This is a genomic window from Alicycliphilus sp. T452, assembly GCF_054512775.1.
Map to the genome: position 1 here is coordinate 55,508 of NZ_JBTNEH010000007.1, position 112,414 is coordinate 167,921.

A 112,414-nucleotide genomic window follows, 5' to 3' on the forward strand; every position below is an offset into this window, starting at 1 on the left:
GCAGCCAGGCCAAGGCCGTGCAGGATGGCCCGGCTGTGCTCGCCTATGCGCGGCGCCGGCTGCGCGGCGCCCGCATGGCAGGCCCACGGCGCCGCGGCCCACAGCAGCGGCCCGAAGCCCGGCTGCTCGATGGTCTGGAACGTGTGCAAATGCCTGGCCTGCGGATGCTCCACCACGCCCCTGCCTTCCCGGACACGGGCGTGCAGCACCTGGTGCTGCCCGAGCAGCACCTCCAGCTGCGCCAGCGATTGGGGCGCGACCTTTCGGGACAGCTCGGCATGCAGCAGCGCCTTGTGCTCCAGGCGCAGCGCGTTGCTGGCAAAACGCGGGTCGGTTTCCCAGTGCCGCAGGTCGAAGGCCTTGCAGATCCTCAGGAACTGCTCGTTGTTCAAGGCCAGTATGGTCAGCTTGCCGTCCGCGGCGTCGAATATCCCGTTGGGCGCGCTGACGGGCTGCCGGGCGGCCTGCGCGCCGGCCAGCTCCTCGGAAAAGACCGTGGACTGCAGCGCGCAGCAGACGTTGAACAGGCTGATCTGCACGTGGCTGCCCTCCGCGGTACGGGTCCTGTGCAGCAGCGCCGCGGTGCATGCCTGCGCCGCGTACACGCCGGCGGCTATGTCGGCCAGCAGCAGGCCTATGCGCTGCGGCGTCCCGCCGGCATCCCGGTTGGTGTGCATCAGGCCCGAGTCCGCCTGCATGACGGAATCGGTGGCCGGATGGTCCGCGAACGGCCCGTCCGGCCCGTAGCCGCTGATGGACACGTACACGGGCCCGAGGCCGCGCGCCCGCAGGCTTTCGTAGTCCAGGCCCAGGCGCTCCACGACCTGGGGGCGGAAGTTCTGCACGATGACGTCGGCCCGTTCCGCCAACCGCAGGATCACCGCCCTGCCTTCCGGGCGCCTGGCATCGATGGCCAAGCTTTGCTTGCCGCTGTTGTAGGTGCTGGAAATGGTGCTGTGCCCTTCGCTGGCGACGCCGACGTGGCGCCCCCAGTCGCCCTGGGGCGGCTCGACCTTGATCACCCTCGCGCCCTGGCCAGCCAGCAACTGCGCGCAGTAAGGGCCTGCCACACCCTGGCTCAGATCCAGCACGGTGAATCCCTGCAGCGGCATGAGCCCCTGGACCGGCGTCGTATCCACTCATCGTCTCCTTCGCCGGGAAGGCCGCGGCGCTGGCCGCCGCCTGCCCTTCCCGGTCGTCATGTTCGCAGGCATGGTAGGCGGCGCAGCCAATGCTGGGAATCCGCAAAAAATAGCCAGTGATGTTGATTCGTGCTCAACAATCAGCGCATCGAACGAACGGCCCGGGGAGGCTGCATGGATCTGAATCTGGTGCGCATGTTCATCGCGATCGCGGAGTCCAGGAATCTCACCGACGCCGCAGGGCGATCGGGCATGACGCGCTCCAACGTCTCGCGCCGCCTCAAGGCGCTGGAGAGGGAATACGGTGCGCAGCTGCTGCGCCGCACGACGAAGCACGTGGAGCTGACCCAGGCCGGGCGCATCCTTTACGGGCACTGCCAGCAGGCCATGAACGAGCTGCAGGATGCGCAGCGCAAGATCGAGCAGATGCACCGCACCGTGAGTGGCGAGATACGGGTGCGCATCCCCACCGGGCTAGGGCACTTCTACCTCAAGCCCTTGATCCTGGAATTCTGCAAAAGCCACCCGGAACTCCAGCTGCGCCTGGTCATCAACGACCAGATCCACGACCTGGTGGCGTCCAAGGTCGATCTGGCGATCCACATCACTTCCGCACCCCTGAACGACCATGTCGCGACCAAGGTGTGCGACATCCGCTGGTGTCTGGTCTGTACGCCGCAGTACCTGCAACAGCACGCACTGCACATGGACCAGCCCGCGGACCTGAAGCAAGCCAGGCTGATTGCGCCCTTGACGCTGGGCCAGCGGATGGAATTCACTGGCCCGGGCGGCTCGGGCAAGGTACTGGTGCAGCACGGCGCATCTATCCAATCGGGCGACTACCAGTTCCTGTTCAACGCGGCATCGCAAGGCCTGGGCATCGCCTTGCTGCCCAGCTACGCCGTATGCGAAGCGCTCAAGCGCGGCGATCTGGTGCGGGTGCTGCAGAACCATGAAGTCGCCGGCGTCGGCAATGCGCTGTACGTCGTGCGAGCGTCCAATCGCCAGCCCTCCGCCGCCACCCTGGCTTTCATAGACCTGCTCACCACGTCCATCCGCGCCATGGCGCGGCACTGGGATCTGCACGATGCGCCATGACCGGGCGCATCAGGTCACACGCGCTCGAACACCGCAGCGATGCCCTGCCCGCCGCCGATGCACATGGTCTCCAGGCCGTAGCGGCCCTGGCGGCGCTGCAGCTCGTGCAGCAGCGTGGCCAGGACGCGCACGCCGGTGGCGCCGATGGGGTGGCCCAGCGAGATGCCCGAGCCGTTGACGTTGAGCTTTTCCTCGATGGCGCCCTGGTCCTGCCAGTCCCAGCCCTTGAGCACGGCCAGCACCTGGCAGGCGAAGGCTTCGTTGAGCTCCACCAGGTCCATGTCGTCGATCCTGAGGTTCAAGCGCGCCAGCAGCTTCTTGACGGCCGGCACCGGGCCTATGCCCATGTGCGAGGGCTCGCAGCCCGCGGCGGCCCAGCCCACCAGCGTGGCCATGGGGGTCAGGTTCAGCTCGGCCAGCTTGTCCTCGGCCACGATCAGGCAGGCGGCCGACGCATCGTTCTGCTGGCTGGCGTTGCCGGCCGTGACGGTGCCGCTGGGCATCAGCACGCGCAGCTTGGCCAGGGTGTCCAGCGTGAGGTCGGGGCGAAAGCCTTCGTCGCGGGCGAATGCCACCGGCTCGCCCTTGCGCTGGGGCACCGGCACGGGGACCACCTCGTCGGCAAAGCGCCCCGCGGCCCAGGCGGCGGCAGCCTTCTGGTGGCTGCGCAGGGCGTAGGCGTCGGCCTGCTCGCGGGTGATGTGGTAGTCGCGCGCCAGGTTCTCGGCGGTTTCGATCATTCCGGAGATCTTGCCGAAGCGCTCCACGGGCTGCGAGCGCTCGCGGCCGCGGTCCAGCCGGTCGTAGAAGCGCACGTTGCCCGAGCGCGCGCCCCAGCGCATGTCGGTGCTGTAGTACTCGATGTTGCTCATGCTCTCCACGCCGCCGGCGATGACCACGTCGGCCGCGCCGCTTTGCACCATCATGGCCGCCGTGACGATGGCCTGCAGGCCGCCGCCGCAGCGCCGGTCCAGCTGCATGCCGGGCACGCTGACCGGCAGCCCGGCCTGCAGCGCGGCCCAGCGGCCGACGCAGGGCACCTCGCTGCTGGCGTAGGACTGGGCCATGACCACGTCGTCGATGCGCTCCGGGTCGATCCCGCTTCTCGTGACGACGGCGCGCACGGTGGTGGCGGCCAGTTCCTCGACGGACACGGGGCGCAGGCTGCCGCCGAAGGTGCCGACGGGGGTGCGAAGGGGGGTGACGATGGCGGCTCTGCGCATGGTGGATCTCCTTGAAATTTGAATGAAATGGGCCTGTAGCGCTTATCTTTAAAGCACCTATAGCTATTACTTTTGATTGAACACAGCGCCACAGCGGCGGAGCAGTTCGTGGGCCTGGCGCTCCAGGTCCTCGCGGTGTTCGGGCGCGGCGATGTCGATGAGCCGGCGCACGCGGCGCGACAGCGGCTGGCCGCGCAGGTCGGCCACGCCGTGCTCGGTGACGACCAGCCCCGCGTCGCTGCGCGGCGTGCTCACGGGGCCGGAGAGTTGCGCCACGATGCGCGTGGCGCCCCGGGCCGTGGCGGGCAGTGCCATGATGGGCAGGCCGCCCCGGCTCCTCGCCGCGCCGCGCAGGAAGTCCACCGCGCCGCCCACGCCGCCCACGTAGGCGCCGCCCGCCACCTCGGCATTCACCTGCCCGGTCAGGTCCACCTCGATGGCGGCGTTGATGGCCACGAGCTGGTTCAGGCTCGCCAGCACCTCGGGGTCGTGCGTGTAGTCGGTGCCGCGCAGGGCAAGCTGCGGGTTGCGGTGCGCCCAGCGGCGCAGGCGCTCGGTGCCCATGAGGATGCCCGCGATGCCCACGCCCGCGTCGCGCCCCTTGCGCGCGTTGGTCAGCACGCCCGCCTCGGCCAGGGCCACGATGCCGTCGCCCGCCGCGCCCGTGTGCAGGCCCAGGTCGCGCCGGCCGTGCAGGGCGGAGAGCACGGCCTCGGGCAGTTTGCCGATGCCCACCTGCAGCGTGGCGCCGTCCTGGATCTGGCTGGCGATGTGGCGCGCGATGGTCTGTTCCACCGGGCCGGGCTCGGCGCGCTCGGCGTCCAGCGGCGGGTGTTCGGCATCGACGAGCAGCGCGAAGTCGCCGGCCCGCAGGTGCACGCTGCCGTGCGTCCAGGGGATGGCGGGGTTGACCTCGCCGATCACCACGCGTGCCTTCTCCAGCGCGGCGGTGAGGTATTCATGCACCAGGCCCAGGCTGTGGCGGCCCTGCGCGTCGGGTGGCGAGACCTGCAGCAGCACCACGTCGGCCGGCAGCACACCCGCGCGGATCAGGCCCGGCAGGTGCGAGTAGTGGCTGGGCAGCGCGTCCAGCACGCCGGCCTGGGCCAGCGCCCGGTGCGTGCCGCCCGCGATGTAGCCGAAGAAGTCGATGGCGTCGGCCTGCTCGGGGCGCAGCGTGTCGGAGTTGCCGATGCCCACGAACACGCGCATGCGCCCGCCCTGCGCGAGCGCATGGCGGTGCTGCACGACAGCGCGCGTGAGCGTGAGCGGCTCGGCCGTGGCCTGGCCCCACCACAGCGTGTCGCCGGGGCGGATCAGCGCCTGCAGTTGCTGCGCCAGTGCAGCGCTCATGCCGGCCGGTCCCAGTCGAAGCGCAGCGGCTCTTTGGCCTTGAAGCGCCGCACCGCATCCTGGTGGTAGGGCGAGCCGCGGCACATGGACTGGGCGTAAGACTCCATTTCGGCGATGGTGCGCGCGTCGCTCTCGAACGACTGGTTCATGATGGTCTTGGCCATGCCGATGGCGGCCGTGGAGGCCAGGCCGAAGCGCTGCGCCAGCGCCTGGGCCGCCTGCTGCAGCGCGGCGCCGTCGGCCACGATGTCGTAGACGATGCCGAGCTGCCTGGCCTCGTCGGCATCGACGGTGCGGGCGCTGAAGACCAGCTCCTTGGCCTTTTGCAGGCCGACGATGCGCGGCAGCAGGTGCAGGGCGCCCAGGTCGGGCACCAGGCCGATGCGGCCGAACACGGCGCAGAACTTGGCGCGGCGCGTGGCCAGGATGAAGTCGGCCGCCAGCGCCAGGCTCAGGCCGGCGCCGAAGGCCGGGCCATCGACGGCGGCGATCACGGGCTTTTCCAGGTTCACGAGTTCGGGAAACCACTGGTGCAGCTCGCGCATGCCGGCGCGAAAGCTCAGGCCGGTGCGGCTGGCGTCGAGCATGGCCGAGATGTCGCCGCCCGAGCAGAACGCGCCGCCCGCGCCGGTGAGGATCACGGCATGGACCTGCGGGTCGTCGCGCATCTGCGCGATGGCAGCGGCCAGGGCCGGGCGCATGTCCATGCTGAGCGCGTTGCGCGCCTCGGGGCGGTTCAGGGTGATGGTGCCGACGCCATCCTGCACGGCGGTCAACACGGGGGATGCGGTCATGGTGACTCCTTGTGTTTTCTCCCTCGCCCCCTTGGGGGAGAGGGTGCGCTTCAGGCCAGCTCGGCGTAGCCGTGGCTCAGCACCACCTTGTCGCGCTCCACGGCACGGGCGCGCAGCTGCAGCTGGCCCGGCTGGCCGGGCACGCGCCAGATCTCGGTGGCCAGGGTCTCGCCGGGGTAGACCGGCGCGGCGAAGCGGATGTCCAGCGCCTTCAGGCGCGCGGGGTTGCGGTCGCCGCACTGGCGCAGCACCGCATGCGCCAGCAGGCCGTAGCTGGCCAGGCCGTGCAGGATGGGGCGCTCGAAGCCGGCCTTGCGCGCCACCTCGGGGTCTGCGTGCAGCGGGTTGTAGTCGCCCATCAGGCGGTACAGCAGCGCCGCCTCGGGGCGTATGGCCTGGGTGTCGGTGAAGTCGGGCGCGCGGTCCTGGGGCGTGGGCTGCAGCGCGGGCAGCGGCGCATCGCTGGGCTGGCCGCCATTCTGGCTGTAGCCGCCGTCGCCGCGCAGGAAGGTCACCTGCTGCAGCGTGGCCAGCAGTTCGCCGGCCTGGGTCTCCAGCAGCCGCTCGGTCACCAGGATGGCGCCCTTGTCCTCGCCCTTGTCGATCAGGTGGGTGATGCGGCTCTTGCCCACCACGGCGCAGTCGGCGGGCAGCGGCCGGTGCCAGCGCACGCGCTGCTCGCCGTGCAGCAGCTTCACCCAGTCGATGCCCGTGTCCGGCTCGCGCGCCCAGAAGCCTGGGTAGCCCAGCACCACGGCCTGCGTGGGCAGGGCGCGCAGGCCGCCGGGCAGGCCCTCGTAGACGAAGGGCAGTGCGGCGGCGTCCAGCGGGTCGTTGCCCAGCCCCAGGCTGAGCGCGTAGAGCATGGTGTCGCGCTCGGTGTAGTGCTGCTGCACGGGCGCGAACGCCCGGTTCTTCAGGTGGTGGTAATCAATGGCCATCTCGTTCCTTCATGTCGCCGTGCGTCGCACGCACTGCATAAAACTGGCGCGCCCCAAGCCAGCGGCCGCCCCGCCGCGCTGGCGGCGTCCCCCTTCCCGCAGCGCGCAGCGATGCGAGAGAAGGAGGGAAGCGGCGCAAGCCGCTCAGGGGGTTGCCCCTTGGTTACACCGGATCCCAGCTGAAAACGTCGCCCGAGCGCTCCATGGGCACGAAGCTGGCCTTGAGCGCCGGCATGCCGTGCTCGGCGATGAACTCGGGCGTCCAGCCCTCGCTGCGGTGCACCGAGCGCAGGGGGCGCGGCTGGCTCATCAGGAAGATCTCGTTGTTGCGCACGGCGAACACCTGGGCGTTCACGTCGCGGGCCTGGTCGGACAGCAGGTACACGGCCAGCGGCGCGATCTTGTTGGGCGTCATCTGCTGGATCTTGGCCACGCGCGCCTGCTGCTCGGGCGTGTCGGTGGGGATGGAGCCGATCATGCGGCTCCAGGCGAAGGGGGCGATGCAGTTGGAGCGCACGTTGAATTTCTGCATGTCCAGCGCGATGGACTTGGACAGCGCCACCAGCCCCAGCTTGGCGGCGCTGTAGTTGGCCTGGCCGAAGTTGCCGATCAGGCCCGAGGTGGAGGTCATGTGCACGAAGGCGCCGCTCTCCTGCTCCTTGAAGTGGTTGGCGGCCGCGCGCGCCATGTAGTAACTGCCGTACAGGTGCACCTTGAGCACCGCGTCCCACTCGTCCAGGCTCATCTTGTGGAAGAAGCGGTCGCGCAGGATGCCGGCGTTGTTGACCACGCCGTCGATGCGGCCGAAATGATCGAGCGCGCACTGCACGATACGGCCGGCCGCCGCGGCGTCGGCCACGCTGTCCATGTTGGCCACGGCCTGGCCGCCGGCGGCGCGGATTTCCTCGACCACCTTCTGCGCGGGGCCGGCGTCCGTGCCCTCGCCGGTGGTGGAGGTGCCGATGTCGTTCACCACCACCTTGGCACCCGCCGCCGCCAGGGCCAGCGCCATGTCGCGCCCGATGCCGCCGCCGGCCCCGGTTACCACCACCACCTTGTCCTGCACCATCTTTTGCGCCATTTCCGTCATCCTTGGTTTGCGTTATCGAGAAGCGCCCGAGCATGAACGCAAAGGCGCGGCGGCGCCATTCGGCAATCCCGAGGCCGGGCTTTGGCTGCATGAAAGCAGCCCCGGGGGACTTCATGGGCACCAAAGACACGCTTTCACAAACGTGGATTGCGCGCCCGCACGCCAGCCCCGACGATGGCGGCCATGACAGACATCACCCTGGACCCCGCCGCCCTGGCCCACCTGCAGACCTGGCAGGGCAGGAGCGAGACCCTGAGCGACAGCTTCACGGCCGTGCCCGTGGCCGCGCTGTCGGCCACGCTGGACCGCGACGACCCGGCGCCCGCCATGGGCACCGTGGTGCCGCCGCTGTGGCACTGGCTGTACTTCCTGCCGCATGCGCGCGCCAGCGAGATCGGGCCCGATGGGCATCCGAAGCGCGGCGGCTTCCTGCCGCCCGTGCCGCTGCCGCGGCGCATGTGGGCCGGCGGGCGCCTGCGCTGGGAGCCGGCCAACCCGCTGTGCGTGGGCCAGCAGGTGCAGCGCCGCTCGACGATCCAGTCGGTCAAGCACAAGGCCGGCCGCTCGGGCGAGCTGCTGTTCGTGCTGGTGGAGCACCAGTACCACAACGCCCGCGGCCTGGCGCTGACCGAGGAGCACGACATCGTCTACCGCTCCGCAGCGCAACCCGGCGATGCCGCGCCGCCGCCGCAAAAGCCGCCGCTGGCCGGCCAGCAGGCCTGGTCGCGCAGCGTCACGGCCGATGCGGTGATGCTGTTCCGCTACTCGGCGCTGACCTTCAACGGCCACCGCATCCACTACGACCGCCCGTACGTGACCGAGGTCGAGGGCTACCCCGGCCTGATCGTGCACGGCCCGCTGATCGCCACGCTGCTGCTGGACCTGCTGCGCCGCCAGCTACCCGATGCGCAGGTGGCGTCCTTCGACTTCCGCGCCGTGCGCCCCACCTTCGACCTGCACCCCTTCAGCGTGCACGGCAAGCCCTCCGCCGACGGCAAGACCATCGAGCTGTGGGCCCAGGACCACGAAGGCTGGCTGACCATGCAGGGCACGGCCACCCTGGCCTGAAACGCTATTAAAAAAATAGCTTCCAGCGCTTGATGGACGGGCGCTGGAGGCCGAAAACCTTTGAAAGACCACCATGATCGAACACACCGGCTCCAACAACCACCACGAGATCCGCGACGCGATCCGCGCGCTGTGCGCCGAATTCCCCGACGAGTACTTCCGCAAGGTGGACGAGAGCAGGGCCTACCCGGAACAGTTCGTCGACGCCCTCACCAAGGCCGGCTGGATGGCCGCGCTGATCCCGCACGAGTACGGCGGCTCGGGCCTGGGCCTGACCGAGGCCAGCGTGATCATGGAGGAGATCAACCGCTGCGGCGGCAACTCCGGCGCCTGCCACGGCCAGATGTACAACATGGGCACGCTGCTGCGCCACGGCTCGACGGCGCAGAAGGAGAAGTACCTGCCAAAGATAGCCTCCGGCGAATGGCGCCTGCAATCCATGGGCGTGACCGAGCCCACCACCGGCACCGACACCACCAAGATCAAGACCAGCGCCGTCAAGAAAGACGGCCGCTACGTGGTCAACGGCCAGAAGGTCTGGATCAGCCGCGTGCAGCACAGCGACTGGATGATCCTGCTGGCGCGCACCACGCCGCTGGCCGAGGTGAAGAAGAAGAGCGAGGGCATGTCCATCTTCATGGTGGACCTGGCCGAGGCGCAGAAGAAGGGATTGACCGTGCGCCCCATCCCCAACATGGTCAACCACGAGACCAACGAGCTGTTCTTCGAGGACCTGGAGATCCCCGAGGAGAACCTGATCGGCGAGGAGGGCAAGGGCTTCAAGTACATCCTGGACGGCCTGAACGCCGAGCGCACGCTGATCGCCGCCGAGTGCATCGGCGACGGCTACTGGTTCCTGGACCGCGTGACCAAGTACGTGAAGGACCGCAACGTGTTCGGCCGCCCCATCGGCCAGAACCAGGGCGTTCAGTTCCCGATCGCCGACGCCTTCATCGAGGTCGAGGCCGCCAACCTCATGCGCTGGAAGGCCTGCGAGCTGTTCGACAAGCACGAGCCCATGGGCGCCCAGGCCAACATGGCCAAGTACCTGGCGGCCAAGGCGAGCTGGGAGGCGGCCAATGCCTGCCTGCAGTTCCACGGCGGCTTCGGCTTCGCCTGCGAATACGACGTGGAGCGCAAGTTCCGCGAGACGCGCCTGTACCAGGTGGCGCCCATTTCCACCAACCTGATCTACTCCTTCGTGGCCGAGCACATCCTGGGCCTGCCGCGCTCGTTCTGACGTGGAACAACCCCCTGAGCGGCTGCGCCGCCTCCCCCTTCTCTCGCGCTTCGCGCGGGAAGGGGGACGACGCCAGCGCGGTGGGGCGGCCCTTGCGCGGCGTCTGCTGGCTTGGGTTGCGCCAGTTGCAAGCGCCGTTCACCGAGCCAATCCAGGGAATGACTGATTCATGACCAAAACCATCCGCCCCCTCGACGGCATCACCGTCATATCGCTGGAACACGCCGTCGCCGCCCCCTTCTGCACGCGCCAGCTCGCCGACCTGGGCGCACGCGTCATCAAGGTGGAGCGCCCCGGCAGCGGCGACTTCGCGCGCGGCTACGACCAGCGCGTCAAGGGCCAGTCCTCCCACTTCACCTGGATCAACCGCAGCAAGGAAAGCCTGGCGCTGGACGTCAAGCAGCCCCAGGCCAAGGCCGCGCTGATGCAGCTGCTCAAGACCGCCGACGTGCTGGTGCAGAACCTGGCGCCCGGCGCCGCCGCGCGCATGGGGCTGTCCTACGAGGCATTGAAAGAGCACAACCCGCGCCTGATCGTCTGCGACATCAGCGGCTACGGCGCCGACGGCCCGTACCGCGACAAGAAGGCCTACGACCTGCTGATCCAGAGCGAGGCGGGCTTCCTGTCCGTCACCGGCACGCCCGAGACGCCCTCCAAGTCCGGCATCTCGGTGGCCGACATCGCCGCCGGCATGTATGCCTACAGCAACATCCTGTCGGCCCTGCTGCTGCGCGGCAGGACCGGCGAGGGCAGCCACATCGACGTATCCATGCTCGAAGCCATGGGCGAGTGGATGGGCTACCCGATGTACTACGCCTTCGACGGCGCGCCGCCGCCGCCGCGCACCGGCGCCAGCCACGCCAGCATCTACCCCTACGGACCATTCACGGCCGGCGACGGGGGCACGGTGATGCTGGGCCTGCAGAACGAACGCGAGTGGAAGACCTTCTGCGACGCCGTGCTGCAGCGCCCCGAGGTGGCCACCGACGCGCGCTTCTGTTCCAACGCCCAGCGCAACCAGCACCGCGCCGAACTGCAGGCGCTGATCCTCGAAGTCTTCTCCCGCCTCAGCGCCGCCCAGGTGGTCGAGCGCCTGGACGCGGCGGCAATAGCCAACGCGCGCGTCAACGGCATGGCTCAGCTATGGGCGCACCCGCAGCTGCAGGCACGCCAGCGCTGGCGCAGCGTGGGCACGCCCGCGGGCGAAGTGCCGGCGCTGCTGCCGCCGGGCGTGAACAGCGCGTTCGACTACCGCATGGATGCCGTGCCCGCCGTGGGCCAGCACAACGCCGCCATCCTGGCCGCGCTGGGCTGGACGGCCGGGCAAATCGACGCGCTGCAGGCGCCGCAGGCCATTTGAGCGACGAGCGGCATACCTGCGATTCACAAAATTAATAGCTGCAAGCGCTTGACCCGCCTGCGATGGAGCCCTCAATGAAGCAAGAAACCCACGTCAGCATCCACCCCCTGGCCCAATTCGCCGCCCAGCTCCAATGGAGCGACGTGCCCGCCGCCGTGCAAGACCGCACCGTGGACCTGTGGGTGGACTGGTTCGGCTCGGTGCTGGCCGGCTGCAAGGCGCGGCCCGTGGCCAGCATCACGCGCTTCGCGCTGTCGCAGGGCCCGGCGCAGGGCCCCAGCGAGGTGATCGGCCATGGCGCCAGCAGCTCGCCCATGATGGCGGCGCTGGCCAACGCCGCGGCCTCGCACTTTGCCGAGCAGGACGACGTGCACAACGGCTCGGTGTTCCACCCGGCGGCCGTGGTGTTTCCGCCGGCCCTGGCCGTCGCGCAGCAGATCGGCGCCAGCGGCGCCGACCTCATGGCCGCCTGCGTGGCGGGCTACGAGGTGGGCATCCGCGTGGGCGAGTTCCTGGGCCGCAGCCACTACAAGGTCTTCCACACCACGGCCACGGCAGGCACGCTGGCCGCCGCCGCCGCCGTGGGGCGCCTGCTGGAATTGACGCCCGCGCAGATGCAGCACGCCTTCGGCTCGGCCGGCACGCAGTCGGCAGGGCTGTGGGAGTTCCTGCGCACCGCCGCCGACAGCAAGCAGCTGCACACGGCGCACGCCGCCGCCGCCGGCCTGATGGCCGCCCACCTGGCCAGGGACGGCTTCACCGGCGCGCAGGACATCTTCACCGGGCCGCAGGGCATGGCCGCCGGCATGTCCACCGATGCCAACCCCGCCAGGCTCACCGACGGCCTGGGCACCCGCTGGGCCACGGCCGAGACCAGCTTCAAGTGGCATGCCTCGTGCCGCCACACGCACCCGGCAGCCGACGCGCTGCAGCAGGTCATGCGCGAGCACGGCCTCACGCCCGCCGACATCGCCCAGGTGACCTGCCACGTGCACCAGGGCGCCATCGACGTGCTGGGGCCGGTGGTCTCGCCCACCACGGTGCACCAGAGCAAGTTCTCCATGGGCACGGTGCTGGCATTGGCCGCGCATTTTGGCCATGCGGGTTTGACCGAATTCGACGCGCAGTTCCTGGCCCCGGACACTGTCGCCCTGCGCGAGAAGGTGCGCATGGAGCTGGACGCCGAGGTGGACGCCGCCTACCCGCAGCGCTGGATCGGCAAGGTCACCGTGCAGACCACGGACGGCCGCACCCTGCAGGGCCGCGTGGACGAGCCCAAGGGCGACCCCGGCAACACCCTCTCGCGCGAGGAGATCACCGCCAAGGCCCTGCGCCTGGCCGCCTATGGCGGCGCCGCAAGCGCTGCCCAGGCCACGGGCGCCGTCGCGTCCCTGTGGCAGGTGGCGCAGTGGCCGCGGGTGGGCGGCCTGCTGGCCGCCGGCGCGTGACTTCGGCACCGCCGGTTTTCATTTCCAACCAAGAAGTCGCATCCGCGTCCATGACCCTGGAGACAACAAGCATGAAGCCTTCCACCTTCACCACCCGCCGCGCCATTGCCGGCGCCTGCGCCCTGCTGGCCCTGGGCCTGGCCGGCGCCGCCCGGGCTGCCTGGCCCGACAAGCCCGTCACCCTGGTCGTGCCCTACAGCGCCGGCGGCCCCACCGACGTGGTGGCGCGCCTGCTGGCCGTGCCCATGGGCCATTCGCTCGGGCAGACGGTGGTGGTGGAGAACACCGTGGGCGCGGGCGGCACCATCGCGCCCGCCCGCGTGGCCAAGGCGAAGAACGACGGCTACACCATCCTGATCCACCACATGGGCATGGCCACGGCGCCGGCGCTGTACAAGAAGCTGCCCTACGACCCGCTCAAGGACTTCGAGTACATCGGCCAGGTGCTGGACGTGCCCATGACCCTGCTCTCGCGCAAGGACTTCCCCGCCAACACCTTCCCCGAGCTGCTGGACTACGTGAAGAAGAACCAGGACAAGGTGACGCTCGCCAACGCCGGCACCGGCGCCGTCTCGCAGCTGTGCGGCATGCTGTTCATGCACCAGGCCGGCGTGAAGCTCACCACCGTGCCCTACAAGGGCGCGGGCCCGGCCATGAACGACCTGATGGGCGGCCAGGTGGACCTGCTGTGCGACCAGACCACGCAGACCGCCCCCGTGATCCAGGACGGCAAGCGCGCCAAGGTGTTCGGCGTGACCACGCCCAAGCGCCTGTCGTCCATGCCGGGCATCCCCACGCTCGACGAGCAGGGCTTCAAGGGCTTCGACGTGAAGGTGTGGCACGGCATGTACGCTCCCAAGGGCACGCCCAAGGAGGTGATCGAGCAGCTCACCAAGGCGCTCAACGTGGCGATCAAGGACGATAACGTGAAGAAGCGCATCGCCGAGCTGAGCTCCGACCTCGTCTCGCCCGACAAGGCCACGCCCGAGGGACTGCGCAAGCACCTGGAAGCCGAGGTCGCGCGCTGGGACAAGGTCATCAAGGCCGCCGGCGTGAGCGCCGACTGACCCGCTTCCCGCCCCGGACCCGCCCCGGACCCGCCCCGCGCGGGCCCGGGACCGGACGCACCCATGATCGCCGCCTCGACCACCACCTCGCCCCCATACGCCTGACCGCCTCCCCGCCATGACCGATCCCGTGCGCAACGCCTGCTCCTTCCTGTTCGTACCCGCCACCCAGCCCGAGCGGCTGCCCAAGGCCCTGGCCAGCGGCGCCGACATGGTGATCGCCGACTGGGAGGACGCCGTGGCGCCTGCCGACAAGGAACGCGCGCGCCGCGCCCTGGCCGAGGCCGTGGCCGCGCTCGACGGCGCGCAGCGCGCGCGCCTGCTGGTGCGCATCAACGCCGAGGGCACGCCCTGGTTCGCCGCCGACCTGCAGGCCCTGGCGCAGCTCATGGCGCAGGGCCTGGCCGGCGCCGTGGTGCCCAAGGCCGAGAGCGCGCAGACCCTGCAGGCCGTGGCCCGGGCCGCGGGGCCGCAAGCCGCGCTGCTGGCGCTGGTGGAGTCCGTGGCCGGGCTGCATGCCGTGGACGCGCTGGCGGCGGCGCCTCAGGTGGCGCGGCTGGCCTTCGGCCATCTGGACTTCCAGGTGGACGCCGGCATGGCCTGCGGCGCGGACGAAGCCGAGCTGCTGCCCATGCGCATGGCCGTGGTCCTGGCCGCGCGCCGCGCCGGCATGGCCGCGCCGCTGGACGGCGTGACCGTGGACACGCGCAACCCCGAGCGCATGGCCGGCGACGCCGAGCGCGCGCGGCGCATGGGCTTCGGCGGCAAGCTGTGCATCCACCCGGCGCAAGTGCCGGTGCTGCACGCCGCCTTCGCCCCCGGCGAGGCCGCCGTGGCCCATGCGCGCCGCGTGCAGCAGGCCCTGCAGGAGGCCGGCGGCGGCGTCTGCGTGCTCGACGGCCGCATGGTGGACGCGCCCGTGCTGGCGCAGGCGCGGCAGACCCTGGAGCGCCACGCGCACGCGCAGCGGCGCAGCACCTGAATCCGCACGTCCGCACGCGCCCGCCGGCCCCGGCCGGCGCGTGCCACAATTTCCCGTGACCGTTCCCGCTTCGACCTCCACCCACTCCCGTGCGCAACCGCTGTGGGTCATGCTGCTGGCCCTGCTGTCGGGCTTCGCGCTGAGCCAGTCCTACCGCACCATCACCGCCATCGTGGCCCAGGGTCTGCAGGCGGACTTCGGCCTGTCGGCGCAATCGCTGGGCGCATTCGCCGGCCTGTTCGGCCTGTCGTTCGGCGTGGCGCAGCTGCTCATGGGCATCGCCCTCGATCGCTACGGCCTGCGCGCCGTGGTGCTGGCCTCGGCGCCGCTGTCGATCGCCGGCGCCACGCTGTCGGCCCTGGCGCCCAGCCATGGCTGGCTCATGGCGGGGCAGTTGCTGATAGGAGTGGGCTGCTCGCCCGCCTTTCTGGCCTGCACGCTGTTCATCGCGCGGCATTTCCCGGCGGAACGCTTCGCATTTTTCTCGGGCCTGAGCCTGGGCGTGGGCGGCCTGGGCCTGCTGTTCACGGGCACGCCCATGGCCTGGGTGGTGCAGCACTGGGGCTGGCGCGCGGGCTTTGGCCTGCTGGCCGTGTTGAGCGCGCTGTCGTGGCTGCTGATCCTGGCACTGGTGCACGAGCCGACGCAGCCCGGCGCGCAGCCGCGCGCGCAGGAAAGCTGGGGCCAGGCCCTGCGCGGCTTCGCGGCCCTGTTCGCCGTGCCGCACACCTGGGGCATCCTGGCGCTGGGCATGTCGTCCTACGCCGCCTTTCTGTCGCTGCGCGGCCTGTGGCTGGGGCCGCTGCTCATCGAGCGCCATGGCTTCTCGCTGGTGGACACGGGCAACGTGGCCCTGGTGCTGTCCTTCATCGCGCTGTTCACGCCCGGCGCATTCGGCCGCGTGGACCCCGGCCCCGTACGGCGCCGCGCCTGGGTGGCGAATGGCTCGCTGCTCATGGCGCTGCTGTTCGTGTCCATGGCCTTCATGCACCACGCCAGCGGGACCGTGGCCTTGATGATCGCCATGAGCCTGCTGTCGGGCTACAGCGTGCTGCAGTACACGGACGTGCGCACCTCCTACCCGCCGCAGCTCACCGGGCGCGCGCTGTCGCTGTTCACCATGGCCATGTTCCTGGGCGTGGCGCTCATGCAGGCGGCCACCGGCGCCGTGGCCGCCTGGGCGGCGGGCCGTGGCATCGAACCCTACCTCGCCGTGCTGCTGGCCATCGCCGGCTGGCTGGCGCTGGCCTCGCTGGCGTTCCGGGTGCTGCCGGCGTCGCCGCTGCTGCGGCGCTGATCGCCGGCGCGCGCGCAGGTCACAGCACCGGCGCCAGGAAGCTCGGCGCCAGGCCGGACAGCTGTTCGGCCGCGGCCCGCAGGGACGGCAATATCTCGCGCTGCGCGCGCGCGCGGTCGAAATCGGACGTCAGCAGACTCGCGCCCAAGGCCGCCACCACCTTGCGGCGCTCATCGTAGATGGGCAGCGACAGTCCGCTGACATGCGCGTCATATTCCCCCTCGACCCAGGCATGGCCCTGCTGGGCAATGCGCGCCAGCTCGTGGCGCAATTCGGCAGGGTCCGTCTGCGTCTGCCCGGTGAGCGGGCGCAACGGGGTCTGGCCGAAATACTGGTCCTGGTAGCCGGCATCCTGGTAGGCGAGCAGGACGCGGCCGGGCGCCGTGGCGTAGGCCGGCAGGCGGCTGCCCATTCCCAGATGCGGCGACATCACCTTGGCCGATGGAATGCGCAGCACGAACACTACCTCGTTGCCCTGCATGACCGCGACCGCGCAGGACTCGCGCAATTGCAGGCACACGGTCTCCAGCACGCGCTGCGCGTGCCCCCAGAAAGGCTGCGACGTCAGATAGGTCAGCCCCAGGCTGAGCACCTTGGGCGTGAGCCGGAAGCCCTTGTCCGGCGTCGGGCAGGCGTAGCCCAGTTCGCACAGCGTGAGCAGGATGCGCCGCGCCACGGTGCGCGGCAGCTCCGTGTCCTGCGCGACCGAGCTGACCGTGTGCGCGCCGGTGCGCCCCATTGCTTCGATCACGCGCAGGCCGCGCGCGAATGAGCGGACAAAGCCCTCACTGTCTGGAGTGGCCATGGTGGTGCTTCTTTCTATGACTCAAGGAGAGAGGGAGTTCACGGGATACGAACCCCTCAGGCTCTGAAAAACGGGGATTTTATGGTTGACATGGCAATTCTTTCGGCCTGTAATGACCGTTAGGCGATTTTATAAGTCCGCCTAGCGGACAAATCAAGCCGTAGTTCAACAAACAAGGAGACAAATCATGTGGAGCAGGATTTTTCGGATCGGCGCGCCGGTGGTTGCGGCCGTGTCGCTGGCCTTGCCGCTGTCCGCGCACAGCCAGGGTGAGGTTTTCAAGGCCGCCAAGCCCATGCACATCGTGGCGCCCAGTTCGCCCGGGGGCATCCTGGACCAGACCAGCCGGCTGGTGGCCAAGGCGCTCACCGACATCGTCGGCCAGCCGGTCATCGTCGACAACCACCCGGGCGCCGGCGGCACCATCGGCATCCAGACCATGCTGCGCGCCGAGCCCGACGGGCACACCCTGGTGATGGGCAGCCTGGGGCCCAATGCCGCCAACTACACGCTGCAGGACAAGCTGCCCTACACGGCCGCCGACATGACCGGGGTGATCCGCGTGCTGACCATGCCCGACGTGGTCGTGGTCAACCCCAAGCTGCCGGTGAAGAGCATCGCGGAGCTCAAGGCCTACGCGCAGAACAGCCCCAACGGCGTGTCGATGGCGGTGTCCACCAGCGGCTCGTCCGGGCACCTCGCGGGCGCGATGCTGAACCAGCGCGCGGGCATCAAGGCGGTCGAGGTGGTGTACCGCGGCGCATCGCCGGCACTCACCGACCTGGTCGGAGGGCAGGTGGACTACATGGTGGACAACCTGATCACCGCCCTGCCCCTCGTGCGCGCGGGCAAGCTGCGCGCCATCGCGGTGACGACGCGCGAGCGCAGCGCGGAGCTGCCCGACGTTCCCACGCTGATGGAGCTGGGCTACAAGGATTTCGACGTGTCGGTATGGCTGGGCCTGTTCGTGTCGTCCAAGACGCCGGCGGCCACGGTGCAGGCCCTGAACGCCGCGCTCAACAAGGCGCTGTCCGACCCCCAGGTGCAGAAAACCATAGCGCAGCAAGGCGGCTCGGCCACGGGCGGCAGCACCGAGGAATTCGCCCAATTCGTGCGCAATGAAACCACGCGCTGGGCCGAGGTGATCCGCGCCGGCAACATCAAGCCCTGAACCGCGGCGCACAGGAGGACCGAAGATGAATGCACAAGCACGCCCCATGGACGGGAAGGTGGTCGTGGTCACGGGGGCCGGCAATGGCATCGGCCGGGCCACCGCCCTGCTGCTGGCGGGCCAGGGCGCCAGCGTGGTGGTCAACGACCTGGGGGCCAGCGGCAGCGGCGAGGGCAGCGATGCCGGGCCGGCGCAAAAAGTGGTCGACGAGATCACGGCCGCGGGCGGCGTGGCCGTGGCCAACACCGACAGCGTGGCCACGCCCGAGGGCGCCAACGCCATCGTCCAGACGGCGATCACGCGTTTTGGCCGCATCGACGGCGTGGTGAACAACGCCGGCATCCTGCGCGACCGCATCTTCCACAAGATGAACCGCGAGGAATGGCAGGCCGTGATCGACGTGCACCTCAACGGCAGTTATTACGTCAGCCGCGCCGCGGCGCCGTATTTCAAGGACCAGGAAAGCGGCGCCTACGTGCACATGACGTCCACCTCGGGCCTGGTCGGCAACTTCGGCCAGGCCAACTACGCCGCAGCCAAGCTGGGGATCGCCGCGCTGTCCAAGTCGATCGCGCTGGACATGGCGCGCTTTCACGTGCGCTCCAACTGCATCGCGCCCTTCGCGTGGAGCCGCCTGATCGGCACCCTGCCCAGCGAGACCGAGGCCGAGAAGAAGCGCCTGGAGCGCATGCAGTCGATGAAGCCCGAGCAGGTGGCGCAGGTCGCGGCGTTCCTGCTCGGCGACGCGGCCCGGGACATCAGCGGGCAGATCTTCGCGGTGCGCGGCAACGAGGTCATGGTCATGAGCCAGCCGCGCCCGGTGGCGTCGGTGCACAGCGGCGAGGGCTGGGACGCGCAGTCGCTGGCCGGCCGCGCCATGCCCGCGCTGCGGCGCGCATTCACGCCGCTGGAGCGCTCGCCCGAGGTGTTCAACTGGGACCCCGTCTGACCGGGGGGAGCACATCCATGGCCATCGACTACGACACCCTGCGCCAGTGGCAGATCGCCGACCAGCGCGACCGCTACGGCGTGGATGACTGCATCCGCTACGCATTGAGCCTGGGCATGGGCGCCGACCCGCTCGACGAAGCCGACCTGCGCTACGTGCTGGAAGGCGAGAACATGTCCGTCATGCCCACGTGGCTGGCCTGCGTGGGCGCGCCCGGCGCCTGGGCGAGCGACCCCGGCACGGGCATCGACTGGATGCAGATCCTGCACGGCGAACACCGCATGCGCTTTCATGCGCCGCCGCCGCCCGAGGGCGAGGTGCTGAGCCAGACGCGCATCAGCCGCGTGGTGGACAAGGGGGCCGGCAAGGGCGCCCTCGTCGTGACCGAGCGCCGCGCCAGCAACGCCGCCACGGGCCAGCTATTGGCCACGGTGGAGCACGTGTCCTTCTGCCGCGCCGACGGCGGATTTTCCTCGCCCGCGCAGCCCGGCGACTGCGCGCCGCAGGCCCTGCCCGCGGTGCCCGAGCGCGAGCCCGATGCCACGATGGACATGGCAACGCTGCCCGGCGCCGCGTTGCTGTACCGCCTCAACGGCGACCGCAACCCCATCCACGCGCAGCCCGGCGCGGCCAGGGCGGCGGGGTTCGACCGGCCCATCCTGCACGGCCTGTGCACCTTCGGCATGGCCGCACGCGCCCTGGTGCGCATGGCCTGCGGCAGCGACCCCGCACGCCTGGCCAGCATTGCGGCGCGCTTTTCGGCGCCCGTGTTCCCGGGCGACACCCTGCAGGCACGCCTGTGGTTCGAGCGCAATGGCGATGCGGGCCAGGCGCGTTTCTCGGTCTGGGCCAAGGAGCGCGGCCGCATGGTGCTGAGCCACGGCGTGGCCGACATCCGCAAGCCCCTGGCCAGCGCCGGCACCGCACGAGGACAAGCCCATGTCACCGCTTGAGCAATGGGCGCGCGAGCGCCCCGAGGGCATCGCCTACCGCATGGTGCCCTCGGGCCATGCGGTGAGCTGGCGCGAACTGGAGCTGCGCTCGCGCAAGCTGTCCGCCGCCATGGTGCAGGCCGGCCTGCGCGCGGGCGACGGCATCGCGCTGATGCTGGAGAACCACCTGCGCTATTTCGAGATCCTCTGGGCCGCGCACCGCATCGGGCTGTACTACACGCCCATCAGCCGCCACCTGAAGACCGAGGAGATGAGCCACATCGTGCGCGACTGCGAAGCCAAGTGGCTGTTCTGCTCGGCCCGGACCGCGGGCGAGCTGGATGCGCAGGTGTTGCGCGGCCTGCCCGTCAGGCGCGTGATGCTGGATGGGCAGGCCGATGGCTTCGATGAATATGAGGCGCTGATCGCCGCATACGCCGACGACGTGGCCTTGCCCGAAACGCCTGAAGGCATGGACTTCTGCTACTCCTCGGGCACCACGGGCCTGCCCAAGGGCATCAAGCGCGCGCTGGCCGATGCGGGCAAGCACTTCGCCAGCAAGAGCGACCCCCGCACGCACTGGAAGGACTTCGACGCCCGCTCCGTCTACCTCTCGACCGCGCCCTTCTATCACACGGCCCCCGTGCGCTGGAACATGGCCGTGATGCGCGCGGGCGGCCACTGCGTGATGATGGAAAAGTTCGATGCCGAGCTGGCATTGCAGGTGATCGACCGGTTCAAGGTCACGCATGCGCAGTTCGTGCCGACGATGTTCATCCGCATGCTGCGCCTTCCCGACGACGTGAAGGCGCAATACGACCCGGGCAGCCTGCGCTATGCGGTCCACGCCGCTGCCCCGTGCCCGGCCACGGTCAAGCGCGCCATGATCGACTGGTGGGGCCCCATCCTGTACGAGTTCTACAGCGGCACCGAGCTGGTGGGCCGCACCTCGCTGGATTCGCACGAATGGCTGGCGCACCCCGGCTCCGTGGGCCGCGCCGAAGTCGGCCAGATACACATCGTGGACGAGGCCGGGCGCGAGCTGCCGCCGGGCGAGAACGGCGTCATCTACTTCTCGGGCGGCCCGCGCTTCGAATACCACAAGGATCCCGCGAAGACCCGTTCGGCCTACAACGATAAGGGCTGGGCCACCTATGGCGACATCGGCCACGTGGACGAGGAGGGGTATCTCTACCTGACCGACCGCCTGGCCAACACCATCGTCTCGGGCGGCGTGAACATCTACCCGCAGGAGGCTGAGAACGTGTTGCACGAGCACCCGGCCGTGCTCGACGTGGCCGTGGTCGGCGTGCCCGATGCCGAGTTCGGCGAAGCCGTGAAGGCCGTGGTGCAGCTGCAGCCGCCGCACCAGGCATCCCCCGCGCTGGCGGCCGAGCTCATCGCGTACTGCCGCGAGCGCATTTCGACCCTCAAATGCCCGCGCAGCGTGGATTTCGTGGACGCCCTGCCGCGCGCCGAATCGGGCAAGCTGCTCAAGCGCCTGGTGAAGGCACGGTACTGGGGCGGCGGCCGGGGCATCGCGCATTGAGGGCCCCCATGACGAATCCAACGAGAGAGCAGCCATGCCCATGACTTCCGTTTCCGAAACGCCGCGCCCCATGTTCGGCGCCGAGCACGCGCTGTACCGCGCCAGCGTGGCGCGCTTCATCGCCAACGAGATCACGCCGCACCACGCCGGGTGGGAGCGCGAAGGCCGGGTGCCGCGCCAGCTCTGGCGCGACGCGGGCGCGGCCGGGCTGCTGTGCCCCAGCATCGCCGACGAATACGGCGGCGGCGGAGGCGACTACCTCTACAGCGCCATCGTGGTGGAAGAAATCGCGCGCGCGCTGGCCACGGGCGTGACGGGTTTCACCACGCACTCCGAGAACGTGGCTCCGTACCTGCTCGAATTCGGCTCCGAGGTGCAGAAGCGCGAGTTCCTGCCCAAGATGGCCAGCGGCGAGGTCGTCGGCTCGCTGGCCATGACCGAGCCCGGCGCGGGCAGCGACCTGAAAGCCATCCGCACCACGGCCAAGGCCGTCGATGGCGGTTTCGAGATCACGGGCCAGAAGACCTTCATCACCAACGGCGCGCATGCCGACCGGGTGATCGTCTTCGCCAAGACCAGCCCGGAAGCGGGCGCGCGCGGCATCAGCCTGTTCTGGGTGGACACGAAGACCCCCGGCTTCGCCGTGGGCCGCGTGCTGGACAAGATCGGCCAGCTCGCGCAGGACACGGCCGAGCTGTTCTTCGACAAGGTGTTCGTGCCGCGCGACGCCTTGATCGGCGAGCCGAACGCGGGCTTCGGCTACGCCATGAGCGGGCTGGTCCGCGAGCGCCTGCTGATCGCGCTGCGCTGCGCGGTGGCGCTCGAAGTGGCGCTCGATTGGACGATCGACTACGTGAAGCAGCGCCAGGCCTTCGGCCATGCGCTGATCGACAACCAGTACATCCGCTTCCGCCTGGCCGACATCAAGACGCATGCCGCCGCCACGCGCGCGTTCGTGGACAGCTGCCTGGCGCAATACCTGCAAGGCCAGCTCACGGCCGACGGCGCGGCCATGGCCAAGCTGTGGGCCAGCGAGGCCACGCGCGCCATCGATGACCTGATGCAGTTCTTCGGCGGCAATGGCTACATGCGCGAGTACCCCATCGCCCGCGCGTATGCGGACGTGCGCCCCAACCGCATCTATGGCGGCTCGTCGGAAATCATGCGCGAAGTGATCGCGCGCGGCCTGTGAACTTTTCAAAGAGAGATTGCGCATGAATCCATCGCTGTCCAGATCCGTGGCCATCGTCGGCGTGGCCGAATCCGACCTGGGCAAGGTGCCCGGCAAATCGGCGCTCGAACTGCAGGCGCAGGCGGCCATGCGGGCGCTGGCCGACGCGGGCCTGAAGCTGGCCGACGTGGACGGCGTGTTCGCCCACACGGACGACCGCTTCTCCAGCCTGCAGGTGTCCGAGTTCCTGGGCCTGCGGCCGCGCTTCGTCGACTCGACCAACGTGGGGGGCATGTCCAACCTGCTGCACGTGCAGCGCGCCATGGCGGCCATCGCGGCCGGCATGTGCGAGGTGGCGCTCATCACCTACGGCAGCACGCAGCTGTCCGATGGCTCGCGCAAGGGCGGGGCCGTGGCGGCCGACGTGCCGCACACGCCGCGCGGCCAGTTCATCCTGCCCTATGGACACCTGAGCCCCATCGGCTACTACGCCATGGTGGCGCAGCTGCACATGCACCGCTATGGCACCACGCCCAGGGACCTGGCCGAGGTGGCCGTGGCCGCGCGGCGCTGGGCGCAGCTCAACCCCAAGGCCTACCGGCGCGAGCCCACCAGCATCGAGGAGGTGATGGCCTCGCCCCTGGTGGCCGAGCCGCTGCGCCAGCGCGACTGCTGCCTGGTGACGGACGGCGGCGGCGCCATGGTCGTGGTGTCCGCCGGGCGCGCCAGGGACCTGCGGCAAAAGCCCGTCTACGTGCTGGGCGCGGCCGAAACCCACGCGCACCACTACACGCCCTTCAACACCGGCGACTGGCTGGACACGGGGGTGGCCTCCACGGCCGAAGCCGCCTTGCGCATGACCGGCGTCACGCGCGCAGACATCGACGTGGTGCAGATCTACGACCATTTCACGATCGGCGTCATCCAGTCGCTCGAAGAGCTGGGCTTTTGCAAGCGCGGCGAGGGCGGCGCCTTCGTGGCCGATGGCGCGCTGGCGCCGGGCGGGCGCCTGCCCGTCAACACATCGGGCGGCGGGCTGTCGTATGGCCACCCGGGCATGTTCGGCATGTTCGTGGCCATCGAGGCTGTGCGCCAGCTGCGCGGCGAATGCGGCGAGCGCCAGCTGCCCAAGGCCGAGCTGGCGCTGTGCCACGCACCTGGCCTGGTCTTTTCCTGCAACACCACGATGATCCTGGGAGTCTGACATGAGCGAAGCACCCGCACGCCCCCTGCCGCAGCCCACGGACCTGACCCGTCCCTACTGGCAGGCCGCCGCACGTGGCGAGTTGCACATGCAGCACTGCGGCGCCTGCGGCCGCTGGCAGTTCTACCCGCGGCCGTTCTGCATCCATTGCGAAGCCGAGGCCTTGCAGTGGCGGCCCGTGGCGGGAACGGGCAAGGTCTACACCTATACCGTGAACCACCGCGCGCCCAATCCGTTCATGAAGGCGCGCCTGCCCTATGTGGTGGCGATGATCGAACTGGACGAAGGCCCGCGCCTGATGGCCAACGTGCTGGATGCGCGGCCCGGCGACATGGCCATAGGCCGGCGCGTCGAAGTGGCGTTCGAACGCGTGTCCGACGACATGGCGCTGCCGCAGTTCCGGCTGCTGGCCGAATAGCCTCCAGTCTCTCGCCGTTTGTGTTCTTCAGGAGATGAATGCCATGTCCCATCCGTTTCGCCATACCGCGCCCCTGCGCCGGCGCTCCGTGCTGCTCAAGGGCGCTGCCATGCTGGGCATGCTCTCCGGGCCGGCCTGGAGCCAGGAGGTCGCGCGCATCTATGTGGGCTTTGCCGCTGGCGGCGTGACCGATCTGGCGGCCCGGCTGCTGGCGCCGGCGCTGTCGGCGGAGCTGGGCCAGACCTTCATCGTGGAAAACCGGCCGGGCGCATCGAGCGCGCTCGCCATCAAGGCCGTGGAGGGCAGCGCGCCAGCCAGCCACACCTTCGTGCTCTACCCCACGCTGGCGCTGCTGGGCTTTCTGCTGAACGGGCAGCAGCCCGCGCTCGACAGGATCACGCCGATCTCGCTGCTGTACGAGCAGTTCGCCGTGCTGGCCATCAACCCGCAGGTGGCCGGCCTGGAGCACGTGCGCACGCTGCAGGACCTGCTGCAGGTGGCCAAGGCGAAGGCGGGCACGCTGACCTATACCAGTTCGGGCGTTGGCAGCACCGGGCATCTGGCCATGGAATGGGTCTGCAGCCTGGCCGGCGTCAAGATGCAGCATGTGCCCTACAAGGGCGGAGCGCCTGCGGTGACGGATGTGCTGGGCGGGCATGTCGGCACGATCTTTGCCGATTCCACGATCATTGCGCCCCATGTCAAGTCGGGCAAGGTGCGTGCCCTGGCCATCAACTACCCGGTGCGCGTGCCGGGCTTCGCCGAGGTGCCCACGGTGGCGGAGCAGGGCTTCAAGGAGGTCTCGGCCGTGCCCTGGGTCGTTCTGGCCGGCCCGCCCGGCATGTCCGATGCTGCGGCCGACCGGATGGCCGCCGCCGTGAGCCGCGTGCTGGCCAAGCCCGACATCGCCCAGTCCATGCAGGAACAGAACATGGTGCCCAGGCATTCGACGCCGCAGGAAACCCGGCAGCTCATGCAGCGCGACATGCTGGCCTGGCGCAAGATCATCGAGGACAACGGCATCAAGCTGTGAAGCCGGTGCCGCTCGGCAATACCGCCTGCCCTACCGTCGCCACACGGCCTTGGCGCCCTGCCCGGCCAGTTGTGCCAGCACTTGCCCGGTATGCGCGCCGGGCGCGCAACCATCGCCCGGAAGGTAAGGCGCGCCGTCAAAGCGCGGCGCCGGCATGGCTTGCAATACGCCGGCGCGCTCGGTGTACACGCCGCGCGCGCGCATGTGCGGGTGCTCGGCTGCCTCCACGGGGCTGAGCACGGCGCCGAAGCACACGTCGGTGGGTTCGAGCAGCGCCTGCCAGTGCGCACGCGGCTGGGCCAGGAACAGGGCGGCCAGGCGCGCGCGGCGCCCGGGCCAGGCGGCCTTGTCCCACTGGTCGCCGACAAAGTCCGGGTCGCCCGCAAGCCCCAGGATCTCAAGCAGCAGCGCGTAGAACTGGGGCTCGATGGCGCCGATGGTGATGCAGTGGCCGTCGGCGCAGACGTAGGTCTCGTAGAACGGGGAACTGTCGTGGATGCCGCGGCCGCGCTCGTCGGCCACCACGCCGCGCTGGCGCGCGCTCAGGTTCAGGTTGAGCATGTGGGCCGCGCCATCCACGATGGCGGCGTCCACCACCGTGCCGCGGCCCGTGGCACGCGCCTGGATGATGCCCGACAGCAGGCCCGTCATCAGGTACAGGGCGCCGCCGCCGATGTCGCCCAGCACGGCGAAGGGCGACACGGGCCGCGCATCGGCCGGGCTGCAGCCCCACAGCACGCCGGAGACGGCAGCATAGTTGGCGTCGTGCCCGGCGCGCGGCGCCAGCGGCCCGCTCTGGCCCCAGCCGGTCATGCGGCCATAGACCAGGCGCGGGTTGATGCGTTGGCACTCCCCGGGGCCCAGGCCCAGGCGTTCCATCACGCCGGGGCGCATGCCCTCGATGAGCGCGTCGGCGTCCTGCGCCAGCGCCAGCACCAGCTGGCGGCCCTCATCGGTCTTGAGGTCGGCGAACACCGAGCGCTTGCCGCGGTTGAGCAGGCTGCCGGTCGGGCCGTCGTCGCCCTGGCCCTTGCGCACCACGGAAATCACGTCGGCGCCCAGGTCGGCCAGGTGCATGGCACAAAACGGCCCCGGCCCCAGGCCGCCGATCTCCAGCACGCGCACGCCATCCAGTACTTTCATTGCAATTCTCCTTGTCGTCTCAGTCATCCGTTGCGCTGCGCGCCACCCTCATCCCATGAAACCGGCGGGCCCCAAGCGAGGGCCGCCGTGCAAGGGCCGCCCCGCCGCACTGAGCAAAGTCCCCCTGCCCGCAGCGCGCAGCGATGCGAGAGCGGGGGGAAGGCCCGAAGGGCCTCAGGGGGGTGTCGTTTCATCTCAGGGCACGCCCGCGCCCACCACGGCCTCGACCGAGCGTACCAAGGTGCGCAGACGCGGTCCCAGGTCGGACTCTAACTTGCTGTACAGCGGGCTGAACACCGGCACCGAGACCGCGAAGATCCACAGCTCGCCGTCCTGGGACTGGCTCATGGGCACGGCGATGGATTCGATCTCGCTGTGCAGGTCGCCGTGGCTGCGGCAAAACCCGTGGCGCTCCATGTCCTCGCGGGCATTGACCAGGCGCTGCGCCAGCCAGGCGGCGCGCTGCGGGTCGCTGGCCTGCAGGCCCTGCAGGTAGGCCTCGCGCGCATCGTCCGCCATGCCCAGCAGGTAGGCGCGGCCCGTGGCGGTGCGCGACAGCGACATGCGCACGCCGATCTCCTGGCGAAACACGGTGTTGCCCATGCCATTGGCCAGTTCCACCAGGCACAGCTGGTGCTTATGGCCCACGGCCAGCTGCACCTGCCCCTCGATCAAGTCCGCCAGCGCCTGCATCTGCGGGCGCGCAAACTGGCGCAGCGCCAGGCGCAACAGTACCGGCCAGGACAGCTGCAGCAGGCCCAGGCCCGGCACGTATTTGGACAGGCGCTCCGAATAGCGCAGCAGCCCGAGTTCGCACAAGGTGTCGGTGAGGCGAAACAATGTCGGCTTGGGCAGGCCCGTGAGCTCCATCAGCTCGCGCGCGCTCAGCTCCGTGCGCTTGTGGCCGAAGCAGCGCAGGATGGAAATGCCGCGCACCAGGGCGCTGACCAGTTTGCCGTCCGCATCCGTATTCACATGAACCTCTAGAAATCCGGGGATTTTCTCCTGATTCAGCGCCCGGGCCACTGGAAGGGCACCGGTCTTTTGTCCAGGAAGCAGTGCACCGCCTCGCGGTGCTCGGGCGTGCCCATGGCCAGCGCCTGGGCATTGGCCTCCTGCTCCAGCAGCGAGGGCAGGTCGTCGGCGGCCAGGGCGAGCGAGCGCTTGATCAGGCTCAGCGCCACCGGCGAGGCATGCACGAAGCTGCGCGCGATGGCCTGGGCGCGCGCCTGCAGCGCCTCGGGCGCGGCCAGTTCGGTGGCGATGCCCAGGTCCAGCGCCTCCTGGGCCGGGACCTCGCGCCCCGACAGCATCAGCTCGCGCGCACGCTGCACGCCGACGATGCGCGGCAGGGTGTAGAAGGCCGCGCAGTCCGGCACCAGGCCGACGCGGATGAAGGACATGGCGAAGCGCGCGCGGGTGCTGGCGATGATGAAGTCCGCCGCCAGCGCCAGGCTGAAGCCGGCGCCATAGGCCGCGCCGTCGACGGCGGCGACCACCGGCTTGTCCAGCAGCACCAGGTCCTTGAGCCAGTGGTGCAGGCTGGACAGGCGCCGGCGCCAGCCGCCGTTGTCCAGGCCGCTGGCGGCGATGTTGCCCAGGTCGCCGCCGGAGCAGAAATGCGCGCCCGCGCCCGTGAGCACCAGGGCGCGTATGGCGGGGTCGCCCTGCACCTGGCGCACCACATCGGCCATTTCCGCGCGCATGGTGGGGTCGAAGGCGTTGCGTTTGTCCGGGTTGTCCAGCACCAGGGTGGCAACGCCCTCCTCCACGCCGAAGCGTATGCGCCGGTAGCCACCGCCGCTCATGCCGCGCCCCGCGGGGTGTAGGAGGCGCGCATGTCCCGCCCGCCGCGCAGCGAGGAGCCGCCGTCCACGGGGATGACGGCGCCCGTCACGTAGCCGGCCTGCGGCGAGGACAGGAACAGCGCCATGTGGGCGATGTCGTCGAGCGTGCCCATGCGCTGCAGCGGCACGCTGGCGACCGCGTTGGCCAGCGCCTCGGGCGAGGGCGCGAGGCGGCGCATGCCTTCGGTGTCGGCGATCGGGCCGGGCGCGATGGCGTTCACGCGCACGCCCGCCTCGCCCCATTCCATGGCCAGCACGCGCGTCATCATGTCGATGCCTGCCTTGGCGGCGCAGGCATGGACCTGGTACATGGTGGGGTTGACGCCCTGGGGCGCCGAGATGTTGATGACGCTGGCGCCGGGCTTCCTCAGCAGCGGGTAGGCCAGGCGCAGCACGTGGAAGCTGCCGTTGAGGTCGATGTCGATCACCGTCCTGAAGCCGTTGGGCGACAGGTCCTTGGCCGGCGCGATGAAGTTGCCCGCCGCGCCGGAGACCAGCACGTCGATGTCGCCGAAGCGTTCATGGGACTGGCGCAGCGCCGCGTCCACGGCCACCGGGTCGCGCACGTCGGCGCTGATGCCCAGCGCCTGCGCGCCCAGCGCGCGCAGCCCGTCGGCCGCCTGCTGCACCTTCTCGGGCGATCGGCTCATGACCGTGACATGGGCGCCCGCACGCGCGAACGCCTGCGCGATGCCGAGATTGATGCCGCTGCTGCCGCCAGCCACGAACACATGGCGGCCCGCGAAGGAGAGGGTGTCAGTCATGGCGCGTCCTCAATCGAGCTGCAGCTTCTGGCTGCGGATCAGCTCGCCCCAGTCCTTGCTGTCGCGCTCCACCATCTGCGAGAACTGCGCGCTCGCCATGCCGCCGGGGCGGCCGCCGAGTTCGCGGTAGCGCTGGACCACGGCCGGGTCCTTGAGCACGGCGATCAGGTTGTCGGTGAGCTTCTTGACGATCTCCGGAGGCGTTTTGGCGGGCAGGAAGAAGCCCATCCAGCCCACCTTGTCGAAGTCCTTCATGCCCAGCTCGGTCATGGTGGGCACGTCGGGCAGCTCAGGCTCGCGCGTGGCGCCGGTCACGGCCAGCGCGCGCAGCTTGCCGTCCTTGACGTGGACCAGCGAGCCCGTGAGGTTGTCGAACATGAACTGGGTCTCGCCGGACACGATGGCCATGGTGGCCGGCGCGGAGCCCTTGTAGGGCACGTGGACCACGTCGACCCCCGTGCGCTGGCGGAAAAGCTCGCCCATCAGGTGCGTGGTCTGGCCCACGCCCGCCGACGAAAACGCCAGCTTGCCCGGGTCCTTCTTCGCGGCCGCGACCAGCTCGCCCAGGCTCTTGATGGGCGACTTCACCGGCACCACCAGCACGTTGGCGAACGAGATCATGTCGGTCAGCGCGATGAAGTCGCCCGGCTTGTAGCCGAGCTTCTGGTAGGCCGTGTAGTTGATGGCGTTGGAGCCGGTGTTGCCCACCAGCACGGTGTAGCCGTCGGGCTGGGCGCGCGCCACCTGGCCGGCTCCCAGCATGCCGCCCGCGCCGGGCTTGTTGTCCACCACGATGGGCTGGCCCAGGCGCTCGCCCAGCTTTTGCGCCATGAAGCGCGCCGGCGTGTCGGTGGTGCCGCCGGCGGCGCCGGGGATGACGAAGGTGATGGGGCGCGTGGGCCAGGCGGCGTCGGCCCGGGCGGCCGTGGCCGAGGCCAGGGCGCCCAGCCCCAGCAGGGCGCACGCCCCGGTCAGGTGGAGCGCGCGGCGGCGGTTGTACGGGGGCATGGTTGTCTCCAATGTATTATCGAAAATAAGAGCATCTCGCGCCCTATCCACGGGCGCTGAGGGCCGATTTCACCGTGGCTGCATGCGGATGGCGCCATCGAGGCGGATGGTCTCGCCGTTGAGCATGGGGTTCTCCAGGATGTGCAGCGCGGTCAGCGCGTATTCCGAGGGGTGGCCCAGGCGCGCCGGGTTGGGCACGCTGGCGGCCAGCGACTGGCGCACGTTCTCGGGCAGCTTGGCCAGGATGGGCGTGTCGAACAGGCCCGGGGCGATGGTGCACACGCGGATGAACTTGGACGCCAGGTCGCGCGCCGCGACGATGGTCATGCCGATCACGCCGGCCTTGGAAGAGGCGTAGGGGATCTGGCCGATCTGCCCTTCGTAGCCCGCCACCGAGGCGGTGAGCACGCAGGCGCCGCGCTCGCCGTCGATGGGCTCGTTCCTGGCCATGCTCGCGGCGGCCAGGCGCAACGTGTTGAAGGTGCCGATCTGGTTCACGCGGATGATGTTGATGTACTTCTCCAGCGAACCGGGGCTGCCGTCCTTCTCGACCAGGCGCACCGGGCCGCCGATGCCCGCGCAGTGCACCAGGGCGCGGAAGTTGCCGAAGGCTTCCGCCGCCGCGATGGCCTGCTGCATCTGGGCCTCGTCGGACACATCGGCCTTCACGTAGCGCAGGCGGCCGGCGTATTGCTTTTCCATGGCCTGGCCGCGCTCGTCGTTCAGGTCCACGGCGACCACTTGAAGGCCGCGCTCCAGCAGCGCGACGGCCGAGGCCTGCCCCAGGCCCGAGACGCCGCCGGTGACCAGGGCGGTCATTCCTTGTTGCAGTTTCATTTTTGCTCCTTTTTGCCTGTAGCGCTTACCCATCAAGCGCTGGCAGCTATCAAAATCAAAGTCGCTCGATGATGGTGGCGTTGGCCATGCCGCCGGCCTCGCACATGGACTGCAGGCCGTAGCGCTGGCCGCTGTCCTCCAGCGCGTGCAGCATGGTGGTCATCAGGCGTATGCCCGAGGCGCCCAGCGGGTGGCCCAGGGCGATGGCGCCGCCGCGCGGGTTCAGGCGCTCGCCGTCGGCCTGCAGTTCCTTCTGCCAGGCCATGGGCACGCTGGCGAAGGCCTCGTTGATCTCGTAGTGGTGGATGTCGTCCAGCTTCATCTTCGCCTTGGCCAGCGCGCGCTGCGTGGCGGGGATGGGGGCGGTGAGCATGTACAGCGGGTCGTCGCCCACCACGTCGAAGGCCACGAAGCGCGCGCGCGGGCGCAGGCCCAGCTGCAGGGCGCGCGCCTCGCTCATGATGAGCATGGCGCTGGCGCCGTCGGTCATCTGGGAGGCATTGCCGGCCGTGGTGCTCCACTGGATCTGCGGAAAGCGCGCCAACAGCTCCTCGCTCTCGAACACGGCCTTGAGGCCGGCGAGCTTTTCCACCGTGGTGCCGGCGCGGATGGTTTCGTCCGCCGCCACGCGGCCCGCGGGCGTATCGATGCCCACGATCTCGCGCACGAAGCCGCCGCCGGACTGCGCGGCGTGGGCGCGCTGGTGCGAGCGCGCGGCATAGGCGTCGAGCTCCAGGCGGCTCAGCCCCCACTTGGCGGCCACCAGGTCGGCCGACACGCCCTGGCCCACCAGGCCGGGCGCGTAGCGCGCATCGAAGCGCGCACCGGTGGTGTTCTTGCCCATGCGCGAGCTGCCCATGGGTACGCGGCTCATGGACTCCACGCCGCAGGCGATGACGATGTCCTGCACGCCGGCCATGATGGCCTGGGCCGCGAAGTGCACGGCCTGCTGGCTGGAGCCGCACTTGCGGTCGATGGTGGTGGAGGGCACGTGCGTGGGCAGGCCCGCGGCCAGCCAGGCCAGGCGCCCGGGGGTGTTGGCCTGCTCGCCGGACTGGCTCACGCAGCCGCAGATCACGTCGTCCACCTGGCCGGGATCGATCTTGTTGCGCTCCACCAGCTGCTGCAGCACCTGCGAGAGCAGGTCCACGGGGTGCAGCTCGGCCAGCGCGCCGTCGGGCTTGGCCCGGGCCATGGGGCTGCGGATGGCATCGACGATAACGGGATTTTCCATGTTCACTCCATATGTTTTATGAAACCTATGATCCATTAAAAGCATTTTTCTCACCGTTAGTTTGTGCTGAACACCGTATTTACCCGATGTTTAATCCATCTTCTGCCTGAAAGAATCATTGGAAGCTATTGTTTTGTGAGACTTATGTTTCGCATCTGACGGCGCGCCGCCGTCCTGGCGGCGCTCCTGGAGACCACGGGTGACAGGCATGCAGGATTTCTTTGGCCGCGCACAGGCGGCCCCCGGGCGGGTGGTGGTGGTCATGGCCGACCAGGGCCGCAGCTACACCGCCGGCGCGCTGGCGCAGATGGCGCAGCAGATGGCGCAATGGCTCGCGGCGCAGGGGCTGCAGGCGGGCGAGCGCTTCGCCGTGCTGCTGGAGAACCGCGTCGAGATCCTGGCCCTGGTGCTGGCCGCGCGCCAGGCGGGCCTGTATGCGGCCGTGCTCAGCACCCACCTGACGGCGGACGAGGTGGCCTACATCGTGGGCGACAGCGGTGCGCGCCTGGTGGTGGCGTCCGGCAAGACGCTGCCCCAGCTCCAGGGCATCGGCCTGCCCTGGTGGACCGTGGACGAAGCCCGGCCGCAGGCCCCGTCGCTGCACGCGGCGCTGGCGGCGCTGCAGGGCCCGCCGGTGGACTTCGCCGACCGGCCGCTGGGGCGCGACCTGCTGTATTCCTCCGGCACCACGGGCCGGCCCAAGGGCGTGCTCAAGCCGCTGTGGCCCGCCGGCCTGCGCGGCCAGGCCGACCCCGAGGCCCAGGGCACGGCGCGCCTCATGGGCATGGGCGAGGACACGGTGTACCTCTCGCCCGCGCCGCTGTACCACGCCGCGCCGCTGCGCTACACGCTGCGCGCGCTGGAGCTCGGGGGGCAGGCCGTGATCATGGAGCGCTTCGACGCGGAAAACGCCCTGGCGCTCATCGAGCGCCACCGCGTCACGCACAGCCAGTGGGTGCCCACCATGTTCGGCCGCCTGCTCAAGCTGCCCGAGCAGGTGCGCCAGCGCCACGACCTGTCGAGCCACCGCATGGCCATCCACGCCGCCGCGCCCTGCCCGGTTCATGTCAAGCACGCCATGCTCGACTGGTGGGGCGACATCCTGATGGAGTACTACGCCGGCTCCGAGGGCTGCGGCACGACCATGATCGATTCAAACGAGTGGCGCCAGCGCCCCGGTTCGGTGGGCCGTGCCACCACGGGCCTGCTGCACATCGTGGACGATGAGGGCCGGGAGCTGCCTGCGGGCGGGATCGGCCAGGTGTATTTCTCGGGCGGCGGGCAGTTCACCTACCTGAACGACCCCGAGAAGACGCGCCAGGCCATCGACGACCGGGGCTGGGTCACATACGGCGACATCGGCCACGTGGACGCCGAGGGCTACCTGTACCTGAGCGACCGGCGCGCCGACCTGATCCTCTCGGGCGGCGTCAACCTCTACCCGCAGGAGATAGAGAACGCCCTGGCCCGCCACCCCGGCGTGCAGGAGGTGGCCGTGGTCGGCGTGCCCCACCCCGACTTCGGCGAGGTGCCGCTGGCGGCCGTGGTGCTGCGCCCGGGCCAGGAGGCCACGCAGGAGACGGCGCGCGCCATCGCCACGCAGGCCGCGCAGGTGCTGGCCCGGCTCAAGCTGCCGCAGCGCATGGTGTTCGTCGATGCCCTGCCGCGCCTGGAGACCGGCAAGCTCCTGCGGCGCCAGCTCAAGGAGCGGTTCCGCGACCAGCCGCAGGCCGGCTTTGCCCTGCGCGACTCATAAAACAATAGCTGCCATCGCCCGTCCCATGGGCGTCAAGGCCATATTTCATTCGCAAACCTTGGGAATTACAACAGCCATGCAAGACCTGACCCAGCGCACCATCTACCGCGAAGACCACGAACAGTTCCGCGCGCAGGCGCGGCGCTTCTTCGACAAGGAAATCGTGCCCTTCCACGCCCAGTGGGAGCGCGACGGCATCGTGCCCAAGGAGGTCTGGCGCAAGGCCGGGCGCGAGGGCCTGCTCAACACCCTGCTGCCCGAGCCCTACGGCGGCGGCGGCGACTTCGGCCACGCGGCCATCCTGATCGAGGAGGTGGCGCGCACCGGCGCCAGCGGCCTGGGCTTTCCGCTGCACTCGGACATCGTCGCGCCCTACATCCACGCCTACGGCAGCACCGAGCAGAAGGACCGCTGGCTGCCGCGCATGGCCGCTGGCGAACTGATCGGCGCCATCGCCATGACCGAGCCCGGCGCGGGCAGCGACCTGAAGTCGGTGCGCACCACGGCCAGATTGGTCAAGGACAGCGAGGGCGACCACTACATCCTGAACGGCAGCAAGACCTTCATCACCAACGGCATCAACTCCGAGCTCGTCATCGTCGTCGCCAAGACCGCGCCCGACCTGGGCGCCAAGGGCGTGTCGCTGATCGTGGTGGAGGAGGGCACGCCGGGCTTCAGCAAGGGCCGCAAGCTGGAGAAGATCGGCCTGATGGCGCAGGACACCTCCGAGCTGTTCTTCGACAACGTCAAGGTACCTGCGGGCAACCTGCTGGGCGAGGAGAACATGGGCTTCAAGTACCTGATGCGCGAGCTGGCGCAGGAGCGCCTGGTGGTCGCCGTGCGCGCCGCCGCGTCCATCGAGACCTTCCTGCAGAAGACCGTGGACTACACGCGCGAGCGCAAGGCCTTCGGCCAGACGGTGTTCGAGTTCCAGAACACGCGCTTCAAGCTCGCCGAGGCCAAGGCCCAGGCCACCATGCTGCGCGTGTTCGTGGACGACTGCATGCGGCTGCACATGCAGCGCCAGCTCACGCCCGAGCGCGCCGCCATGGTCAAGCTCAACGCCACGGCGCTGCAGAACCGGCTGCTGGACGAATTCCTGCAGCTGCACGGCGGCTACGGCTACATGACCGAATACCAGGTGGGCCGCGCCTGGACCGATGCGCGCATCGGCCGCATCTACGGCGGCAGCGACGAGATCATGAAGGAAATCATCGCCCGCACCCTGTAACCATTCCACGACACCCAAGGAGACCCCGCCATGGCCATCACCCGCCGCAAGACCCTCGCTCAATGGCTGCCCCTGATCGCCCTGGCCGCAACCTGCGCCATGGGCGGCGCGCAGGCGCAGGACGGCTACCCCAACAAGCCCATCCGCCTCGTCGTGCCCTACCCCGCCGGCGGCGGCACCGACATCATCGCGCGCCTGATCGGCACGCAGCTGTCGCAGCGCTGGGGCCAGCCCGTGGTGGTGGAGAACAAGCCCGGCGCCAGCGGCATCCTGGGCAACGACATCGTGGCCAAGGCGCCGGGCGACGGCCACACCGTGCTCCTGGGCATCACCGCCCTGGTGCAGATCCCGGCGCTGTACAAGAAGGTGCCCTACAAGCTGGCCGACCTGGCGCCGGTGTCGCAGATCGCCAAGTCCGCCGACCTGCTCATGGTGCCGCGCAGCTCGGGCGTGACCACGCTGCAGCAGTTCGTGGACAAGGCCAAGGCCGCGCCCGGCACGCTCAACTACGGCACCTACGGCAACGCCACCTCGTCGCACATGAACGGCGAGCGCTTCAAGCAGCGGGCCGGCATCGACATCACCCACATCCCCTACCAGGGCTCGGGGCCGGAGATGGCGGCCCTGCTGGGCGGGCAGCTGACGCTGGCCTTCGTGGACGCCACGGGCGCCTACCCGCACATCAGGTCGGACAAGCTCAACATCCTGGCCGTCACCGGCGCCCAGCGCCACCCGGCCCTGCCCCAGGTGCCCACCATGACCGAGTCCGGCTACCCCGGCCTGGAGGCCAACGGCTGGTTCGGCGTGTTCCTGCCCGCCGCCACGCCCAAGCCCATCGTGGACAAGCTGGGCGCCGAGGTGGCGGCCATCGTCAAGTCGCCCGAGCTCAACAAGCGCCTGACCGACATGGGCCTGATTCCCGTGGGCTCGCTGCCCGACGACTTCAAGGCCCAGGTCGACAAGGACGCCGCCCACTGGAAGGCCGTGGCCGAGGCGGCCAAGATTTCCATGGACTGATACGGCTTCGCATCACCACCACGACACGAGGAGACACCCCATGACCCACGGCCCCCACCTTCCGCGCTGCAGCCGCCGCCAGCTGCTGGCCCTGGCCGCCGGCGCCGCGCTCCCCTTGGGCGCGCAGGCGCAGGAGGCCGGCTTCGCCACCCGCCCGGTGCGCGTGGTGGTGCCGTTCGCCGCCGGCGGCGCCACCGACGTCATCACCCGCGTGCTGGGCGAGCACATGGGCAAGCGCTTCGGCCAGCCCGTGGTGGTGGACAACAAGCCCGGCGCGGCCGGCCTGATCGCCGGCGAGATGGTGGCCAAGTCGCCGCCCGACGGCATGACGGCGCTGCTGGGCACCACCTCGTCCATGCTGACCAACAAGTACCTGTACAAGAAGACCGCCTACGACCCGCTGACCGACCTCACCCCTTTGGTGCGCGTATGCCTGGCGCCGATTGCCCTGGTGGTCACGGCCGACGTGCCGGCCCGGGACATGCAGGAGTTCATGGCCTGGACCCGCGCCAACAAGGGCAAGCTGTCCTATGGCTCCTACGGCATAGGCTCGCACGGCCAGCTGGCCTGCACCACGCTCAGCGACATTGCCGGCGCCGAGATGGCGCACGTGGCCTACAAGGGCGAGGCCCCCATGGTGCAGGACCTGCTGGGCGGCCAGATCAGGATCGGCATGGGCAGCCTGCTGTCGCTCAAGGCGCACATCGATGCCGGCAAGCTGCGCGCCCTGGCGGTGACCGGCCCGCGCCGCGTGCCGCTGCTGCCCGACGTGCCCACCTTTGCCGAGGCCGGCTACCCGCAGGACGCGCTGGCCCTCGTCGGCTGGCTGGCGATCGCCGGCCCCAAGGGCATGAGCGCCGACGTGGCCCGCCAATGGGCCGCCGCCGCCAACCAGGCTGTCGCCAGCCGCGACGGCATGGCGCGCATCATCGCCGCCGGCTTCGTGCCCGTGGACGACGACACGCCCGAGAGGTTCGGCAAGCTATGGGCGCAGGAAGGGCCCGTCTGGGGCCGCCTGTTGCAGGCCGCGGGCGTGCAGCCGACCTGAAGCGCCTACCCCTGCGCCTGCTGCCGCGCCACCAGCTTGAAGCTGCCGGTGGCCAGGGCCACCAGGGTGCCGTCCTCGGCGCGCACCTCGCCGCGCGCGAAGCTGATGGAGCGGCCGCGCCGCTCGCAGTGGGCGGTGGCGACCAGGTCGCCGCCGGCGGCAGCCACGAAGTGCAGCGTCAGGTCGATGGTGGCCACGCCGTAGGCGGCAGGAGCGTGCGAGCGCACAGCCGCCGCCAGGGTGCAGTCGAGCAGCGTGGCGATGGAGCCTCCATGCACGTCGCCGCGGCTGTTGGACTGCTCTGCCTGGAAGCCCATGCGCACCTGGGCCCGGTCGTTACCGATGCGCTCGCCGCGCAGGGCCATGGCGCGCGCCATGGCCATGGGCAGGCCGAAGAACATCTCGGGCGCCTCGCCGGCGAAGGGACTCGGGGGTATGTCGTTGCTGGTGCTGGAGTGGTGTTGCATGGGGTGATTGTCAGTCCACCTTGGCGCCGGTGGACTTGACCACGGCGGCCCAGCGGGCGATCTCGCTGTCGATGTGCGCCTGCAGCGCCTCGGGCGTGGAGCCCACGGGCTCGTAGCCGCCGGCGGCCAGCTGCGACTGCAGCTGGGGCTGGCGCAGGGCCGCGGCGATTTCCCGGGCGAGGCGCTGCCTGACCTCGGGCGGCGTGCCGGCCGGCGCGATGAGCGCGTACCAGCCCGTCACGTCGAAGCCGGCCACGCCCTGCTCCTGCACCGTCGCCACCTCGGGCGCCAGCGCCGAGCGCTGCGCGCTGGTGACGGCCAGCGCGTGCATGCGGCCGCCGCGGATATGCGGCATGGAGGTGGAGATGCTGTCGAAGGTCAGGTCGATGTCGCCGGCCAGCATGGCATTGACCACGCCGGCGCTGCCCTTGTAGGGCACGTGCGTCATCTTGATGCCGGCGATGCTGCTGAAGTATTCCGCCGCCAGGTGCCCGGCGTTGCCGTTGCCGGCCGAGCCGAAGGTGAGCTTGCCCGGCGCCGCCTTGGCGGCCTGCACCAGCTCCTGCATGTTCCTGGCGGGCAGCTTGCTGCTGCCGGCCACCACCATGGGCAGGTTGGCCACCAGCGACACGGGCGCGAAGTCGCGGCGCGTGTCGTAGGGCAGCTTGGGGTACAGGCTGTCGTTGATGGCGTGGGCCGCCAGCACCATGAGCACCGTGTAGCCGTCGGGCTTGGCGCGCGCCAGGTACTGCGAGGCCAGCGTGCCGCCCGCGCCGGGCTTGTATTCCAGCACCACGGGCTGGCCCAGCTGCTGCTGCAGCTGCACGGCCAGCGGCCGGCCCAGCAGGTCGGCGCTGCCGCCTGGCGGGTAGGGAATCACGAGCTGTATCGGCTTGGCGGGCCAGGCGTCCGCGGCCTGGGCGGCGGGGGCCAGCAGGGCGCCGGCACCCAGCGCCAGGCCGGCGAGCATGGCGCGGCGCAGCCGCGAGGGACGGATGGACATGTCGCTCTCCTGGTACGAGGGAATCAATGGGCCGCCTGCAGGTACTGCTCGCGCAGCTGGCGCTTGAGCACCTTGCCGATCTCGCTGCGCGGCAGGCGCTCCACGGTGCGCAGGTCGGCCACGCGCTGGGTCTTGCCGACGCGGGTGTTGAGCCATTCGCGCAGCTCGGCTGCCGCGGGCTGCACGCCGGCGCGCGGCACCACGTAGGCCACGGGTGTCTCGCCCCACTGCTCGGAAGGCACGCCGACCACCGCGCATTCGGCCACCTGCGGGTGCTGCTGCAGCACGCCCTCGATGTCGCTGGGGTAGACGTTGAAGCCGCCCGTGATGATCATGTCCTTCATGCGGTCGCCCAGCACGATGAAGCCGTCCTCGTCCAGCCGCCCCACGTCGCCGCTGCGGATGAAGCGCTGGCCCTGGGCGTCGAACCACTCGGCCTCGGCCGTCTTGCCGGGCAGGCGGTGGTAGCCGTTCATCATGCCGGCCGAGCGGCCCACGATCTCGCCCTGCGCGCCCGCGGGCAGCTCGCGCCCCTGCTCGTCGATGAAGCGGATGTCGGCGCCCTCGCCGGGGCGGCCCACGGTGTGCAGCTTGTCCGGGAAGTCGTGGCAATGCAGCTCGCAGCGCACGCCGCCCTCGGTCAGGCCGTAGTACTCGATGAGCCGGCCGGGCCAGCGCCGCAGCACCTCGGCCTTGAGGGCGGCACCGAAGGGCGCGCTGGTGCAGAACTTGTGCCGCAGCCGACTCAGGTCGGTGCCGTCGAACGCGGGGCAGGCCATCAGGCGCTGGTACTGCACGGGCACCAGCATGGTGTGGGTGGCGCCGTGCCGCTCGGCCAGCTCCAGGTAATGCGCGGCGTCGAACTTGCGCATCAGCACCAGCGTGCCGCCCAGCGCCAGCGTGGGCAGGGCCGCCACCAGCGTGGTGTTGGAATACAGCGGCGTGGCGCACAGCGAGACGGCGTCGGGCCCATAGCCATTGGTGATGGCGCGGCGCACATGGGCCCAGCGCATGGCCCAGGACTGCACGATGCCCTTGGGCACGCCCGTGGTGCCCGACGAGTAGATCACGTTGAAGGCCCAGTCGGGCGCGGGCGCGATCGGCACGGGCGCGCCGTCGCCCTGCGCCAGCCATTGCGACCAGGGCGCGCCGGCCTCGGGCGCATCGTCCAGCGCCACGCAGCGCAGGGCGGCGCCCGCGTGCAGGGGCCATTGCGCGGCGACCTCGCGGTCGCGCAGCACCAGGCGCGCGCCGCAGTTGTCCAGCATGGCGCTCAGGTGCTCGGCCGTGGCCGAGGGCGCCAGCGGCGCCACCGCCACGCCCGCGCGCAGCGCGCCGAGGTAGGCCAGCAGGTATTCGACCGAGGTGCCGGCGCAGACGGCCACCACGTCGCCGGGCCCCAGGCCATCGCGCTGCAGGCTGGCGGCCACGCGGTCCATGCCGGCGCGCAGCGCAGCGTAGTCCAGGCGCTGCTCCTCCAGGATCAGGGCCGTGTGGCCGGGGCGGTGCGCGGCCTGGCGCGCGATCAGTTCGGGCAGGGAGCCGAAGGGCTGGGTCAACAGGTGTTCGATGTCTGCTTGCATGGCCATGAAGGTTATTCCAGCGACAGGCCCGCGGCCTTGACGATCTGGGCCCAGCTCTTGCGTTCCTGGGCGATGAAGGCGTCGTACTCGGCCGGCGTCTCGCCGCCGGGCACGCCGCCCAATTCGGCGAAGCGCTGGCGCACTTCGGGCATTTGCATCGCCTTGCGCGCCGACTGCTGCAGGCGCAGGGCCACCGCGTCGGGCGTGCCGGAAGGCGCCAGCAGGCCGAACCAGGCCGTGACCTGCATGGGCACGCCGGCCTCGGCCATGGTGGGCACGTCGGGCAGCTGGGCCGAGCGCGCGCCGCTGGTGATGGCCAGCGCGCGGAACTTGCCCGACTTGATGTGCGGCATGGAGCTGGGCAGGTTGTCGATCATGAAGTCCACCTGCTGCCCGAGCAGCGCCGTCACGGCCGGGGCCGCGCCCGGAAAGGGCACCAGGGTGACCTCGATGCCGGCCTTCTGGCGGAACATCTCGGAGGACATGTGCGGCGACTGCCCCACGCCCGAGGTGGCCACGTTCAGGCGCTGCTTCTTCGCCAGCTGCACCAGGTCCTGCACGCTGCGCGCGGGCGAGTCGGCATGCACCACCAGGATGTTGGGCACGGAGATCACGTTGGTGATGCCGCGCAGGTCGGTTTCCTTGTAGCTCAGCTGCTTGTAGAGGCTGAAGTTGATGGCGATGGGACCGATGTTGCCCATCAGCAGCGTGTAGCCGTCGGGCTTGGCGCGCGCCACCTGCGCCGTGCCTATGCTGCCGCCGCCACCGCCCTTGTTCTCCACCACGATGGAGGTGCCCAGGTCCTTGCCCATCTTCTCGGCCAGCACGCGCGCCGCGATGTCGGTGGTGCCGCCCGCGGCGGCGGGCACGACCATGGTGATGGGCCGCTCGGGCCAGGCGGCCCAGCCGGCCAGGGGCAGTGCCATCAACAGTGCGGCCAGCAGGCGGCGGCGCGTGGACATGGGGCTTTCCTTATCGTGTGTACAGCGAAGGCGTCACGATAAGGGGACGGGCCGGGCACGGACTCAGGGTTTCATGGGAGACGTGCTTCGTGATTGGGCAACCCCTGCTTTGACGCGCTGAAAGGGCCGCGCGTCAGCACTCCACGATGTTCACCGCCAGCCCGCCGCGCGAAGTCTCCTTGTACTTGCTCATCATGTCGGCTCCCGTCTCGCGCATGGTCTTGATGACCTGGTCCAGGCTCACGTGGTGCGTGCCGTCGCCATGCAGCGCCATGCGCGCGGCGTTGATGGCCTTCACCGACGCGAGCGCGTTGCGCTCGATGCAGGGAATCTGCACCAGCCCGCCCACCGGGTCGCAGGTCAGGCCCAGGTGGTGCTCCATGCCGATCTCGGCGGCGTTCTCCACCTGCGCGGGCGTGCCGCCCAGCACCGCGCACAGGCCGGCGGCGGCCATGGAGCAGGCCACGCCCACCTCGCCCTGGCAGCCGACCTCGGCGCCCGAGATGGAGGCGTTCTCCTTGTACAGAATGCCGATGGCGCCGGCCGTGAGCAGGAAGTCGATCACCCCGGCCTCGCCCGCGCCCTCGACGTAGCGCCAGTAGTAGTGCAACACCGCCGGCACGATGCCCGCCGCGCCATTGGTGGGCGCCGTGACCACGCGCCCGCCGGCGGCGTTTTCCTCGTTCACCGCCAGGGCAAACAGGTTCACCCAGTCGATCACCTGCAGCGGATCCTGCTGCAGGCCTTGCGCCGCCTGCAGCGCCCTGTACAGGCCGGGTGCACGCCGGCGCACGCGAAAGCCGCCGGGCAACTCGCCCTCGGCCCCGCAGCCGCGCGCCACGCAGTCCTGCATGGCGCGCCAGATGGCCAGCAGGCCGGCGTCGATGTCGGCATCGGCGCGCCAGTGGCGTTCGTTGACGCGCATCACCCGGGCGATCGAGCCGCCCTGGGCCCGCGCCTGCGCCAGCAGCTCGGCACCGCTGTGAAACGGCAACGGCAGCACCTCGGTGCCGGGCGCGATTTGCGCCTGGCGCGCCGCGTCCCGCGCCGCATCTTCACTCACGATGAAGCCGCCCCCGACCGAGTAATAGGCCTGAGCGTCGAGCAGCCCGCCCTGCGCGTCGAAGGCCTCGAAGCGCATGCCATTGGCGTGCAGCGGCAGCGCCACGTCGGCCACCAGCAGCAGGTCGGCCAGCCAGTCAAAGGCGATCTCGGGGCCATCGGCCAGCGGCAGCCGGCCCTGGCCGCGGATGCGCGCGACCAGCGGCTCGACGAGGGCCACGTCCACCGTGTCGGGCGCATGCCCGCACAGCCCCAGCAGCACGGCCCGGTCGCTGCCGTGGCCGCGGCCCGTGGCGCCCAGCGATCCGAACAACTGGCAGCGCACCCGCGCCACCCGCGGCAAACGCCCGTCCCGCGCCAGCCGCTGCACGAACAGCCGTGCCGCGCGCATGGGCCCCACGGTGTGCGAACTGGACGGGCCTATGCCTATCTTGAAAAGGTCGAAAACACTGACGGCCATGGTTGAAAACTCCTGCCCGGCAAGGCCCGCGGCAACGCATCGGACACACCGGCGACGAAAACGCACATCGCCAGGCCCGGCTTTATCCGCCGGCGGATATTTGAAGACCAGCGCATGCGGTGAAGAATATACGCGCCCCAACCCGGGGCCAGATCATTTTCGCGCAGGAGATGGTTTTCTTGCAATTGATCTTTTAAAGGGCAAGCATATTTTCTGGAGATGCCGCAATCCAGCCCTTATTGACTTTGACCGCGCGGGTTCACGCTTTCAACGGCACGAGCACTACCGGCAAGCGGCGTAGATGCGCAGGCGCCGCTGCTACCCGGGCTCTTGGCGCGGAAAGCCAAGTCAGGAGAAGCTCGGCATCCTTTTCCATCCGATAAATTCCAGGTTTGACCAAACGGCCATATAATGGGGCGCCTCCTGGAAGGATACGATATGCTTTTTGTTTACCGGATACTCCCTGCAAGATCGCTGCCGCCTGATTTTATTTAGGCATCTTTCCATGCGCATCTCATTATTAGCCGGCCTATTTTCACTCGCCATCTCTGGTTGCATGATTGTCCCGCGCCCGACAGATCAAGAGCTGCTGGCATTGGACAATCCTCCGCCAGCCGTCCTGGCAAAGTTAGAATATTTTTTCCCACGGGTGCTCTCGTGGTACGAGCAGGTGGAAATCGAGCTATCGCCGAAAGGCCGTCCGCTTTCCCGGCCCGAAACCGAATTTGCGATTCGCGTCGGCGTCAAAGATCCGGGCCGGGTCAGGATCGTGGTTCTCGAAGATTTTCCATTGCCATCCGACCCGGAGTTGCGCAAGGAGGCGGAGCGTATCGGCATGGGCAGCAAAACCGAAGGCGGCAGAACCAACGGCTACGTGATCATGCTCAAGGCATGGACTGCTGAAAATAACTCAGTGATCTCTCATGAACTCGTTCATATCGGGCAGCAGGATCGGCTAGGCAGGGAATCATTCTTGCGGCGCTATCTGATTGAAATGGAAATGATGGGCTATTCCCGCTCCCCGCTGGAACTCGACGCCTATGCAAAGCAAAGTCGTTCCTTGTAATACGCCCAATCACCCGATCCGGCGGACAATCGGCCAGTTACGCCGCCTGCCTGCCGCCGACCTCATTCGTCAGGCATGGCCATCGTGACACCACCGACCGCATCCACCGTTGCGACCATCGCCCTCGTTCCCTTGCTGGGCTGGCGCATCTATGTCCGCTTTCGGCGCGCGTCGGGGCGCCAGCGGCTGAGCCGGTACCGCGGGCCGATCACCCTCACGCTGTACTCGCTGCTCGTGGGCGCCGTGGCGTTCGCCAATCTCCGCTACCCGCTCCATCTGCTGGCTTTCGCCGCCGCCGTCGGCGCCGGCGCCGGCCTGGCGGCGTTTGCACTCAAGCGCACACGGTTCGAGCCCACGCCCACCGGGCTTTACTACACGCCGCACGGGCCCTTGGGCGTTTCCCTGGCCCTGCTCTTCCTGGCCCGCATCGTGTACCGGTTCATCGAGGTGTACGCCATCGCCCCAGGGACTGCGCGAAGCTTTGCCGAGTTTGCCCACAGCCCGCTGACCCTCGGCGCCTTTGGCCTGATGGCGGGCTACCATTTCTGGTACATGCTCGGCTTGGTGCGTTGGCGCCGGCGCGTGCTGCGAGCCAAACACAGGCGCGATGCGCAGCGCGGCGCGACTTAAAGGAGAAACCCCATGGCAGTTCGAATCGTGCGGCTCGGCAGTCCGCGAGCCGAAGGCGAAGGCACACGGATTGGCACGGTGCGCCGTCCGCCACGCGGCGTTCCGAAGCCGGAGTTTGCGTCGCAGGACTGGTACGACGTCTGGTACCCGAATCTGGCGCCCACGCCCGAGACCGTGAAGCTGGGCCAGGAAGCCGAAACGCCCGCGCAGTGGCGCGCCTTCACCAAGAAGTACAGGAGCGAGATGGCCGCGCCGGAAGCGGCGCGCACCATCCAGCTGCTGGCGGCGCTGTCGAAGCAGGCCCACTTTTCCGTCGGCTGCTACTGCGAGGAAGAGGCGCATTGCCACCGCTCGGTGCTGCGGGAACTGCTGCGGGAGGCGGGTGGCGAGGTGGTGTAGAGCAGGGCCTGCGCACGCCGTGTGATTTTCAGTCTTTTCAGCTTTTACCCCTTTTACACCAAGCGGTGCAAGCTATCTTTTTTGAATTCATTCATAGAGAAAACCCATGCCATTCCCTCTGGAAGAACGCAAGGCATTGCTGGGCGTGAAGGGTGTCGGCCCCACGGTGGTGGCCCGGCTGGAGCAGATGGGGTTTGAGTCGCTGGCCCATTTGAGCGGGGCGAATGCGCTGGACATCGTCTCCCGGGCCTCGGCCATCGTCGGCTCCACCTGCTGGAAGAACAGCCCGCAGGCCCGCGCGGCCATCCAGGCGGCGATCGCATTGGCGCGTTCGCGCCGGGCTTGAACCTGGAAACGGCAGCCTCATTCCATTTCCCAATCCATCGAGTACGCGAAGGCGAAGTGCAGGCAGTACAACCCGTACGGCCAGCGAAGCCGACGAAGTAATCGGTTGGTTGAGGAATGGAATCAGCCCTTGAGCCCGAGCCGGCGCGCCAGCTTGTGCAGGTTGCTCGCATCCACGTCCAGCGCGCGCGCGGCCTGGGCCCAGTTGCCCTGGTGGCGGTCCAGGGCCGCGGTGACGGCCTGGCGCTGGCAGGCATCGATGGCTTCGCGCAGGGTGCCGGCGGCGACCTCGGCGGCGGCGCTGGCGGCCGCGGCGGGGCTGGCGGCGGCGCGGGTGCCGCCGCCGTCGGCGGCGGGCATGTCGAGCGCGTCGAGGTCGAGCAGGCCTTCCTCCAGCGTGACGATGGTGTTGCGGTCCGCGCCGCGGCTCAGGGCCTTCAGGGCGGCGCGGCTGATGACGTGCTCGAGCTCGCGCACGTTGCCGGGCCAGCGGTAGCGGCGCAGCGCTGCCTGGGCATCGGGCGACAGGCGCAGGCTGCGCAGGCCCAGTCGGGCCCGGTTGCGCTCCAGGAAGCGCCCGGCCAGCACCAGCACGTCGTTGCCGCGCTCGCGCAGCGGCGGTATGGGCACGGGATAGACCGACAGGCGGTGGTACAGGTCGGCGCGGAAGGCGCCGCTGGCCACCTGCTCGCGCAGGTTGCGGTTGGTGGCGGCGATCACGCGCACGTTCACGCGCCGGGGGCGGTCTGCGCCCAGGCGCTGGATCTCGCCGTTCTGCAGCGTGCGCAGCAGCTTGGCCTGCACGGACAGGGGCAGCTCGCCCACCTCGTCCAGGAACAGGGTGCCGCCCTCGGCGGCCTCGAAGCGGCCGGGCCGGTCGCTCACCGCGCCCGAGAAGGCGCCGCGCACGTGGCCGAAGAGTTCGCTCTCGGCCAGCGACTCGGGCAGGGCCGCGCAGTTGACGTGCACCAGGGGGTGGTTGCGCCGCGCCGACTGGTGGTGCAGCAGGCGCGCGAACAGCTCCTTGCCCACCCCGGTCTCGCCCAGCAGCAGCACGGGCAGGTCGGACGTGGCGACCACGCCCAGCTCGTGCAGCAGGCGCTTGAGCGCCGCGCTCTCGCCCACGATCTCCAGCTCGCCCGCGCCGCCGCGCTCGGCCGAGGCCAGGGCCGCGTCGCCCTCGCCGGGGTCCGTGGCCGCCATGCGCAGGGTGCGCAGTTCCTGCTCCAGCCGCGCCACGCGCACCACCGCCTCGACCAGGGGCAGGCTGTGCGCCAGGCGCTGGCGCGCCGCCGGGCCGAAGGTGCCGGTGGCCAGCGCATCGAGCGTGAGCACGCCCCAGGGCCGGCCTTCCACGTGCAGGGCCACGCCCATGCAATCGTGCACGGGCAGGGGTTCGCCCACCAGGGTGTCGAGCAGGCCGTCGTAGGGGTCGGGCAGCTGGCTGTCGTGCTCGAAGCAGGTCACGTCCCGGCGCGCCAGGATGGCCGCGAGCCGCGGATGCTGGCCCATCAGGAAGCGCCGCCCCAGGGTGTCGCTGACCAGGCCGGTGACGGCCAGGGGGCGCAGGCGCTCGTCCTCCAGGCGCAGCAGGGCCACCGCGCCGCAGCGGAACTGGGCGCGCAGCACGTCCACCAGGCGCTGCAGGCGGACGGCCTGGGGCAGCTCGGCACCCAGGTCGGCGCATATGCCCAGCAGGGCAGTGGTGATTTCAGCGTCTTTCGCGGTCATAACAACCCTATAAGGGTGAATTTAACCATAATTGATGTTGGTTAATTTTACCTTGCACCGTGTAAACCCTTGATTTTCCGCAGTGCACAAAGCTGGCATCGACCTTGCATAAAGGGTGGCGTTCATAGTGAAACGATGGAGGCCCTGCATGGGGAAATACGCCAAGTATTGGTACACGCTCATAGGCGTGTTGATCGTCACCTTCAGCCTATTGGGCTACTACGGTGCCGAGGTTTATCGCACCGCGCCGCCGATTCCGGGCAAGGTGCTGGTGCAGGGCAGCGACAAGCCACTCTACACCAAGGACAGCATTCTGGACGGCCAGACCGCTTGGCAGTCCGTGGGCGGGATGCAGCTGGGCTCGATCCTGGGCCACGGCGCCTACCAGGCCCCGGACTGGACGGCCGACTGGCTGCACCGCGAGCTGACGGCCTGGCTGGACCTGGCCGCGCAGAAGGACTACGGCAAGCCCTTTGCCGACCTGGACGCGGGCCAGCAGGCCGTGCTGCGCGACCGGCTCAAGACCGAGTACCGCACCAACACCTATGACCTGGCCACGGACACCGCGGTGATCACGCCGCTGCGTGCCCAGGCCATTGCCGCGACGGCCCAGTACTACGACAAGCTGTTCGGCGACGACCAGTCGCTGCACAAGTCGCGCGAGCATTTCGCCATGAAGGAAAACACCCTGCCGAGCGCCGAGCGCCGAGCGCAGATGGCAGGCTTCTTCTTCTGGACCGCCTGGGCCGCCGCCACCGAGCGCCCCGCCGACGTGGGCGGCGGCAACGGCGCCACCTACACCAACAACTGGCCGCACGAGCCCCTGATCGGCAACCAGCCCACGGGCGAGAACATGGTCTGGTCGGTGATGAGCGTGGTGGTGATGATGGCCGGCGTGGGCTTCCTCGTGTGGGGCTGGGCCTTCCTGCGCAAGCATGACGAGCAGGACCCCGTCCCCCCGGCCCACGACCCGCTGTCGCGCGTGGCCCTGACGCCCTCGCAGCGCGCCCTGGGCAAGTACCTGTTCCTGGTGGTGGCGCTGTTCTGCGCCCAGGTGTTCCTGGGCGGCTTCACGGCCCACTACACGGTGGAAGGCCAGACCTTCTACGGCATCGACGTCTCCAGGTGGTTCCCCTACGCCCTGGTGCGCACCTGGCACCTGCAGGCGGCCCTGTTCTGGATCGCCACGGGCTTCCTGGCCGCGGGCCTGTTCCTGGCCCCCGTGATCAACGGCGGCAAGGACCCCAAGTACCAGAAGCTCGGCGTGGACGTGCTGTTCTGGGCGCTGGTGGTGGTCTGCGTGGGCTCGTTCATCGGCAACTACCTGACCATCGCCCACATCATGCCGCAGGAGTGGAACTTCTGGCTCGGCCACCAGGGCTATGAATACGTGGACCTGGGCCGCCTGTGGCAGATCGGCAAGTTCGCCGGCATCGCCTTCTGGCTGGTGCTGATGGCGCGCGCCATCTTCCCCGCCCTGCTGGCCCCCAACGGCCAGGACAAGAACCTGCTGGCCCTGCTGACATCCTCGGTGGTGTGCATCGGCCTGTTCTACGGCACCGGCCTGTTCTACGGCGAGCGTACCCACATCTCGGTGATGGAGTACTGGCGCTGGTGGGTGGTGCACCTGTGGGTGGAGGGCTTCTTCGAGGTCTTCGCAACCACGGCGCTGGCCTTCATCTTCTCGACCCTGGGCCTGGTGTCCTACCGCATGGCCACGGCCGCCAGCCTGGCTTCGGCATCCCTGTTCATGCTGGGCGGCGTGCCCGGCACCTTCCACCACCTGTACTTCGCCGGCACCACCACTCCCGTGATGGCCGTGGGCGCATCCTTCAGCGCGCTGGAAGTGGTGCCGCTGGTGGTGCTGGGCCACGAGGCCTGGGAACACTGGCGCCTGCAGCACAAGACCCCGTGGATGGCCAAGCTGCGCTGGCCGCTGATGTGCTTCGTGGCCGTGGCCTTCTGGAACATGCTGGGCGCGGGCGTGTTCGGCTTCATGATCAACCCGCCGATCTCGCTGTACTACATCCAGGGCCTGAACACCACGCCGGTGCACGCCCACGCCGCCCTGTTCGGTGTCTACGGCTTCCTGGCACTGGGCTTCACGCTGCTGGTGCTGCGCTACGTGCGCCCGCAGATGCAGTTCAACGAGCGCCTGATGAAGACCGGCTTCTGGTGGCTCAACGCCGGCCTGGTGCTGATGATCGCCACCAGCCTGCTGCCGATCGGCCTGTTCCAGTTCCACGCCAGCGTGACCCACGGCCTGTGGTACGCCCGCAGCGAGGAATTCATGCAGCAGCCCTTCCTGGAAACCCTGCGCTGGGTGCGCACCTTCGGCGACCTGGTGTTCATCACCGGCGCCCTGTGCGTGAGCTGGCAGGTGGTGAGCGCCGTGCTGTTCGGCGCCCGCGCACCGGCCGCGCCCAGCACCGGCGTCCTGGCTGGCGCGCGCCGCTGAGGCGCGTCCCCCCCGGGGCGTGGCGCCATCCCGGCGCCACGCCCGCCGCAAACGACGACAAAGGAGCAGACCGCCATGAACATCGACCGTTTCAAGCATGACCACGTGGACATCCTGGAGCAGATCGACCGGCTGCGCCGGCTCACCCACGCCGGCGTGGAGGACAACGCCGCGGCGATCGCACGCGGCATCGTGGCGATCAGCTCCACCATCAAGCTGCACCTGGCGGTGGAAGACCGCCTGCTGTACCCGGCGCTGAGCCAGTCCGGCAACCCCGAGCTGGCGCGCCTGAGCCAGCGCTTCCAGCACGACATGGGCTCCATCGCCACGGCCTTCATGGCCTTTGCGCGGCACTGGAACACCGCCGAGAGCGTGCGCGGCAATGCCCAGGCCTTCCGCCGCGAAGCCAACGACGTACTGCGCCGTGTCTACGAGCGCATGCAGCGCGAAAACCGCGAGTTCTACCCGCGCATCGAGGCCGAGGAGGCACTCGCGGCACACTGAGGAAAACCATCTTTTTTCATAGCTACAAGCGCTGTACCATAGGTCGCTTCAGCCATAAATGACTCCATCGGCAAGACCTCTGGGGGACTTGCTTTTCAGCCGGCATCGCGCCGGCTTTTTTTTGGCTCATCGCGCCATTCCGGGCCAGGGCGGAGCGCCGCCGCTCCACCCTGCGCCGCGCCCGTGCCCTGCTCCATTGAAAAGGCCTGGAAGACGCCATGAGACGTTTAGTTTTTACAATTACAAACTTAATAGAACATTTTTGTACACTTCGCGAAAGACGTGCATCACTGTGGGGCGTGCACTCATTCAACAGGTCTGTTTTCAAGATGATGCACCCCACACACCGAACGGAGCTGCGCAAATCTTCCTACTGGTTCGCCGGCTTGCTGGCCGGGCTGTGGCTGGTGCGGATATTCCCGGCGCCTGACGTTGCCCGGGGCATGGCGCGCTACCTGCCGCTGCACACCGGCATGGAGACGCTGGCCATCGCCATGGCGGCCATGGTGTTCGGCATTGCCTGGGCCACGCAGAAATACCGCGCCAACGGGCGGGACCTGATCCTGGGGCTGGGGCTGCTGGGGGTGGCCATCCTGGACATGAGCCACACCCTGTCCTACCAGGGCATGCCGGACTTCATCACCCCCAGCGGGGCCGAGAAGGCCATCCATTTCTGGCTGGCGGCGCACTGCCTCGCGGCCCTGGCCATGCTGTGCGCGGCCTTCTGGCCGCAGTGCTGCAACGACCGGCTGGGCCAGAACGCGCGCTACTGGGGGCTGCTGTTCGTGCTGCTGGCCGTGGGCGCGGTGCACTATGTCGTGCTGCTCCACCCGCAGCGGATCCCGCCCACCTACATCCCGAACGTCGGCCTGACGGACTTCAAGATCCATTTTGAATACGGCCTGATCGCCGCCTATGTGCTCGCGGGCGCGGGATTCCTGGCGCGCCTGCGCCACGGCTCCGAATCCGGCCTGGCGCGCCTGGCGCTGGCCGCATTCACCATGGCGATGAGCGAGTTCTTCTTCACGCTCTATGCCAACGTCACCGACGTCTACAACGTGACCGGGCACATCTACAAGATCATGGCCTATGCCTTCCTGTACCGGGGCCTGTTCGTGGAGGCGGTGCAGACCCCCTATCAGGAACTGCAGGCGTCCGAGGCCCGGCACCGGGCCACGCTGGACACGCTGCCCGACATGCTGTTCGAGATGAGCCGCCAGGGCGTCTACCTGTCGGTGCACGCCAACGACGCCAGCAAGCTGGTGGCACCGGCCGAGCAGTTGCTCGGAAACAGGCTGGACCAGACCCTGCCCCCGGAGGCCGCCGCCGTATGCATGCAGGCACTGGCCGAGGCCCAGCGCGCCGGCATGGCCCGCGGCCAGCGCATCTGCCTTTCGCTGCCGGCGGGCCTGCATCACTTCGAGCTGGCCATCGCCAAGAAGGCCGATCCCGCGGGGCGCAGGGACACCTACCTGTTGCTGGTGCGCGACATTACCGCCACGGTGCACGACGAGCGGCGCATCGCGTTCGAGGCGCGCCTGAACGCGGCCTTGCTGGACTTGCAGCAAAACGATGGCCAGGAGTCCGAGGCGGATCTCCTGCAACGGGGCATCCGGCACGCCGAGCAGCTCACCGACAGCCCCTTCGCCATCCTGCACCTGGTGCGCGACGACCACAGCACCGAGCTTGCGGCCCGCTCCGCGGGAGCGGCGCCCGATGGCGGGATGCCGATGCCGGCCCGGGCGGACATCTGGCGGCAGGCGCTGCGCGAGTGCCGCTCCGTCACCCTGAACCAGGTCACGGCCGCATCGCACCCGCGGCCCGAGGGCGCCCTGCTGCGGTGGATGAGCCTGCCCGTGCGGGAAGGCGGCCAGGTACGCATGCTGCTGGGCGTGGCCAACAAGGCCGAGGACTACGACAAGCAGGATGCGCAGGCGCTGCAGGCCCTGGCCGATGCCCTCTGGAGGCGCGTGGTGCAGCGCCGGCAGGATGCCGTCATCCACCGCCTGTCCGAAGCGCTGGAGCAGAGCCCGCACCAGGTGGTCATCACGGACGTGAAGGCCGACGTCCTGTACGTCAACCGCGCCTTCAGCGAGGTCAGCGGCTACAGCGCGCAGGAAATACTGGGGCGCAACCCCAGGGTGCTGCAATCGGGGCTGACGCCCCGCGCCACTTATGAGGACATTTGGCGCAAGCTGCCCCAGGGACTGCCCTGGCAGGGCGAACTCATCAACCGGCGCAAGAACGGCCAGATCTATACCGAAGCCGTTTCCTTCTACCCGATCCGCGACCTCTCGGGCCAGGTGACGCATTACGTCGCCCACAAGGAGGACATCACCCAGCGGCGCGAAGCCGAGGAGCGCATCCGGGCCCTGTCGAACTTCGACACGTTGACCGGCCTGCTCAACAAGAAGGCCTTCGACGAACAGCTGGCCCTGGCCATCGAGCGGGCCGACGCCAGCCATGGACGGCTTTCCATGCTGTGGTTCGACCTGGACAACTTCAAGCTGATCAACGAATCGCTCGGCCATGCGGCGGGAGACGAGCTGCTGGTGGAGATGGCCAACCGCCTGCGCGCGAGCCTGGGCCCCCAGAGCGCGCTGGCCCGCCCCTCGGGCGACTCCTTCGTGGCCATCGTGCCGCAGGCCGACCAGGCATCCGTGGCGTTCACGACACAACAGGCCCTGACGCGGCTGCAGGCCGTCGCTTCCGCGCAGGGCCATCCCGTGTCGGTGAGCGCCTCGGCAGGCGTGGCCGTGTATCCCGACGATGCCAGGACGGCCAGCACCCTGGCCGCGGCGGCCGAACTTGCCATGTACCGGGTCAAGGATGACGGGCGCAACGGGCTGCGCTTCTTCGCGCCGGAAATGCAGGCCCATACGCAGCGCTCGCTGGAGCTGGCGGCCGGCCTCAAGGACGCCGCGCACAAGGGCGAGCTGTTCCTGGTCTACCAGCCCCAGCGCGCGCTGGGCAGCGATGCGCTGGTGGGCGCAGAGGCGCTGCTGCGCTGGCGCCACCCCCAGTGGGGACTGGTGTCGCCGGCCGAGTTCATTCCCATCGCGGAGCAAAGCGGCGCCATCACGGCCATCGACTTCTGGGTCGTGGAGCAGGCCGCGCGGCAGCTGCGCGCGTGGGACGCCGCCGGCCTGCCGCCGCTGGTGGTCGCGGTGAACCTGTCGGCGGCGCAATTCGCCCGTCCCCAGCTGGCCGAGGAATTGCTGCACATCCTGCGGCGCGTGGATGTGTCGCCGCAGCGCATCGAGGTGGAACTGACGGAGGCCGTGGCGCTGAAGAACCTGGAGCTCGCCGAAACCACCATCCGGCGCCTGCACGACATGGGCTTCAAGGTGGCCCTGGACGACTTCGGCACCGGCTATTCGTCCATGAGCTACCTCAAGCGCTACGCCATCGACAAGCTCAAGATCGACCAGTCCTTCGTGCGCGAGCTGGCCGAGGAAACCAGCGACATGGCCATCGTGACGGCCATCGTCAGGATGGCGCACAGCCTGCGCCTGACGACCATCGCAGAGGGCGTGGAAACGGCTGCGCAGGCCGCCCTGCTGCACGACTGCGGCTGCGACGAAATCCAGGGCTATTGGTACAGCCGGCCCCTGGAGCCCGCCGCCTTCGAGACATTCATCAAGGCCCTGCCGCAGCGCGGCGCCTGACTCCCCCCTCCCCTCTTGCTCCCGACGCGGCGCTGGTCTCTGGACCTGCGCAAGCCCCATCCTTGCCCACCATCAAGGCCGATGCTTGTGCCTCATCAAACTACATATAGCGTTTTATATTTACTCTGAACACCATATGTAGTGCTTCAGGACAACCATGACGTCACCAACCCCCTCCACCGCCACCCTGCCGCGCGACGTGATCCAGAGAAGCGGCGAGCGCGCCGCGTTCGACGCGGGACGCATCCGCTCGGCCATCGCGCGCGCGGGCGCTGCCACCGGCGAATTCGGCGAGGACGAGGCGCAGCTGCTCACCGCCCAGGCGACCAAGGTGCTCATCCACCGCTTCCGCGGCGAGGCGCCCGCCATCGAGCAGGTCCAGGACGTGGTGGAGCAGACGCTGATCGCCGCCAACCACCTCGCCACCGCGCGCGCCTACATGGCCCACCGCCAGCGCCACGCGCTGCTGCGCGCCGACCGGCAGACGCTGGTGCACGTGGAAAGCTCCATCAACGAATACCTCACGCGCGCCGACTGGCGCGTGAACGCCAACGCCAACCAGGGCTACTCGCTCGGCGGTCTGATCCTCAACGTGGCCGGCAAGGTCACGGCCAACTACTGGCTCTCGCACGTCTACGCGCCCGAGATCGGCGAGGCGCACCGCAATGGCGACATCCACATCCACGACCTGGACATGCTCAGCGGCTACTGCGCGGGCTGGTCGCTGCGCACGCTGCTGCACGAGGGCCTGAACGGCGTTCCGGGCAAGGTGGAGGCGGGGCCCCCGAAGCACATGAGCTCCGCCGTGGGGCAGATCGTGAACTTCCTCGGCACGCTGCAGAACGAGTGGGCGGGCGCGCAGGCGTTCTCCTCGTTCGACACCTACATGGCGCCCTTCGTGCGCAAGGACGCGATGGACTACGCCGCCGTGCGCCAGTGCATCCAGGAGCTGGTCTACAACCTCAACGTGCCCTCGCGCTGGGGCACGCAGACGCCGTTCACCAACCTCACCTTCGACTGGACCTGCCCCGAGGACCTGCGCGAGCAGGTGCCCGTGATCAGCGGCGAGGAAATGCCCTTCAGCTACGGCGCGCTGCAGGCCGAGATGGACCTCATCAACCGCGCCTACATCGACGTGATGACCACGGGCGACGCCAGGGGCCGCGTGTTCACCTTCCCCATTCCCACCTACAACATCACGCCCGACTTCCCGTGGGAGAGCGAGAACGCCGCCGCGCTGTTCGACATGACGGCCAAGTACGGCCTGCCGTACTTCCAGAACTTCATCAACTCGGAGCTCTCGCCGAACATGGTGCGCTCCATGTGCTGCCGCCTGCAGCTCGATTTGCGCGAACTCTTGAAGCGCGGCAACGGCCTGTTCGGCAGCGCCGAGCAGACGGGCAGTCTGGGCGTGGTCACCGTGAACTGCGCGCGGCTGGGCTACCTGCACGCGGGCGACGAAGCGGGGCTGTTCGCCGCCCTGGATCGCCTGCTCGAACTCGGCAAGCAGAGCCTGGAGGTCAAGCGCAAGCTGATCCAGCGCCTGATGGACCAGGGCCTGTTCCCCTACACCAAGCGCTACCTCGGCACGTTGCGCAACCACTTCAGCACGCTGGGCGTGAACGGCATCAACGAGATGATCCGCAACTTCACGGCGGACGCGCACGACATCACCAGCGAACGGGGCAACGCCTTCGCCGTGCGCCTGCTGGACCACGTGCGCGCGCGCATGACCGAATTCCAGGAGGAAACCGGCCACCTCTACAACCTGGAAGCCACGCCGGCCGAGGGCACGACCTACCGCTTCGCCAAGGAAGACAGGAAGCGCTGGCCCGTCATCCTGCAGGCGGGCACGGCGGAGCAGCCCTACTACACCAACTCGTCGCAGCTGCCCGTGGGCTTCACCAGCGACCCGTTCGAGGCGCTGCAGCGCCAGGAGCAGCTGCAGGGCAAGTACACCGGCGGCACCGTGCTGCACCTCTACATGGGCGAACGCATCTCCAGCAGCGCGGCCTGCCGCGAGCTGGTCAAGCGCGCGCTGACCAACTTCCGCCTGCCCTACATCACCGTCACGCCCACCTTCTCCATCTGCCCCACGCACGGCTACCTGGCGGGCGAGCACAAGTTCTGCCCCCGGTGCGACGAGGAGCGCCTGGAGGCCAAGCGTCGGCGCCTGGCGGCTTGAAGCCAAAACGGCCTGCGGCGCTTTTCCATCCAGCGCGAGCAGCTATCGAAACCGTAGTTTCCAACCACCGAAGGAGTTCACCATGAGCCATTTCTCCACCACCGAGCAAGCAGCCCTCGCCGCCGTGCAGCTCACCGACGACGAGCGCCAGCCCTGCGAGGTCTGGACCCGCGTGATGGGCTACCACCGCCCCGTGGCCAGCTTCAACGTGGGCAAGCAGGGCGAGCACAACGAGCGCCAGTTCTTCTCCGAGCACGCGCGTGGCTGCAGCAACGCCTGCTGAAGCGCTGCGCATCGGCGGCCTGACGCCGCTCACCACCATCGACTTCCCCGGCCGCCTCGCGGCCGTGGTGTTCTGCCAGGGCTGCCCCTGGCGCTGCGGCTATTGCCACAACACCGGGCTGCTCGACGCCGCCACGCCCACGGCCCACGCCTGGGCCGACGTGCAGCAGCTGCTGTACGCGCGGCGCGGCCTGCTCGACGGCGTGGTGTTCTCGGGCGGCGAGCCCACGCTGCAGGCCGCCCTGCCCGATGCGCTGGCACGCGTGCGCGAGCTGGGCTTCGCCACGGGGCTGCACACCGCCGGCATGTACCCCGAGCGGCTGGCCACCCTGCTGCCGCTGCTCGACTGGGTGGGGCTGGACGTCAAGGCGCCGCTGCACCGCTACGACGCGATCACGCGCACGCCGGGCAGCGGGGCGAAGGCGTGGGAGTCGCTGCGGCTCGTGCTGGCCAGCGGCGTGGCCCATGAATGCCGCACCACGTGGCATGCGGGGCTGTACGGGGAGGATGATTTGCGGGAGCTTGCCGATGCCCTGGCGGCCGAGGGCGTGCGGCACTGGGCGCTGCAGGAATGCCGCACGGATGGCACGCCCGCCTGGGCCCCGCCGCAGGCCGTCGCACAGCGCTGGCCCGGCGCCTTTACGCTGCGCCGCGCCTGAGAACGTGTTCATGATCTTTTCATGGTGTCCGCAAGGCAGCAAAAGGCCGCAATCGAGGCGCGCGCCGCAGGCCATGCTGGCGGCCTGGACAAGGTGCGCAACGACGAGTGCGGCCTTTTGCTGCCTTGCCCGCAGGGTTGCCCCGCAAAGGCGGCGTCTACGGCGTTGCAAATCCTCGCCGGGCCACCAGCCCGGCTGCGGTTTGCGCCTTGCATCCACCGCCTTTGCGGGGCAACGGACACCATGAAAAGATCATGAACACGTTCTGAGGGCTACTGCCGGCACACGCGCACAACATCCTCGCCATAGGCTTCGAGCTTCTTCGCCCCCATCCCGCTGATGCCCTGCAGGTCATCCAGCGTGGCCGGGTTGCGCTCGGCGATCGCGGCCAGCGTGGCGTCGTGGAAGATCACGTAGGCCGGCAGGTTGTGCTCGCGCGCCACCTCGGCGCGCCAGGCCTTGAGGTTGATGAAGCGCACCTGCGCGTCCTGCCCCAGGTTGGCGGCGGCCACGGGCGGGGTGGCGGCGCGGCGGGTTCGCTTGGGCTTGGCGGCGGCCTGGGCCGTGGCCTCGCGCAGCTGCACGTGCTGCTCGCCGCGCAATACGGGGCGCGAGCCGTCGGTGAGCACCAGCGTGTCGAAGCTGTGGCCGCTCTCCAGCATCACCTTGTGCAGGCCCACGGCGCCGGTGGCCAGCAGCTGGCGCAGCACGCCGCGCAGCTGCGCCTCGGTGTATTCCTTGCCCAGGCCGAAGGTGGAGAGCCTGTCGTGGCCGAACTGCTTGACCTTGTCCGTGTCCTTGCCGCGCACGATGTCCATGATGTGCCCGGTGCCGAAGCTGATGCCGCTGGCCTGGTGCACGCGGTAGATGGTCGAGAGGAGCTTTCTCGCGGCGTCCGTGCCGTCCCACACGGCGGGGGGGTTCAGGCAGTTGTCGCAGTTGCCGCAGGGCTCGGACTGCTCGCCGAAGTACGCCAGCAGCCGCACGCGGCGGCAGTCCGTGGCCTCGGCCAGGGCCAGCAGCGCGTCGAGCTTGCCGCGCAGCACGGCCTTGAATTCCTCGGCCGCGTCGCCGTCGTCGATCATGCGGCGCTGGTTCACCACGTCCTGCAGGCCATAGGCCATCCAGGCGTCGGCGGGCAATCCGTCGCGGCCGGCGCGGCCCGTTTCCTGGTAGTAGCCCTCGATGTTCTTGGGCATGTCCACGTGGGCGACGAAGCGCACGTCGGGCTTGTCGATGCCCATGCCGAAGGCGATGGTGGCCACCATCACGATGCCGTCCTCGCGCAGGAAGCGGTCCTGGTTCTGCTGGCGCACCTCGGCGGGCAGGCCCGCGTGGTAGGGCAGCGCGTTGATGCCGCCGTCCTGCAGCGCCTGGGCCATTTCCTCCACGCGCTTCCTCGACTGGCAATAGACCACGCCCGCGTCGCCCAGGTGCTCGCGGTCGATGAAGCGCATGAGCTGCGTGAGCGGTTCCTTCTTCTCCTCTAGCCGATAGCGGATGTTGGGCCGGTCGAAGCTGCTGACGAACTGGCGCGCCTCCTGCAGCCGCAGCCCCTCGACGATGTCGGCGCGCGTGAGCGCGTCGGCCGTGGCGGTGAGCGCAATCCTGGGAACGCGGGGATACCGTTCGTGCAGGATGGACAGCTGCCGGTACTCGGGCCGGAAGTCATGCCCCCACTGGCTCACGCAGTGCGCCTCGTCGATGGCAAAGAGCGAGAGCAGCCCGCGCTCGTGCAGGCCGTCGAGCAGGCCGAGGAAACGGTCGGTGGTCACGCGCTCGGGCGCGGCGTAGAGCAGCGTGATCTCGCCGCGCGAGAGGCGCCGCTCGACGTCCAGCGTCTGCTGCCAGTCCAGCGTGGAGTTGAGGAAGGCCGCCTCCACCCCCGCCTCGTGCAGCGCGCCCACCTGGTCGTGCATGAGCGCGATGAGCGGCGAGACCACCACCGTCACGCCCCGCCCCGCGTCGCGCCGCACGATGGCCGGCACCTGGTAGCACAGCGACTTGCCCCCGCCCGTGGGCATGAGCACGAGCGCGTCGCCGCCGGCGATCACGTGGTCGATGATGGCCTGCTGCGGGCCACGGAACTGGTCGTAGCCGAAGACGTCGTGCAGGACGAAATGCGCGGGAGACAAGGAAGACTCTTCTTTTGATAGCTGCTGGCGCTTACTGGATAAGCGCCAGGGCCAGATTTGACCAATATTCCAGGCGACAGGGCAAGGCTGGCGCCAGGCGCCTATTGTGCGTGCTCCGGATGCAGGCCCCCGCGCGCGCGCTCCGAATGATGCCCAAACCATTCGCAAATCGAATTCATTGGTCCGCTTATTGAATTGGACATGAATCGCTGACTCCATCACCATTGGCGCGCAACCAACTATTACAGGAGACAAGCCATGAAGACCATCCTGCGCGCCACGCTCGCCGCGTGCGCCCTCGCCATCGGCGCCACGGCGGCCCTGGCGCAGGCCTACCCCAATGCGCCCGTGACCCTCGTCGTGCCCTTCGCGGCCGGCAGCGGCACCGACTCGGTGGCGCGCGCCGTGGCCTCGGGACTGGCCGCGCGGCTCAAGCAGCCGGTGATCGTGGACAACAAGCCCGGCGCCAACGCCCAGGTGGCCGCGCAGTTCGTCGCCAAGGCCAAGCCCGACGGCTACACGCTGTTCATGACGACGAACACCTCGCACTCGGCCAACCCCGCGCTGTACAAGAGCCTGAAGTACGACCCGATCAAGGACTTCACGCCCGTGGCGCGCGTGGGCGAGCTGCCCTTCGCGCTGGCCGTACACCCCGCGCTGCCGGTGAAGACGCTGGCCGAGCTGCTGGACTACGCGCGCGCCAACCCGGGCAAGCTGAGCTACGCCACGCCCAACAGCACCTCGCTGGTGGCCATGGAGAGCATCAAGCACATCGCCAGGATCGACGTGCTGGGCGTGCCCTACAAGTCCAGCCCCCAGGCCATGACCGACCTGGTGGGCGGCCAGGTGCAGGTGTACGTGGCCGACCTGGGCTCAGGCATGGGCATGCTCAAGACCGACAAGGTGCGCACGCTGGGCATCACCACGGCCGAGCCCACGCCGCTGCTGCCGGGCGTGCCGCCCATCGGCAAGACCGTGAAGGGCTTCGACCTGACCTCGTGGAACGGCATCTTCGGCCCCGCGGGCCTGCCCCCGGCCGTGGTGCAGCGCCTGAACACCGAGCTGCAGGCCGTGCTGGCCGACAAGGATCTGCAGGACAAGCTCGCGCAGATCGGCTTCCAGGTCTGGCCCAGCAAGACGCCCGAGGAATTCGCCCAGTACGTGGCCGGCCAGCTCACGCACTGGCGCACGCTGATCCAGCAGGCCGGTATTCAACCCGAATAAAAATGCGACACCCCCCTGAGCGGCTGCGCCGCTTCCCCCTTCTCTCACGCTGCGCGTGGGAAGGGGGACGCCACCAGTGCTGCGGGGCGGCCCTTGCACGGTGGCCCTCGCATGGAGCGCGCCAGTTTCACCGGCTGCTGACAGTGCGCAACGCAATAGAGAAAGACCCCGCATGACCACATCCCGCTACCTGGTGCGCGCCGCCGACGTGCCCAGCTACCAGCCCGCCAACCACCACCACACGCACAACCAGCGCCTGATCGGCCCCGAGACCGTGGGCGCACGGCAGATGGAGGTGCTGCTGGGTACGCTGCACAAGGGCGGCGGCGCGCTGCCGCACGCCCATCCCGGCATCGAGCAGGCCTGCTACCTGCTCGAAGGCACGGCCCGGGCCCAGGTGGAGGACGAGGCCTTCGACATGGTGCCGGGCGACATGTGCTTCTTCCCGGCCGACAAGATGCACGTCTTCACCGTCACCAGCGACCAGCCCGTCAAGCTGCTCGTGATCTACAGCCCGCCCTACGGCGAATCGCCCGACAAGGTAATCCGACCATGAACTTCGCACTCACCCCCGAACAGGAACAGATCAAGGCCGCCATCGAGCGCGTCTGCGCGCCCTTCGACGCCGACTACTGGCTGAAGAAGGACCGGGAAGGCGGCTTCCCGCACGACTTCCACCAGGCGCTGGCCGAGTCCGGGTGGCTGGGCATCGCCATGCCCGAGGAATACGGCGGCGCGGGCCTGGGGATCAGCGAGGCCGCGCTGATGATGCACACCATCTCCGCCACGGGCGCGGGCCTGTCGGGCGCGTCGGCCGTGCACATGAACATCTTCGGCCTGCACCCCGTGGTCGTCTTCGGCACCGACGAGCAGAAGAAGCGCTGGCTGCCGCCGCTGATCCAGGGCAAGGACAAGGCCTGCTTCGGCGTGACCGAGCCCAACGCGGGCCTGAACACCCTGAAGCTGCAGACGCGCGCGGTACGAAGCGGTGGGGGCGAGGGCGACCACTACGTGGTGCACGGGCAGAAGGTCTTCATCTCCACCGCCCAGGTGGCCAACAAGATCCTGCTGCTCACGCGCACCCGGCCGGCGGAGGAGTGCAAGGGCACCGAGGGCCTGACGCTGTTCTACACCGACCTGGACCGCAGCAAGATCGACGTGCACGAGATCGAGAAGCTGGGCCGCAAGTGCGTGGACACCAACCAGCTCTTCATCGACGGCCTGCGCATTCCCGTGGAGGACCGCGTGGGCGAGGAGGGCAAGGGCTTCTCCTACATCCTGCACGGCATGAACCCCGAGCGCATCCTGATCGCCGCCGAGGCCGTGGGCCTGGGCCGCGCGGCCCTGGCGCGCGCGGCGGGCTACGCGGCCGAGCGCGAGGTGTTCGGCCGCCCCATCGGCAAGAACCAGGCCATACAGCACCCGCTGGCCGAGGCCTGGATGGACCTGGAGGCCGCGCACCTGATGGTGCAGAAAGCCGCCTGGCTGTACGACCAGGGCGCCAACTGCGGCGCCGAGGCCAACGCCGCCAAGTTCCTCGGCGCCGAGGCGGGCTACCGCGCCTGCGAGCGCGCCATCTTCACGCACGGCGGCATGGGCTACGCCAAGGAATACCACGTGGAACGCTACATGCGCGAGTCGTGGATCCCGCGCCTGGCGCCCGTGAGCCCGCAGCTCATCCTGTGCTTCATCGCGGAGAAGGTGCTGGGCCTGCCCAAGTCGTATTGAGGACATCCTCCTGAGCGGCTGCGCCGCTGGCATCATGTCCTGCATGAAACTGCACCAGCTGCGCTACTTCGCCGTGCTGGCCGAGGAACTGCACTTCGGCCGCGCGGCCGAACGCCTGGCCATCACGCAGCCGCCGCTGTCCTCGGGCATCAAGGCGCTGGAGAACGAACTGGGCGTGCGGCTGTTCGAGCGCAGCAGCAAGCACGTGGCCCTGACGCCCGCGGGCCACGCCTACCTGGCCGAGGTGCGCGCGGTGCTCGACCACGTGGCGCGCGCGGGCGAGACGGCGCGCGCCGTGGCCGCGGGGCTGCAGGGGCGGCTGGACATCGGCTTCACGGGCTCCATGGTCTACCGCGACATGCCGCGCATCGTGGGCGCCTTCGGGCAGCGCGCGCCAGGCATCGAGGTGAACCTGCGCGAGCTGTCCTCCAGCGAGCAGATCGACGCCCTGCTGCACCGCCAGCTGCACGCCGGCTTCATCAACGCCGCCGCCGTTCCGCCGGGCCTGCTCTGCCGGCCGCTGGCGGCGGACCATTTCGTCTGCTGCCTGCCGCAGGGGCATGCGCTCGCGCACGGGGCCAGCGTCGCGCTGCCCACGCTGGAGCAGGAGAGCTTCGTGATGTTCGCGCGCGACGTCGCGCCCGCCAACCACGACAACGTGATCGCGCTGTTCCAGCGCGCCGGCATCCACCCCCGCACGCGCCACGCGGCGCGCCAGTGGCTCACGGTGGTGTCGCTCGTGGCGCTGGGCATGGGCGTGGCGCTGGTGCCGGCGTCGCTGGCCCAGGCGGGCGTGCAGGGCGTGTGCTTCCTGCCCATCGCGGGGCTGCACCACCCCACCGTGGGCGTGCTCGCCTGGCACGAGGGCACCGACGCGCCCGCGCTGCGGGTCTTTCTGGAAAGCGCGGAGCCCTTTCTACAATCGGGCCCATGACCCTGCCCCACTACACCCGCGCCCAGCAGCTGCCCGCCATCCTCGAACGGCGCATCGCCATCCTCGACGGCGCCATGGGCACCATGATCCAGCGCTTCAGGCTCACCGAGGAGCAGTACCGGGGCGAACGCTTCAAGGACTTCCCGCGCGACGTGAAGGGCAACAACGAGCTGCTCAGCCTCACGCGGCCCGACGTGATCCGCGACATCCACGAGGGCTACCTCGCCGCTGGCGCCGACCTCATCGAGACCAACACCTTCGGCGCGACCAGCATCGCGCAGGACGACTATCACATGGGTGATCTGGCCTACGAGATGAACCTGGAGAGCGCGAAGCTGGCGCGCGCGGCCTGCGACAAATTCTCGACGCCGGACAAACCCCGCTTCGTGGCCGGCGCGCTCGGCCCCACGCCCAAGACGGCCAGCATCAGCCCCGACGTGAACGACCCCGGCGCGCGCAACGTGACCTTCGAGCAGCTGCGCGCGGCCTACCTGGAGCAGACGCTCGCGCTCATCGCGGGCGGCGCCGACGTGCTGCTGGTCGAGACCATCTTCGACACCCTGAACGCCAAGGCGGCCCTGTTCGCCATCGACGAGGCGTTCGAGCAGACCGGCGAATGCCTGCCCATCATGATCAGCGGCACGGTGACGGACGCCTCGGGCCGCATCCTCTCGGGCCAGACCGTGACGGCCTTCTGGCACAGCGTGCGCCACGCCAGCCCGCTCTCGATCGGCCTGAACTGCGCGCTGGGCGCGGCGCTGATGCGCCCCTACATCCAGGAACTGGCCAAGGCCGCGCCGGACACCTTCATCAGCTGCTACCCCAACGCCGGCCTGCCCAACCCCATGAGCGACACGGGCTTCGACGAGACGCCCGAGGTCACGAGCCGCCTGGTGCACGAGTTCGCCGCCGAGGGGCTGGTGAACATCGTGGGCGGCTGCTGCGGCACCACGCCGGACCACATCGGCGCCATCGCGCGCGCGGTGGCGCCGGTGGGCGCGCGCAGGCTGTTTGCGGCCGTGTCCTGAAGCAGCACGCCGCGCCTGCATACGGGGTTTTGATCCATCATCGCGGGGTGTCGGCCGGACAAGGGCCTGCGTCCCGACGGGTTCGGGACGGGGCGTTCAGGAGCCCCCCATGCACCCCAACATCCCGAGAGAGGTCTTCGCCGGTTTCCTGCGCACGCGCCGCATGGTGCGGCACTTCAGGCGCCGGGCCCTGCTGGAGACCCTGGGCCGCACCGGCGTCAGCCGGGAACTGCCCGCGGCGCAGTCCGGGGCACTGGCCGCGGCGGCAAACGCCGATGCCGCGGCCCTGCTGCGGCAGCTCGGCAGCGCCGAGACCGGCCTGACCGAGGCCCAGGCCGGTGCCATCCGCGAGCGCGCGGGCCCCAACGAGGTGGAACACGAGAAGCCGCTGCCCTGGTGGGTGCACCTGTGGCACTGCTTTCGCACCCCGTTCAGCCTGCTGCTGACGCTGCTGGCCGCCATCTCGCTCTTCACCCGCGACATGAAGGGCGCCCTGGTGATAGGGGCCATGGTGGTGCTGGCCACCCTGCTGCGCTTCTGGCAGGAGGGCCGGTCCAGCAAGGCGGCCGACGCGCTCAAGGCCATGGTCGGCAACACGGCGACGGTGCTGCGCGGCAGCATGCCCGAAGGCGCCGGCGCGCGCCGCGTGGAGCTGCCGATAAGGCTGCTGGTGCCCGGCGACCTGGTCGTGCTGTCGGCCGGCGACATGATCCCGGCCGACTGCCGCGTGCTCGCGGCCAAGGACCTGTTCGTGGCGCAGGCGGCCCTGACCGGCGAGTCCATGCCGGTGGAGAAGTCGGCCGCCCGGCGCGGCGCGGGCGCCGGCAGCCCGCTGGAACTGGACAACATCGTGTTCATGGGCACCAACGTCGTGTCCGGCTCGGCCACGGCCGTGGTGCTGGCGACGGGCAACGGCACCTACTTCGGCGCCCTGGCCGGCCGCGTCATCGCCACCGACCGCGCGCCCACCTCGTTCCAGTCGGGCGTGAACAAGGTCAGCTGGCTGCTCATCCGCTTCATGGCCGCGATGGCGCCGCTGGTGTTCTTCATCAACGGCTTCTCCAAGGGCGACTGGCTCGAGGCCCTGCTGTTCGCCCTGGCCATCGCCGTGGGCCTGACGCCCGAGATGCTGCCCATGATCGTGACCTCGACGCTGGCCAAGGGCGCGGTGTTCCTCTCGCGCAAGAAGGTCATCGTGAAGCGGCTGGACGCGATCCAGAACTTCGGCGCCATGGACGTGCTGTGCACCGACAAGACCGGCACGCTGACGCAGGACAGGATCTTCCTGGCGCGCCACGTCGATGCCTGGGGCGAGGAGTCCGGCGACGTGCTGGAGCTGGCCTACCTCAACAGCTACTACCAGACGGGCCTGAAGAACCTGCTGGACGTGGCCGTGCTGGAGCACGCCGAGGTGCACCGCGAGCTCGAACCCGCCAGGAACTTCCGCAAGGTCGACGAAATCCCGTTCGACTTCGAGCGCCGCCGCATGTCGGTGGTGGTGGCCGAGCACGACGCGCACCACCTGCTCATCACCAAGGGCGCGGTGGAGGAAGTCCTGGCCGTGTGCACCCGGGTGCGCCACGGCGCGGCCACCGAGTCCCTGACGCCCGTGCTGCTGGAGCGCATCCGCGCCGTGACGGCCGGGCTCAACGAGGAAGGCCTGCGCGTGGTGGCCGTGGCCGCCCGGCAGGGGTCGCCCACGCAGGACGTCTACGGCCTGGCCGACGAAAGCGCCCTGGCCCTGGTCGGCTACGTGGCCTTCCTCGACCCGCCCAAGGACTCCACGGCCGCGGCGCTGAAGGCGCTGGCCGGACGCAGCGTGGCCGTGAAGGTGCTGACCGGCGACAACGAGCTGGTGGCCGTCAAGATCTGCCGCGAGGTGGGCCTGGCGCAGCAGGGCGTGCTGCTGGGCGGCGACGTGGAGCGCATGGGCGACGAGGAGCTGGGCCGGGCCGTGGAGCGCCACAACCTCTTCGCCAGGCTCACGCCCCTGCACAAGGAGCGCATCGTGCGCCGGCTCAAGGCCAACGGGCACGTGGTGGGCTTCATGGGCGACGGCATCAACGACGCGCCGGCGCTGCGCGCGGCCGACATCGGCATCTCGGTGGACAGCGCGGTGGACATCGCCAAGGAGGCCGCCGACATCATCCTGCTGGAGAAGAGCCTGATGGTGCTGGAGCAGGGCGTGCAGGAGGGCCGGCGCACCTTCGCCAACATGCTCAAGTACATCAGGATGACGGCCAGCTCCAACTTCGGCAACGTGCTGTCGGTGCTCGCGGCCTCGGCCTTCATCCCGTTCCTGCCGATGCTGCCCATACACCTGCTGGTGCAGAACCTGCTGTACGACATCTCGCAGATCGCCATACCGTTCGACGACGTGGACGAGGAGCTGCTGCGCCGGCCGCTGCGCTGGCAGCCGGGCGACATAGGCCGCTTCATGGTGTTCTTCGGGCCCGTCAGCTCGGTGTTCGACGTCGCGACCTTCGCCATGATGTGGTTCGTCTTCGGCGCGCAGACGCCCGCGCAGCAGACGCTGTTCCAGTCGGGCTGGTTCGTCGTGGGCCTGCTCACGCAGACCCTGATCGTGCACATGATCCGCAGCCCCGGCCTGCCCTTCGTCCAGAGCCGCGCGGCCACGCCGCTGCTGGTGATGACGGGCGCCATCATGGCCGTCGGCATCTTCCTGCCCATGGGGCCGCTCGCGCACGTCTTCAAGCTGCAGGCGCTGCCGCCGCTGTACTTCGCGCTGCTGCCGGCCATCGTGCTGGGCTACATGGCAGCGACCCAGGCCATGAAGGGCATCTACCGGCGCCGCTGGGGCTGGCAATAAGCGGTAGTAGGTCTAGACTGTCCGCCGACAGGAACGCAGGCAAGGCAGGCGCACCATGGACTGGACCACCCACCACGTCTTCAACCAGTTTCCCGAGCTCCACGGCTACGACCCGCTGGCCACCGACCCGGCGCTGTGCGAGGCGCTGGCGCGCACGGGCGCCGGCTGGGCCCGCCCCGCGCTGGACGGCTACGCCGCGCGCCTGGGGCGCGCCGAGACCTATGCGCTGGCCGAGCAGGCCAACCGCCACCTGCCCGAGTTGCGGCGCTTCGACTCGCGCGGGCGGCGCATCGACGCGCTGGAGTTCCACCCGGGCTGGCACGCGCTCATGGCGCTGTACCGCGGACAGGGCCTCGTGAGCCTGCCCTTCAGGGAGGCGCGCGCGGGCCGCTGGGCCGCCTGGGCCGCGGGCTTCTACCTGCACGGCCAGGTGGAGCAGGGCACGCTGTGCCCCGCGACGATGACGCAGGCCGCCATCCCCCTGCTGCAGAAGGAACCGGCGCTCTGGACGCAGCTGCAGGAGCGCCTCTACAGCGACGCCTACGACGCGCGCGACCTGCCCGCGGCGGACAAGGCCAGCATCTGGCTCGGCATGGGCATGACGGAGAAGCAGGGCGGCTCCGACGTGCGCGCCAACACCACCGTGGCCACCCCCGTGGGCGCGGGCGGGCGCGGCGGCGAATACCTGCTGCGCGGGCACAAGTGGTTCTTCTCGGCGCCGCAATGCGACGCCCACCTGGTGACGGCGCGCGTGCAGGAGGGCGGCCCGTTCGCATGCTTCTACGTGCCGCGCTGGCGCCCCGACGGCAGCCGCAACGCGGTGCGCGTGCAGCGCCTGAAGGACAAGCTGGGCAACCGCAGCAACGCCAGCGGCGAGGTGGAGTTCGAGGACGCCTGGGGCGTGCTCATGGGCGAGGAGGGCCGCGGCATCCCCACCATCATCGAGATGGCCGGCTACACGCGCCTCAACTGCGTGGCGGGCAGCGCCGCCATCCTGCGCCAGGCGACGGTGCAGGCCATCGCCTATGCGCGCCAGCGCCACGCCTTCGGCAAGGCCCTGGCGGAGCAGCCCCTGATGCGCGCCGTGCTGGCCGACCTGGCGCTGGAGAGCGAGGCCGCCCTGGTGCTGCTGATGCGCCTGGCCGAGGCCTTCGAGCGCGAGGGCGACGGCGATCCCGCCCAGCGCGCCTGGAAGCGCGCCATGACGCCCGCCGCCAAGTTCTGGGTCTGCAAGCGCGCCGTGGAGCTGACGGGCGAGGCCATGGAGGTCTTCGGCGGCAACGGCTACGTGGAGGACGGCGTGATGGCGCGGCTGTTCCGCGAGGCGCCCGTCAACTCCATCTGGGAGGGCTCGGGCAACGTCATGTGCCTGGACGTGCTGCGCGCCCTGGCCCGCGAGCCCGAGGCCGCCCGCGCCCTGCTGGCCGAACTGCAGCCCGCCGCGCAGGGCGAGCCGCGCATCGCCGCCGCGCTGCAGGGCCTGCAGGCGCTGCTGGCCACCCCGCCCGACCGGCTCGAAGCCCTGGGCCGCGTGCTCGCGCAGCGCCTGGTGCTCGTGGCCCAGGCCTGCCTGCTGCGCGCGCACGCGCCCGCCTGCGTGGCCGACGCGTTCATCGCCACGCGCCTGGGCGACGGCGGCGCGGGCCGCGTGGCGGGGGCCATCGACACGCATGGCCTGGATGTGGGCGCCATCCTGGCGCGCGCCTTTCCCGCCTGAAACGTCATTCACAGTCAAAATGGCCTCCAACGCTTGCCAGTCAAGCGTAACCAGCTCTTCTATCAATAGCTAACCCAGGCGCGTGCTGCGCGACAATCCACCATGCTTTCCATCCAAGACATCCAGGACGCCGCCGTCCGCCTGCGCGGCCAGGTGCTCGACACCCCCTGCGTGGAATCACGCACGCTCTCCCAGGTCACGGGCGCGCAGGTGTTCCTCAAGTTCGAGAACCTGCAGTTCACCGCCTCGTTCAAGGAACGCGGCGCCTGCAACAAGCTCAGCCAGCTCACCCCCGAGGAACGCGCGCGCGGCGTCGTGGCCATGAGCGCCGGCAACCACGCCCAGGGCGTGGCCTACCACGCGCAGCGCCTGGGCCTGCGCGCGGTGATCGTCATGCCGCGCTTCACGCCCGGCGTGAAGGTGGAGCGCACGCGCGGCTTCGGAGCCGAGGTGGTGCTGCACGGCGACACCCTGGAGGAAGCGCACCGGCACGCCCACCTGCTCGCCGGGCAGCAGGGCCTGACCTTCGTGCACCCCTACGACGACGAGGCCGTGGCCGCCGGCCAGGGCACGGTGGCGCTGGAGATGCTGGCCGAGCAGCCCGACCTGGACACGCTGGTCGTCTCGGTCGGCGGCGGCGGACTGCTGGCCGGCATGGCCACGGCGGCGCGCGCCCTCAAGCCGGGCCTTGAGATCGTGGGCGTGCAGACGGCGCGCTTTCCGGCCATGGTCAATGCCGTCAAGGGCACGCAGCACGAGCAGGGCATGTCCACGATCGCCGAGGGCATCGCCGTGGGCCAGCCCGGCCAGATGACGCGCGAGGTGATCGCCCGCCTGGTCGACGACCTGCTGCTGGTGCAGGAGGGCGACATAGAGCAGGCCGTGCTCATGCTGCTGGAGATCGAGAAAACCCTGGTCGAGGGCGCGGGCGCGGCCGGCCTGGCCGCCCTGGTGCGCTACCCCGAGCGTTTTCGCGGCAGGAAGGTCGGGCTGGTGCTCTCCGGCGGCAACATCGACCCGCTGCTGCTGGCCGCCATCATCGAGCGCGGCATGGTGCGCTCCGGGCGCCTGGCGCGCATCAAGGTCAGCGCGCGCGACGTGCCCGGCGTGCTGGCGCGCATCACCGCCACCGTGGCCGAGGCCGGCGCCAACATCGAGGAAGTGCACCACCAGCGCGCCTTCACCCTGCTGGCCGCGCAGAACGTGGAGATCGAGCTGGTGCTGCAGACGCGCGGCAAGGCCCATGTCCAGCAGGTGCTGGAGCAGCTGCGCGCCGCCCACATGGAGGCCGAGCTGCACTGACCCCGGGTAAGGCCCGTGGGCCGGGCCGGGCGCTGCCGCTACACTTGGCAGGGCTTTCAGGCACCAGAACCCACAGAGGAGACCACCACATGGCACACGAACACCACATCGCACCCAACGCCGCCGACGTCGAGGCGGCCACCGCGACCGATCCCACCGAAACCGTGGTGAACCTGATCCCCGTGGTGCTTCCCGCCGCGGGCGCGGCCATGATCTTCCTGCTGGCCCTGATCGCAGTCTCCATGGCCTGACGCATCCCCGCGCACGCACCACCCGGGCCCCGCGATGCGGGGCCTTTTCGTTGGAGCCTCCGGCGCACGGCCCGAATTTTCAATGCATAACCTTATGTGTTTTTTGCATTGTTTTGCCACTTGTTCAGCAGACAAATTCCGGGCGACTTCATAAAATCTTCAATTCAGCCGAACTGCGCATCGAACTTGCGCACGCGTGCCCTCCCCTGTGGCGGCACCCCCGCACCCGCCAGGCGACTGAGTCCCAAGCCGTTTTTTCAAAGGCAGCGCGCAAACGGGTCCGGCGCGCCCCTGCGCCATGCGCCCCGGTTCGCTTCCTTTGAAAAGACCGTTTTCAACTTCAGGAAGCCCCCGATGAACGCACCCTCCATGCAAGGCCTGAGCCTGCAGGCCCCCGCCTATGTCAAGAATGCCCGCCTGATCGCCTGGGTGGCCGAAATGGCCGCCCTGTGCAAGCCCGCCGCCATCCACTGGTGCGACGGCAGCCAGGAGGAATACGACCAGCTGTGCCAGCAGCTGGTCGATGCCGGCACCTTCAAGAAGCTCAACCCCGCCAAGCGTCCGGGCAGCTACCTGGCCTGCTCCGACCCGTCGGACGTGGCCCGCGTCGAGGACCGCACCTTCATCTGCTCCGAGAAGAAGGAAGACGCCGGCCCCACCAACAACTGGATGGCCCCGGCCGAGATGCGCGCCACGCTGCAGCCGCTGTTCGACGGCTGCATGGCCGGCCGCACCATGTACGTGATCCCGTTCTCCATGGGCCCGCTGGGCAGCCCGATCGCCCATGTGGGCGTGGAGCTGTCCGACAGCGCCTACGTGGCCGTGAACATGAAGATCATGACGCGCATGGGCCGCGCCGTGTACGACGTGATCGGCACCGACGGCGAATTCGTGCCCTGCATGCACACCGTGGGCGCGCCGCTCAAGGCCGGCGAGAAGGACCAGACCAACTGGCCCTGCAACCCCCAGGTCAAGTACATCGTTCACTACCCCGAGACGCGCGAGATCTGGTCCTACGGCTCGGGCTACGGCGGCAACGCCCTGCTGGGCAAGAAGTGCCTGGCGCTGCGCATCGCCTCCACCATGGGCCGCGACCAGGGCTGGCTGGCCGAGCACATGCTGATCCTGGGCGTGACCAACCCCGAGGGCAAGAAGTACCACGTGGCCGCGGCCTTCCCCAGCGCCTGCGGCAAGACCAACTTCTCCATGCTGGTGCCGCCGAAGGCCTTCGAAGGCTGGAAGGTCACCACCATCGGCGACGACATCGCCTGGATCAAGCCCCAGCCCGACGGTTCCCTGCGCGCCATCAACCCCGAGGCGGGCTACTTCGGCGTCGCTCCCGGCACGAACTACCACACCAACCCCAACTGCATGGCCAGCCTCGACAAGGACGTGATCTTCACGAACGTCGCGCTGACCGACGACGGCGACGTGTGGTGGGAAGGCATGGAAAAGGACACCGGCGTGGTCCCCGGGCACCTGATCGACTGGCAGGGCCGCGACTGGACGCCGCAGATCGCCAAGGAAACCGGCGCCAAGGCCGCCCACCCCAACGCCCGCTTCACCGTGGCCGCCACCAACAACCCGGCCCTGGACGAGGCCTGGGACGACCCCAAGGGCGTGAAGATCGACGCCTTCATCTTCGGCGGGCGCCGCTCCACCACCGTGCCGCTGGTGACCGAGGCGCGCACCTGGACCGAGGGCGTGTACATGGCCGCCACCATGGGCTCCGAGACCACCGCCGCCGCCTTCGGCGCGCAGGGCGTGGTGCGCCGCGATCCCTTCGCCATGCTGCCCTTCATGGGCTACAACATGAGCGACTACTTCCAGCACTGGCTGGACCTGGGCGCCAAGATCGCCGGCCAGGGCGCGGCCCTGCCCAGGATCTTCACGACCAACTGGTTCCGCAAGAACGCCGAGGGCAAGTTCGTCTGGCCTGGCTACGGAGAGAACATGCGCGTGCTCAAGTGGATGATCGACCGCATCGAAAGCCGCGCGCAAGGCCTGGAAACGGCCTTCGGCATCGCCCCCGCATTTGCCGAAATCAACTGGAACGGCCTGGAATTCAGCACCGAGCAGTTCGAGAGCGTGACCAGCATCGACAAGAGCGTCTGGGCCGAGGAACTGAAGCTGCACACCGAGCACTTCGACAAGCTCGCCCACCACCTGCCCCAGGAACTGCTGGCCATCAAGGCCGCCCTGGAAGAGCGCCTGGCCGCCTGACGGCCGTTCATCCGCGCCAACCCCGCACCCCGCATCGGGTGCGGGGTTTTTTATTGTCAGAGGCACACGCACACGCAAAAAAACAGGGCACCCGCAGGTGCCCTGGCATGGCTGGCGCGGCCCCGGCGGGCCGGCGCTGTCAGCGATAGCGGCGTGTGTCCTCGACGGCGATGCCATTCATGGCACGGCTCAGGTCGGCCATGATGCGCGCATCGTGCAGCGCGGCGTTCCAGGTCCGCTCGTCCTCGGCCTCGCGCCGGCGCGCATCGGACCAGGACTTGGCCGCGCCGCGCAGCAGCACCACGGCGCGGCGCGCCGGCGCGGCCAGCAGCGCCATGCCCACGAAGGCGATCAGCCACAGCAGCATCCAGCCGGCCAGCAGATGGCCGTCGCCCCAGGTATCCACCATCTCGTTGGCCACGACCAGCAGGGCCGCCACCAGGGCCGCGAGCAGCAGGGAGGCTCCGTTGCGCGTGGGATCGAAGCGGGTGGCGCTCTGGCGCAGATGGCTCACGGCACTCTCGATGCGCGCAACGCCTTGGTGCTCGCGGGGAAGATCGATAACTGCAAATTTCGTCATGATGTAAAACCTCGATGCCGCTTGCGGCAAAACTGCCTGGCAACGGGGCGATACTAGGGTTAACCCTAGATTATGTCCAATTAATATATTGAATCATCCATATTCATGATCGTAATGATTAGGACATGCACCCGCTGAACTTCCGTACGCTGGACCTGAATCTGCTGCGCGTCTTCGACGAGGTCATGGCCGAGCGCAACCTCACGCGCGCGGCCGAGAAGCTGGCCATCACCCAGCCGGCGGTGAGCAATGCGCTGCGCCGCCTGCGCGAGGCCGTGGGGGACGAGCTGCTCGTGCGCAGCGGCCATGGCGTGGAGCCCACACCGCGGGCCCTGGCGCTGTGGCCCGCAGTGCGCCAGGCCCTGGGGCAGCTGCAGGAATCGCTGGCCCCCGGCGGCTTCGAGCCGGCATCGGCCCAGGCCACGTTCGTGCTGGCCATGGCCGACGCCACCGGCGCCACCCTGATCCCGCCGCTCATCGAGATCACGGAGCACGAGGCGCCCGGCATCTCGCTGCGCGTCATACCCCTGACCACGCGCGACCCGCGCCGCCTGCTCGACGACGGGACCATCGACATGGCCGTGGGCTATTTCCCGGCCGCGCTGGCCGACCTCACGGCCCGCGCCCAGGCCGACAACCTGGTGGCCCACGAAAGCGTGCGCCTGTACGCCAGCCAGTACGTGTGCGTGATGCGCGCGGGCCATCCGCTGGCGGATGCGCCGCTCTCGCTGGACCAGTACTGCGCGGCGCACCACCTGCTCGTGAGCTTCTCCGGCAAGCCCTATGGCTTCATCGACGAGGCGCTCGCCGCCCTGGGGCGCGAGCGGCGCATCGTGCTCACCGTGAACCAGTTCTTCACCGCCGGCCGCGTCGTGGCCACCACCGACCTGCTCACCGTGCTGCCGCTGCACTTCGTGGGCCTGGCCGACGTGGGCGGCGACCTGGTCTGGCGCCCGCTGCCCATGACGCTGCCCGCCGTGCACGTGGACGCGCTGTGGCACCGCCGGCGCCTGCACGACCCGGCCCACCGCTGGCTGCGCGAGACCATTGCGCGCGCGGCCCGCAACACGCCGACGCCCATCACGCTCCGCGACTGAATGCGATCCACACGCCACGCCAAACCATGAAGCTGCAGCTGCTGTCCGACCTGCACCTCGAAGTCCACCCCCATTTCAGCCCCAGCCCCGCGCCCGGCGCCGACGTGCTGGTACTGGCGGGCGACATAGGTTCTTACCAGCCCGGCTCGCAGCTCGCCGACGGCGACTTCGGCCTGGCGCGCTTCTCGCCGCTGCCGCAATATGCCGGCTGGCCCACGCCAGTGGTCTTCGTGCCGGGGAACCACGAGTACGACGGGCAGGACTTCGATGCCGCGCACACGCGCCTGCGCCACACCTGCGACCGCCTGGGACTGATCTGGCTGGAGCGCGAGAGCGTGGTGCTGCAGGGGGTGCGCCTGGTGGGCACCACGCTGTGGAGCGACTTCGACGCGCTGGCCGGGCATGGCGCCGGCGCCTCCCCGGGCCAGCGGCTCAAGCTGCGCGAGAAGGCCTTCCGCGCCGCCGACTTCTATCTGCGCAAGACCGGCGGCACGCGGCGCGGAGAGCCCTTCCTGGCGGCGCAGCTGCGCGAGCAGGCGCTGGCATGCCAGGCCTGGCTGCGCGAGGCCCTGGAGCAGCCATTCGATGGCACAACGGTAGCAATTACTCACTTTGCTCCCAGCCTGCGCAGTGCTGACCCGCGCTACGGCATGACGCCCGGCACCGCGGGCTTCTGCAATGCCCTGGACGACTGCCTGCCCCACGCCCGGCTGTGGCTGCATGGCCATCTGCACGCCCCGAGCGACTACCTGGCCAGCGGCACGCATGCCGACGGCAGGCCCTGGAGCTGCCGCGTGGTGGCCAACCCGCTGGGCTATGCACGCAAGGGCGAGCAGGCCGCATTCCAGCCCCACTGCGTGCTCGCCGTATGATGCGCAAGGTCTCGCGAGACCCATTGGCGCGCGGCATGACAAAGGTCAAGACAACAGGTGCAGGCGCAGATTAGTCTGACAACCCGTTTACGGAGTACTACGAATGAACATCCTGCTCGCTGTCGACGGCAGCACTTACACCAAGAAAATGCTGGCCTACCTAGCCGCGCACGACGAGATGCTTGGCAGCTCGCATACGTACACGGCCATCACGGTGCAGCCGCAGCTGCCCCCGCGCGCGCGCGCCGCACTGGGCAAGGAAACGGTGGACAGCTACTACGCCGACGAGGGCGAGAAGGTGCTCTCGCCCGTGGTCAAGTTCATGGGCCGCCATGGCGTGCAGCCCAAGACCATGATCAAGGTCGGTCCGGCCGGCGAGACCATCGCCAAGGTGGCCGAATCGGGCAAGTACGACCTCGTCGTCATGGGCACGCACGGCCACGGCTCGCTGGGCAAGCTTGTCATGGGCTCGGTCAGCACCCAGGTGCTGGCCAACTGCACCGTTCCGGTGCTGCTGGTGCGCTGACCAGGCCGCCGAGGCAGGTGGCGACGGCCCAGTCGAGGATCTGGGCGTCGCCATGGCCACGCTCGCGCAGCATGGCCAGCATGGGGTCGGTCGAGCGCGCAAGCAGTGCGCACAGGATCACCTCGGGCGGCAGCTCGCGCCGCAGCTGCGCGGCGGCCTGGGCCTCGGCGATCCAGCCCAGGATGCGCGCATGCACCTCCTCCATGGACGCCCGGTAGGCATCGCAGGTGCGCAGCGCCTGGGCCAGCGCGGAGTTGCGGCCGGGCAGCAGCGGCGTCTCGTCGCCCAGCTGCAGTTCGAGCAGCCAGCGCAGCAGGGCCTGCAGCCGCAGCAGCGCCGGCAGCCCTGCGGGCAATTCGTCCAGGAAACGCTGCAGGCGCCCCACCACATGCACCATGGCGGCCGCGCACAGGTCGTCCTTGCCCGCGAAGTGCTTGTACAGGCTGGCCTTGGCGATGCCCACGGCGCAGGCCACCTCGTCCACGGTCATGGTCTCGAAGCCCTTTTCGCCCAGCAGCCGGCTGGCGGCCTCGACGATGGCATCCTCGCGCGCGCGGTGCATCTGCGCCTTGAAGGAGGGCCTGGGCTGCGGCAGCATGTTCATGCAAGGCATGTTAGCCAGACTGGGATAACCCCAAAAACCCTGCGCCGCGACAGACCATCCTGCGCCCCGGGCCGGGACGGCTTCAATGAAGAACCTGGGGAGACGCGGCCAGGAACTCCAGCAGCGCGCCCTCGAAACCCTCGGGGTCCTCCAGCTGCGGCCAATGGCCCACGCCGGGCAGCAGCACGGCGCGCGCGTCGGGCAGCACATGGGCCAGGGCCAGCAGCGCCTCGGGCGGGGTGCAGCGGTCCTGCTCGCCGCCGATGAGCAGCGTGGGCACATGCAGCCGCGCCAGGTCCGGCGCGCGGCGCGCGAAGACGGTGAGCGCCTGCAGCGCGCGGCGGTAGGTGGCGGCATGCACGCGTCCCATGGCGTGGCGCGCCAGTTGCAGCCCCTCGGGCAGGGCATCGGCGCCGGCGTCGCGCGCCACCAGGCGTTCGGCCAGCCGGGCCATGTCCATCCCCTGCTCCAGCGCCGCAAGGCGCGGCGCCACCCAGGCGGCGGTGGCCGCCGCATCGAGCGCCGGACCGCCCGCGCACAGCACCAGCCGCCGCACCCGCATGGGCGCGCGCAGCGCCAGTTCCAGCGCCAGCATGGCCCCGAAGCCGTGGCCGACCAGCGTGGCCTCGCCGCACCGCAGCGCGTCCAGCAGCAGCAGGCAGCGCTGGGCCAGCCCCTTGAAGCCGTAGGGCTCCACCGACGCGCTGCGGCCGTAGCCCGGCATGTCCCAGGCGACGGCACGGTAGCCGGCGGCGGCCAGGGTTTCGAGCTGGGGCGCGAAGCTCAGGTGATCGCCGTCGGCGTCGTGCAGCAGCAGCACGGCGGGGCCGCTGCCCAGGAGGGAGAAGGTGGGTAGCAAAGACATGGTTGGCACGCCGGCCTGCAGGCTTGTGTCCGCGGACCGATAATAGCCCTCCGCCGTCTGCTGCACGCGCTATGTCTTTGTTTCGTGAACAGTTCCCTGCCCCACCCTGCCGCCGCCCTGCCCCCCTGCTTTTCGCCGCGTGAATTCCGCGACGCGCTGGGCATGTTCGCCACGGGCGTGACCATCGTGACCGCCCTCGGCGAGGACGGCGAGCCGATCGGCATGACGGCCAATTCGTTCAACTCGGTGTCCCTCGACCCTCCGCTGGTGCTGTGGAGCCTGGCGCACAAGGCTTCGTCGCTGCGCGGCTTCGGCATGGCGAAGCATTACGCCATCCACGTGCTGACCGTGGAGCAGCGCCCGCTGGCCGAACGCTTTGCCACGCGCGGCATCGACCGCTGGAACGGCGTGGCCCACCGTCCGGGCCTGCACGGCGCGCCCCTGCTGGAGGGCACGGCCGCGGTGTTCGAATGCTTCAATCGCAGCCAGTACGTGGAGGGCGACCACACCATCTTCGTGGGCGAGGTGGAGCGCTGCAGCCACCTGGACGGCGCCTCTCCCCTGCTCTACCACGGGGGCGTGTTCTATACCGAGCACCCGCTGGGCCGCCTGTCGGCCACTGCGGCGGGCCCCATGGGCAAGTAGGCCGAAGCGGGCTTGCTACTTGGCCGCCTCGGGCAGCTCGATCTTCACTTCGAGCACTTCCAGGTCGTCCTGGCGCTCGAAGTGCACCTTGAGGTCGTCGGCGTTGATCTTCACGTACTTGGAGATCACCGCCACCAGTTCGCGCTGCAGCGCGGGCAGGTAGTCGGGCTTGCCGGCGTTGCGGCCGCTGCGCTCGTGCGCCAGGATGATCTGCAGGCGCTCCTTGGCGACCGCGGCGGTCTTCTTCTTCTCGCCGAGCAGAAAGGACAGCAGGGACATGGCCGCTTACCTCCCGCCGAAAATGCGCTTGAAGAAGCCGGGCTTGGCCGCGTCGGTGAAGCGCAGGGGCTTGTCCTCGCCCATGAAGCGCGCCACCACGTCCTTGTAGGCCTCGGACACGTCGGTGCCCGCCAGGTGGATGGCCGGCAGGCCCTGGTTGGAGGCCTGCAGCACGCTCTCGGACTCGGGGATCACGCCGATGAGCTTGATGCGCAGGATGTCCTGGATGTCCTCCAGGCCCAGCATCTGGCCGTCCTGCACGCGGTTGGGGTTGTAGCGCGTGATCAGGAGGTGTTCCTTGATGGGCTCCTTGCCTTCGATGGCGCGGCGGGTCTTGCTGCCGAGCATGCCCAGGATGCGGTCGGAGTCGCGCACCGAGGACACCTCGGGGTTGGTCACCAGCAGCGCCTCGTCGGCGAAGTGCATGGCCATGAGGGCGCCGCTCTCGATGCCGGCGGGCGAGTCGCAGACGATGTAGTCGAAACCCATGCCCGCCAGGTCCTTGAGCACCTTTTCCACGCCCTCCTGCGTCAGCGCGTCCTTGTCGCGCGTCTGGCTGGCGGCGAGCACGAACAGGTTCTCGCACTGCTTGTCCTTGATCAGCGCCTGGTTGAGGTTGGCCTCGCCCTGGATCACGTTGATCAGGTCGTACACCACGCGGCGCTCGCAGCCCATGATGAGGTCCAGGTTGCGCAGTCCGACGTCGAAGTCGATGACGGCGGTCTTGTGGCCGGCGAGCGCCAGGCCCGATGCGAAGGCGGCACTGGTGGTGGTCTTGCCCACGCCCCCCTTGCCGGAGGTCACGACGACGATTTTGGCCATGTTCTGAGAAGTCCTTGCGTTGCTGTCTTCGAAATGAATGATCGGGTGGCTTACAGCGGCTCGATGAGCAGCTTTTCGCCATCGAGCCGCACCTGGGCCGGCTTGCCGCGCACGTTGTCGGGCAGCTCGGTCTCGGTGGTGCGGTAGATGCCTGCCACGGAGACCAGCTGCGGCTCCAGGCAGGTGGTGAAGATGCGGGCGCTGGTGTCGCCGCGCGCGCCGGCGATGGCACGCCCGCGCAGCGGCGCATAGACATGGATGTTGCCGTCGGCGATCACCTCGGCGCCGAAGCTGACCACGGCCATCACGACCAGGTCGGAGCCGCGCGCGTAGACCTGCTGGCCCGAACGCAGCGGCTTGTCCACCACCAGCGCGCCGGGCGCGCTCGCCTGCACGGGCACTTCGACCTGCACTTCGCGCACGACCTCGCGGACCACCTCGCGCACGGCGCCGCTCTCGCGCGGCTGCGCGCGCGCCGCGGGCACGTCGGGCGCGGCGATCAGGCCTGCGGCATGGGCGGCGGCCATCTGCGCGGGGCTGCCGCCGCGCACGGCCACGGGCTGGGTGCGGTGGCTGCGCAGCGCCTGCACCAGCGCGGCGAAGTCGATGGGCTGCTCCTCGCCCTGCACGGCCGACAGGTCGATCAGCACCGGGTCGTTGTCGAAGAACTCGGGGTCGTCGGCCCTGCGGGCGGCCAGTTCCGCGGCAACGGCGGAAACGTCGGCGGTCTTGAGCACCAGGGCCACCACGGACAGCTGGGCGCTCTTGAGGTCTAGATGGGTGCGGGCCTGGCCCGCCGTGTCAACGGCCATGAAGCGATGGGGGTGGAAAAAAGGCGCCGCGCGGCGGCTCCTCGAAGCCGCAAAGTGTACCCGGCAGCCGCGCCGGCGGCTGCATCAGGAAGTGTCTCGGAACGTGTCCGCGGCCTTTTCACGGGACACGCATGGCGGCCCGAAGCCGCCCGTCGGGCGCGATCGCCGTCAGCGTGCGCGCCAGGCCCACGCCACGGCCGCCGCCGGCGTGGCGAGCGCGAGCCAGGACAGCGCATCCCACACGCCGTCGCCGACCAGCGCCGAGACGAGCCCGACCGCGGTCGCCAGGCCGAGCAGGAGGGGAACGCGGAAGATCTCCGCGGCGGTCTGCGCCTCGTCGGTGCGGGCGCCGCGCCCGTGCTTCGTCGTCATGTCTTGGCCTCCACCGCCGCCACGGGCGCCAGTTCTGCATCCGGTTCCGCCTCTGCGCCCGGCACGGGCGCCGCCCTGGGCTTGCGCAGCCACAGGTACAGGCCGCTGCCGAGCACGACGATGGCCGCGAGGTCGAGCAGCGTCCAGAGAATCTTGAGCGGCAGTCCGCCGTAGTCGCCGAAGTGCAGCGGCTGCGACAGGAACAGCGTCTTGACGTACCACGGCATGTCGCGCGAGGCGGTCAGCACGCCGGTCTGCGCGTCCACCAGCGCGGGCTTGAGCAGGCGCGACGTGACCGGCGTGCCGCCCTTGAGGAAGAAGGTGTAGTGGTGCGGGCTGGAGAACGCCGTACCCGGAAACGCCACCAGGCGCACGGCCATGTCGGGCGCGGCGGCGCGGGCCGCCTCGATGGACTTTTGCAGGTGCGCGGGGCGGGTGACCGGCGGCAGGCCCTTGTAGGGCGCGGTCATCTCGGCCATCTGGTCCTGCTGCCAGATCGCCAGGATGATGCGGTCCAGCGTGTTGATGCTGCCCGTGATACCGACCACCGTGAGCCACACCACGGTGACGATGCCCAGCAGGTTGTGCCAGTCGAGCCACCGGATGCGGGCGCTGCGCCGCGTGCGCAGGGCGCCGAAGCGCAGGCGGCGCATGAACGGGTAGTACAGCACCACGCCCGAGACGATGGCCACCACCATCAGCAGGCCCATGAAGCCCAGGAACAGCATGCCCGGCAGGCCCGCGAACATGTCCACGTGCAGCTTGAGCATGACGTACATGAAGCCTTCGTTGGTCCTGGGCTCGTCGAGCACCTGCGCGGTGCGCGAGTCCACCACGACGGCGTTGTTCTCGTCGGGCGGCGCGTCCACACGGCTGGCCATGGACACGTAGGTGAGGTGGGGGTGCTCCTCGGGGTCCCAGAACATGTAGCGGATCACGTCGTCCGGCCGGCGCTCGCGCGCCGCCTGGGCGATGCGGTCCATGCTGGCCTCGGGCGTGCCCTCGGGCATGGGGGCGGCCTCGACCGCGCCGGACAGGTGCTCGATCTCCTCGTGGAAGATCAGCGGCAGCCCCGTCAGGCACAGCAGCAGCATGAACGCGGTGCAGACCAGGCTGCTCCACTTGTGGACCCAGGTCCAGGCGCGCGTGGACATGGTCACAGGTCCACGCTGGCCGACAGCGACACGGTGCGCGGGCTGCCGAGGAACAGGTAGCCCGCCGTGGCGATGCCGTAGTAGTTCTTGTCGAACAGGTTCTCGACGTTCAGGCGGAAGGTGACCGGCTTGCCGCCGATGCGGGCGGCGTAGCGCGCGCCGGCGTCCCAGCGCGTCCAGCCCGCGACCCGCAGCGTGTTGGCGGCGTCCGCGTAGGTCTTGGCGGTATGGACCATGCGGCCCGTGAGCGTGAGCCCCGGCGCGAAGCCAGCGTCCCACTCGGCGCCCAGGTTGAGCTGCGACCTGGGCACGCCGATGGCCCGCTTGCCCACGAGGGCGGCGTTGGCCGACCGGCTGAGCTCGGCGTCCATGAAGGACGCGCCGCCCAGCAGACGCAGGCCGCGCGCGACCTCGCCCGCGACGCTGGCCTCCAGGCCCCGGTTGCGCTGCTCGCCGTTGACGCCGAACACGTTGCCCGAGACGGCCGCGCTGGGCCTGGTCAGCTCGAACAGGCCCACCGTCGCGAGGAAGCCGCCGTGGTCGAACTTCGCGCCGATCTCCTTCTGCTTGGAGCGGTACGGCGGCATCACCTCGCCCGGATTGGCGATGGCCGCGCTCACGGGCGCGGTCTCGCCGCGCGACAGGCCCTCGACGTAGCTCGCGTACAGCGACCAGTTCGGCCGCAGCTTGAACACCACGCCCGCCAGCGGCGTGGTGGCGCTCTTGTCGTAGTAGGGGCCGCTCGCCGCGCCGGTCATGTAGTTGTAGCTCTGGCCCTGCACCTTCTGGTGGCGCAGGCCCAGGGTCACGAGCAGCCGGTCTTCGAGCAGCGTCACGGTGTCGGCCAGCGCGACGCTGGTGAGCTTGCTGTCCTGGTACGGGCGCAGGGGGTTGTCGATGCCGGCGATGGACGGCGTGGGCTGCCGTCCGCCCGCGTAGAGGTTGGACATGCCGCCCGGGAAGCCCGTGTAGAAGCCCAGGGTCTGGTCCTGGTCGAGGCGCGTGAACGCCAGCGCGGCGTTGTGGGCGACGCCCCCGGTCTTGAAGCTGGCGCGCACGCCCGCCTCGGCCGACTTGGAGTCGACGCCCATGCGCTGCCAGCCGCCGAAGTACGAATAGTCGCCCGCGGTGTTCAGGATGACGGGGTTGCCCGCCACGGAGCCCCAGTTCAGCTTGCGCTGGCCCAGGCCCGCGTAGGCCGTCAGGGTGTCGTTGATGTCGTATTCGGCCTTGAAGAGGGCCGAGCCGTCATGGCCGTCCGTCCAGCCGTAGCCCGGGTAGGCGATGGAGTTGTCCGGCGCGCGCGGGATGGCCGCCAGGCCCGGCGCGAGCTGGAACTGGCGCACCACGTTGTCGATGCGCTGCTCCTGCCACAGCAGGTCGAGCGAGGCGCGCAGCGCACTCTGGCGCAGGTCCAGCCCCAGCGAGGCGAGCGATTCGCGCGTGGACTGGTGGTCGATGTTCGTGTCGCCCTGGCGGCGCATGAGGTTGACGCGCGCGCCGAGCGCGCCGTCCGGGCCGAAGCGCCGGCCGATGTCCAGGTGCCCGCCCGCCACCGAGTCCGACATCACGCCGGCCGTGAAGCGGGTGAGGGGCTGGGCGCCGGCCCGCTTGGACACGAGGTTGACCACGCCGCCCACGCTGCCGCCCGGCGCCATGCCGAACAGCGCCGCGGACGGCCCCTTGAGCACCTCGACGCGCTCCACCGCCTCCAGCGGCGCGCGCCAGTACGGCGTGAGCCCGAACATGCCGTTGAGCGCGAAGTCGCCGCTGGGCACCGCGAAGCCGCGGATGGTGATGTCCTCGTTGATGTTCGAGCGCGCGCTGGCCATGCGCACCGAGGGGTCCATCGCGATCACGTCGGCCACGGAGCGCGCCTGCTCGTTCTCGATCGCCTGCGCCGTGTAGCTGGTCACGCTGAACGGCGTGTCCAGCACCGAGGCGTTGCCCAGGATGCCCATGCGCGCGCCGCTGCCGACCTGGCCCCCGGCGTAGGCCGGCGGCGCCTCGTCGATGGCCTCGCGGCGCTGGGTCACCGTGACCTCGGGCAGCGCCGCGGCGGTGCCGCCGCCGGCGGACTGCGCGGCGGCAGGCACCGCCCCGGACAGGCTGGCGCTCCCCAGCATGACCTGGATGGCAACGGCGCAAGCGCCAAGAACAGGGGCAGGGGCGGACGAAGCCCCGGATGGCGTGCAGTGCAGCATGATTTCCCTCGTCATGTCATGAAACTTATTACCGTAATGATAATCAATTTCATTCGCATGCAAAGATGCCCCGCCGCGCACGCGGTGCAGGCCTCAGGGCCTGTCCGCTTACAGCTTGGGGATGCGGATGCGGCTGATCATCAGCGAGCCCGACAGCGCGAACAGCAGCACCAGCGGGTGCAGCGTGAAGCCGCCGATCATCACCTTGCCCAGCCACAGGTGCTCGCGCACCGCGCCCATGGAGGCGGCCAGCGCCAGCAGGCCCACGAGCACGATGGAGGTGGGGATGGGCGTGCCCTCGAAGTACCTGACCTTGCCCGAGGGGCCTTCGGCCAGGGTCTCGGCCGTGATGTTGAAGCGCGCCAGGCGCGAGACGCCGCAGGCCACGAAGAAGGCGAGCACGATGCGGTCGTACAGTCCCTGCATGCCGCAGGCGTAGGCGATGATGGCCGGCGCCACGCCGAAGGAGATCACGTCGGCCAGCGAGTCGAGCTCGCGCCCCATGGCCGAGCTCTTCTGCCGCCAGCGTGCGATGCGCCCGTCCAGCACGTCGAACACCAGCGCCGCGAGCACCAGCGCGCAGGCGAAGTAGACGTGGCGCAGGTCCGCCGTCTCCAGGTAGGTCATGCTGGAGAACAACGCCCCCACGCCGCACACCGCGTTGCCCAGCGTGAACCAGTCCGCGAGGTGGAACTCGCGGATCATCGAGAAGCGTTTGTGGGGAGAAGCCATGGGGCGATTATCGGCGCCCGCCCCACGCGTCACTGAAAGCGCGGCGCGCGCTTTTCGATGAAGGCGGTGACGGCCTCGCGGTGGTCGGCCGTCTTGTGGGCGATGGCCTGGCAGCCGGCCGACAGCTCCAGCAGCGAGTCCAGCGTGGCGAGCTGGCCCTCGCGCAGCAGGCGCTTGGTCATGCGCATCACGGCGCCGGGGTTGGCGGCTATTCTTTCGGCCAGGGCGCGGGCCGTGGGCAGCAGCTCGCCGGCGGGCACCACGCGGCTCACGAGGCCGCAGGCCAGCGCTTCCTGTGCATTGATGGCCTCGCCGGTGAAGGCCATCTCGGCCGCCTTGGCCATGCCCACGGCGCGCGGCAGCAGCCAGGCGCCGCCGTCGCCGGGGACGATGCCCACGCGCACGAAGCTCTCGGCGAAGGTGGCCGTCTCCGCCGCGATGCGGATGTCGCACATGCAGGTCAGGTCCAGCCCCGCGCCGATGGCCGGGCCGTTGACGGCGCAGATCACCGGCACGTCGAGGTTGTACAGCGCCTGCGGGATGCGCTGTATGCCCTGGCGGTATTCCTCGCGGATCAGGTCGGGCGTGAGCGCGTCGTCGAAGAAGCGCTTCATGTCCTTGACGTTGCCGCCCGAGCTGAAGATGGGGCCGGCGCCGGTGAGAATGATCACCTTCACGCCCGCGTCCTTGCGCACGTCGTCGCACAGCTGCACGAATTCCTGCACCGCCGTGTTGCCGGTGAGGGCGTTGCGCGTCTCGGGCTGGTTCATGGTGACGGTCAGGATGGCGCCGTCGCGCTCTAGAGTCAGGAAGGCCATGGGTTCTCCATTCAAAAAGAGGAGCTTCCAGCGCTTGTCATGCAAGGATTTCCATGTGTTTTCATTTGAAAATCCTTTGCAGGCAAGCGGTAGCAGCTATCGGTTTCAAAGCACGCTTTCCATGTCGGTGATGCGGCGCACCACGTCCAGCGTCAGCCCCTGGTGCTCCAGCAGCGCCTGGCCGGCCACGTCGTACCAGTAGGACTCGCTGCCCGCGGCCTGGCGCCAGGCGTGCAGGCGGCGCGTGAACAGCTGCAGGTCGTATTCGGCGGTGAAGCCGATGGCGCCGTGGATGGCGTGGGCGAACTCGGACACGGCCAGCGCCGCCTCGCTGCAGCGCGCCTTGGCCGTCGCCACGCGCAGGCGGTCGGGCCGCACGCCGGCGCCGCTGCAGCCCAGCTGCGCGGCCATGCGCGCGGCGAACACATGCTCGCTCATCACGGCCAGCTGGTGCTGTATGGCCTGGAACTTGCCGATGGGGCGGCCGAACTGCTGGCGCTCGTTGGCATATTGCAGCGTGCGCTGGAAGACGTGCATCGCCGCGCCGGCCATCTGCGGCGCGAGCACGGCGGCCTGCAGGGTGCGCAGGTCGAGCGCGGCGTCCACGGCCACCGCGGGCGCGGCCTGCAGCTGCGCGGGCGTCCAGGCCAGCGCGGCGTCGAGCGCCAGCGCCTGGGGCGCCTCCTGCGCGCCGGCCACGCCCAGCAGGTGCCAGGCGCCGCCGGCCTGCGCGAGCACCGCATGCGCCACGCGCCCGCCGCGCACCAGGGCGCAGCGCAGGCCGCCCTCGTGGGTGCGCTCGCCGCGCGCCAGCGCGATGCCGCCCGCGGGCCGGTCCACGCCGGCGGCCGCGAGCAGCGCGCGCGCCACCATGGTCTCGCCCAGCGGCAGCGGCAGCGCGTGCGCGCCGCATTGCTCCAGCACGCCGAAGGCCTGCGACAGCGCAAGGCCCGCGCCGCCCTGGCTTTCGGGCAGCAGCGCGTCGGCCAGGCCCGTGGCCTCCAGCTGCGCCCAGAGCGCGGCGGCCTCGGGCGCGGCGCGGCCGCCGGCCTCGATGGCGCGCACCACCGCAGGCGTGCATTGATCGGCCAGCACCTGGCGGGCCGCGTCGGCAAACAGATCGTTGTCCATGCCCATTCCTTTCAGCGCAGTCCCAAACCGCGCGCGATCATGCCGCGCAGGATGTCGCGCGTGCCGCCGCGCAGCGAGAACGAGGGAGAGGCCTCGGTCACGTACTTCAGCGTCATCAAGAGTTCCACGGGCACGTCCTCCGCCTCGCGGGCGAACAGGTCGTCGGCGATGGCTGCGGGGATGAACTGCTCCAGCGTGGTGCCCAGCTCCTTGACGAGCGCGGCCTCGACGATGGGGCTTTCGCCGCGCACCAGCTTTTCCTGGATCGCCACCGACATGGCGCGCAGCGGCGCGAGCTGCGTGAGCACCTTGCCCGCGAGCCTTTGCGCCGGCGCCGTGCGGCCCCGGGGCGTGCGCACGTAGTCGAGCCACTGGTCGAACAGCACGATGCTGGAGAACAGCCGCTCGGGCCCGCTGCGCTCGAAGGCGAGCTCGGCCGTGACCTGTTCCCAGCCCTGGCCCTCGGCGCCGATGAGCGCGTCGGGCGCGAGCTGCACGTTGTCGAAGAACACCTCGCAGAAGTGGCTGTCGCCCGACAGGTCCTCGATGGGGCGCACGGTGACGCCGGGCAGCTGCAGGTCCACGATGACCTGCGACAGCCCCTTGTGCCGGTCCTCGGGCGCGCCCGAGGTACGCACCAGCGCGATCATGTACTGGCAGTGGTGGGCGTTGGTGGTCCAGATCTTCTGGCCGTTGAGCAGGAAGCCCTTGTCGTTGGGCACGGCGCGGGTCTTGACGCTGGCGAGGTCCGAGCCCGAATTGGGCTCGCTCATGCCGATGCAGAAGAACGCCTCGCCGCGGCACACGCGCGGGATGTAGAAGCGCTTTTGCGCCTCGGTGCCGTACTTGAGGATCAGCGGCGCGCTCTGGCGGTCGGCGATCCAGTGCGAACCCACGGGCGCGCCGCAGTTCAGGTATTCCTCCACGAGCACGTAGCGCGTGAACGCGCTGCGCCCGCCGCCGCCGTATTCCCTGGGCAGCGTCACGCCGATCCAGCCGCGCTCGCCGAGCTTGCGGCTCAGCTCGGTGCTGTAGCCGCCCCAGGAGCGGGCGCGCACGTGCGCGGGCAGGGTTTTGATGGCCTCGGCGAGGAAGGCGCGCACCTCGGCGCGCAGGGCCTCGTCCTCGGGCGGTATGCGCGTGAGCGCAAGCGAATCCAGGGTGCTCATCCCCGTCCTCCTCGTGAATCCATTCCTATTGCAGCGGCACCTTGGCCTGGGTGACGATGCGCTTCCACAGCGCGATCTCCTTGCGCTGGAAATCGTGCATCTGCGCGGGCCCGCCCGTCATGGGCGCGGCGCCCAGGCGCTCGTAGAAGGCGCGCGTCTCGTCCATCCTGGAGATGGCGGTGAACAGCTCGGCCAGCCGGGCCGTCTCGGCCGCGGGCGTCCTGGCGGGCACCATGGCGCCCACCCAGGTGTAGGCCTCGAAGCCGCTCAATCCCGCCTCGCCCATGGTCGGCACCTCGGGCGCGTTGCCCACGCGTTTGTCGGCCGCCACGGCCAGGATCTTCAGGCGCCCGCCCCTGGCCAGCTCCAGCACGGCCGTGACCTCGGCGAACGCATAGTCCACCGTGCCCGAGGCCACGGCGGTCATGGTCTCGCCCGCGCTCTTGAAGGGCACGTGCACGGTCTGCACGCCGGCCATGTCGTTGAGCAGCTCGCCCATGAGCTGGTAGCCGGCCGACCCGGCGCCGAAGTTCACCTTGCCCGGGTTCGCCCGGGCGTGGGCCAGCAGGCCCTTGAGGTCGCTGTAGGGCGCGGCCGGCGGCACCACCAGCATGGCGGGCGAGCGCATCATCATGGTCAGGGGCGAGAAATCCTTCACCGGGTCGTAGGGCAGCTCCTTGAACAGCGCCGCGTTCACGGCCAGCGTGGAGTTGCTGCCGATGAACACGGTGTAGCCGTCGGCCGGCGCGGCGAGCACCTGCTTGACCGCCAGGAAGCCGTTGGCGCCGGGCTTGTTCTCCACCACCACGGCCTGGCCCGTGAGGTCCTGCAGCTTCTTGGCGAAGTAGCGCGCCGAGGTGTCGGTGCCGCTGCCGGGCCCGAAGGGCACGACGAACTTGATGGTCCTGGACGGGAAGGCCTGCGCCCGGGCGGCCGGCGCCGTGGCGGCGCCCAGGGCCGCGAGGCCGGAACCCAGCAGGGCGCGCAGGGCGGTTCTGCGGTGCAATGGCATTGGTCTTGTCTCCTTGACGGTCGGTTCGGCCGCCGGTCAGGGGCACCACTGTAGGCAGTGCGGCAAGCTGTGTCTAATATTAAAAAATTCGATTTCAATATTCATCAGGTATCAAATGAACCTGCGACAGCTGAGCCAGTTCGTCACGCTGGCAGAGACGGGCAACTTCCACCGCGCGGCCGAGCGGCTGCACATGGCGCAACCGCCGCTGTCGGTGTCCATCCGCAAGCTGGAGGAAGAGCTGGGCAGCGCGCTGTTCGCGCGCACGCGCACGGGCGTCGCGCTCACCCCCGCGGGCCAGGCCATGCTGGACGACGCGCGCCGCACGCTGCTGCACGCCCAGCAATGCCGCCAGGCGGTGCTGGACACGCGCGAGGGCACGGGCGGGCGGCTGCGCCTGGGCATCATCGGCTCGGCCACCTATGCGCTGCTGCCGCGGCTCATCCCATCGCTGCGCGCGCGCTACCCGCAGATCACGCTGGAGCTGTCCGAGGCCACCTCGTCCGAGATCCTGGAGGGCCTGGTCTCGCGCCGCTTCGATGCCGGCCTGCTGCGCTTTCCCCTGCTCGACGCCAGCGGCTTCGACCTGACGCCGCTGGACCGCGACGACTTCGTGCTGGCCGTGGCCGAGACCAGCCCGCTGGCCGGGCGCGAGGCCATCGCCCTGCACGAGGCCGCGCACGAGCCCTTCATCATGTACCCGCGCGGCAAGGTGCCCGGCCTGCTGGCCCTGGCCATGATGCGCTGCCAGTTCTCGGGCTTCGCGCCGCAGGTGGCGCAGGAGGCCGCGCAGGTGCAGACCATCATGAGCCTGGTGGCCTCGGGCCTGGGCGTGGGCCTGGTGGCCGGCGTGGCGCGCCAGGTGGTGCCGCGCGGCGTGAAATGCCTCGCGCTGACCGACAACCCGCCGGGCTTTCACGTCAGCATCGCGCTGGCGCGGCTGGCGGACGAGCCCAGCCGGGTGGTGCAGCGCTTTGCCGAGCATGCGCTGGAGATCTGCAAGCAAAATATGGATACAGCGCTTTCTGGATAAGCGCAGGAAGCTACCATTTATGTAGCTAACGAGGCATTGCGGCGCGCCGCATAGTCCACGTACCAAGACAGGCAGCCGGGGTTGGCCATGGCCTCCTGGTTGACCACCCTGGCCAGCGGCTGGCCCAGCAGCAGCTTCTTGATGGGCAGCTCCTGCTTCTTGCCGCTCAGGGTGCGCGGCACCTCGGCTACCTGCACGATGTCGTCGGGCACGAAGCGCGGGCTGAGGGCGTTGCGGATGGCGGCATCGATGCGCGCGCGCAGGGCGTCGTCCAGCGCGGCGCCGGGCCGCAGCACGACGAACAGCGGCATGAAGCTCTCGCGCCCCAGGTATTCCAGGTCCACGACCATCGAGTCGAGCACCTCGGGCAGCGCCTCCACGGCGCTGTAGATCTCGCTGGTGCCCATGCGCAGGCCGTGGCGGTTGATGGTGGCGTCGGAGCGGCCGAAGATCACGCACCACTGCCCCTGGCCGTGCTCGTCGCCGATGCGCAGCCAGTCGCCATGGCGCCAGACGCTGCCGGCCTCGGGCCCCAGGTCGCCGCCGCCGGGCCTGCGGCCGTGGCCGGGCGGGTACATCTCGAAGTAGCTGGCCAGGTAGCGCGCGTGGCCCGGGTCGTTCCAGAACGCCAGCGGCATGGACGGGATCGGCTGCGTGCACACCAGCTCGCCCACCTGGCCCGTGACCGGCTCGCCGGCCTCGTTCCAGGCCTCCACCGCCGCGCCCAGCATGCGGCACTGCATCTGGCCGGCGCGCTGCGGCAGCTCGGGCGTGCCGGCGATGAAGCCGCCGGCGAAGTCGGTGCCGCCCGAGATGTTCAGCCACCAGATGTCGCGCTGCGCGGCGCTGGCGGCGATGCGCGCGAACTGCTGCGTGCCCCACTGCTGCACCTCGGCCGACAGGGGCGAGCCGGTGCTGCCCAGCGCGCGTATGCGCGACAGGTCGCCGCAGCGCGCCAGATCGACGCCGGCCTTCATGCAGCCGGCAAAGAACGCCGCGCCCGAGCCGAGGAAGGTGACGCGGTGGCGCGCGGCGAAGCGCCACAGCGTGGTCCAGTCCGGCGCGCCGCGCGGCCCGCCGGGGCTGCCGTCGAAGATCACGCAGGTGGTGCCCGACAGCAGGCCCGCCACCTGGCAGTTCCACATCACCCAGCCGGTGGAGCTGTACCAGCAGAAGCGCTCGCCCAGGCTGTTGGGCGCGTAGCTCGGGCCCACGTCCATGTGCAGGCCGGTGACCATGGCCACGAGCACGATGCCGCCGTGCGCATGCACGATGGGCTTGGGCAGGCCCGTGGTGCCGCTGGAATAGACGATCCACAGCGGATGGTCGAACGGCAGCCACAGCGGCTCGAAGGCTGCCACCTGCGCATCGTTTCTGGCGATGACGTCCGTGTAGCGTGCGCTGTCAGCTATGGTTTTCGTGGCGTCCAGGTGGTTCACCAGCAGCAGGTGCCGCACGCTGGGCAACTGCGCGCGCAGCTCGGCCACCACCGGGGTACGGTCGATGTCCATGCCGGCCCAGGTGACGCCGTCCACCGCGATCAGCACCTTGGGCTCGATCTGGCGCAGGCGGTCGAGCACCGCGCTGGCGCCCATGTCGGGCGCGCACACGCTCCACACCGCGCCGATGCTGGCGCAGGCCAGGAAGGCGACGATGGTCTCGGGCACGTTCGGCAGGTAGGCCGCCACGCGGTCGCCGGGCTGCACGCCCTGGGCCTGCAGGTGCAGGGCCAGCGCCGCGCTCTGGCGCTTGAGCTCGGGCCAGGACAGCTCGCGCACGCGGCCCTTCTCGTCCTCGCTGATCACGGCTGCCAGGCCCGCGGCGTGCGCGGCCGCGCCATGGCGCAGCACCTGCTGCGCGTAGTTGACCCGGGCGCCGGGAAACCACTGCGCGCCCGGCATCACGTTCGTGCCCAGCGCCGCGCGGTGCGGCGTGGGCGAGGCCAGCGCGTGGTAGTCCCAGATGCTTTGCCAGAAGGCGTCCAGCTCGGTCACCGACCAGCGCCACAGCGCCTGGTAGTCGTCGAAGCGCAGGCCGCGCTCGGCCAGCAGCCAGTCCCGGTACTGGCGCATGCGCGGCACGTAAGGGGGGGTGTCGTTTGTCTCCATGGCGCGCCAGCGTAGCAGCGCCGCCCGGGCCGCGCCAGCGCAGGCGCGTCGCACGGCGGACAGTTGCCATCACGCAATGAACCTGCACGGGGCCGGCCGTACCATACGCCCCATGCAACACAGCGACGTTCTCATCGTTGGCGCAGGCCCGGCCGGCCTGTCGCTGTCCATTTCCCTGGCCCAGGCGGGCTTTTCCGTCACCGTGGTCGAGCAGCAGGACGCGGCCCGGCTCGCCGCGCCGGCGCCGGACGGGCGCGAGATCGCCCTCACCCACCCCAGCGTGGCGCTGCTGCAGCGCCTGGGCAGCTGGCAGCAGCTGGACGCGCACGAAATCGGCCTGCTGCGCGAGGCCCAGGTGCACGACGGCCCGGTGGGCCAGCGCGGCGCCATGCAGCTGCACGCGGGCGGCAGCGGCGTGGACAACCTGGGCTGGATCGTGCCCAACCATGCGCTGCGCAGGAGCGCCTGGGCCGTCGCCAGCCGCACGCCCGGCGTGCGCCTGGTCACCGGCGCGCGCGTGGGCCAGGTGGCGATCACGCCCGGGCACGCCATGCTGAGCTACACCGACGCCGGCCGGCCGGACGCAGCGCCGCAGTCGCTGCAGGCGCCGCTGCTGGTGGCGGCCGACAGCCGCTTTTCCGCCACGCGGCGCCAGCTGGGCATCGGCGCGTCCATGAACGACTTCGGCCGCACCGTCATCGTCTGCCGCATGCGCCACGAGCTGCCGCACCACGAGACGGCGCACGAGTGCTTCGGCTACGAGCGCACGCTGGCCATCCTGCCGCTGCCCGACGACGTGGTCGATGGCAGCCCCATGTGCTCGGCCGTGGTCACGGCCGACAGCGCGCAGGCCCAGGCGCTGCTGGCGCTCGGCCCGGAGGATTTCGCCGCCGCCGTGCAGGCACAGTTCCAGCACCGGCTGGGCAGCATGCAGCTGGTGGGCGAGCGCCACGCCTACCCGCTGGTCGCCGTCTGGGCGCAGCGCTTCGCGGGCCAGCGCTGCGCGCTGCTGGGCGACGCGGCCGTGGGCATGCACCCGGTGACGGCGCATGGCTACAACCTGGGCCTGGCCGGCGTGGAGAGCCTGACGGCCACGCTGCGCGAGGCGCACGGCCGGGGGCAGGACATCGGCGACGCCGCCGTGCTCGCGCGCTACGAGCGCACGCACCGGCTGCACGCCTGGCCCATCTACCAGGGCACGAACACCATCGTCGGCCTGTACACGGACACCCGGCCGCTCCCCAAGCTGCTGCGCCGCGCGGTGCTGGCCGGCTCCACCCGGCTGCCGCCGCTGAAGGCCCTGATCGTGAGCCAGCTCACGGGCCGGCGCCCGGCCTGGCCGACGCTGCCCGGGCGACCATAGCGAAAAAGCCCGGCGCACCCCACCAGGCGCTCCTCGGCCACGCGCCGCTGCAGCGCAATGCCCGCAGGCGGCGCATCGTCGTGCGGCCGCATCGGCAATCGCCGGAAAATTCCTTTTTTGATAGCTGCTTGCGCTTGCCACGCAAGCGGTAACGGCATTTTTTGCTTGAAGCCCAACGCCGGCGGCACAAACCTTCTACCATCGCCCCACTTCCCACACAAGGAGAAAAAAATGGGTTTGTTTCAATGGGCCGAGCGCCCCGCGCAGGTGCTGCAATCGGGCGGCGTGATCGGCCCCGACGAGCGCCTGCCCTGGGCGCAGACGGGCCTCATGGGCATCCAGCACGTGATCGCCATGTTCGGCGCGACGGTGCTCGCACCCATCCTGATGGGGTTCGACCCCAACCTGGCGGTGTTCATGAGCGGCATCGGCACGCTCATCTTCTTCCTGATCACCGGCGGCAAGGTGCCCAGCTACCTGGGCTCGTCGTTCGCCTTCATCGGCGTGGTGATCGCCGCCACGGCCTACGCGGGCAAGGGGCCGAATGCCAACATCGGCGTGGCGCTGGGCGGCATCATCGCCTGCGGCGCGGTGTACGCGGCCATCGGCGTGGTGGTGCACCTGGTCGGCACCGGCTGGATCGAACGCTTCATGCCGCCCGTGGTGACGGGCGCGGTGGTGGCCGTCATCGGCCTGAACCTGGCCTCGATCCCGATCAAGAACATGGCGGCCAGCAACTTCGACAGCTGGATGCAGGCCCTGACCTTCGTCTGCGTGGCGCTGGTGGCCGTGTTCACGCGCGGCATGGTGCAGCGCCTCTTGATCCTCGTGGGGCTGATCCTGGCGAGCATCGCCTACGCCCTGCTCACCAACGGCATGGGCCTGGGCAAGCCCGTGGATCTGTCGGGCGTGATGGCCGCGCCCTGGTTCGGCGTGCCGCAGTTCCACGCGCCGGTGTTCAGCGCGCCGGCCATGCTGCTCATCGTGCCCGTGGTCATCATCCTGGTGGCCGAGAACCTGGGCCACATCAAGGCCGTGACGGCCATGACCGGCAGGAACCTGGACCAGTACATGGGCCGCGCCTTCATCGGCGACGGCGTGGCGACGATGGTGAGCGGCGCGGCCGGCGGCACGGGCGTGACGACCTATGCCGAGAACATCGGCGTGATGGCCGCCACGCGCATCTACTCCACGGCCGTGTTCCTGGTGGCGGCGCTGATCGCCGTGCTGCTGGGCTTCAGCCCCAAGTTCGGCGCGCTGATCCAGGCCATTCCGCTGCCGGTGATGGGCGGCGTGTCCATCGTGGTGTTCGGCCTGATCGCGATCGCGGGCGCCAAGATCTGGGTGGACAACCGGGTGGACTTCTCGCAGAACAAGAACCTGATCGTGGCCGCCATCACGCTCATCCTGGGCACGGGCGAGTTCACGCTCAAGTTCGGCGACTTCGCGCTGGGCGGCATCGGCACGGCCACCTTCGGCGCCATCGTGCTGTACGCGCTGCTGGACCGCGGACGCTGAAGGTCAGCGCCGCAGCAGCGCCCACACGAACTCGATGCCCGCCGCGACCAGGTCGAACTGGTCGCTCTGCCGCCCTTCGAGCCGTTCGCGCTGGCGCTCGCGCTCCTCGCGGGCACGGTTGCGCTCCAGGGCGACGAGGGCGTCGGCCAGGGCCTCGGGCGAGCGCTCGTCGGCCTGCGCGACGGCCTGCTGCGCGGCGCGGCCGTGGCGCGCGAGGGTCTTGTCCACGGCCTGCGGGTCGAGCAGCGACAGGGCCGAGCGGCAGTAGGGGCAGGCGTGGTCGTTGCGGATGTCCACCGCGCCGCCGCAGCTGGTGCAGGCGATGGTGCCCACGCGCCGGGCCAGGGCCTCGATCTCCAGCCTGGACAGGTGGCGCACGAAGCCCTTTTCCACCATGAACGCGCCGAAGGTGGAAAAACGCCCGTGGCGCGCCGCGCAGCGGTAGGTGACGTAGCGCCCGCCCTGGGCCACGTCGTAGCCCTTGGCCAGGGCCTTGGCGCAGCGCGGGCATTGCAGGCGGTCGGACAGGGGACGGTGGGCGTCGCCGCGGTGCTCGTGCAGCAGCTCGAACAGCTGCAGCACGGCGGCGGGGGCCAGGCGCGTGTTTTCCTGCGGGTCGAACCACAGGCCCTGGCAGGCGAAGCACAGGTCCAGCTCCAGCGTGCCGCCGCCGGTCGCGGCAAAGCGGCGGACGTCGGCGGGCTGGCGGCAGGAGGGGCAGAGCGGCGTGAAGGGCATGGTGGTGGCGATCGTACCGCCGGCCTGCGGCCGCCCGTCGGCCGGTCGCGGGATCAGGGTTATCCCCAGTCCGGCTGCTAAGATTTGCGCTCTTCCCCATGCCTCACGCCGGCCGCCCAGCAGGCCTGCGCGGGGCGCTTTTTCGTCTGGAGTTTGTGTGTCCCCATCGTCGTCTCCCCGTATCCAGCACCCGGGCCTGGCCCGGAAGATCATGAGCGCGGCCGAGGCCGCGGCCCTGATCCCCGCCGGCGCCAACGTCGGCATGAGCGGGTTCACCGGGTCTGGCCACCCCAAGCTGGTGCCCCAGGCGCTGGCGGCCCGCATCGAGGCCGAGCATGCCGCGGGCCGGCCGTTCCAGGTCAACGTGTGGACGGGCGCCTCCACGGCGCCCGAGCTCGACGGCGCGCTGGCCAGGGTGGGCGGCATGCGCCAGCGGCTGCCGTTCCAGTCCGACCCCGTCTGCCGCGACAGGATCAACGCGGGCGAGGTGGATTACCTGGACATCCACCTGTCGCACGTGGCCCAGCAGGCCTGGTTCGGCTTCCTGGGCCCCATGCACGTGGCGGTGGTCGAGGTGCTGGGCATCCTGCCCGACGGGCGGCTGATTCCGTCGGCCGCCGTGGGCAACAACAAAACCTGGCTGGACATCGCCGACAAGGTGATCCTGGAGGTCAACTCCCTGCCCCCCGCCGAGATGGAGGGCATGCACGACATCTACTACGGCACGGCCATTCCGCCGCGCCGCCTGCCCATCAACCTGACGCAGCCCATCGAGCGCATCGGCGAGCCCTACCTGCGCGTGGACCCGGCGAAGGTCATCGCCGTGGTGCCGACGCACCATGGCGACCGCGACACGGCGTTCGCCCAGCCCGACGCGGTGTCCAACCAGATCGCGGCGCACATCATCGACTTCCTGGCCCATGAGGTGAAGGTGGGCCGCCTGCCCAGGAACATGCTGCCGCTGCAGTCGGGCGTGGGCAACGTGGCCAACGCCGTGCTGGCGGGGCTGCTGGACGGCCCGTTCGACGACCTGCTGGGCTTCACCGAGGTGCTGCAGGACGGCATGCTGGAGCTCATCAAGCGCGGCAAGATGGCGGCCGCGTCGGCCACGGCCATCTCGCTGAGCCGCCCGGCCCTCAAGGAGTTCACCGACAACATCGCCTTCTACCGCGAGCGCATCGTGCTGCGCCCGCAGGAGATCAGCAACCACCCCGAGCTGGTGCGGCGCCTGGGCGTGATCGCCATGAACGCCATGATCGAGGCCGACATCTACGGCAACATCAACTCCACCCACGTCATGGGGTCGGGCATGATGAACGGCATCGGCGGCTCGGGCGACTTCGCGCGCAACGGCTACCTGTCGTTCTTCGTCACGCCCTCGGTGGCCAAGGGCGGCGACGTGAGCTGCATCGTGCCCATGGTCTCGCACGTGGACCACACCGAGCACGACACGCAGATCATCGTCACCGAGCAGGGCCTGGCCGACCTGCGCGGCCTGTCGCCGCGCCAGCGCGCGCAGGTGATCATCGACCGATGCGCCCATCCCGACTGGCGCCCCCTGCTGCAGGACTACTTCGACCGTGCGCGCCGCCAGGGCGCGCAGCACACGCCGCACCTGCTGGGCGAGGCGCTGAGCTGGCACCAGCGCTGCCTGGAGACGGGCAGCATGCGCGCGGCCGAGGACGAACTGGCGGCGGCTGTCGCCTGAACGCTGCAAGCGCGTGCGACTGTGGGCATGATGGCGGCTTTGCCACCATCACCACCCACACCATGTCCATCTGGAAAAAACCCCTGTCCCTGGAACTGCTGCGGCACACCCACGCCAACACCGCTATCACGCACCTGGGCATCGAGATCACCGAGATCGGCGACGATTTCCTGCGCGGCTGCGTGCCGGTGGACGAGCGCACGCGCCAGCCCTTCGGCCTGCTGCACGGCGGCGTCAGCGTGGTGCTGGCCGAGACCCTGGGGTCCATGGGTGCGTTCTATTCGGCGCCCGATGGCCACCGGGCCGTGGGCCTGGACATCAACGCCAACCACCTGCGCGCCGCCACCAGCGGCTGGGTCACGGGCACGGCGCGGCCGGTGCACATCGGCCGCACCACCCAGGTATGGCAGATCGACATGGTGAACGACCAGGGGCAGCCGACCTGCGTCTCGCGCATCACCATGGCGGTGCTGGCGCCGCAATAGAAACGCCTTCTACCGCAATACCATCGGGCGCCAAGCGCTATTCAATTAATAGTGTCGTCGGCCTGCCGCGCCAGGCGCTCGCTCTTCCAGTACACCTCGCTGCCGCCGTCCATGCGGTTGAGCACGCGCGAGAGCACGAACAGCAGGTCGGACAGGCGGTTCAGGTACTGGCGCGGCGCGGCGCGCATGGCCTCGGCCTGCTGCAGCGCGACCACGGCGCGCTCGGCGCGGCGCGCCACCGTGCGGCACACATGGGCCTGGCAGGCCGCGCGCGTGCCCGCGGGCAGGATGAACTCCTGCAGCCGCGGCAGCTCGGCGTTGTAGCGCGCCAGCGCGTTGTCCAGCTGCAGCAGCGCATCGTCCTTGAGCAGCTCGTAGCCGGGCATGCACAGCTCGCCGCCCAGGTTGAACAGCTGGTGCTGCACGTCGATCAACAGCTCGCGCACGTCCTGCGGCAGCGGCTCGCACATCAGCAGGCCGATGTGGGAATTGAGCTCGTCCACGTCGCCCATGGCATGCGGGCGGCCGCTGGCCTTGGACACGCGCGTGTTGTCGCCCAGGCCGGTGGTGCCGTCGTCGCCGGTACGCGTTGCGATCTGTGTCAGTCTGTTTCCCATAGCGCATTCCTCCTGATTCGGGGCCGAAGCGACGATTGTGCGTTACATCCACCGCGCAATTGTTGAGCAGGGCAACAGCGGGCAAAAGTGCTGGCCCGCGCAGCGCCTGCTGCGGTGCAATGCAGGCCTGTTCCACTTCTTCACGGAGACCGAATCGATGCCTCAAGCACAGCAACGACGCCCCCTCTCCTCGTTCGATGCCCGCAGCGTGATGCTGTTCGCGGCGCTGACCGTGGGCGGCGCGCTGGCGCAAGCCCAGCCCTCGCCCACTGCCTCCGCACAGCCGAGGTACCAGGTCGGCCCCAGCCGCACCCCGCCCGAGCCGAACACCGCCCCGGGCGGCGGCTCCAGGCCCGCCGCCGCCAAGCACGCGGCCGGCACCCGGTCCTGATCCCGGGCCCGGCGGCGCTGCCTGGCCGCCGCGGGCCTCGTGCCCAAGGCCTGGGCGGACTTCTAGAATGGTCGCTCCTGCCACGACCGGAGAAGCCCATGAACGCCCCCGCCGCCGCCCCGCTGCAACCCCAGACCGCCCCGCGCCCCGTGCCCCAGGCCCTGCTGGACGCGCTGGCCCGGCGGTTCGGCGCGCAATTCTCCACGGCCCAGGCCGTGCGCGAGCAGCACGGGCGCGACGAGGGCTCGATCCAGGCGCCGCCGCCCGCGGCCGTGGTGTTCGCCGAGAGCACGCAGGACGTGCAGGACGCCATGCGCCTGGCCGCGCAGCACGGGGTGCCGGTGATCGCCTACGGCGCGGGCTCCTCGCTCGAAGGCCACCTGCTGGCCGTGCAGGGCGGCATCAGCATCGACGTGGGCCGCATGAACAAGGTGCTGTCCATCGACGCCGACGACCTCACCGTCACCGTGCAGCCCGGCATCACGCGCAAGCAGCTCAACGAGGCCATCAAGGACACGGGCCTGTTCTTCCCCATCGACCCCGGCGCCGACGCCAGCATCGGCGGCATGGCCGCCACGCGCGCCAGCGGCACCAACGCCGTGCGCTACGGCACCATGCGCGAGAACGTGCTGGCGCTCGAAGTCGTCACCGCCGGCGGCGACGTGATCCGCACCGGCACGCGCGCCAAGAAGAGCAGCGCCGGCTACGACCTCACGCGCCTGATGGTGGGCAGCGAGGGCACGCTGGGCGTCTTCACCGAGGTCACCGTGCGCCTGTACCCGCTGCCCGAGGCGGTGAGCGCGGCCATCTGCTCGTTCCCCAGCATCGAGGCCGCCGTGCGCACCGTCATCCAGACCATACAGCTGGGCGTACCCATCGCGCGCGTGGAGCTCATCGACGCCAACAGCGTGCGCATGGTCAACGCGCACAGCAGGCTGGCCCTGCGCGAGGAGCCTATGCTGCTCATGGAGTTCCACGGCTCGGCCGCCAGCGTGCAGGAGCAGGCCGAGACGGTACAGGGCATCGCGAGCGAGTTCGGCGGCCAGGCCTTCGAGTGGGCCAGCACGCCCGAGGAGCGCACGCGCCTGTGGACCGCGCGGCACAACGCCTACTTCGCCGCCGTGCAGAGCCGCCCGGGCTGCAAGGCCATCAGCACCGACACCTGCGTGCCCATCAGCCGCCTGGCCGACTGCCTGCTCGCCTCGGTGGACGAGGCCGACGCCAGCGGCATCCCCTACTTCCTCGTCGGCCACGTGGGCGACGGCAACTTCCACTTCGGCTACCTGATCGACCCCGCCGTGCCCGAGGAGCGCGAGCGCGCCGAGCAGCTCAACCACCGGCTCGTGGCGCGCGCCCTGTCCATGGGCGGCACCTGCACGGGCGAGCACGGCGTGGGCATCCACAAGATGGGTTTCCTGCGCGACGAGGCCGGCGCGGGCGCAGTGGACATGATGCGCGCCATCAAGCATGCGCTGGACCCGAAGAACATCCTGAATCCTGGGAAGATCTTCGCGCTGTGAGCCACAGCCGGCAAAGCTACCAATTCAGTAGCTTATAGCGCCTATGCACAGGGCGTTGGAGGCCCTTTTCTTGCAAAACCGTGCGCCGCAGAGCCACAGGCCCGGACATGGGCACGGCCATCGCGGCTCACGATGATTCACATTGCGGTTCCCGGGGATTGCGTTACTCTGAAACGGTTTCACATTCCCCGGAGCGACTATGAACACCACCGACATCTGGCACTTCCTGAGCACGCAGGGCACCGATTTCGCGATCAAGCTGGCCACCGCCATCGCTGCCTGGATCATTGGTCGATGGCTGATCAGCCTGGCCGTTGGCCTGATGGGCAAGCTGCTGCAGCGCGGCGGCAAGATCGACACGACGCTGGCGCACTACCTGAAGTCCATCACCGGCGTGCTGCTGAACATCATCCTGATCCTGGCGATCCTGGACATCTTCGGCGTCAAGACGACCTCGTTCGCCGCGCTGCTGGCGGGCGCCGGCCTGGCCATCGGCGCGGCTTGGAGCGGCATGCTGGGCAACTTTGCCGCGGGCATCTTCATGCAGGTGCTGCGCCCCTACAAGGTGGGCGACTTCATCAGCGCAGGCGGCATGGTGGGCACGGTGACGGAGCTGGGCCTGTTCGCCACCACGCTGACCACGCCCGACAACGTGATGACCGTGGTGGGCAACGGCAAGATCTTCGGCGACAACATCCAGAACTTCAGCGCCCTGCCCGTGCGCCGGGTGGACTGCGTGGCCAAGGTGGCCAACAGCGTGAATCCGCTGGACGCCATCGCCCGCCTCAAGCCGGTGATCTCCGCCATCCCCAACGTGGCGGCAGAGCCGGCGCCGGACATCGAAATCCTGGAATTCACCCCCGAAGGCCCCAAGCTGTGCGTGCGCCCCTACACCCACACCGACCACTACTGGCAGGTGTACTTCGACACGAACAAGGCCATCGTCGAGACCTTCGGCGCCGCAGGCTACCCCGTGCCCGAGACGCCGATGGCCTACCGGAACTCCTGACGCGGCCCCGGCCCGGGCGGGCGCGGCATCACGCCGCGGGCCGTGCGACGGCCTGCACCCGCCGCGCCGCCACCCCCGCCCCCACGAAGCCCGCCGACACCACGCCCAGCACCAGCGCCAGCGCAGAGCCGTAGAAGATGCCGGCGTTCATCTGCGCGTCCAGCATCGCGCCGAAGACCGGCGCGGCCAGGCTGAAGCCCAGGTCCAGCCCCGAATACACCGTGCCGTACACGCGCCCCGTGGCGCCGGGCGGCGCGGCGCGCTTGATGAGCATGTCGCGCGAGGGGCCGGCGATGCCGATGCCCATGCCGGCCAGCGACGCCACGGCCAGCGCCACCAGGCCGGGCAGCACGCCCAGCCCCACCAGCGTGAGCAGCGTGGCCGACACCAGCAGGCACACGCTGATGGTCTTCTCCAGCCGCTCCACGCGGCCCACGAGGAAGCCGCCCAGCACCATGCCCATGGCGCCGCACAGCATGTAGCCGGTGACGACCATGGTCGTGAGCGACAGCGGCATGTCGTACATGCGCTGCAGCGACGGGCCGGCAAAGCTCTGGATGGCGCTGAGCGAGCAGGTGCTCCAGAAGAAGAACGAGAAGCACAGCCACACGGCGGGCAGCCTGAGGAAGGCCATGGGGTGCTCCTGCACGGCCGCGGCGCCCGCAGCGCCCTTGGACGTCTGGTGCGCCCAGGCGCCCTGGCGGTCGTCGAGCGCGTCGCGGTTCCACACCATGATGGCCAACACCAGCAGCGCCAGCCCGGCGCCGCCCAGGCAGGCCATGCGCCAGGAGCCCGTGGCCGTGGCGATGCCGGCCATGAACACGGGCGCCGTGGCCCAGCCCAGGTTGCCCGAGATGCCGTGCACCGAAAAGCCGTGGCCCAGGCGCTGGGGCGACACGCGCTTGTTGAGGATGGTGAAGTCCACCGGGTGGAACGGGGCATTGCCCAGCCCCGCCAGCACGGCCGCCAGGACCAGGCCCGCGTAGCCGCCGGCGCTGCCCGCCACCAGGCCCGCCGCGGCGAAGCTGGACAGCGCGGCGAACAGCACCGGGCGCGCGCCCACCTTGTCCACCAGGAAGCCCGACAGCGCCTGCCCCGTGCCCGAGACCACGAAGAACACCGACAGCAGCAGGCCCAGCTCGGAATAGCTGTAGCCGAAGTCCTTGATCAGGAACGGGAACAACGGCGGCAGCAGCATGTGGAAGAAGTGCGAGGAGCCATGCGCGAGGCCTATGAGGCCGATGGTGCGCGCATCCTGGCGCAGGGAAGGGGTGGCAGTCGTCATGGGCGTGATGTTAGGCAAGGCACGCAAGACCGATATACGATAGACGGCCAATTACTATCGCAATCATGCCAATTCATGCCGCCCCGCCGCCCCGCCATGCCGACGCGCAGGCCGCCCCCGCCCCTGCGCCGCGGGCGGCGCGCGTGCTGTCGTACGTGGAATCGCTCACGCCCCATCTGTTCGTGCCCAGCCGCGCGCGGCCCGTGCGCGCCAAGCACCGCGAGCTGCGCGCCGACACGCAGGTGCGGCCGCACAGCCACCCCTGGGCGCAGGTCGCCATCTCCACCACGGGCGTACTGCGCCTGACGGTGCCGCATGGGGCCTACATCGTGCCGCCCTCGCGCGCGCTGTGGATCCCGCCCGGCGTGGAGCACGCCGTGACCATGGTGGAGGACGCCGACCTGCGCACGCTGTACTTCCACCAGCCGCCCGGGCGCTGCGGCCCGGGCGTGGCGCGCGCGCAGGAGGAGCCCTGGCGCCAGTGCCGCGTGCTGGAGGTGTCCGACCTGCTGCGCGCCCTGGTGCGCGAGATGCCCTCCGAGCCCGACGACGCCGCGCCGCTGCCGCCCGAGCTGCTGCACCGCGAGCGCCACCTGAGCGCGCTGATCCTCGACGAGCTGCGCCGCGCCAGCAGCGTGCGCCTGGGCGTGGACCTGCCGCGCGACAAGCGCCTGCGCCACCTGTGCGAGGCGGTGATCGCCGACCCCACGCGCCACGAGACGCTGGCCGACTGGGCGCGCGACACGGGCGCGAGCCCGCGCACGGTGGCGCGCCTGTTCCGCCAGGAGCTCTCCAGCACCTTCACGCAGTGGCGCCAGCAGGTCATCCTGGCGCGCGCCGTGGCCCTGGCTGCGGGCCACCGGCCCATCAACCAGATCGCGGCCGAGCTGGGCTACAACAGCCCCAGCGCCTTCAGCGCCATGGTGCGCCGCACCGTGGGATTGGCGCCGGGGCGGTTCCTGGGGGCATGAACCGGGCCGCCGGCAGCGCACAAGCAAAAAGCGGCCCGGGGGCCGCTTCTGCCTGGCATGCGGGAGACGCCCCCCGACTCAGCGCGACAACGCGCCGGCGGTGGCCGCGTCCAGGCGGCCCGTCACGGGCAGGCCCTGCTGCTGCTGGAACTCGCGCAGCGCGCGGGCCGTCTTCGGGCCAGCGGAGCCATCGGGCGTGCCCACGTTGTAGCCCAGGGCGTTCAGGCGCTCCTGCGCCTCGCGCACGGACATGGCCGCGCCGGCCTTGGTCTGCGACGGTGCTGCGCCGCCGTCCACGCCCAGCTTGCCGCCGCCGCCCAGGCCCTGGCCCTGCACGCTCTGCGCCTTGTAGTTGCGCAGCGCCACGACCATCTGGTTGTAGGCGTCCATGAACGCGGCCGTGATCACCTTGCCCTGGGCCGTGTTCTGGTAGCCGCCCAGGCCGCCGCCGGCGCTGCCGCCGAAGATGCCGCCGAAACCGGCGAAGTCGCTCTTGGAGGCGCTGCCCTCGGAGGCCGCCACCTGCACGCCCGAACGGTTGTCCACCAGGGTCAGCATGGCGCTGGCCTCGCGCGTCTTCAGGCTGCCGCCGATGGCCGCCAGCGCACGCCCCCTGCCGCCGCCGATCAGGCCGCCCAGCGCACCACCCACGCCGCCGGCATCGTTGTTGCTGAAGATGATCTCGGGCGACAGGCCATAGTCGGAGGCCACCATCTGGCCCTTGCCGAAATTGCTGCCGCCGCGCATCTCGCCCGAGCCCATGAGCTGGCGCTCCCGGTCCATGGCGCGCATGCCGGCCGCGCCGCGCTCCACCACGACGAAACAGTTGGACTGCTGGATCAGCAGGCGCAGCAGATTGGCCGTGGGCGGCAGCTTGTATTCGTTGCGCAGGATGGTGTACCAGCCGGCGTCCTGGTTCTCGACCAGCGACACCGTGCCCAGCGGCGACTGGCAGCGTTCGAGCTGGCTGCTCTCATTGGCGGCGCTGCCGCCCGCGGCCGCGCCGGTGGCCACGGTCTTGGCATCCTGGCTCCCCATCTTCATGTTGGTGGTTTCGCACCCGGCAAGGGCGACGGCGGCGCAGGCGGCCGCCAGCAGGGACAGGGTTTTGCGGGACATGGTTTCCTTCCTCTCTATCACGGTGAATGGTTCGATAAGCGCGGTTGAATTGCGTGAAATCATAGCGTTACATCTGCAGAGGCCCCGCATTCTTTTGTTGCCCCGCGCGGCGCGGCGGCGCCGGCTCCCATGCGGTAGATCCACACCCCCTGCCCCGCAAACCCGGGCAGCCGGGCGCAGGCAGCCAGGCCCGGCACCTCGAACGCCAGGCTGACCAGCCAGCTTCCCGGCGCCATCTCGGCCAGCGCCTTGGCCGCCGCGCGCGCCATGCTCTCGGGCCTCTGGAACACGTACACCAGCTGGTAGCCGCCCCAGCCGGCCGCCCAGATGTCCCCGCGGCGCACATGCGCCCAGGGGCAGCGCAGGCGGCACAGCAGGGCCAGCGGCCAGCTCCATTCCAGCCCGTGCAGCCGCGCCCGGGGATAGGCGGCGCGCAGCGCCAGCAGTCCATCGCCCAGGCCGCAGCCCGCGTCGAGCACGGCCGCGCCCGGCGGCAGCGGCGCCAGGGCGTCGAGCCCGCGCAGCGCGCCGCGCGGCGTGGGGAACAGGGGCGCGTCGCGCCATGCATTCAGGGGATAGACCAGCAGCAGCACGGCCAGCGGCAGCAGCCATGCCCAGGCCGGCAACGCCGCCGCGCCCGTGAGCGCGAGCGACAGCGGAAAGCCCAGCGCAATCCACACCCTGCGCCACCAGCCCTGCCCCCACAGGCTGGCCAGCACGCCGACGCCGGTGGCGCCCAGCAGCGACGCCAGGGTGCCCAGGCGCGGCTGCAGCGCAATGTGCAGCAGCCACGCCGCGCCCCAGGCGAGCAAGGCGGGCAGCGGCCAGGGCAGGCGCATCGGCAGGGGGCAAGAGGCAGCCGGGGTCGGTCAGCCGCGCAGGCGCTCGATGAGGCCGTTGAGCGCCTCCAGCGAGCCGAACGCGATGGCCAGCTCGCCCATCTCCTCGGTGCGGCTGCCGCGCTTGACGCGCTTCTTCACGCGCACCTCGACCTCGGCCATGAGCAGGTCGGACAGTTCCTCCTCGATGCGCTTCATGTCGCGCGACTTGTCCTTCTTGGGCTTTTGCGGCGTGAGGTTGAACTCGGCGCCCAGCTTCTTGACCAGGCCCTCGGCCTCGCGCACGGAGAGCTTCCTGGCGGCGATCTGGTTGCCCGCCGTGATCTGCGTGGCGCGGTCCAGCGCCAGCAGGGCGCGCGCATGGCCCATGTCGATGTCGCCGGCCATGAGCATGGTCTGCACCGGCTCGGCCAGGTTCAGCAGGCGCAGCAGGTTGCTGGCCGCGCTGCGCGAGCGGCCCACGGCCTGGGCCGCCTGTTCGTGCGTGAGGCCGAACTCGCGGATGAGGCGCTGCAGGCCCTGGGCCTCCTCCAGCGGATTCAGGTCCTCGCGCTGGATGTTCTCGATGAGCGCCATGGCGGCGGCGGCCTCGTCGGGCACGTCGCGCACCAGCACGGGCACCTCGTTCAGGCCCGCGAGCCTGGAGGCGCGGAAGCGCCGCTCGCCGGCGATGATCTCGTACTTGCCGGCGTTCCCGCCATTGCCCAGCCGGCGCACGAGGATGGGCTGCATCACCCCCTGGGCCCTGATGCTCTCGGCCAGCTCGTACAGCGCGCCCTCGTCCATGCGCGTGCGCGGCTGGTAGACGCCGGGCACGAGCTGATCAAGCGCCAGCGTGCTGGGCAGGCCCGCCTCGGCGGCCTGGGCCTGCTGCGTCTTCTCGGTGACCTTGGGGCCGAGCAGCGCTTCCAGGCCGCGGCCGAGGCCCTTGGGTTTCTTGGTGACCATGTTCTTCAGTCCTCGTTCATCAATGTTTGCAGCAGCGCATGGCCCTCGGGCCAGTCGCCCAGCCCCGATTCGGCGTTGACGTGCCCGCGCGCGCCCAGGTCGACGAAGCGCGCGCCCCAGTCCTGCGCCATGGCGCGCGCACGCTCGAAGGCGCAGTACGGGTCGTCGCGGCTGCCCGCCAGCACGGCGGGAAAGGGCAGCGGCCGGCGCGCGATGGGCGCCCAGCCGCGGATCTGCGCGGCCAGGTCGGGCCGCTCCACGTCGCCCGGCGCCACCAGCAGCGCGCCGCGCACCTTGCGCGCGTGGCGCGTGTGCGCGGCCCACCATGCGGCGAGTATGCAGCCCAGGCTATGCGCGGCCAGCAGCACCTCGCCCGGTGCATCGGCCACCACCTCCTCCAGGCGCGCGCTCCAGTCGCCGCGCAGCGGGCGCATCCAGTCGTGCTGCTGCACGCGCCGGTAGCCGTGCAGGCGCTCCCACGCGGTCTGCCAGTGGCCCGAGCCGGAGTCCTGCCAGCCGGGCAGAAGGAGTACCTGGGAGGGGTGCATGCGGGGTTACTATCTTTTATATAGCTTCTAGCACTTGCCTGGAAAGCCCTGGAGGCCTTTTTGGCTTGAAACCCATGGATAGGATCACATGCGCTGAATGCGCTGCACCATCTCGCGCGCGAAGTCCACGAAGGCCTGGCTGCCCTTGGCCGCCGGGTCGAACACCACGCCCGGCAGGCCGTAGCTGGGCGCCTCGGCCAGGCGCACGTTGCGCGGGATTACGGTGTCGAACACCTTGTCGCCGAAATGGTCCTTGAGCTGGGCGCTGACCTGGTTCTGCAGCGTGATGCGCGGGTCGAACATGACGCGCAGCAGGCCGATGATCTGCAGGTCGCGGTTCAGGTTGGCGTGCACCTGCTTGATGGTGTTCACCAGGTCGGTCAGGCCTTCGAGGGCGAAGTATTCGCACTGCATGGGCACGATGACGCCATGCGCGCTGCACAGGCCATTCAGGGTCAACATGCTCAGGGACGGCGGGCAGTCGATGAGCACGAAGTCGTAGTCCTGGTCCACCTCGGCCAGCGCGGCCTTCAGGCGGCGCTCGCGGTGCTCCAGGGGCACCAGCTCGACCTCGGCGCCGGCCAGCTCGCGGTTGGCGCCCAGCACGTGGTAGCCGCATTGCTCAGCCGGCACGGCGGCCTCCTTGATGGAGCTCGATTCGAGCAGCACGTCGTACACGCTGAGCGCGAGCTGGCGCTTGTCCACGCCCGAGCCCATGGTGGCGTTGCCCTGCGGGTCCAGGTCCACGAGCAGCACGCGCTGGCCTATCTTGGCCAGGCCCGCGGCGAGGTTGACGGAGGTGGTGGTCTTGCCCACGCCACCCTTCTGGTTGGCAATGCAGAAAATCTTGGCCATGCAGTCCTGTCGGGTTTACTTGGAGATGGCCAGCTTGATGCCGAAGCCGATGAGAAAGGTGCCCGCGGTCTTTTCCAGCAGGCGCACCACCGTGGGGTTGGAACGCATGCGCTCGGCCAGGTGGTGCGTGAGCAGCACGACGGCCAGGCTGTACAGGAAGGTGAGCGCCGCGATGGTGGCCGCCATGGCCGCGAAGGTGACCAGGCCGCGGTGCGTGGCCGGGTTCACGAACAGCGGGAAGAAGGCCATGTAGAACACGATGGCCTTGGGGTTGAGCAGCGTGATGACGGCGCCCTGGCGGAAGTAGTGGCGCGGCTCGATGCGCAGCACCGGCGCATCGCCCGGCCGGGCCGTGAGCATCTTGTAGCCCATCCAGCCCAGGTAGACGGCGCCCAGCCACTGCACGGCATGGAAAGCCGCCGGGTAGGCCGCCAACAGGCCTGCCACGCCCGCCACGGCCGCCCACATGAGGACCTGGTCGGCCGCGATCACGCCCAGGCCCGCAGCCAGGCCGGCACGCACGCCGCCCTTGCCGGTGGAGGTGATGAGCGCCAGGTTGCCCGGCCCGGGAATGGCCAGGAACAACACGATGGCGGCGACGAATGCGCCGTAGTCAGCAATGCCGAACATGAGGGGCCTGCAAGCTTGAGGGGGAGGCCCCGAGTTTACGCGACGGGTCTCATCCAGACGATGCAGCGCTCGGCATCCAGCCCCGGCACGGCGAGTTGTTCCACGTGAAACACCCGCACGCCGGCGGGCAGCGCGGCGATCTCGTCCTGCGGGTGCCTGCCCTTCATCGCCAGCCACACGGCGTGCGGCGCCAGCGCCTGGCGCGACCAGGCGGTGAAATCGGCCAGCGAGGCGAAGGCGCGGCAGCTCACCACGTCGAACGGGCCGGCCAGCGTTTCCACGCGCGCGTGGATGCCGTGCAGGTTCTTGAGACCCAGGCTTGCCGCCGCCTGCTGGATGAAGGCCGCCTTCTTGGCCACGGTATCCACGCAGCTCACGTCCAGGTCCGGGCAGCAGATGGCGAACACCACGCCCGGCAGGCCGCCGCCGCTGCCCACGTCCAGCAGGCGCCGCCCCGCCCCGCCCTGCTGCGCCAGGTGGCGCCGCAGGGGCGCCACGGCGGCCAGGCTGTCGAGCAGATGGTGCGTGAGCATCTCCTGCGGGTCGCGCACGGCCGTGAGGTTGTAGACCTTGTTCCACTTCTGCAGCAGGTCCATGAAGTCCAGCAGCTGCGCGATCTGCCCTTCATGGAGCGCCAGGCCCAGAGCCTGCACCCCCTCGCGCAATGGCGCGGCCAGCGCGGCACTCATGCCGCCGCCTCCACGGCAAAGCCCTTGAAGCCGCCCTTCTTCAGGTGCACCAGCAGCAGCGAGATGGCCGCCGGCGTCACGCCCGAGATGCGCGAGGCCTGGCCCAGGGTCTCGGGCCGGTGCTTCTGCAGCTTCTGCCGCACCTCGATGGACAGGGCCGCCACCTGCATGTAGTCCAGCTCGGGCGGCAGGCGCAGCTGCTCGTAGTGCGCGGCGCGCTGCACTTCGTCCTTCTGGCGGTCGATGTAGCCCGCGTACTTGGCGGCGATCTCCACCTGCTCGATCACCGGGCCGCTCAGCGCGCCCAGGGTTTCACGTGAAACATCGGCGCTGGCGTACTTGCCGCCATCCAGGCTCATCAGGCCTGCGTAGTCCACGTCCGGGCGGCGCAGCAGGTCGAACAGGTTGTATTCGTGGTCGATGGCCTTGCCCAGCACGCGCTCGGACTCGGCCGCCGCAAGAATGCGCGGATTCACCCAGGCGCTCTTGAGGCGTTCGGTTTCACGTGAAACCGCGTCGCGCTTGCGGCTGAAACACTCCCAGCGCGCGTCGTCGACCAGCCCCATGCGGCGCCCTGCCTCGGTCAGGCGCATGTCGGCGTTGTCCTCGCGCAGCTGCAGGCGGAACTCGGCGCGGCTGGTGAACATGCGGTAGGGCTCGGTCACGCCCTTGGTCACCAGATCGTCCACCAGCACGCCCAGGTAGGCCTCGTCCCTGCGCGGCAGCCAGGGCGCCTCGCCCCGGCACTGCAGGGCCGCGTTCAGGCCGGCGAACAGGCCCTGGGCGGCGGCCTCCTCGTAGCCCGTGGTGCCGTTGATCTGCCCGGCGAAGAAGAGGCCGGCGATCTGCCGCGTCTCGAAGCTGCTCTTGAGCGAGCGCGGGTCGAAGTAGTCGTACTCGATGGCATAGCCGGGACGCAGGATGTGGGCGTTCTCCAGGCCGCGCATGGAGCGCACCAGCGCGTACTGGATGTCGAACGGCAGGCTGGTGGAGATGCCGTTGGGGTAGAACTCGTGCGTGGTCAGGCCCTCGGGCTCCAGGAAGATCTGATGGCTCTCCTTGTCGGCGAAGCGGTTGATCTTGTCCTCCACGCTGGGGCAATAGCGCGGCCCCACGCCCTCGATCTTGCCCGTGAACATGGGGCTGCGATCGAAGCCGCTGCGGATGATCTCGTGCGTGCGCGCGTTGGTGTGCGTGATCCAGCACGGCACCTGGCGCGGGTGCATCACCGTGCTCCCCATGAAGCTGAACACGGGCAGCACGCCCTCGTTCACGCCGCCGGGCATGCCGTCGCCGGGCTGCTCCTCGCACAGCGAGAAGTCGATGCTGCGCCCGTCGATGCGCGGCGGCGTGCCGGTCTTCAGGCGCCCCTGCGGCAGCTTCAGCTCCTTGAGCCGGGCCGACAGGCTCACGGCCGGCGGATCGCCCGCACGGCCGGCCGCGTAGTTGTTCAGGCCCACATGGATCCTGCCGTCCAGGAAGGTGCCGGCCGTGAGCACCACGGCGCGCGCGCGAAAGCGCAGGCCGATCTGGGTGACGGCGCCCGCCACGCGGTCGCCCTCCACCATCAGGTCGTCCACGGCCTGCTGGAACAGCCACAGGTTGGGCTGGTTCTCCAGCATGCGGCGGATGGCGGCCTTGTAGAGGATGCGGTCGGCCTGCGCCCTGGTGGCGCGCACGGCCGGGCCCTTGCTGCTGTTGAGGATGCGGAACTGGATGCCGCCCTCGTCGGTCGCCAGCGCCATGGCGCCGCCCAGCGCGTCCACCTCCTTGACCAGATGGCCCTTGCCGATGCCGCCGATGCTGGGGTTGCAGCTCATCTGCCCCAGCGTCTCTATGTTATGGGTCAGCAGCAGGGTCCGGCAGCCCATGCGCGCAGCGGCCAGCGCGGCCTCGGTACCGGCATGGCCGCCACCGACGACGATGACATCAAATTCCTGGGGATAGAGCATGGGACGAGCACGGCAAGGGGAAACCCGCGATTTTCCCATCTTTGCCCATCCGCGCTGCTCCTGCCCGTGTTTCACGTGAAACCATTGCAGGATTGCGGCGCCGGGTCTGTGCTTCAATCCGGCCCCATGAAACTCCTCGTCTTCGCGGGCAGCACCCGCCAACAATCGTTCAACCGCCGCCTGGCGCGCATCGCCGCCCGCATGGGCCGCGATGCCGGCGCCGAGGTCACGCTGCTGGAACTGTCGGACCTGGACATCCCGATATACAACGCCGACCTGGAGGCGCGCGGCACGCCGCCCGACGTGATCCGGCTCAAGGAAATCCTGGACGCCCACCCTGCCTGGGTCATCTGCTCGCCCGAATACAACGGCAGCTACACCGGCCTGCTCAAGAACACCATCGACTGGGCCTCCAGCCCCGTCGCCGGGCACCCCGTCTGGACCGACGTGACGCGCCCCTTCGCCGGCAAGGTGGTGGGCGTGCTCAGCGCGTCCAACGGCGCGCTGGGCGGCCTGCGCTCGCAAAGCCACCTGGCGCCGCTGCTCGTCAACCTGGGCTGCTGGCTGGCGCCGCGCAACTATGCCCTGGCACGCGCCGCCAGCGCCTTCGATGCCGACGGCGACCTGATCGACGAAGCGCAGCGCCAGCAGGTGCGCGGCGTGGTCGAGCAGGTGCTGTGGGCGGCGCAGCGCCTGGCCGGCTGAACGGCCCCAGGTGGACTGCCGCCCCGGCTGCGGCGCCTGCTGCACGGCGCCGTCGATCTCCTCGCCCATCCCCGGCATGCCGCGGGGCAAGCCGGCGGGCGTGCCCTGCGTGCAGCTCGATGCGCAGCTGCGTTGCCGCATCTTCGGCCAGCCGGAACGCCCGGCGGTATGCTGCTCGCTGCGTCCCGAGGCGCAAATGTGCGGCGCCTCGCGCCAGCAGGCCGAGACCTATCTGCGGCGCCTGGAGCATTTGACCCAGCCCGACGATCAACCTGCGGCCGCAAGATAGGATTGGCGGAGTTTCGTCAACAACAGGAGAACACTCATGAAGCTGTACTACTCCCCCGGTGCCTGCTCGCTCTCGCCCCACATCGTGCTGCACGAGGCCGGCCTGGCCTACGAGCCCGTGCTGGCCAGCACCAAGACGCACAAGCTGCCCGACGGCACGGATTTCTACACCATCAACCCCCTGGGCTACGTGCCGGTACTGGAGCTGGACGACGGCACGCGCCTGCGTGAAGGCCCGGCCATCGTGCAATACCTGGCCGACCAAGCGCCGCAAAAGAACCTGGCTCCGGCTCCCGGCACGCTGGCACGCTACCGCCTGCAGGAATGGCTGTCCTTCATCGGCACCGAGGTGCACAAGGGCTTCGGCCCGCTGTTCGTGCCCGGCACGCCGGAGGACTACAAGCCCCAGATCAAGCAGCGCCTGCTGGCCCGTCTGCAGTGGGTCGATGGCGAACTGGCGGGCAAGCAGTACCTGATGGGCGATCATTTCACCGTGGCCGACGCCTACCTGTTCACCGTGACCAACTGGGCGCAATACGTGGGCCTGGACATTGCACCGCTGAAGAACCTGGCGGCCTACCGCGAGCGCATAGCGGCCCGCCCCGCAGTGCAGGCGGCCATGAAGGCCGAGGGCCTGCTCAAGTAAGCACCGGCCCCTGTTCCACGTGAAACAGGGGCCTCTTCCACCTTTCACTGAGTCACGCGCATGACCACCCTGTTCGACCCCATCCAGGCCGGTGAGCTGCACCTGGCCAACCGCATCGCCATGGCACCGCTGACGCGCAACCGCTCGCCCCAGGCCGTGCCGCAGGACATCGCCGCCACCTACTACGCGCAGCGCGCCAGCGCCGGCCTCCTGATCACCGAGGGCACGGCCATCAGCGCGCAGGGCCAGGGCTATTCCGACGTGCCGGGCCTGTACGGCAGCGACCAGCTCGACGGCTGGAAGAAGGTCACCCAGGCCGTGCACGCGCGCGGCGGCAAGATCGTCACGCAGCTGTGGCACGTGGGCCGCGTATCGCACAACCTGCTCCAGCCGGGCCGGGCCGCGCCGGTGGCGCCCTCGGCCGTGCAGGCCAACGCCAAGACCTATGTGGTGGACCCGGAAACGGGCCAAGGCGAGTTCATGCACACCTGCACGCCGCGCGCGCTCACGGCAGAAGAGCTGCCCGACATCGTCCACACCTACGCCGCGGCCGCGCGCAACGCGGTGCGGACGGCGGGCTTCGACGGCGTGGAGATCCACGGCGCCAACGGCTACCTGCTCGACCAGTTCCTCAAGGACGGCGCCAACCGCCGCACCGACGACTACGGCGGCGGCATCGCGCGCCGCGCGCGGCTGATG

The 112,414-nt window shown here is 69.8% G+C and carries 103 protein-coding genes and 1 pseudogene (2 of these 104 cut by a window edge); 57 read left to right on the forward strand and 47 right to left on the reverse strand.

What is annotated here, in order from left to right; all coding sequences use genetic code 11:
• Positions 1-1,139: the 5' portion of a CaiB/BaiF CoA transferase family protein gene (locus ACX12L_RS08200; protein WP_459262184.1), read on the reverse strand. The gene continues 46 nt to the left of window position 1, outside the view; 1,139 of the gene's 1,185 nt are visible here — the first part of the coding sequence; it begins with the start codon at positions 1,137-1,139; its stop codon lies beyond the left edge, outside the window.
• A 177-nt stretch (positions 1,140-1,316) separates the two neighbouring features.
• Between ACX12L_RS08200 and ACX12L_RS08205 the strand changes: the two genes are divergently transcribed.
• Positions 1,317-2,240: a LysR family transcriptional regulator gene (locus ACX12L_RS08205; RefSeq protein ID WP_459262185.1), complete on the forward strand. Its 924-nt coding sequence runs from the start codon at positions 1,317-1,319 to the stop codon at positions 2,238-2,240.
• A 14-nt stretch (positions 2,241-2,254) separates the two neighbouring features.
• Here the strand turns inward: ACX12L_RS08205 and ACX12L_RS08210 are convergent, their stop codons facing one another.
• The 5 genes from ACX12L_RS08210 to ACX12L_RS08230 form a co-directional block, all read right to left on the reverse strand.
• On the reverse strand, positions 2,255-3,463 hold the full coding sequence (locus ACX12L_RS08210; protein ID WP_459262186.1) for an acetyl-CoA C-acetyltransferase: 1,209 nt from the start codon (positions 3,461-3,463) through the stop codon (positions 2,255-2,257).
• A 66-nt stretch (positions 3,464-3,529) separates the two neighbouring features.
• Positions 3,530-4,816 carry an acetyl-CoA hydrolase/transferase family protein gene (locus tag ACX12L_RS08215; protein ID WP_459262187.1) on the reverse strand — a complete coding sequence of 429 codons (1,287 nt, stop codon included), beginning with the start codon at positions 4,814-4,816 and terminating at the stop codon, positions 3,530-3,532.
• Positions 4,813-5,610 (reverse strand): enoyl-CoA hydratase/isomerase family protein, encoded by a 798-nt coding sequence (locus tag ACX12L_RS08220; RefSeq protein ID WP_459262188.1) that lies wholly within the window; start codon positions 5,608-5,610, stop codon positions 4,813-4,815. The genes ACX12L_RS08215 and ACX12L_RS08220 overlap by 4 nt, the downstream gene beginning before the upstream one ends.
• A 50-nt stretch (positions 5,611-5,660) precedes the next feature.
• Complete coding sequence (locus ACX12L_RS08225) at positions 5,661-6,551, reverse strand: MaoC/PaaZ C-terminal domain-containing protein (protein ID WP_459262189.1); 891 nt, start codon at positions 6,549-6,551, stop codon at positions 5,661-5,663.
• Between the two features lie 163 nt (positions 6,552-6,714).
• Entirely contained in the window at positions 6,715-7,632 is a 918-nt protein-coding gene (locus ACX12L_RS08230; protein ID WP_459262190.1) for an SDR family NAD(P)-dependent oxidoreductase, read from the reverse strand.
• A gap of 183 nt (positions 7,633-7,815) precedes the next feature.
• Here ACX12L_RS08230 and ACX12L_RS08235 point away from each other — a divergent pair, with 183 nt between their 5' ends.
• The 7 genes from ACX12L_RS08235 (at position 7,816) to ACX12L_RS08265 (ending at position 16,103) form a co-directional block, all read left to right on the forward strand.
• A complete protein-coding gene (locus tag ACX12L_RS08235; RefSeq protein WP_459262191.1) occupies positions 7,816-8,709 on the forward strand; it encodes an HTD2 family dehydratase in 894 nt (297 codons plus the stop codon).
• A gap of 73 nt (positions 8,710-8,782) precedes the next feature.
• Positions 8,783-9,949, forward strand: a complete 1,167-nt coding sequence (locus tag ACX12L_RS08240; protein WP_459262192.1) for an acyl-CoA dehydrogenase family protein — start codon at positions 8,783-8,785, stop codon at positions 9,947-9,949.
• A 169-nt stretch (positions 9,950-10,118) separates the two neighbouring features.
• Positions 10,119-11,309, forward strand: coding sequence for a CaiB/BaiF CoA transferase family protein (locus tag ACX12L_RS08245; protein ID WP_459262193.1), 1,191 nt, complete (start codon positions 10,119-10,121; stop codon positions 11,307-11,309).
• A gap of 74 nt (positions 11,310-11,383) precedes the next feature.
• Positions 11,384-12,757, forward strand: a complete 1,374-nt coding sequence (locus ACX12L_RS08250; protein WP_459262194.1) for an MmgE/PrpD family protein — start codon at positions 11,384-11,386, stop codon at positions 12,755-12,757.
• A 71-nt stretch (positions 12,758-12,828) separates the two neighbouring features.
• Positions 12,829-13,824, forward strand: a complete 996-nt coding sequence (locus ACX12L_RS08255) for a tripartite tricarboxylate transporter substrate binding protein BugD (RefSeq protein WP_459262195.1) — start codon at positions 12,829-12,831, stop codon at positions 13,822-13,824.
• Positions 13,825-13,942: 118 nt separating this feature from the next.
• The gene (locus ACX12L_RS08260) at positions 13,943-14,806 is read left to right on the forward strand and encodes an HpcH/HpaI aldolase/citrate lyase family protein (protein WP_459262196.1); all 864 of its coding nucleotides are present in this window, start codon (positions 13,943-13,945) and stop codon (positions 14,804-14,806) included.
• A gap of 109 nt (positions 14,807-14,915) precedes the next feature.
• A complete protein-coding gene (locus ACX12L_RS08265; RefSeq protein WP_459262316.1) occupies positions 14,916-16,103 on the forward strand; it encodes an MFS transporter in 1,188 nt (395 codons plus the stop codon).
• 19 nt (positions 16,104-16,122) lie between these two features.
• Here ACX12L_RS08265 and ACX12L_RS08270 read toward each other — a convergent pair whose 3' ends face one another.
• Positions 16,123-16,908, reverse strand: coding sequence for an IclR family transcriptional regulator domain-containing protein (locus tag ACX12L_RS08270; RefSeq protein WP_459262197.1), 786 nt, complete (start codon positions 16,906-16,908; stop codon positions 16,123-16,125).
• A 187-nt stretch (positions 16,909-17,095) separates the two neighbouring features.
• Here ACX12L_RS08270 and ACX12L_RS08275 point away from each other — a divergent pair, with 187 nt between their 5' ends.
• The 8 genes from ACX12L_RS08275 to ACX12L_RS08310 are packed head-to-tail and all read left to right on the forward strand — an operon-like array spanning position 17,096 to position 25,335.
• Positions 17,096-18,079 (forward strand): Bug family tripartite tricarboxylate transporter substrate binding protein, encoded by a 984-nt coding sequence (locus tag ACX12L_RS08275; RefSeq protein WP_459262198.1) that lies wholly within the window; start codon positions 17,096-17,098, stop codon positions 18,077-18,079.
• A gap of 25 nt (positions 18,080-18,104) precedes the next feature.
• On the forward strand, positions 18,105-19,028 hold the full coding sequence (locus ACX12L_RS08280; RefSeq protein ID WP_459262199.1) for an SDR family oxidoreductase: 924 nt from the start codon (positions 18,105-18,107) through the stop codon (positions 19,026-19,028).
• Between the two features lie 17 nt (positions 19,029-19,045).
• The gene (locus ACX12L_RS08285; protein WP_459262200.1) at positions 19,046-19,981 is read left to right on the forward strand and encodes a MaoC/PaaZ C-terminal domain-containing protein; all 936 of its coding nucleotides are present in this window, start codon (positions 19,046-19,048) and stop codon (positions 19,979-19,981) included.
• Positions 19,968-21,509, forward strand: a complete 1,542-nt coding sequence (locus tag ACX12L_RS08290) for an AMP-binding protein (RefSeq protein WP_459262201.1) — start codon at positions 19,968-19,970, stop codon at positions 21,507-21,509. The genes ACX12L_RS08285 and ACX12L_RS08290 overlap by 14 nt, the downstream gene beginning before the upstream one ends.
• A 34-nt stretch (positions 21,510-21,543) precedes the next feature.
• Positions 21,544-22,701 carry an acyl-CoA dehydrogenase family protein gene (locus tag ACX12L_RS08295; RefSeq protein WP_459262202.1) on the forward strand — a complete coding sequence of 386 codons (1,158 nt, stop codon included), beginning with the start codon at positions 21,544-21,546 and terminating at the stop codon, positions 22,699-22,701.
• A 22-nt stretch (positions 22,702-22,723) separates the two neighbouring features.
• The gene (locus ACX12L_RS08300) at positions 22,724-23,884 is read left to right on the forward strand and encodes an acetyl-CoA acetyltransferase (RefSeq protein ID WP_459262203.1); all 1,161 of its coding nucleotides are present in this window, start codon (positions 22,724-22,726) and stop codon (positions 23,882-23,884) included.
• Between the two features lies 1 nt (position 23,885).
• The gene (locus tag ACX12L_RS08305; protein ID WP_013517073.1) at positions 23,886-24,302 is read left to right on the forward strand and encodes a Zn-ribbon domain-containing OB-fold protein; all 417 of its coding nucleotides are present in this window, start codon (positions 23,886-23,888) and stop codon (positions 24,300-24,302) included.
• 43 nt (positions 24,303-24,345) lie between these two features.
• Positions 24,346-25,335, forward strand: a complete 990-nt coding sequence (locus ACX12L_RS08310; protein WP_459262204.1) for a Bug family tripartite tricarboxylate transporter substrate binding protein — start codon at positions 24,346-24,348, stop codon at positions 25,333-25,335.
• A gap of 30 nt (positions 25,336-25,365) precedes the next feature.
• Here the strand turns inward: ACX12L_RS08310 and ACX12L_RS08315 are convergent, their stop codons facing one another.
• From ACX12L_RS08315 to ACX12L_RS08345, 7 genes are all read right to left on the reverse strand, one after another.
• Positions 25,366-26,478: a CaiB/BaiF CoA transferase family protein gene (locus ACX12L_RS08315; protein WP_459262205.1), complete on the reverse strand. Its 1,113-nt coding sequence runs from the start codon at positions 26,476-26,478 to the stop codon at positions 25,366-25,368.
• Positions 26,479-26,673: 195 nt separating this feature from the next.
• On the reverse strand, positions 26,674-27,453 hold the full coding sequence (locus ACX12L_RS08320; protein WP_459262206.1) for an IclR family transcriptional regulator: 780 nt from the start codon (positions 27,451-27,453) through the stop codon (positions 26,674-26,676).
• A 35-nt stretch (positions 27,454-27,488) separates the two neighbouring features.
• Entirely contained in the window at positions 27,489-28,286 is a 798-nt protein-coding gene (locus ACX12L_RS08325) for an enoyl-CoA hydratase/isomerase family protein (protein ID WP_459262207.1), read from the reverse strand.
• Positions 28,283-29,089 (reverse strand): SDR family oxidoreductase, encoded by an 807-nt coding sequence (locus tag ACX12L_RS08330; protein ID WP_459262208.1) that lies wholly within the window; start codon positions 29,087-29,089, stop codon positions 28,283-28,285. The genes ACX12L_RS08325 and ACX12L_RS08330 overlap by 4 nt, the downstream gene beginning before the upstream one ends.
• 9 nt (positions 29,090-29,098) lie before the next feature.
• Positions 29,099-30,097, reverse strand: a complete 999-nt coding sequence (locus ACX12L_RS08335) for a Bug family tripartite tricarboxylate transporter substrate binding protein (protein ID WP_459262209.1) — start codon at positions 30,095-30,097, stop codon at positions 29,099-29,101.
• Positions 30,098-30,166: 69 nt separating this feature from the next.
• On the reverse strand, positions 30,167-30,934 hold the full coding sequence (locus ACX12L_RS08340; protein WP_459262210.1) for an SDR family NAD(P)-dependent oxidoreductase: 768 nt from the start codon (positions 30,932-30,934) through the stop codon (positions 30,167-30,169).
• A 55-nt stretch (positions 30,935-30,989) separates the two neighbouring features.
• On the reverse strand, positions 30,990-32,168 hold the full coding sequence (locus ACX12L_RS08345) for a thiolase family protein (protein WP_459262211.1): 1,179 nt from the start codon (positions 32,166-32,168) through the stop codon (positions 30,990-30,992).
• Between the two features lie 208 nt (positions 32,169-32,376).
• Here ACX12L_RS08345 and ACX12L_RS08350 point away from each other — a divergent pair, with 208 nt between their 5' ends.
• From ACX12L_RS08350 to ACX12L_RS08365, 4 genes are all read left to right on the forward strand, one after another.
• Positions 32,377-33,924 carry an AMP-binding protein gene (locus tag ACX12L_RS08350; RefSeq protein WP_459262212.1) on the forward strand — a complete coding sequence of 516 codons (1,548 nt, stop codon included), beginning with the start codon at positions 32,377-32,379 and terminating at the stop codon, positions 33,922-33,924.
• Positions 33,925-34,000: 76 nt separating this feature from the next.
• Positions 34,001-35,155 carry an acyl-CoA dehydrogenase family protein gene (locus ACX12L_RS08355; RefSeq protein ID WP_459262213.1) on the forward strand — a complete coding sequence of 385 codons (1,155 nt, stop codon included), beginning with the start codon at positions 34,001-34,003 and terminating at the stop codon, positions 35,153-35,155.
• Between the two features lie 30 nt (positions 35,156-35,185).
• Positions 35,186-36,172: a Bug family tripartite tricarboxylate transporter substrate binding protein gene (locus ACX12L_RS08360; protein ID WP_459262214.1), complete on the forward strand. Its 987-nt coding sequence runs from the start codon at positions 35,186-35,188 to the stop codon at positions 36,170-36,172.
• A 40-nt stretch (positions 36,173-36,212) separates the two neighbouring features.
• Positions 36,213-37,220, forward strand: a complete 1,008-nt coding sequence (locus ACX12L_RS08365) for a Bug family tripartite tricarboxylate transporter substrate binding protein (protein ID WP_459262215.1) — start codon at positions 36,213-36,215, stop codon at positions 37,218-37,220.
• 5 nt (positions 37,221-37,225) lie between these two features.
• On the opposite strand, the gene ACX12L_RS08370 is transcribed toward ACX12L_RS08365, so the two are convergent.
• The 5 genes from ACX12L_RS08370 to ACX12L_RS08390 form a co-directional block, all read right to left on the reverse strand.
• On the reverse strand, positions 37,226-37,687 hold the full coding sequence (locus ACX12L_RS08370; protein ID WP_459262216.1) for a PaaI family thioesterase: 462 nt from the start codon (positions 37,685-37,687) through the stop codon (positions 37,226-37,228).
• A 10-nt stretch (positions 37,688-37,697) separates the two neighbouring features.
• Complete coding sequence (locus ACX12L_RS08375; RefSeq protein ID WP_459262217.1) at positions 37,698-38,690, reverse strand: tripartite tricarboxylate transporter substrate binding protein; 993 nt, start codon at positions 38,688-38,690, stop codon at positions 37,698-37,700.
• A 23-nt stretch (positions 38,691-38,713) separates the two neighbouring features.
• On the reverse strand, positions 38,714-40,273 hold the full coding sequence (locus tag ACX12L_RS08380; protein WP_459262317.1) for a class I adenylate-forming enzyme family protein: 1,560 nt from the start codon (positions 40,271-40,273) through the stop codon (positions 38,714-38,716).
• An 11-nt stretch (positions 40,274-40,284) separates the two neighbouring features.
• On the reverse strand, positions 40,285-41,235 hold the full coding sequence (locus ACX12L_RS08385) for a Bug family tripartite tricarboxylate transporter substrate binding protein (RefSeq protein WP_459262218.1): 951 nt from the start codon (positions 41,233-41,235) through the stop codon (positions 40,285-40,287).
• Between the two features lie 133 nt (positions 41,236-41,368).
• Complete coding sequence (locus ACX12L_RS08390; RefSeq protein ID WP_459262219.1) at positions 41,369-42,757, reverse strand: L-serine ammonia-lyase; 1,389 nt, start codon at positions 42,755-42,757, stop codon at positions 41,369-41,371.
• Positions 42,758-43,262: 505 nt separating this feature from the next.
• On the opposite strand from ACX12L_RS08390, the gene ACX12L_RS08395 reads away from it, so the two are divergent.
• The 4 genes from ACX12L_RS08395 to ACX12L_RS08410 all read left to right on the forward strand — a co-directional run bounded on the left by ACX12L_RS08395 (position 43,263) and on the right by ACX12L_RS08410 (position 45,198).
• On the forward strand, positions 43,263-43,823 hold the full coding sequence (locus ACX12L_RS08395) for a hypothetical protein (protein ID WP_459262220.1): 561 nt from the start codon (positions 43,263-43,265) through the stop codon (positions 43,821-43,823).
• A 75-nt stretch (positions 43,824-43,898) separates the two neighbouring features.
• Entirely contained in the window at positions 43,899-44,453 is a 555-nt protein-coding gene (locus ACX12L_RS08400; RefSeq protein ID WP_459262221.1) for a hypothetical protein, read from the forward strand.
• A 12-nt stretch (positions 44,454-44,465) separates the two neighbouring features.
• Positions 44,466-44,852 carry a DUF488 domain-containing protein gene (locus ACX12L_RS08405; RefSeq protein ID WP_459262222.1) on the forward strand — a complete coding sequence of 129 codons (387 nt, stop codon included), beginning with the start codon at positions 44,466-44,468 and terminating at the stop codon, positions 44,850-44,852.
• A 106-nt stretch (positions 44,853-44,958) separates the two neighbouring features.
• The gene (locus ACX12L_RS08410; protein ID WP_459262223.1) at positions 44,959-45,198 is read left to right on the forward strand and encodes a helix-hairpin-helix domain-containing protein; all 240 of its coding nucleotides are present in this window, start codon (positions 44,959-44,961) and stop codon (positions 45,196-45,198) included.
• Positions 45,199-45,320: 122 nt separating this feature from the next.
• Here the strand turns inward: ACX12L_RS08410 and norR are convergent, their stop codons facing one another.
• The gene (gene norR, locus ACX12L_RS08415; RefSeq protein WP_459262224.1) at positions 45,321-46,928 is read right to left on the reverse strand and encodes a nitric oxide reductase transcriptional regulator NorR; all 1,608 of its coding nucleotides are present in this window, start codon (positions 46,926-46,928) and stop codon (positions 45,321-45,323) included.
• 148 nt (positions 46,929-47,076) lie between these two features.
• Between norR and ACX12L_RS08420 the strand changes: the two genes are divergently transcribed.
• The 6 genes from ACX12L_RS08420 (at position 47,077) to ACX12L_RS08445 (ending at position 56,684) form a co-directional block, all read left to right on the forward strand.
• Complete coding sequence (locus ACX12L_RS08420; RefSeq protein ID WP_459262225.1) at positions 47,077-49,386, forward strand: nitric-oxide reductase large subunit; 2,310 nt, start codon at positions 47,077-47,079, stop codon at positions 49,384-49,386.
• A gap of 75 nt (positions 49,387-49,461) precedes the next feature.
• Positions 49,462-49,890 (forward strand): hemerythrin domain-containing protein, encoded by a 429-nt coding sequence (locus ACX12L_RS08425; RefSeq protein WP_459262226.1) that lies wholly within the window; start codon positions 49,462-49,464, stop codon positions 49,888-49,890.
• Positions 49,891-50,219: 329 nt separating this feature from the next.
• Entirely contained in the window at positions 50,220-53,558 is a 3,339-nt protein-coding gene (locus ACX12L_RS08430; RefSeq protein WP_459262227.1) for a bifunctional diguanylate cyclase/phosphodiesterase, read from the forward strand.
• A 157-nt stretch (positions 53,559-53,715) separates the two neighbouring features.
• Positions 53,716-55,743: a ribonucleoside triphosphate reductase gene (locus tag ACX12L_RS08435; RefSeq protein ID WP_459262228.1), complete on the forward strand. Its 2,028-nt coding sequence runs from the start codon at positions 53,716-53,718 to the stop codon at positions 55,741-55,743.
• An 82-nt stretch (positions 55,744-55,825) separates the two neighbouring features.
• Positions 55,826-56,026: an anaerobic ribonucleoside-triphosphate reductase gene (gene nrdD, locus ACX12L_RS08440; protein WP_013517049.1), complete on the forward strand. Its 201-nt coding sequence runs from the start codon at positions 55,826-55,828 to the stop codon at positions 56,024-56,026.
• Positions 56,004-56,684 (forward strand): anaerobic ribonucleoside-triphosphate reductase activating protein, encoded by a 681-nt coding sequence (locus tag ACX12L_RS08445; RefSeq protein WP_459262229.1) that lies wholly within the window; start codon positions 56,004-56,006, stop codon positions 56,682-56,684. Before nrdD ends, ACX12L_RS08445 begins: the two co-directional genes overlap by 23 nt.
• Positions 56,685-56,956: 272 nt before the next feature.
• Here ACX12L_RS08445 and recQ read toward each other — a convergent pair whose 3' ends face one another.
• Complete coding sequence (gene recQ, locus ACX12L_RS08450; protein ID WP_459262230.1) at positions 56,957-58,819, reverse strand: DNA helicase RecQ; 1,863 nt, start codon at positions 58,817-58,819, stop codon at positions 56,957-56,959.
• Between the two features lie 258 nt (positions 58,820-59,077).
• On the opposite strand from recQ, the gene ACX12L_RS08455 reads away from it, so the two are divergent.
• The 10 genes and pseudogenes from ACX12L_RS08455 (at position 59,078) to ACX12L_RS08500 (ending at position 72,056) form a co-directional block, all read left to right on the forward strand.
• Positions 59,078-60,043 (forward strand): Bug family tripartite tricarboxylate transporter substrate binding protein, encoded by a 966-nt coding sequence (locus ACX12L_RS08455; protein WP_459262231.1) that lies wholly within the window; start codon positions 59,078-59,080, stop codon positions 60,041-60,043.
• 172 nt (positions 60,044-60,215) lie between these two features.
• Positions 60,216-60,599, forward strand: coding sequence for a cupin domain-containing protein (locus ACX12L_RS08460; RefSeq protein WP_459262232.1), 384 nt, complete (start codon positions 60,216-60,218; stop codon positions 60,597-60,599).
• Positions 60,596-61,771 (forward strand): acyl-CoA dehydrogenase family protein, encoded by a 1,176-nt coding sequence (locus tag ACX12L_RS08465; RefSeq protein WP_459262233.1) that lies wholly within the window; start codon positions 60,596-60,598, stop codon positions 61,769-61,771. The genes ACX12L_RS08460 and ACX12L_RS08465 overlap by 4 nt, the downstream gene beginning before the upstream one ends.
• A gap of 43 nt (positions 61,772-61,814) precedes the next feature.
• Positions 61,815-62,705 carry a LysR family transcriptional regulator gene (locus ACX12L_RS08470; RefSeq protein ID WP_459262234.1) on the forward strand — a complete coding sequence of 297 codons (891 nt, stop codon included), beginning with the start codon at positions 61,815-61,817 and terminating at the stop codon, positions 62,703-62,705.
• Complete coding sequence (locus ACX12L_RS08475) at positions 62,702-63,733, forward strand: homocysteine S-methyltransferase family protein (protein ID WP_459262235.1); 1,032 nt, start codon at positions 62,702-62,704, stop codon at positions 63,731-63,733. Before ACX12L_RS08470 ends, ACX12L_RS08475 begins: the two co-directional genes overlap by 4 nt.
• A gap of 109 nt (positions 63,734-63,842) precedes the next feature.
• A complete protein-coding gene (gene mgtA / locus ACX12L_RS08480) occupies positions 63,843-66,563 on the forward strand; it encodes a magnesium-translocating P-type ATPase (protein WP_459262236.1) in 2,721 nt (906 codons plus the stop codon).
• Between the two features lie 55 nt (positions 66,564-66,618).
• Positions 66,619-68,280, forward strand: a complete 1,662-nt coding sequence (locus tag ACX12L_RS08485; RefSeq protein ID WP_459262237.1) for an isovaleryl-CoA dehydrogenase — start codon at positions 66,619-66,621, stop codon at positions 68,278-68,280.
• A 99-nt stretch (positions 68,281-68,379) separates the two neighbouring features.
• Positions 68,380-69,582 (forward strand): annotated as a pseudogene (locus ACX12L_RS08490) (threonine ammonia-lyase); the annotation flags it as partial.
• Between the two features lie 89 nt (positions 69,583-69,671).
• Entirely contained in the window at positions 69,672-69,833 is a 162-nt protein-coding gene (locus tag ACX12L_RS08495; protein ID WP_459262238.1) for a hypothetical protein, read from the forward strand.
• Between the two features lie 354 nt (positions 69,834-70,187).
• Positions 70,188-72,056 (forward strand): phosphoenolpyruvate carboxykinase (GTP), encoded by a 1,869-nt coding sequence (locus ACX12L_RS08500; protein WP_459262239.1) that lies wholly within the window; start codon positions 70,188-70,190, stop codon positions 72,054-72,056.
• A gap of 139 nt (positions 72,057-72,195) precedes the next feature.
• Here the strand turns inward: ACX12L_RS08500 and ACX12L_RS08505 are convergent, their stop codons facing one another.
• Positions 72,196-72,636, reverse strand: coding sequence for a hypothetical protein (locus tag ACX12L_RS08505; protein ID WP_459262240.1), 441 nt, complete (start codon positions 72,634-72,636; stop codon positions 72,196-72,198).
• Between the two features lie 125 nt (positions 72,637-72,761).
• Between ACX12L_RS08505 and ACX12L_RS08510 the strand changes: the two genes are divergently transcribed.
• The 3 genes from ACX12L_RS08510 to ACX12L_RS08520 all read left to right on the forward strand — a co-directional run bounded on the left by ACX12L_RS08510 (position 72,762) and on the right by ACX12L_RS08520 (position 75,131).
• On the forward strand, positions 72,762-73,733 hold the full coding sequence (locus ACX12L_RS08510) for a LysR family transcriptional regulator (RefSeq protein WP_459262241.1): 972 nt from the start codon (positions 72,762-72,764) through the stop codon (positions 73,731-73,733).
• 26 nt (positions 73,734-73,759) lie between these two features.
• Positions 73,760-74,605 (forward strand): metallophosphoesterase, encoded by an 846-nt coding sequence (locus ACX12L_RS08515; RefSeq protein ID WP_459262242.1) that lies wholly within the window; start codon positions 73,760-73,762, stop codon positions 74,603-74,605.
• A 103-nt stretch (positions 74,606-74,708) separates the two neighbouring features.
• A complete protein-coding gene (locus tag ACX12L_RS08520; protein WP_459262243.1) occupies positions 74,709-75,131 on the forward strand; it encodes a universal stress protein in 423 nt (140 codons plus the stop codon).
• Here ACX12L_RS08520 and ACX12L_RS08525 read toward each other — a convergent pair.
• Together ACX12L_RS08525 and ACX12L_RS08530 are read right to left on the reverse strand one after the other, a co-directional pair.
• Positions 75,079-75,735: a TetR/AcrR family transcriptional regulator gene (locus ACX12L_RS08525; RefSeq protein ID WP_459262244.1), complete on the reverse strand. Its 657-nt coding sequence runs from the start codon at positions 75,733-75,735 to the stop codon at positions 75,079-75,081. The two genes, ACX12L_RS08520 and ACX12L_RS08525, sit on opposite strands and share 53 nt — an antisense overlap.
• 82 nt (positions 75,736-75,817) lie before the next feature.
• The gene (locus ACX12L_RS08530; protein WP_459262245.1) at positions 75,818-76,600 is read right to left on the reverse strand and encodes an alpha/beta fold hydrolase; all 783 of its coding nucleotides are present in this window, start codon (positions 76,598-76,600) and stop codon (positions 75,818-75,820) included.
• Positions 76,601-76,684: 84 nt separating this feature from the next.
• Between ACX12L_RS08530 and ACX12L_RS08535 the strand changes: the two genes are divergently transcribed.
• Positions 76,685-77,245 carry a flavin reductase family protein gene (locus tag ACX12L_RS08535; protein WP_459262246.1) on the forward strand — a complete coding sequence of 187 codons (561 nt, stop codon included), beginning with the start codon at positions 76,685-76,687 and terminating at the stop codon, positions 77,243-77,245.
• A 15-nt stretch (positions 77,246-77,260) separates the two neighbouring features.
• On the opposite strand, the gene minE is transcribed toward ACX12L_RS08535, so the two are convergent.
• The 11 genes from minE to ACX12L_RS08590 form a co-directional block, all read right to left on the reverse strand.
• A complete protein-coding gene (gene minE / locus ACX12L_RS08540; RefSeq protein WP_459262247.1) occupies positions 77,261-77,524 on the reverse strand; it encodes a cell division topological specificity factor MinE in 264 nt (87 codons plus the stop codon).
• A 6-nt stretch (positions 77,525-77,530) separates the two neighbouring features.
• Positions 77,531-78,346, reverse strand: a complete 816-nt coding sequence (gene minD, locus ACX12L_RS08545; protein WP_459262248.1) for a septum site-determining protein MinD — start codon at positions 78,344-78,346, stop codon at positions 77,531-77,533.
• Positions 78,347-78,396: 50 nt separating this feature from the next.
• Positions 78,397-79,158, reverse strand: coding sequence for a septum site-determining protein MinC (gene minC / locus ACX12L_RS08550; RefSeq protein WP_094436093.1), 762 nt, complete (start codon positions 79,156-79,158; stop codon positions 78,397-78,399).
• 168 nt (positions 79,159-79,326) lie between these two features.
• On the reverse strand, positions 79,327-79,530 hold the full coding sequence (locus ACX12L_RS08555; protein WP_459262249.1) for a hypothetical protein: 204 nt from the start codon (positions 79,528-79,530) through the stop codon (positions 79,327-79,329).
• Positions 79,527-80,684: a PepSY-associated TM helix domain-containing protein gene (locus ACX12L_RS08560; RefSeq protein WP_459262250.1), complete on the reverse strand. Its 1,158-nt coding sequence runs from the start codon at positions 80,682-80,684 to the stop codon at positions 79,527-79,529. The genes ACX12L_RS08555 and ACX12L_RS08560 overlap by 4 nt, the downstream gene beginning before the upstream one ends.
• A gap of 2 nt (positions 80,685-80,686) precedes the next feature.
• Complete coding sequence (locus tag ACX12L_RS08565) at positions 80,687-82,903, reverse strand: TonB-dependent receptor (protein ID WP_459262251.1); 2,217 nt, start codon at positions 82,901-82,903, stop codon at positions 80,687-80,689.
• A 93-nt stretch (positions 82,904-82,996) separates the two neighbouring features.
• Entirely contained in the window at positions 82,997-83,620 is a 624-nt protein-coding gene (pssA, locus tag ACX12L_RS08570; RefSeq protein ID WP_459262252.1) for a CDP-diacylglycerol--serine O-phosphatidyltransferase, read from the reverse strand.
• A gap of 29 nt (positions 83,621-83,649) precedes the next feature.
• Positions 83,650-84,438 carry a crotonase/enoyl-CoA hydratase family protein gene (locus ACX12L_RS08575; RefSeq protein WP_459262253.1) on the reverse strand — a complete coding sequence of 263 codons (789 nt, stop codon included), beginning with the start codon at positions 84,436-84,438 and terminating at the stop codon, positions 83,650-83,652.
• Between the two features lie 105 nt (positions 84,439-84,543).
• Positions 84,544-85,569: an acyl-CoA dehydrogenase family protein gene (locus tag ACX12L_RS08580; protein WP_459262254.1), complete on the reverse strand. Its 1,026-nt coding sequence runs from the start codon at positions 85,567-85,569 to the stop codon at positions 84,544-84,546.
• An 11-nt stretch (positions 85,570-85,580) separates the two neighbouring features.
• The gene (locus ACX12L_RS08585; protein ID WP_459262255.1) at positions 85,581-86,738 is read right to left on the reverse strand and encodes an acyl-CoA dehydrogenase family protein; all 1,158 of its coding nucleotides are present in this window, start codon (positions 86,736-86,738) and stop codon (positions 85,581-85,583) included.
• A 25-nt stretch (positions 86,739-86,763) separates the two neighbouring features.
• Positions 86,764-87,750 (reverse strand): Bug family tripartite tricarboxylate transporter substrate binding protein, encoded by a 987-nt coding sequence (locus ACX12L_RS08590; protein WP_459262256.1) that lies wholly within the window; start codon positions 87,748-87,750, stop codon positions 86,764-86,766.
• A gap of 115 nt (positions 87,751-87,865) precedes the next feature.
• Here ACX12L_RS08590 and ACX12L_RS08595 point away from each other — a divergent pair, with 115 nt between their 5' ends.
• Positions 87,866-88,783, forward strand: a complete 918-nt coding sequence (locus tag ACX12L_RS08595) for a LysR family transcriptional regulator (RefSeq protein WP_459262257.1) — start codon at positions 87,866-87,868, stop codon at positions 88,781-88,783.
• A 17-nt stretch (positions 88,784-88,800) separates the two neighbouring features.
• Here the strand turns inward: ACX12L_RS08595 and ACX12L_RS08600 are convergent, their stop codons facing one another.
• Complete coding sequence (locus ACX12L_RS08600; protein ID WP_459262258.1) at positions 88,801-90,891, reverse strand: acetoacetate--CoA ligase; 2,091 nt, start codon at positions 90,889-90,891, stop codon at positions 88,801-88,803.
• Between the two features lie 112 nt (positions 90,892-91,003).
• On the opposite strand from ACX12L_RS08600, the gene ubiM reads away from it, so the two are divergent.
• Positions 91,004-92,254, forward strand: coding sequence for a 5-demethoxyubiquinol-8 5-hydroxylase UbiM (gene ubiM / locus ACX12L_RS08605; protein WP_459262259.1), 1,251 nt, complete (start codon positions 91,004-91,006; stop codon positions 92,252-92,254).
• Between the two features lie 231 nt (positions 92,255-92,485).
• Positions 92,486-93,772 carry a solute carrier family 23 protein gene (locus tag ACX12L_RS08610; RefSeq protein ID WP_459262260.1) on the forward strand — a complete coding sequence of 429 codons (1,287 nt, stop codon included), beginning with the start codon at positions 92,486-92,488 and terminating at the stop codon, positions 93,770-93,772.
• A 3-nt stretch (positions 93,773-93,775) separates the two neighbouring features.
• Here ACX12L_RS08610 and ACX12L_RS08615 read toward each other — a convergent pair whose 3' ends face one another.
• Entirely contained in the window at positions 93,776-94,510 is a 735-nt protein-coding gene (locus tag ACX12L_RS08615; protein ID WP_459262261.1) for a zf-TFIIB domain-containing protein, read from the reverse strand.
• A gap of 157 nt (positions 94,511-94,667) precedes the next feature.
• On the opposite strand from ACX12L_RS08615, the gene ACX12L_RS08620 reads away from it, so the two are divergent.
• Together ACX12L_RS08620 and ACX12L_RS08625 are read left to right on the forward strand one after the other, a co-directional pair.
• Positions 94,668-96,218, forward strand: coding sequence for an acetyl-CoA hydrolase/transferase family protein (locus ACX12L_RS08620; RefSeq protein WP_459262262.1), 1,551 nt, complete (start codon positions 94,668-94,670; stop codon positions 96,216-96,218).
• A gap of 62 nt (positions 96,219-96,280) precedes the next feature.
• Positions 96,281-96,703 carry a hotdog fold thioesterase gene (locus ACX12L_RS08625; RefSeq protein WP_459262263.1) on the forward strand — a complete coding sequence of 141 codons (423 nt, stop codon included), beginning with the start codon at positions 96,281-96,283 and terminating at the stop codon, positions 96,701-96,703.
• A gap of 41 nt (positions 96,704-96,744) precedes the next feature.
• On the opposite strand, the gene ACX12L_RS08630 is transcribed toward ACX12L_RS08625, so the two are convergent.
• Positions 96,745-97,320, reverse strand: coding sequence for a cob(I)yrinic acid a,c-diamide adenosyltransferase (locus ACX12L_RS08630; protein ID WP_459262264.1), 576 nt, complete (start codon positions 97,318-97,320; stop codon positions 96,745-96,747).
• A gap of 157 nt (positions 97,321-97,477) precedes the next feature.
• Here ACX12L_RS08630 and ACX12L_RS08635 point away from each other — a divergent pair, with 157 nt between their 5' ends.
• The 3 genes from ACX12L_RS08635 to ACX12L_RS08645 all read left to right on the forward strand — a co-directional run bounded on the left by ACX12L_RS08635 (position 97,478) and on the right by ACX12L_RS08645 (position 100,240).
• Complete coding sequence (locus ACX12L_RS08635; protein ID WP_459262265.1) at positions 97,478-97,711, forward strand: hypothetical protein; 234 nt, start codon at positions 97,478-97,480, stop codon at positions 97,709-97,711.
• A 98-nt stretch (positions 97,712-97,809) separates the two neighbouring features.
• The gene (locus ACX12L_RS08640) at positions 97,810-99,231 is read left to right on the forward strand and encodes an FAD-binding oxidoreductase (RefSeq protein WP_459262266.1); all 1,422 of its coding nucleotides are present in this window, start codon (positions 97,810-97,812) and stop codon (positions 99,229-99,231) included.
• A 199-nt stretch (positions 99,232-99,430) separates the two neighbouring features.
• Positions 99,431-100,240 carry a mechanosensitive ion channel family protein gene (locus ACX12L_RS08645; protein WP_459262267.1) on the forward strand — a complete coding sequence of 270 codons (810 nt, stop codon included), beginning with the start codon at positions 99,431-99,433 and terminating at the stop codon, positions 100,238-100,240.
• Positions 100,241-100,268: 28 nt separating this feature from the next.
• Here the strand turns inward: ACX12L_RS08645 and ACX12L_RS08650 are convergent, their stop codons facing one another.
• Positions 100,269-101,525 carry an MFS transporter gene (locus ACX12L_RS08650; RefSeq protein ID WP_459262268.1) on the reverse strand — a complete coding sequence of 419 codons (1,257 nt, stop codon included), beginning with the start codon at positions 101,523-101,525 and terminating at the stop codon, positions 100,269-100,271.
• A 65-nt stretch (positions 101,526-101,590) separates the two neighbouring features.
• On the opposite strand from ACX12L_RS08650, the gene ACX12L_RS08655 reads away from it, so the two are divergent.
• Positions 101,591-102,496: an AraC family transcriptional regulator gene (locus tag ACX12L_RS08655; protein ID WP_459262269.1), complete on the forward strand. Its 906-nt coding sequence runs from the start codon at positions 101,591-101,593 to the stop codon at positions 102,494-102,496.
• A gap of 78 nt (positions 102,497-102,574) precedes the next feature.
• On the opposite strand, the gene ACX12L_RS08660 is transcribed toward ACX12L_RS08655, so the two are convergent.
• The 8 genes from ACX12L_RS08660 to mnmG form a co-directional block, all read right to left on the reverse strand.
• Positions 102,575-103,615: a peptidoglycan-binding protein gene (locus ACX12L_RS08660; protein WP_459262270.1), complete on the reverse strand. Its 1,041-nt coding sequence runs from the start codon at positions 103,613-103,615 to the stop codon at positions 102,575-102,577.
• Between the two features lie 59 nt (positions 103,616-103,674).
• Complete coding sequence (locus ACX12L_RS08665; protein WP_459262271.1) at positions 103,675-104,454, reverse strand: class I SAM-dependent methyltransferase; 780 nt, start codon at positions 104,452-104,454, stop codon at positions 103,675-103,677.
• Positions 104,455-104,484: 30 nt separating this feature from the next.
• Complete coding sequence (locus ACX12L_RS08670) at positions 104,485-105,402, reverse strand: ParB/RepB/Spo0J family partition protein (protein WP_459262272.1); 918 nt, start codon at positions 105,400-105,402, stop codon at positions 104,485-104,487.
• A gap of 5 nt (positions 105,403-105,407) precedes the next feature.
• Positions 105,408-105,950 carry an RBBP9/YdeN family alpha/beta hydrolase gene (locus ACX12L_RS08675; RefSeq protein ID WP_459262273.1) on the reverse strand — a complete coding sequence of 181 codons (543 nt, stop codon included), beginning with the start codon at positions 105,948-105,950 and terminating at the stop codon, positions 105,408-105,410.
• 84 nt (positions 105,951-106,034) lie between these two features.
• Positions 106,035-106,805, reverse strand: a complete 771-nt coding sequence (locus tag ACX12L_RS08680; RefSeq protein WP_459262274.1) for a ParA family protein — start codon at positions 106,803-106,805, stop codon at positions 106,035-106,037.
• Between the two features lie 15 nt (positions 106,806-106,820).
• On the reverse strand, positions 106,821-107,435 hold the full coding sequence (locus tag ACX12L_RS08685) for a LysE family translocator (protein WP_459262275.1): 615 nt from the start codon (positions 107,433-107,435) through the stop codon (positions 106,821-106,823).
• A gap of 35 nt (positions 107,436-107,470) precedes the next feature.
• Positions 107,471-108,124 (reverse strand): 16S rRNA (guanine(527)-N(7))-methyltransferase RsmG, encoded by a 654-nt coding sequence (rsmG, locus tag ACX12L_RS08690; protein WP_459262276.1) that lies wholly within the window; start codon positions 108,122-108,124, stop codon positions 107,471-107,473.
• Complete coding sequence (gene mnmG / locus ACX12L_RS08695; protein WP_459262277.1) at positions 108,121-110,076, reverse strand: tRNA uridine-5-carboxymethylaminomethyl(34) synthesis enzyme MnmG; 1,956 nt, start codon at positions 110,074-110,076, stop codon at positions 108,121-108,123. The genes rsmG and mnmG overlap by 4 nt, the downstream gene beginning before the upstream one ends.
• Positions 110,077-110,202: 126 nt before the next feature.
• Between mnmG and ACX12L_RS08700 the strand changes: the two genes are divergently transcribed.
• The 4 genes in view from ACX12L_RS08700 to ACX12L_RS08715 are tightly spaced (at most 60 nt apart) and all read left to right on the forward strand, a layout consistent with a single transcriptional unit that may run on beyond the window.
• On the forward strand, positions 110,203-110,781 hold the full coding sequence (locus ACX12L_RS08700; RefSeq protein ID WP_459262278.1) for an NADPH-dependent FMN reductase: 579 nt from the start codon (positions 110,203-110,205) through the stop codon (positions 110,779-110,781).
• A 10-nt stretch (positions 110,782-110,791) separates the two neighbouring features.
• Entirely contained in the window at positions 110,792-111,070 is a 279-nt protein-coding gene (locus ACX12L_RS08705; RefSeq protein ID WP_459262279.1) for a YkgJ family cysteine cluster protein, read from the forward strand.
• A gap of 36 nt (positions 111,071-111,106) precedes the next feature.
• Positions 111,107-111,715, forward strand: coding sequence for a glutathione transferase GstA (gstA, locus tag ACX12L_RS08710; protein ID WP_459262280.1), 609 nt, complete (start codon positions 111,107-111,109; stop codon positions 111,713-111,715).
• Between the two features lie 60 nt (positions 111,716-111,775).
• Positions 111,776-112,414 carry the 5' portion of an alkene reductase gene (locus ACX12L_RS08715; RefSeq protein WP_459262281.1) on the forward strand. It continues 480 nt past the right edge of the window, so the window shows 639 of its 1,119 coding nt (coding positions 1-639); it begins with the start codon at positions 111,776-111,778; its stop codon lies off the right edge, out of view.

Coding starts and splice junctions, on each gene's coding strand:
- gstA (WP_459262280.1), top strand. CDS start 111,107: ATGAAGCTGTACTACTCCCCCGGTGCCTGCTCGCTCTCGCCCCACATC.
- ACX12L_RS08680 (WP_459262274.1), bottom strand. CDS start 106,805: ATGGCCAAGATTTTCTGCATTGCCAACCAGAAGGGTGGCGTGGGCAAG.
- ACX12L_RS08375 (WP_459262217.1), bottom strand. CDS start 38,690: ATGTCCATCCGTCCCTCGCGGCTGCGCCGCGCCATGCTCGCCGGCCTG.
- ACX12L_RS08595 (WP_459262257.1), top strand. CDS start 87,866: ATGAACCTGCGACAGCTGAGCCAGTTCGTCACGCTGGCAGAGACGGGC.
- ACX12L_RS08335 (WP_459262209.1), bottom strand. CDS start 30,097: ATGCCCCCGTACAACCGCCGCCGCGCGCTCCACCTGACCGGGGCGTGC.
- ACX12L_RS08655 (WP_459262269.1), top strand. CDS start 101,591: ATGCCAATTCATGCCGCCCCGCCGCCCCGCCATGCCGACGCGCAGGCC.
- ACX12L_RS08325 (WP_459262207.1), bottom strand. CDS start 28,286: ATGAGCGGCGGTGGCTACCGGCGCATACGCTTCGGCGTGGAGGAGGGC.
- ACX12L_RS08280 (WP_459262199.1), top strand. CDS start 18,105: ATGAATGCACAAGCACGCCCCATGGACGGGAAGGTGGTCGTGGTCACG.
- minC (WP_094436093.1), bottom strand. CDS start 79,158: ATGGCCGTTGACACGGCGGGCCAGGCCCGCACCCATCTAGACCTCAAG.
- ACX12L_RS08425 (WP_459262226.1), top strand. CDS start 49,462: ATGAACATCGACCGTTTCAAGCATGACCACGTGGACATCCTGGAGCAG.
- ACX12L_RS08610 (WP_459262260.1), top strand. CDS start 92,486: ATGGGTTTGTTTCAATGGGCCGAGCGCCCCGCGCAGGTGCTGCAATCG.
- ACX12L_RS08330 (WP_459262208.1), bottom strand. CDS start 29,089: ATGACTGACACCCTCTCCTTCGCGGGCCGCCATGTGTTCGTGGCTGGC.
- mnmG (WP_459262277.1), bottom strand. CDS start 110,076: ATGCTCTATCCCCAGGAATTTGATGTCATCGTCGTCGGTGGCGGCCAT.
- ACX12L_RS08285 (WP_459262200.1), top strand. CDS start 19,046: ATGGCCATCGACTACGACACCCTGCGCCAGTGGCAGATCGCCGACCAG.
- ACX12L_RS08465 (WP_459262233.1), top strand. CDS start 60,596: ATGAACTTCGCACTCACCCCCGAACAGGAACAGATCAAGGCCGCCATC.
- ACX12L_RS08405 (WP_459262222.1), top strand. CDS start 44,466: ATGGCAGTTCGAATCGTGCGGCTCGGCAGTCCGCGAGCCGAAGGCGAA.
- ACX12L_RS08215 (WP_459262187.1), bottom strand. CDS start 4,816: ATGAGCGCTGCACTGGCGCAGCAACTGCAGGCGCTGATCCGCCCCGGC.
- ACX12L_RS08590 (WP_459262256.1), bottom strand. CDS start 87,750: ATGCCATTGCACCGCAGAACCGCCCTGCGCGCCCTGCTGGGTTCCGGC.
- ACX12L_RS08505 (WP_459262240.1), bottom strand. CDS start 72,636: ATGACGAAATTTGCAGTTATCGATCTTCCCCGCGAGCACCAAGGCGTT.
- ACX12L_RS08240 (WP_459262192.1), top strand. CDS start 8,783: ATGATCGAACACACCGGCTCCAACAACCACCACGAGATCCGCGACGCG.
- ACX12L_RS08315 (WP_459262205.1), bottom strand. CDS start 26,478: ATGAAAGTACTGGATGGCGTGCGCGTGCTGGAGATCGGCGGCCTGGGG.
- ACX12L_RS08665 (WP_459262271.1), bottom strand. CDS start 104,454: ATGCGCCTGCCCTGGCCGCTGCCCGCCTTGCTCGCCTGGGGCGCGGCG.
- ACX12L_RS08310 (WP_459262204.1), top strand. CDS start 24,346: ATGTCCCATCCGTTTCGCCATACCGCGCCCCTGCGCCGGCGCTCCGTG.
- ACX12L_RS08265 (WP_459262316.1), top strand. CDS start 14,916: ATGCTGCTGGCCCTGCTGTCGGGCTTCGCGCTGAGCCAGTCCTACCGC.
- ACX12L_RS08495 (WP_459262238.1), top strand. CDS start 69,672: ATGGCACACGAACACCACATCGCACCCAACGCCGCCGACGTCGAGGCG.
- ACX12L_RS08625 (WP_459262263.1), top strand. CDS start 96,281: ATGTCCATCTGGAAAAAACCCCTGTCCCTGGAACTGCTGCGGCACACC.
- ACX12L_RS08250 (WP_459262194.1), top strand. CDS start 11,384: ATGAAGCAAGAAACCCACGTCAGCATCCACCCCCTGGCCCAATTCGCC.
- ACX12L_RS08700 (WP_459262278.1), top strand. CDS start 110,203: ATGAAACTCCTCGTCTTCGCGGGCAGCACCCGCCAACAATCGTTCAAC.
- mgtA (WP_459262236.1), top strand. CDS start 63,843: ATGCACCCCAACATCCCGAGAGAGGTCTTCGCCGGTTTCCTGCGCACG.
- ACX12L_RS08225 (WP_459262189.1), bottom strand. CDS start 6,551: ATGGCCATTGATTACCACCACCTGAAGAACCGGGCGTTCGCGCCCGTG.
- pssA (WP_459262252.1), bottom strand. CDS start 83,620: ATGGCTTCTCCCCACAAACGCTTCTCGATGATCCGCGAGTTCCACCTC.
- ACX12L_RS08675 (WP_459262273.1), bottom strand. CDS start 105,950: ATGCACCCCTCCCAGGTACTCCTTCTGCCCGGCTGGCAGGACTCCGGC.
- ACX12L_RS08430 (WP_459262227.1), top strand. CDS start 50,220: ATGATGCACCCCACACACCGAACGGAGCTGCGCAAATCTTCCTACTGG.
- ACX12L_RS08355 (WP_459262213.1), top strand. CDS start 34,001: ATGCAAGACCTGACCCAGCGCACCATCTACCGCGAAGACCACGAACAG.
- ACX12L_RS08575 (WP_459262253.1), bottom strand. CDS start 84,438: ATGGCCTTCCTGACTCTAGAGCGCGACGGCGCCATCCTGACCGTCACC.
- ACX12L_RS08420 (WP_459262225.1), top strand. CDS start 47,077: ATGGGGAAATACGCCAAGTATTGGTACACGCTCATAGGCGTGTTGATC.
- ACX12L_RS08345 (WP_459262211.1), bottom strand. CDS start 32,168: ATGGAAAATCCCGTTATCGTCGATGCCATCCGCAGCCCCATGGCCCGG.
- ACX12L_RS08205 (WP_459262185.1), top strand. CDS start 1,317: ATGGATCTGAATCTGGTGCGCATGTTCATCGCGATCGCGGAGTCCAGG.
- norR (WP_459262224.1), bottom strand. CDS start 46,928: ATGACCGCGAAAGACGCTGAAATCACCACTGCCCTGCTGGGCATATGC.
- ACX12L_RS08470 (WP_459262234.1), top strand. CDS start 61,815: ATGAAACTGCACCAGCTGCGCTACTTCGCCGTGCTGGCCGAGGAACTG.
- ACX12L_RS08685 (WP_459262275.1), bottom strand. CDS start 107,435: ATGTTCGGCATTGCTGACTACGGCGCATTCGTCGCCGCCATCGTGTTG.
- ACX12L_RS08560 (WP_459262250.1), bottom strand. CDS start 80,684: ATGTCCACGCGCGCCTGGACCTGGGTCCACAAGTGGAGCAGCCTGGTC.
- ACX12L_RS08555 (WP_459262249.1), bottom strand. CDS start 79,530: ATGACGACGAAGCACGGGCGCGGCGCCCGCACCGACGAGGCGCAGACC.
- ACX12L_RS08400 (WP_459262221.1), top strand. CDS start 43,899: ATGGCCATCGTGACACCACCGACCGCATCCACCGTTGCGACCATCGCC.
- ACX12L_RS08350 (WP_459262212.1), top strand. CDS start 32,377: ATGCAGGATTTCTTTGGCCGCGCACAGGCGGCCCCCGGGCGGGTGGTG.
- ACX12L_RS08300 (WP_459262203.1), top strand. CDS start 22,724: ATGAATCCATCGCTGTCCAGATCCGTGGCCATCGTCGGCGTGGCCGAA.
- ACX12L_RS08630 (WP_459262264.1), bottom strand. CDS start 97,320: ATGGGAAACAGACTGACACAGATCGCAACGCGTACCGGCGACGACGGC.
- ACX12L_RS08515 (WP_459262242.1), top strand. CDS start 73,760: ATGAAGCTGCAGCTGCTGTCCGACCTGCACCTCGAAGTCCACCCCCAT.
- ACX12L_RS08520 (WP_459262243.1), top strand. CDS start 74,709: ATGAACATCCTGCTCGCTGTCGACGGCAGCACTTACACCAAGAAAATG.
- ACX12L_RS08645 (WP_459262267.1), top strand. CDS start 99,431: ATGAACACCACCGACATCTGGCACTTCCTGAGCACGCAGGGCACCGAT.
- ACX12L_RS08530 (WP_459262245.1), bottom strand. CDS start 76,600: ATGTCTTTGCTACCCACCTTCTCCCTCCTGGGCAGCGGCCCCGCCGTG.
- ACX12L_RS08395 (WP_459262220.1), top strand. CDS start 43,263: ATGCGCATCTCATTATTAGCCGGCCTATTTTCACTCGCCATCTCTGGT.
- ACX12L_RS08435 (WP_459262228.1), top strand. CDS start 53,716: ATGACGTCACCAACCCCCTCCACCGCCACCCTGCCGCGCGACGTGATC.
- ACX12L_RS08525 (WP_459262244.1), bottom strand. CDS start 75,735: ATGAACATGCTGCCGCAGCCCAGGCCCTCCTTCAAGGCGCAGATGCAC.
- ACX12L_RS08290 (WP_459262201.1), top strand. CDS start 19,968: ATGTCACCGCTTGAGCAATGGGCGCGCGAGCGCCCCGAGGGCATCGCC.
- ACX12L_RS08230 (WP_459262190.1), bottom strand. CDS start 7,632: ATGGCGCAAAAGATGGTGCAGGACAAGGTGGTGGTGGTAACCGGGGCC.
- ACX12L_RS08245 (WP_459262193.1), top strand. CDS start 10,119: ATGACCAAAACCATCCGCCCCCTCGACGGCATCACCGTCATATCGCTG.
- ACX12L_RS08210 (WP_459262186.1), bottom strand. CDS start 3,463: ATGCGCAGAGCCGCCATCGTCACCCCCCTTCGCACCCCCGTCGGCACC.
- ACX12L_RS08360 (WP_459262214.1), top strand. CDS start 35,186: ATGGCCATCACCCGCCGCAAGACCCTCGCTCAATGGCTGCCCCTGATC.
- ACX12L_RS08365 (WP_459262215.1), top strand. CDS start 36,213: ATGACCCACGGCCCCCACCTTCCGCGCTGCAGCCGCCGCCAGCTGCTG.
- ACX12L_RS08485 (WP_459262237.1), top strand. CDS start 66,619: ATGGACTGGACCACCCACCACGTCTTCAACCAGTTTCCCGAGCTCCAC.
- ACX12L_RS08580 (WP_459262254.1), bottom strand. CDS start 85,569: ATGGACAACGATCTGTTTGCCGACGCGGCCCGCCAGGTGCTGGCCGAT.
- ACX12L_RS08270 (WP_459262197.1), bottom strand. CDS start 16,908: ATGGCCACTCCAGACAGTGAGGGCTTTGTCCGCTCATTCGCGCGCGGC.
- ACX12L_RS08670 (WP_459262272.1), bottom strand. CDS start 105,402: ATGGTCACCAAGAAACCCAAGGGCCTCGGCCGCGGCCTGGAAGCGCTG.
- ACX12L_RS08305 (WP_013517073.1), top strand. CDS start 23,886: ATGAGCGAAGCACCCGCACGCCCCCTGCCGCAGCCCACGGACCTGACC.
- ACX12L_RS08260 (WP_459262196.1), top strand. CDS start 13,943: ATGACCGATCCCGTGCGCAACGCCTGCTCCTTCCTGTTCGTACCCGCC.
- ubiM (WP_459262259.1), top strand. CDS start 91,004: ATGCAACACAGCGACGTTCTCATCGTTGGCGCAGGCCCGGCCGGCCTG.
- ACX12L_RS08235 (WP_459262191.1), top strand. CDS start 7,816: ATGGCGGCCATGACAGACATCACCCTGGACCCCGCCGCCCTGGCCCAC.
- ACX12L_RS08220 (WP_459262188.1), bottom strand. CDS start 5,610: ATGACCGCATCCCCCGTGTTGACCGCCGTGCAGGATGGCGTCGGCACC.
- ACX12L_RS08615 (WP_459262261.1), bottom strand. CDS start 94,510: ATGCCCTTCACGCCGCTCTGCCCCTCCTGCCGCCAGCCCGCCGACGTC.
- ACX12L_RS08500 (WP_459262239.1), top strand. CDS start 70,188: ATGAACGCACCCTCCATGCAAGGCCTGAGCCTGCAGGCCCCCGCCTAT.
- ACX12L_RS08275 (WP_459262198.1), top strand. CDS start 17,096: ATGTGGAGCAGGATTTTTCGGATCGGCGCGCCGGTGGTTGCGGCCGTG.
- ACX12L_RS08255 (WP_459262195.1), top strand. CDS start 12,829: ATGAAGCCTTCCACCTTCACCACCCGCCGCGCCATTGCCGGCGCCTGC.
- ACX12L_RS08510 (WP_459262241.1), top strand. CDS start 72,762: ATGCACCCGCTGAACTTCCGTACGCTGGACCTGAATCTGCTGCGCGTC.
- ACX12L_RS08640 (WP_459262266.1), top strand. CDS start 97,810: ATGAACGCCCCCGCCGCCGCCCCGCTGCAACCCCAGACCGCCCCGCGC.
- ACX12L_RS08385 (WP_459262218.1), bottom strand. CDS start 41,235: ATGTCCACGCGCCGCCGCCTGCTGGCCGCACTGTTGATGGCACTGCCC.
- ACX12L_RS08475 (WP_459262235.1), top strand. CDS start 62,702: ATGACCCTGCCCCACTACACCCGCGCCCAGCAGCTGCCCGCCATCCTC.
- minD (WP_459262248.1), bottom strand. CDS start 78,346: ATGGCCAAAATCGTCGTCGTGACCTCCGGCAAGGGGGGCGTGGGCAAG.
- ACX12L_RS08380 (WP_459262317.1), bottom strand. CDS start 40,273: ATGCAAGCAGACATCGAACACCTGTTGACCCAGCCCTTCGGCTCCCTG.
- ACX12L_RS08455 (WP_459262231.1), top strand. CDS start 59,078: ATGAAGACCATCCTGCGCGCCACGCTCGCCGCGTGCGCCCTCGCCATC.
- rsmG (WP_459262276.1), bottom strand. CDS start 108,124: ATGAGTGCCGCGCTGGCCGCGCCATTGCGCGAGGGGGTGCAGGCTCTG.
- nrdD (WP_013517049.1), top strand. CDS start 55,826: ATGAGCCATTTCTCCACCACCGAGCAAGCAGCCCTCGCCGCCGTGCAG.
- ACX12L_RS08565 (WP_459262251.1), bottom strand. CDS start 82,903: ATGACGAGGGAAATCATGCTGCACTGCACGCCATCCGGGGCTTCGTCC.
- ACX12L_RS08390 (WP_459262219.1), bottom strand. CDS start 42,757: ATGGCCGTCAGTGTTTTCGACCTTTTCAAGATAGGCATAGGCCCGTCC.
- ACX12L_RS08410 (WP_459262223.1), top strand. CDS start 44,959: ATGCCATTCCCTCTGGAAGAACGCAAGGCATTGCTGGGCGTGAAGGGT.
- ACX12L_RS08660 (WP_459262270.1), bottom strand. CDS start 103,615: ATGTCCCGCAAAACCCTGTCCCTGCTGGCGGCCGCCTGCGCCGCCGTC.
- ACX12L_RS08295 (WP_459262202.1), top strand. CDS start 21,544: ATGCCCATGACTTCCGTTTCCGAAACGCCGCGCCCCATGTTCGGCGCC.
- ACX12L_RS08460 (WP_459262232.1), top strand. CDS start 60,216: ATGACCACATCCCGCTACCTGGTGCGCGCCGCCGACGTGCCCAGCTAC.
- ACX12L_RS08370 (WP_459262216.1), bottom strand. CDS start 37,687: ATGCAACACCACTCCAGCACCAGCAACGACATACCCCCGAGTCCCTTC.
- ACX12L_RS08340 (WP_459262210.1), bottom strand. CDS start 30,934: ATGAAACTGCAACAAGGAATGACCGCCCTGGTCACCGGCGGCGTCTCG.
- ACX12L_RS08650 (WP_459262268.1), bottom strand. CDS start 101,525: ATGACGACTGCCACCCCTTCCCTGCGCCAGGATGCGCGCACCATCGGC.
- minE (WP_459262247.1), bottom strand. CDS start 77,524: ATGTCCCTGCTGTCCTTTCTGCTCGGCGAGAAGAAGAAGACCGCCGCG.
- ACX12L_RS08600 (WP_459262258.1), bottom strand. CDS start 90,891: ATGGAGACAAACGACACCCCCCCTTACGTGCCGCGCATGCGCCAGTAC.
- ACX12L_RS08585 (WP_459262255.1), bottom strand. CDS start 86,738: ATGAGCACCCTGGATTCGCTTGCGCTCACGCGCATACCGCCCGAGGAC.
- ACX12L_RS08635 (WP_459262265.1), top strand. CDS start 97,478: ATGCCTCAAGCACAGCAACGACGCCCCCTCTCCTCGTTCGATGCCCGC.